Origin of the sequence: Marinobacter nanhaiticus D15-8W (assembly GCF_036511935.1) — a bacterium.
Lineage (GTDB): Bacteria > Pseudomonadota > Gammaproteobacteria > Pseudomonadales > Oleiphilaceae > Marinobacter_A > Marinobacter_A nanhaiticus.
In genome coordinates this window covers 1,958,601-2,073,943 of record NZ_AP028878.1, presented here as the reverse complement: position 1 = coordinate 2,073,943, position 115,343 = coordinate 1,958,601, and the positions used below count along the sequence as shown (strand labels likewise).

Here is a 115,343-nt window from a genome sequence, read left to right as displayed (position 1 = left end):
CCAGGAACTGGCCTACGACGCAATCACGTTACTCAGCCGCGACGATATTCCTCACCAGAACCTTGGAGGTTTCGTCGCCGGTATCCTGCGTCAGCAATACGACCTGGACAACCCTAACGCCCAGGTTTTCCTTGAAGCCGCCGGTCAGGACGAACTCCTGCTGTTGGCCCTGGAAAAGACGCTGATGCCGGATATGGCTATTGAGAATCTGGTAACGCTGCTACGCCACGCGATACTGGCGGAAATCGCCCAGACCGCTGAACTCCGTGATGAGCTGCACCGCCTCGCCGGCGCGATCGCACTCTACGCCGACCGCACCGGTTACGCCCTTCTGGTCGGCGAGGACGAGGCACGGCTGATGGAGGCCATCAACGACAGCATCAGTGCCCAGTTCGCAATGGGTGAAGATATGCAGTCGATTGCCGGATCGTTGATGATCAGCGCCATGTATGGCGCCCTGTTCCATCAATCCTTTGCTGTAGATATCGGCCGCTGGAACCTAATGGAATGGCCGGTTGGCCTGCAACCGCTGCTTGCCGCCAGCTACTACAATCGCGCGACCGAGGAAGCCATCAAGCAGAACTTCGAAGAAAAACTCGAGGAACTTCCGCTGGATCCCGCTGACGTCGCTCAGCCCTGGCCGACGTGGCAGCGTCTGGCGCCGCATCCCAAGAGCAGTCTCAAGACGCTGATGCAATCGAAGCTACGCCTGGAGACGGACGGGCTGCCGGAGACCCTCCGCATCATGATCTGTGGCGCCGAGTCCGGCCAGCGGGCGCTGGAACTGGCCGCCAGCCTGAACGATGTGGAAATCATCGCCGTCGATGAATCCCTCTCCAACATCGCTCGAGCTGCACGTACGGCTCAGGAGATGGGCATGGAGCACATCGTGTTCTGGCCTTGGTCCCTGGCAAGCCGGTTTATCTCTGATGGCCACAAGGTTCACTGGATCGAGTTGGGCCGTCTGCCGTCAACTGAACTGGGTCAGGTCTCCCTGGCCGCAATGGTGAACAACGCCTGCGATCAGGGCGCCATCGTCCACCTGCATACGGGCCCGATAGACGAGTCCCCAGCCGACAGGCAAGTACGGCAATTGATTGCCCAGCATGGGTTGCCGCAAACCAGCGCAACGCTCCGTCGACTGCGCCGCATGGTGATGGAAAACGCGAAGGAGCAATCCTGGAGTGAACTGTTGTCTGGCAGCGATTTCTACGGACTGGGAGGCTGCCATAACCGCTGGTTCCGCCCGGAAGACACCGAGCAGTTGCGTAGCCTGATGGGATTGATGTGCAACGAAGTGGACTGGAAGCTGGTTCGCGCCCAGGACAGCGATGGTCACGCCCTGGCGGTAGCGCCGGTTCAACGCCAACTACAGGCAGAGGCCAGCGGCAGTGACGTGCAAAGCGTGATGGGCCAGCCGCTGACGCTGTACTTCATGAAGCGTCGCTGATTAGCGGCTGACTGTTTGGCTACAAGCAGCCCCAAGCATGTAGCCGACGCTTTAGCTTCGGAGGGCCCGCCAGGGCCCCGGGTATATCGGCAGGCCTGCGGCCTGCTCGGAAGCTGAAGCGTCCGCTACATTTACTGCGTTACCTGCCATTCCGTACAAAATCGCTCCCAGTCGGCGAGTTCATCAACGTCCCACCGTTCGTCCAACTGAACTGTTCTAAAGCCATTATCGAGCAACGCAGCCACTGTTTGCGCCAACGCCTGATCTGTCCCCCAATCGATGCCGTTCAATGCCGAGCCCAAGTCGCGCCGGCTGCCGAGAAGTACGAACCCACCATCGTTGGAAGGCCCCAGGACCACGTCAGCGCTCTCCAATGCGGCAAACGCCTGGAGAACGTAATCGGCATCCACCGAAGGACAGTCACTGCCGACAATCACTGCCCGGTCCGATGATTCAAGCCCTTCATTCAGAGCGTGCGTCATCCGTTCGCCCAGACCCGCCCCAACTTGGCTGCCTGAAATGACCCTATTGGCTTCAAGTCTTGCCAGGATTCGTGCTGCATATTTCCTGCTTTTCGGCTCGGGCCGGTCCCACCAGAAATGGAGCGGGCAGCCAACCGCCAGCAGGTTGTCGAGAACCGCACAGGTCAATTGGATATGCGCCTCCATGGCTCCGTCGTTACCGAGCTCTGCAGCAAGCCGGGTCTTTACGTGCCCGGGTTCCGGCCACTTGGCGAATTGAATGATACAGTCTCTGAAACTAGTGTTCGGGTTTGGAGGAGACATCGGGATAGTAGACCTCGGCCAGGGACGCGGGATCCTCGCCGCGCCAATAACGCCAGCGCAGCCGCCACATCATTAGGATGGTTTTCCAGGGGCCGTGTTTTTCCCAGCGGCGACTGTCGGTGACGACCTGGGATCGAACACAGTATGGACGCGATAGAACGAGAAGCCGTCGACTGAGAGCGATGTCTTCCATTAGGGGGAGCGGCTCAAAACCGCCCACCTCCTGAAACATGGCGCGGCGTACGAACATTGCCTGGTCGCCGGTGCACATACCGGTCAGCCGTGACCGGAGATTCATCAGGCCGCCAATAACGCGATAAATCCATTGCCCACCACTCAGGCGAACGTCGAAACGCCCCCAGGTCGCCGGACTGTCTACGAAACGCTGTAGATGCTCCAAAGCATCAAGGGGCAAACGGGTATCAGCATGGAGGAACACCACGACTTCTCCACCAGCGACCGCGGCCCCGGCATTCATTTGGCTGGCCCGGCCCTTGGACGCCTGGATCACCTGATCGCAGAATGGCGTGGCCAAAGCGACCGTATCGTCAGTACTACCACCATCCACGACGATTACTTCGTGCCCAATCTCACGCCAGCCTTGCAAATCACCGAGCGCGACTACAATAGACGCAGCCTCGTTCAGGACAGGCACGATAAAAGAAACGTGCAGCGGGACGGTGACCATGGAAACTCCGGCTCCACAGAAAACGGGGCGTTAAATTATCAGGTGTGGGCGGCTTGGCCAACCAGCTTGGTTGAGCCAGGCGCAACCCACGGGTATCATACCCGACCTCTCGCCCCCGTAGCTCATCTGGATAGAGCGGTCCCCTCCTAAGGGACAGGTAGCAGGTTCGAGTCCTGCCGGGGGTACCAGTTACCCTTCCGCATCGATCCACAGAAACTCTCAATCATCTGTTTTAAAAGCTTTTTTCCGAAAAGCAGCGTCCTTATCGATCTACTATATTCCGCCTGAGTCTACACATTTTGGGGGCACATCTGGGGTGCAAAGTGAAATCCATCCAGCTATAGTAGATTTTGTACCCCCAATGAGAGTTCGAACCCACGCCATGTCCAGGCCTATAAACCTCCTTACCGACAAAAAGGTTCAATCCGCCAAGTTCGAAAAATTCGGCAAGCGAACCAAGCTCACTGATGGAGCCGGACTTTACCTGGACATTCAGCCGTCCGGGAAGTATTGGCGCATGAAGTACCGATTTGACGGCAAAGAGAAAACACTTGCCCTCGGCGTTTACCCCGATGTATCGCTGAAACTGGCTCGGGAGCGTCGGACCACGGCGCGGGAACAGATTGCTGACGGTATTGACCCCAATGAGGTCAAAAGGGATCAGAAAGCCGCCAAAAAGGAGCAAACGGATACATTCAAAGCCGTTGCGGAGGACTGGCTCAAACTGAAGAAGGGAGAGCTCGCAGATAGCACGCTGGAAGTCGCGAAGAGAAGGCTTGAGACCTGGGCATTCCCAAAACTGGGCAGCATACCGATCAAAGAAATCAAACCGGCAACTGTCATGGAAGCCCTAAGGCCAATAGAGGAACAGGGCAAACACGAGACAGCTCATCGAATCCGGCAACGTATCGGAGAGATCTTTCGTTTTGCAGTAGCAGCAGATCGCGCCGAGATAGACCCCACAGCCACGCTGAAAGGCCAACTCAAAACCACCCCGACTCGACATAGATCCGCCATTATCAACCCGGATGAGCTAGGAAAGCTCCTCAAGGCAATCGATGCCTACTCGGGACATCCATCCACCAGAGCGGCCTTAAAGCTTGCACCCATGCTATTTCTTCGGCCGGGCGAACTGCGAAACGCAGAATGGGCCGAGATTGATCTTGATAAAGCGACTTGGGTTGTTCCAGGAAAGCGAATGAAAGGTACTCAGAAAGCCAAGAGAGCGGGTCAGGTGCCGGACCACATCGTGCCTCTTTCGACCCAGGCCGTCGAAATACTGAAAGAGCTCAAGATCATCACCGGACATCAGAGCCTGGTTTTCGAATCCGTTAAACGGAAACGGCCACTCTCCGAGAATACGATTAACGTCGCATTAAAGACCATGGGCTACGATGGCTCCGTCATGGTTGGTCACGGATTTCGCGCAACAGCATCCACCCTACTCCACGAACAGAACTGGCAGCCAGAGGTAATTGAACTTCAACTGGCTCACAAACAGCGCAACCAAGTAGCTGCTGCCTACAATCGCTCAGCGCGGCTCGAAGAGAGGCGCCAAATGATGCAATCTTGGTCGGATTATCTCTTTAAGCTCGCTAGCAAGTCCTGATAGCGCTGCAAAAAGGGGGAAGCCTTTAACCGTCCCCTATAGTTCCAGGGAGCCGAAATCGGTGCCGTCACTCGTCTAATGATAGGTTTGTCAAAAGCCTGCGCATGCAGCAAATCCCTATAGTCTTCGTATAACTGCAATATGAGCCCCCTCTGATTATCCAGGGTTACCGCATCTTCGAGATACTTGTCCTCCTGCGCTTCAAGATCCTTAGCGCGAGCCTCAAGCTCCGCCAGCTGACGCTGAACCTCCGCCTCTCTGGCGTCTAGCTCTTTGCGCTTGTCCTCCGCGTCTTTCAGCTCTTGAGCTAATTTATCCAATCGCTTTTGGATATTGCTCTGGCTCAACTCGACCCACGCCTTGGACTTTACAATGCTTGCGTATTCAAGGACCACCGCCTCCAAAGCCTTATAGGCAGGCTCATTGCGATCTTTCGCCAACTGGCGCAGCTTTGGCCCGATCGACTTGCTCATCATGAAGGAGTAAGTCTTTCGCGGCCCCTTTTCATCCCGTTTCTTTTTCTGACTCCAAGCCCTCTTCAATTTCCGCAGGTCGTCTTTCTTTGCCAAGACTTCAGGCGCATCACGGATATGGGTTACCAGGTAGTCGTAGCTCGACTCATCAGGTCGCCTACCACGCAAAAACCAGCCTTTCTCTCCTAAGTAGTTAATGGCCCAGGATTGCTGAGCCTCGTTGCTTTTACTCAACCAGCGGATAGCTCTTTTTCTCCAGTCTTCTGGCATACCTACCCCACAGCGAAATTAGATGCATTAATCAACAGTCCAAACAGACTGATTTTAGCTACCACTTAGTCGTACTATTTAGTGTGACGACTTAGTTTTACCACTTAGTGGCATTACTAATAAACAGCTAGACCTTTTTATTTTCTTTTACAGGGGTATTTATGCGCATTAAATTCTAGACAGCTACAGCATTGAGGGCTAAGTTGAGTGGATGTCGACCTCAACTTTGCTGACAAACCTTTCCGGTAATTCTCCACAAGCTCGCTACGTGCTGATGAAGCTCTGGCTGGACAAAGGGGATAAGCTGCCTATCCGTATAACCGTTCAGGAGTGCGCTCAAACGATGGCGATACCTCGGTCAAGGGCCGGCAAGATTCTCAATGAGCTGACTGAGAATGGCTATCTTGAGTCCCAGCACCTAACCGGTGAGAAAGGACGACCCAAACGACAGTTCAACGTCTCACCAGAAGCCGGGAGACAGTTGCAGGCGCTGAAGCCCACTGAGTCACGTGAAGAGCCCCATCTTGCATCGATCCGGGCCCTCCTATCCCACCGCACCTCAAACCTCGGCGCTGATGGTCCTATCCTCTCTCCGTCAAACATTGTGTTTCTTATCGCTCTGCTCAGTTCAGCCAATGAGTGTGGAGCAGTCTACGGCCTTGGCTCGACTAAGCTGATGACCTACACCGGGATGACAGCCCAAAGGATAAATCTCCAGGTCAGCAAGCTGAAAAAAATGGGATTGATACTTGCTACAGTACCCGGCGTCACGGGGAGGCAAATATTGGGGAGAACGACTACGTCTTATTGGCTAGACCTGAGTCATAACCTGCTCAAGCTGCCGATTCCTTCAACGATCATCCAAAAGACTCTAGTGACTCTCGATTCTGGCGATGCGGCCCATGCGCTTTTCGATATTAAAAGCCAATCAAGGACCCTCAGACGTGAACGCGCCAGGAAATCGGGGAAGCAATTGAGCAATCAAGAAACCCTCGAACTTGCAACAGCCAAATTGCATGTTGAGCAGTTAATGGACATACCGAATTTCGATTCTGCATTGGTGAATGACTTTTTTAAGGAAGCCACGAATTCCGGGCTGCGGCTAGCATTTCAAACAGTAGTGGATCGAGTTGCTCGCGTAATAGCCTTTTCACGGATGGCTGAGATTCCGGGAGAGCACAGGAAATCGCCGACCATTGGTCAGCTAAAGACGCTATATCGCGAATTGTTACCTGTTCGCTTTCAGCCGTTTAAATCTGCAGGCTTTCCTCTGAAAGAGAACCGGCAAATGCTTCTGAGAGTTGTTTTTAAGATTGCAAGCTCTTTGGCGAGCGCCATCTTGGCGAACCTGCCAACAATGGGAGGTAAGTTTTCCCCAGTAGTCTCATTCGAACTGGTGCCAACGCCTCGCGGGTCGAATTTTCGTGCTCTGATAGCCGTAGTCTACCCTCCCGAGTCCCACAGCAGCGAGAGTAAGCAATCGAATATTGACACCAATGAACTTACCCCCGAAGCCGGCTCTGAAAGCTAAAGGCTCATATCCAGCTCAAGTCGCTCTGTTAGTTTGTACAGGGCTCAACAGATCTTCTGAACCAACAGGTCAGGAGATCAACCATGCAAATCCTCAGGCTCAGAGACGTCATTCAAAAGACAGGCCTTGGCCGCTCATCAATCTATAAGTTTTCAGGCCAAGACCTATTTCCCCGCCCGATAACGCTTGGTGGTATGTCAGTTGGCTGGACAACAAAACGAATAGACCAATGGATCGTTGAACGAGTGCGCGAACGTGATTCCGTCCCTGGCAACGCAGAGCACACCACCCCATGGGCCGTCACCATTGGAAAGGGCAACATCTGTCAAAAGGACCTACAGATCCTCAGAATCAAGCAAGTTGTTGAGTTAACGGGCCTGGCTCGGGCGACGGTGTACAAATACATTCACGAAAGAGAGTTTCCGCATCCGGTATCACTGGTAGGTGCCTCGGTCGGCTGGCTGCGGACCGAAATCGAGTATTGGCTAGCTTGCTGTGCTGAAGAGAGTAGCGATGAGTCCCTCGATGAACCTGAAGCGCAATTCGAAGCTGCCTGACCCATCCGCAATGTACCGGTATCAGTAACGCCTCTGGCTAGCCCCGCTACCAACGTTAATTCTTTTTGCAACCAATCTACCTATCCTCCAGCTTTGCCCGACATTCCGCATCCAGCGCTCCCGACTTTTCTTACGAAGTAAAATATCCGCTTTTGGGTTTGTATGTTATTGGCTAACAGCTGTACGCCTTATCAGTGGGTACAGTAGCAAAGAGGAGATGGGCTCACACAGTGAAAGCCCATCGCGGTACTGGGAGTGGTTACAGAGATATTGAGAGAATCAACACCTTAAAGCAATCCATTGCATACGGGGCAATGAACCGCATTCAGCAATTCAAACGAGGATCAAAAGGGGCTTAACCGAATTACGTTCAGGAGGACAGATCACTTTTTACAGGCCGGGGTAATGATACGAGCGCAACGCTCAGACCACCTAACCCGGAGAACGACAATGGACCATTACACATACCACGATACCCCGACCGACGAGGAGATGATGGATTGGTTGGGCGGATTACACGGCGGTGAAATCATTACCAATCCGCTAGGTCAGCCAATCACAATGCCCTCAGATTACCACTGGCGACACGATCTGGTTTGGGTTGACCAACAGCTAAAAACCATGGCCAATGCGCGGCATATCCTTAATCACCAGCGACTCATTCAGCCCGAAGCCTTCGGCGCAGAAACGGTAGTGTTGGCCCCAGATCCGCTCTTAGAGATGCTGACAGCAGTTTTCACCGTATTAGTGACCATGTTTGAGAAGACGGATATTGGTCAGCATTATCGACCCAGTCCCTACGCTACTCGTTTTCTATGGGCCTTCGGTGAGTGTGGGTATCTGCACGAGGCTGGATTTCGTCAGCCGTCAGCGATGAGCCGTCAGGCGGCGGAACAGGTGGTCACAGATCTCAATGAACGCCTGGAAGCCTGGTATCAGAGCATGGGGCAGCGGGACTTTGTCTACGAGTGTAGTCGGAACCGACGTAATAGCCGCGACAATTACAAGCGTCTCTGTGAGCTCATGGAAGCCCTCTTCGAGTGCAACAGTCGCCTGATGGTTGTTCGAGTAGACCTAGGCTACAGCAAGTTCGACAGTCCTTATATCGACTACGAGACGGCGCGTTACCACAGAGAGCAAATCTGCCACGCATTTAACACCCATCCCCTGTTCAACCATCTGCTAGGGTACGCCTGGAAACTGGAGTGGCAGCCCGAGAAGGGCTTCCATTACCACTTCATCTTCTTCTTTGACGGTCATCAATGCCAGGAGGACATCACCCATGGTCGCCTCATTGGTGAAATGTGGACCAAGGCTATTACCGGTTGCCAGGGTCATCCTTGGAATTGCAATCTTGGTGCAGAAAAAACCTATCACTACAACGCTATGGGCTGCATCGACTATCACGACACAGAAAAGCAAAGGGGGCTTTTCGAGCTGGCCAAATACCTTACCAAGGTCGACGAATACGCGGCTATGTTGGTCAACGGCAGGACGTTTCAGACGAGCCGCAAACCGAGTAGTCAGGAAGGACCGCGTCGTGGGCGGCCTCGTTTATATCAGAGCACGCCTTTGAATTTTGGGCTCTGAGTCGACCTCGATATCGCCTAACTTGATGTGGACACTGAGCCGCCCGGCATGACCGCTTGAACTCTCCGACAAATACTCTGAGCAATTGAAGGAGGAGGATGTATGAGAGTGCTCAGACTGGCAGAAGTGCAAGATAAAACCGGACTGGCCAGGTCCACACTGTACAAGTATGTTGATGCAGGCACGTTTCCACGGCCCATCTACCTTGGCGGCAGAGCCGTCGGCTGGATTGATTCCGAGGTGCACGCATGGTTGCTGGAAAAGCAAGTCGAACGTGATATGACCCATGGAGCAACGAGAGGCTGGAGCCTCTAGGTATTTCGGTGGGCCCCATGGACGTCAGTGGCAGCCAGTGGACGCCGGACAGGGCCCACCCTACGAACAGGCCTGCAATTTTGTGGCATCATGATGGTTCAACTTAACGAAGAGAAAGGGTCGAACTAGTGAACCACAAGAGCCAAGCAGAATCTGCAACAACTTCCCTTAAAATAATAGTCGAGAGCGTGGAAGCCATTGTCAGTGAAACGGGACGTGACAGCGACCCCACCGTGAACCTGAACCATTTCCTAGACCAACTCACCCTACCTGAGGTGAAGGCGATTTACGTAATCAGTCAAGCTGGAAGAAATCCTTCCTGGCTTGAGGAAACCAGTTCCATAGGCCCTCTTTATTTAAACCTCACAGAGATTCGTCCGGCAAACGAGGGCAAACAAGGCTTTATGAATTTCATTTTAACCAACACGGACGACCTAAGAACCTATATCGATCGGTACCTTGAAACCTGCAGCAGACTGAGCCTTGACCCATTTGAGGAAATAGGAATCCTGATTCAAAACGAAATGGCGCAGGAGCATTGATTCGATTGATCGTGAGGTAACCAATTGAATCACTGGGCTAAAGAATTTTAGGTGGCAGCGCTATCAAAAAGGCTCCATCAAGACCTTATATTACCACCTGAGACCATGTTGCCCAGCGAAGCGATACCAACACCTCAGACACTGCACCTACCGCCAGCTCTGCTTGTCGATCCGAAACGGGCGGAAATTTCGTCTCAGCGGGCTTGCCCCTCGCGTGCAATCTGGCGACCGTGTGAGCAAGACTGGCGACCACAGTTCTTGTCTCTGTCACAGCATCATACTTTTTTATCAGGTAGCCCAGGTCCTTACCGCTTATCTGGAGCTCTATCGACAAGAACACCGTCAAAGCGTCACGGCACCGGTCTATAACTGAAGCTGGCGGGGATGAACGAAAGCCCTGCACAACGTCGTCTAAGGCCGATTCGACACGGCGTTGGTCCTCTTTGCTAAGAACGCCTTCTTTTATGTGCGGAAGAAATCCGAATTGCGGCCTCATCTTTATCGTTAACAGCTCCTGGCCAATCGCATCCGTCTCAAAATGCACAAGTTCACCAATCGTGAAGTTCGACTGACTGCCAAAGGTGAACATGACTTGACTGGGTAACTCACCACCGCCCAAAACACCCTGAAACCCCTGATACTGGAAAGTAACCAACCTGGCTTCCTGTCGGGGAGGATGCCCCCAATACTGAGGCTGCGAGTCCATTCTGTGCCATACGTAGCCGCGCCTTATCTGAGACACGGGGTCAAATGAGACCTCCTGGAACACATACTCAGAGACAATAAATGAATCTACTTCCGGCCCAGAAATAGCGTCAGGCAGCTTTCCCCAAATCCGAACTGGAAAAACCGGGACATGTCGGGCTCGTTCTGGACCACGGTCCCGACTGCCGATGTATATGTCTCCGGTATCTTTATCAATGCCTAGATTCTTCAACTGAACCACCCTTACTCAGTGAACGTCGTAGTGCCCAATCTCAAAGCCTATTTTTCTGCTCGGTATTCGGCCACTTACCTATCGGGTATCATTGCGCAGAATCAAAAAAGATAGCACCTGGCAGACGACAAGTCGGGATTTCCTCTAGCGGAACGCAGAGCCTAGCAGCTTCCCGCGTGAACTAGTCCGTGGCAACCCGCGTCGCACGTACCAAGACCGCACTCTCTCACTGCGAATAGACAAGGGACCTGTATGCACCGCCTAAGCCATCTAACAATCAAGAACTTCCGGGCATGCCAAAACGTCGCTCTGCCTCTGGAGGGTTATACCCCGTTGGTGGGCCAAAACAACACGGGGAAGTCTACCATTCTCAAGGCCGTTGAGTGGGTTTTGAAGCCAACGGCACTTTCAAAACAGGATTTCCACGACCCCGACAAGCCGGTAGAAATCTCTGCGTGTATCGATGGGGTCAGCGAAGCCGTTCTGGATCAAATACCCGAGGCTAAGCACCGCAAAGCAATCGCCCCATATTGCAAAAGCGGCCGCTTGTGGATTCGCGTCGTCGCTTCCGGCACCACTGCAAAGTCCATCGAAAAGCAGGTTTGGGATGCAGAGCAATGTGCGGACGCTGACAAACCCGACCAGTGGCGCAATTATCCAACTGGCCTGCCGCAGGCTGTGTCGGCTCTACTCCCAGAGCCGCTGGTTGTCCAGGCAATGCACGACATCGGCGAAGATCTTGGCAAGGCCAAGGCAGGCACAACTATCAAAAGCCTACTCGATGAAATTATGGGGCCGCTTCTGGAGGCCCACGCAGAGCTCAGTGCAGCATTGGAGACAATACACCACGTTTTAACCGCTGACGGCGATAACCGATCAGACCACCTTCAGCAGTTCGATTCCGACGCAACCGACGCACTGGCACATTTTTTCCCGGGTCTCGCTCTTGATCTGGATCTTCAAGTTGTAGACGTCAAAGAATTTTTCAAAGCTGGCGATCTCCACGTCACAGACAAGGTCACAGGTGACAGGCGGCGCTTCGATCAGATGGGTACTGGCACACAACGGGCCATCCAAATGGCCCTAATTCGATATTTGGCGGATACGCGCAAGAGCAGTAACGATAGCCCATCCCGCCGGCTTCTCCTGATCGACGAGCCGGAACTCTATTTGCACCCACAAGGAGTTCGGCGATTGCGGCAGGCGTTATCGCACCTATCTGGCGCCGGTTTCCAGGTTGTCTTCTCCACTCACTCTCCGATGATGCTAAGCCGAGACAACGCAGCCGATACCGTGATTGTTGGGAAAGCTGCCGAGACTGGCGTAAACGTTCGCAAACCACTACGCCAAGCTGTCGAAGAGGCGCTGGAAGGAGGGCCAAGTCAATCGCGCACGCTGTTCGAGCTGGGCAACCTGACTGAAATTTACTTTGCAGATCGAGTAGTCATTTGCGAGGGCAAAACGGACCGCCGATTGCTCCCCCTTGCCTACGAGCGGCTTTATGACCAAGCGCCAGAGCTCGATCACATCGCTTTTGTGTCTCTTGGCTCCTGTGCAGACATCCCCAAGGCACTGACTGTTCTCTCCGCCATGGGCATTAAGGCCTGTGCCGTTGCCGACCTGGACTTTGCCTACACACACGCTCGAAGGAGCGGGCTTCTTGAGCGAGATGGTGAAGACATTCAGGCTGCAAAACGAATTCTGGATGCTTTGAAACAACAAAATGGCTTTACGCTCAACGGTAACGGGCTTCCTCAAAATGACAAAAAGTCCGAATGGTCAGCTGCCGATGCCTGGGCCTGCTACGCCGCCAATGAGGACGGCAAGGCAATTGCCCTGAGCAGCCATGAAACATTAAAGTACAGCGGCGTTTGGGTCTGGCTCGAGGGCTGTATCGAACAAGTCACGAAAGCCGACCAGAAGGGTGAAGACGCCATTGCAGAACAAGAAGATACTCTTCGAGCGCTCAGCGCGACCGAGATTGAAGAACAGATGCCCGCCTTCAAGGCGTGTTTTGACTGGATCAGGAGCTTTTAATGCCAACGCTTGAATTCAAGGGCAAGCAATTTGTCTACTCCCACCACCTTGGGGTGCCATTTCGCGAGTTAAAGGTAATCTCGGACAAATCTTTGCCTGCAAAGAATCAAGAACCCTCGTTGGATGACAACCTGATCATTCAGGGTGACAACCTGGAAGCTCTCAAGGCCCTGCTACCCACTCACGCCGGGAAAGTCGACTGCATTTTCATCGACCCGCCGTACAACACCGGCAACGAGGGCTGGTGCTACAACGACAACGTGCGTTCGCCTCTAATGAGGGAGTGGTTGAAAAAGTCCGCCAACCCGGTGGACAAAGAGGACCTGGAACGGCACGACAAATGGTTGTGCATGATGTGGCCTCGATTGCAGCTGTTGAAAGAGCTTCTATCTGAGCGTGGAAGTATCTGGATTACGTTGGACGATAACGAAGCGCAGCGTTGCAAGATGATGCTGGACGAGATTTTCGGCGAAGAAAACTTCGTCGCATCCTGCATATGGCACAAAATGGATAGCCCCAAGAACACTGCTCGCTACTTCAGCGAAGACCACGACTATTTGCTGGTTTACACCAAGAACATAGCGTTTTGGGAGCTCAACCATCTCCCCAGAACCGATGAGATGATTTCTCGCTATCAGAACCCAGATAACGACCCGCGTGGACCCTGGCTCCTCAGCGACCTTGACGCAAGAAACAAGTACTCAAAAGGGCTTTACTCCATCACCACTCCGAAAGGACGAGTGATACAAGGCCCACCGAAAGGCAAGTACTGGCGGATCAGCGAAGAAAAGTTCAAGGAAATGGATCAGGACGGGCGAATTTGGTGGGGCGCTGATGGGAATGCAGATCCAAACATTAAGCGATTTCTGAGTGAGGTGCGGGACGGTGTTGTTCCCCAGACGATCTGGAACTGGAAGGACGTAGGCAGCACCCGGCATGCAAAAACTGAGATCCTCAAGGTATTTTCCGATACCGATGAGCGAGAAATTTTTGTTACTCCTAAGCCCAAGGCTCTCGTAGCACGGGTACTGGCGATTGCGACAGATAAGAACTCTCTCGTCCTGGATTCATTTGCGGGCAGCGCAACCACAGCTCACGCCGTCCTGGAAGCCAACAAAAAGGACGACGGAAACCGCCGCTTCATCCTTATCGAATGCGAAGACTATGCAGATACTCTCACTGCTGAGCGCGTACGCAGGGTAATCAATGGCTATCCCTACACCGGTACCCAACGTGAGGAACTGCACCGAGAAAACATCACCTGGAGTACATTCGAGAAGAAGCACTCCAAGGTGCTGGACCATGTTGCGTCTATAGAGAATCTGCAGGGCCACGAATACGACAAGATCAGTAAACAGATAAAAGATGGTGTTCTCACTGTCACCGGTGAGCGCAAGGTAAAAGGAACCGCGCCAGGACTAGGAGGAAGCTTCACCTATTGCACACTCGGCGAACCTATAGACATTGAAAGCCTGCTTACCGGCACGGGGTTGCCCACCTTCGATGCCCTGGCCCGTTATGTTTTCTACACTGCCACAGGCCAATCACTGGCCAAAGTCGGCGAACCGGCACCCGATGGCTTTATTGGTGAGACAGATCTATTCCGGGTACACCTATTCTACCAGCCAGACCGTGAATGGTTGCGCTCCAATGAAGCTGCACTGAATGCCGAGAGGGTGACGGCGATAGAACAGAACAGCAAAGGTGGCAAACGCGCCATTGTGTTCGCCGTTGCCAAGTTCATGAGCCAGAAAGAACTGACTGCCCGCCGCATCGAGTTCTGCCAACTCCCCTATGCCGTCCACAGAATCCTGGGGGATTGAGCATGGAACTGAAGGAGTACCAACAAGGTGTATTGAGCAAGCTGGACCGATACCTGACAGTGCTTCAAGAACAGCGCGAGCAGGCTGAAGAATTTGTTGAGTTCCAGCAGACCAAAGGCAAAACGGCGCCCCTCGGCGATTACTGCCGCGAGACATGGGACCAGTTGAATTCTGAGCGACTATTGCCTTATCTTTACCATGGCGACCAGCCGGTAGTAGCGCCCCACTTGTCTCGCCATGATGGCCTGGGCCTTTCCATTCCCAACATTTGTTTCAAAGTGCCTACTGGTGGCGGCAAAACGCTGCTGGCCACCGCCGCTTTGGAGCGCGTGCAAACGGATTACTTCAAGCGCCAACTTGGACTGGTTTTATGGGTTGTGCCATCTGAAGCCATCTATCGACAAACCTGGAAGCAACTCGCAAACCGCGAACATCCCTACCGACAAATGCTGGAACGCGCATCTGGTGGACGGGTAAAGCTGTTAGAGAAAGGCGACGCCTTCACTCGCCGCGATGTTGAAGGCCAGTTGTGTGTGATGCTACTGATGCTTCCCTCTGCCGCTCGCAAGTCCAAAGAAACGCTACGCCTGTTCCGCGACAGTGGCCGTTTTACCTCTTTCTTTCCTATCGAGGATGACAGCGAGGCTAACCGCGCCCTTCTTAATAAAGTGCCAAACCTGGACCAGAACGATCTGGCTGACCTTGGGTTTGCGGAAGGAGTCGTGCCAGACTCCGTTTCAATCAAGCAAAGCTTGGGTAATGTGTTGCGACTGGTGCGCCCGGTTGTCGTGATCGATGAGGGCCACAAGGCCTACTCCGACACCGCCCGCGATACCATCGCCGGATTTAATCCCCGCTTCATTCTGGAGCTATCCGCCACACCAAACACCAACAGCAAACACCAGTCCAATGTCCTGGTGAACGTACCCGGGGCGGATCTCAAAGATGAAGAGATGATCAAGCTGCCCATCAACGTGATCAACGAGGGCAAAGGTGGTTGGAAGCACACTCTGACTCTCGCCCATTCGAAACAGCAAGAATTGGAGCAAGCGGCGCTCGCCTTTCAGAATGAGTCAGGGCGCTATATACGGCCTATCGTTCTGGTGCGGGTGGAACGCACCGGTAAAGAGCAACGTGATTCCGGGATGGTTCACGCAGAGGATGCCCGGGAGTACCTGCGGGATCAATTGGGGGTAAAGGAAGAACACATACGCCTCAAAACCTCTAGCGATGATGAGTTGGCTGACGAGGACCTCCTTTCGCCGACCTCTTCCGTGCGATTTATCATCACCAAGGACGCACTGCGTGAAGGGTGGGATTGCCCATTCGCCTACGCGCTGGCGGTGCTGTCACGCACGACCGCGACCACCGCACTGACACAAATGATCGGCCGAGTGCTGCGCCAGCCTCATGCTAAAGCTACAGGGGTCTCCGCCCTGGACGAGTGTTACGTGTTCACGTTCGATCAGGATGTAACGGCGGCAATTAACAGTGTACGCAAGGGCCTGGAAGATGAGGGCATGTCAGACCTGGCCTCAAGCGTAACCTCAGTGGACCCTGGTACCGGAAAAACACGGAATATGCGTCGAGAGACCATTCAACGGCGAAATCAGTTTTCCGGTTTGCCCCCGATTTTCCTGCCCCGCGTACTACATCGAGACATTAATTCGCCTGATGGCTACCGGCCTTTGGATTACGAAAGGGATGTTCTCAGTGCTCTGGATTGGGAAGCCTTGCAGTTTCTGGGCGCCGACAAAGCCACTATGGATACCGACAAGCTCGAACGTACCGTGGCCAAGGTGACACTTGACCGAAACGCAAAGGCGGACGGGCAAACCTCATTCGCGCTTGAACAAGAAGCCGTTTACTCCGTGCCAGAGGAGGGATTGGATATACCCTACTTGGTGCGCCAGCTCCTGGATGTAGTACCAAACCCATGGCAAGGCATGCGCCTGCTGGAGGAAACACTCACTGCCCTGAGAAATAAGGACGTGACCGAGGCCCAGATATACGCAAACCGACTCGACTTGATCCAGGCAATGAAGGTCGACTTGCGAGAACAAGTCAACGCAATGGCTGAAAACCTATTCCGAGACAAACTCGATAGCGGGGAGATCAGCCTGCGCCTGGTATCGTCGAATGACCCAGCCCTTAACTGGAAAATTGCCGAGACTCTGGAAATCAATGTCTCTGACGTGGACCCTTTGCTGTATCGCAAAAATGGTGACCCACTTGAAAAGAGCCTGTTCGAGAAGGTCTATCAAAGTGAGCTTAACGATCTGGAGAAAAGCACCGCCTGGTACCTGGACGAGAGCAAGTGTATTTATTGGTGGCACCGCATTGCCGTTAACCAGCGCTCCTACGGCCTGCAAGGCTGGCAACGCCATCGGGTATACCCCGACCTTCTCGCCTGCGTGCACGGTGTTGAAAATGGCAAGTTCCGTTTCTCAGTATTCGAAACCAAGGGTGACCATCTGAAAGGCAATGACGACACCGAGTACAAGCAGAAACTCTTTGATCTATTTACCCGATACGCGGATGTGACAGCATCCATCGGGCAGCTTGCACTTGAGGGGCAAGATGAGCCGCTAAGCTTCCGGATGGTGATGGATAAGAACTGGAAACAGGCTCTCGTAGATGAGGGCATCCAATAACACGCAAGCCCAGATCGCCTCTGAAGGTGACGCATAGGGAAAGGATATGAGCTCGAACCAGCCCAGCTTCAAGCTACCTGTGGGAATAGATAAAGATACGGGCTCGCTACTCAGAATTGACGAAGTGAGCCGTGGGCTGGGATGTAATTGCCTCTGCCCTGGCTGTGAAACGCCGCTGGTTGCCCGAAAAGGAGAGCTCAAAGCCCATCACTTTGCCCATCACACTCCCCCACCCGAAAGCACCCTCAGTTGTGCAGAGTCTGCCCTGCACAAATGGGCAAAAAATATAGTCGCAAAGCAAAGAACATGGAGCTTACGCGCGGAGCACTTCGTCCCTAAGGCCTGGACGACCCGGCTGGGAGAAACGTTAGCCAGCCATGACGAATGGTGGAGCCCCTTCTCTGACAACTCTTTCATCATTGAGAATACGATGGAGGAGCATGATTTCGGTGATTGGAAACCAGACGTGCTTCTTGTCGGTCAGTTTCGAGGCATAGAAACTAGGATTGCTGTCGAGATAAAAGTATCTCACCCCGTCGATGAGGCGAAGCTCAGAAAGGTACAGAAAAGCGATATCGACCTTCTGGAAATCGAGCTCAATCCAGATTTAATGCTGGACGGCATTCTCACCGAAGCCAAACTCGAAAAAGAGATTCTTGACCACAAAAATCAGCTCTGGCTGCATACCCCATTGGCGTCCCGGCTGAAATCTGAACACGACTTGGAGTTTGAGGAACGAATAGCAAGACCGGTCTTGGCCGATCACGATAAAAAATTTGAAGAGTTCGGGCAGAACCTAACCGGCCAGGATTTCGAGGTGCCTGAGTGTCGGCTTTATGACTTCCCAGATGACCTGCACACAGGCACGTTCTCGTTTTTCAGCGACGGTAAATCAATAGATTTGGCAATTGGGAAAGAGATAATCAGCCGTCGAAAGACCTACCCCGTTGCGAGAACGGAGGTATTGTTAGACCGAGTTCGACTCCATTTGGTTGTGAACGAACGAAAAGAACACCCTATCGATTTGATCCTTCGTTCAGTTCGAGCTGATACCGAAATTTCTCGTAAACCGCTCGGGAAAACCTCGACCTTAGCTCTGCTGGTTGAACCAAAGAATGACCCCGAATCGTGGCTCCTACGAGACCGATTAAAATGGATTTTTTCTCGGCGGCGCAGCAAGGTTATCAGCGACCTGCGCACCCAGTTGAACACCAGATTGCGAGAAATAAAACAAAGAGAGCGTCAAGTAGAAGAAAGGCGATATGAGGCCGCGACGAGGCTGACCGACCAGATCATCAAACTTTCCGATTTCTATCAACACTCTGAACCTGATTGGTCTCGATCACACCGAGACCGATTCATTGAGGCTAGAGAGATTGCGAGGGCTCTTGGGGAGGGACCTTACGGAGGGAACGGTCTCTCTGATCGCACAACTCACGACTGGATATTTGGGGTTCCAGGCCAGCAATGGAAAACCATAGTGGCTGCTGAAATGATCCTCCGCCCAGACATCGACGATCTCATAAAGTTCAAAAGCTTGCGATTCTTTCTCCGCAAAAACCGTTTAACGATGCATAAGGCATTGAGCTCTCTCTGGAAACTAGAGGAAGGACCGAAAGTATTTGAAAACCAGACCCGCCATTTAGATCCAACAATTGAATTACCAACAGTCGGAAGCGCATTGCACCATTGGCTCTCACACTTAGCTGAAGTTCAGCCCAATCTCATCATGACGGTAGGCCGTTTCAATAGAGGATTCCGCTGGATCTCTGGCCAAAGAGAACGGCTGTTAGCCGATGCAAAAGAATCCCTTGAAAGCTTTGGACATTAAGAGTGCTGCAAAAATCATCGAATTATTGATACCAGCTCTTAGGTTAAGAGCCCTGTAAAATCGATGGCAAACTCTTTCTCTAAGTATTGGACCGTGTACGGCTGGCCATCCAGCGAAGCCCGTACCAACTGAGACGTAAACAAGCCGCTCTTCGGCTTCCACTTTGCCTCGCTCCGAGGAACAGCCCTCAACCAATCGACAAGGGCGACATACTCCGATCTATCTGGATCGTTTGAGTGTAAGCGTTCATTCCGCGACGTTCTGCCACCCCGCTGAGATTCGCTCTACAGTAACCTCACATTTCCCGATACGAGGTTACCCCCATGAGAAAGCACCGTACTCCAGAACAGTGGCAGACCCTGGTTGATCAGCAGCGCGCCAGCGGCTTGTCAGCACCGCAGTTTTGTAAACAGGAGAAGATCGGTTACGCCAGCTTCTGTAACTGGCGCAAGCGCCTGTCCGACCCGTCGACTGATGAGTCGTCAGGTCCCGGTGAAGCCGATTTTCTGGATCTCTCGTCGTTGATGGGCAACTCTCCATCCTCCGGCCCCGGCTGGAACATTGTGCTCAGCCTGGGCAACGGCGTGGAACTGCGGCTGAGCCAGAACGGATGATCGGGCTCGATAGTCAGGCCCGGATCTGGCTGTGCACTGAGCCCACCGATATGCGCAAATCGTTCCGGGGCCTGAGCGCCCTGGTCCGGAATCAGTTGAAGCACGACCCGCTCAGCGGCCAGTATTTCGTCTTCGTCAATCGCCGTAAAACTCAGATGAAGATGCTGTATTTTACGACCACTGGTTACTGCCTGTGGGCCAAACGCCTGGAGCAGGGACAGTTCCGGGTGCCTTTATCTGCCTCCGGTCAGCGAGCCCTGACGCTGACGGATCTGCAACTGCTGATCGATGGCATTGAGGTGCAGAAATACCGCCAGTTCAAGCGTTTTCGAGGGGTATAGAAGGCCGGGTTCCGGTATAATATCGGTCATGAATTCAACGGCTTCTGCTCCTTCTCCCAATGCATCGTCCTCCTCGGCTCTGGCCGAGGAGAATGCACTGCTGCGTGAGCAGGTCCAGACCCTTCAGCGCCAGCTGGACTGGTTCAAGAAGCAGCTGTTCGGCCCCAAATCCGAGAAGCAGGCATTTGACCTGCCGGGCCAGAACAGCCTGTTCCAGGAAGGCGATGCACCGGTTCCGGAGAACCCACCGGAAGAGAAAAAGCGCACGGTTAAAGCCTATCAGCGTGGTACCGGTAAGAAGCAGCGGGACGACGACTGCCTGAACGACACCGGCCTGCGCTTCACCGCCGATGTGCCGGTGGAGGTCATTGAACACCTGCCACCGGAACTGACCGGGCCGGAGGCTGACCAGTACGAAGTGATCGGCAGCAAGACCACCTACCGGCTGGCCCAGCGGGCCTCCAGCTATGTGGTGCTTAAGTGCGAACGCCCGGTGTTCCGGCGCAAGGGCACCGAGAAGCTCATCACGACACCGGCTCCGTTCAACGTGCTGGACAACAGCCTGGCCGATGTCAGCCTGCTGGCCGGGTTGCTGGTGGACAAATTCCAGTTCCATCTGCCGCTGTATCGCCAGCACCAGCGTATCCAACAGGCCGGTATCACCGTCAGTCGCAGCACTCTGACCAATCTGGTCAAGCGTGCCATCGACCTGCTGCGCCCCATTGTGGATGCCCAGACCGACAACGTACTGCGCAGTCGGGTACTGGCCATGGACGAAACGCCCATCAAGGCCGGTCATCAGGGCCGGGCCGGCCCGCAAAAGGGCAAGATGAAATCCGGCTGGTTCTGGCCGCTGTATGGCGATGCCGACGAGGTGGTGTTCACTTACTCTAACAGCCGTGGGCGTGCCCATATCGAAGAAGTACTCAGCGAATCGTTCAGCGGCACCCTGATCAGTGACGGCTACGCGGCCTATGCCCGTTATGCCGCCGCCCAGGAAAACGTCACCCATGCCCAATGCTGGGTGCACAGTCGCCGTTACTTTATCGAGGCGCAGAAGGATCATCCGGAGATAGTCACCGACGCGCTGCAACAGATCGCCACGGTGTACCGGAATGAAGAGGCCATCAAAACCCAGGGGCTGACTGGCGAGAAGAAACGCCAGTACCGGTTGGATCACTCGAAACCGGTGGTCAGCGACTTCTTCCAGTGGTGCCGGGATCAGTTGGCGCAAGGCGGCCTCGTGCCCAGCGATTCGCTGACCAAAGCCCTGAACTACGTGCTCAGCCGTGAAGCGAGCCTGACCGTGTTCCTGGAAGACCCGGATGTGCAGCCAGACACCAACCACCTGGAACGAGCACTACGCCCCATTCCAATGGGCAAGAAAAACTGGATGTTCTGCTGGACCGAACTGGGCGCGGAACACCTGGGCGTCATCCAGAGCCTGATCAGCACCTGCAAGCTGCACGATATTACCCCGTACACGTATCTGGTGGACGTGCTGCAACGTATCAGCCAGCACCCGGCCCGTGAAGTCAGCGACCTGACGCCCCGACTCTGGAAACCCCGGTTCGCCGACAATCCGCTACGGGCGCTGATCGACCCACGCCACCCTGACCGACAGAACAAACAGCCGGAGGCCAACGTCCGTGCGCATTGAGGACATGACCATCGACCAGTTGCTGGAACTGAACCAGACCATCTGCCAGCGAATTGATGAACTGCAAGAACAAGAAACCCTGCATGCCTTGAGTCAATTGCGGGTTGGCCTGAAAGTGACCTTCGAAGGCCGGGAAGGACCGGTGTTGGGGATCGTCACCAAAATCAATCGCAAGAGTGTGATCGTGCTGGGTGAGGATGGCAGGAAACAGTACAAGGTCTCGCCGGAGTTATTAAGGCCTCTCCGTGACGTGAAGTAGGTCAACTACGTCGTGGAATGAACGCTTACCCAACAAAGCCATACCCTTTCAAATATGCTGCTACGACATCGCCGACTTGAAGGCTCTGAATAGCATCACGAAATCGCGGCGCTTGGCCTGCCGAGATAAAGCCATATTCAACATAATCATCCCAGTTGCGGTGAGTTCCTTCCCCTACGTTGTAGTAGTAAAGCCCGTTTTGGAAATCGAACCCAGAGAGATGTCGGTGCAGCTTATCGTGAGGCCGGAAATTGTCTGCGTAATGGCCTGAGGAAACATTTGTCAGCTGCTTACCCAGTTTCCAAAGAAGCGTCTTCTCAACCAGCAGCGCATCGTGCTCGGACAGATTACGAGCAATCACCCGAATGATTGGCTCTAGCCCCTCTTTCCTGATCGCCTTAATCCGCCTGGTCTTCTCGCTATCCGAGTCATCATTCACATGGGCGTACTTCCGGGAGCCCTTTCCTTTTCCATAATAAAACTCCTCGAAATTCCGGGGGTCGATGTAGACGTAGACGTAATAATTACCCATAGCAACCTTGATGTGATCTCCGAATGACCTCAGTGCAACGCTGCATTGGTTAGCTTTCTTTCAACTCAGCGATGATTCTTTTTACAGTGGGCTCTCCCCACCCTTTCGGATGTTTAATTTGAACCCGTCCACCCGAGCCAATCTTATCTGCTAGCTTAGCTAAATCGGTAGCGTGACGGTCACTCCACTGGTTCTCGATTGCCAGGGTATAAACATCGTCCATAGACAGCGGAATCCCCTGCTTATGGAGAGCTTTGAACAACTCCTTTGCTCTTGCCTCATCGACGGGGTGAGCCAATCCTGCCGAGACATTGGCCACGACGGACAGCTTTGCTATGGACTCTCGAAGTATTGGATTCACACACACCACTCCTCATGAAATTTGACTTATCTATCCACTGGCCACACTTTGGCCCCTATCTTTTTAAATTTCGTCACTGCCAAAGCACCACGTTCATTTCGTGCTTTTGAGCCAGGCGCCAGGATGGCCCTCTCAACTGCCGGACGCTCAGCCTCCCACATTTCGATTACTTCAAACATGTCATCCAGCAAAACCAACAAGACGCTGTCCCATTCATGGTCAAGGCGAATCGATCCCAGCCTTTGGCCAGGGCCAGGTTTTTCTGGCAGACAACGGCCCTTGATCTGAACCTTTCGTCCCGCACGATCAGTGGCGTCGTAACCAGCTTGTCTCGCCTCGGCTAACTTTAAATCGAGTAGCTCCGCGGCGCTGAACTCTGCAATTTCACCCGTAATCCCTAGCGGTTTGCCAGTCAGCTTTTTTAAAACGAATAGCGACGTCTTTTGCAGCCGCAAGAATCTCCTGCAACTCGTTATTCACGGAATTCCTTTTGATTGGGAATTCGCCGCCCTGATCGTGTATGCGAGTATTAGCCATTATCCAACAACGTCTTCAGGTGGCTCATATTTCGTCGTAACGTAACCAACTGACTCTCTGCATCCAAGATGTGCTCATTTTCATGTAGCACGAGTGTTCTGGCCTCGCCTGAGAAGTACAGACACCTTGCAAGTCGAATGCAGGTTTCAAAAACCGTATCGGCAACCATCCGCACATGTTGGCTCTCTTGATTATTCCTGAGGATGTCCCCTGAAAACTCGAAAGCGCGAAGTACCTCCGTAGATATGATCTCCTCATCACCTATTTGAACCTGAAGCTCGTGCCCGACTAGGCCTCGGTGAAGCGCTTCTAGGGCTAACCTGTGATATTTATCATCCAGCTCTTTGCTCATGGCTAACACCAGCAACTATTAATAGATCTGAAAAGGAGAAGTCGGAACGCTACCATGTCGCAACTACGAGGCTCAGGAAAGCCACCTCCTCACAATTAATCAACAGGTTAGACGACTCCCAGTCGCCTTACCATGGGTTTGCTGAAACTTTCCATCACCCAGTACGATCACGAGCACGAGAATCACTAGCTTGGCCTGTAGCACCTCACCGCCCCACCTCAACACAAAAAATAAACATATTCCGAGTCTGGCAAGTGGCCCATATAGGACCACTTGTCAAAATCTAACCAGAAATCGACTTCGCTGAATCGATATCTCTCCTCAGCTTAGAAACAACAGAAGAATGGTCCGGCGATTCTTCGCGAGGAGCTGTGGAATAGAATTCCTCAACCACCTGACTCATTTCGTCCTCATCGTATTCAAACAGCGCATTACCGAATCCCCTGGCTGCAGTCGCATCCAGCGCAGCCTGGTCAACGCCCTCTTCTTTTACCTGCCTGGCCTTTTCCCTCGCTTCAGCCACCGCTTCCTGCAATGACACCCCTTCCTGGATCACCAAATCCACATAGTAAATCGGCGTGCGATGACTCTGCGTCGTGCTTTTGCCCCGTAATTTCAACTCCAACGGCATGTACGCCAGCAGACCACCAGAGACTGCCTGGTAGTAGCTCAGCCTGGCAGCAAGAGTCCGGATGCTGTTGTAACCGGTCGTCCGAAAGATAAAAGTGCCGAGATCATCGTCGTCACCCACCTTCACGTTCAGGCGGCCATAGGGCTTGCACAGACCGCCTTTGCCGAACTCACACAACGTTGGGCCCGGGCATGGCAAAGACTGCACTCCTGATTGCGTTAGACGCTTACAGGTGTCGCCATTGCCTACGCACACAGGGCGCCCGCTTTTCCGGTCGAACATGGTGTACTCGGCCCGCAGATTGAGATCCGCGTCGTTGAACAGCATCCGCACCGGGATGGTCCGCAGTTTGCTGTTTGGGGCATCCTTTCTCAGTTCCTCGTCCATGGGGTGAAGCACCCAGCCATCCTTTTCCTGGATCTGGGAGGTGATGGTGAATTGATCGTCTTTCTGCGGTAGCCGGATGCCGTTCTTTTCAACGACCCTACCGATGCTGATACGCCCCAAAACCGGAGGCGTAATGGCTAAACCTTTAATCATGATGGCTCTCCTTAGAAAAAGGGCCACGGGGCACTCGTCACGCCCGCGTGGCCAATGGGGTATTCATGCTTGGATGAGGAATCGACGGCTTCCTGGCTTCGTCAGTGGGTATTGCTCCAGTAGTTCTGGCTGATCCTTCAGTAGCCTTTTCACGTTGAGCCCGACGGAATCCTTGCTCCGCTTCCAGCTCACGCTGCCACTTGGAAAGGTTGCCTTTGAGGCATCCCCCATCTGGCTCTCGATTCGCTGTTTCAAGTGGGATGCGGTAGAGCTGAGGTCTTCCATTTCCTTGCGGATTGCCAGCAATTCGTCGAAGGCATCGGACAGCTCCTTGCTTTGGCTGAAGTCCAGGGTCTCCCCTCTGTCTATTGGATACAGATGACGCAAGGCACGTTCAGCAGAATCGGTTCCATCGACTGGTGGTGGGGTATCCGTTTCCACGAAATCCCAGAACTGACGCTCCAACACGTAAAGTGCCTCGATGAGCTCCTCGTTTCGTTCAACGCGATAGATCTTTAACTCCTGGCCACACAACAGAACGCACACGTCCGCTGCCTGTTTGCCGGTGACAGCCAACTGGTGCTGCACCTGGCACTGTATGTAGTCCGGCACACCCTCTTTCCAGAGGCGTGATCCGAACTCCCCTGCCGTTTTGCATTCCAGGATCTGCACGTCGTCATCAGCCACCACGGAGTAATCTAGATTGGCCAACATCCAGTGCTTTTCCGGATCTGGATGCTGCAATACCGCATTCACCCGGCGCACTTTCCGGCCCGTCTGCTGGCTGTACTGCTCGGCCACAATCGGTTCCAGGATATGGCCCCAGTAAACCGGTGAAGTCGGATCGTCCGAATCCGGCTTTGGTAAGCCAGCATCTCTGCCGGTTTTGACCATCCAGAGTTCCAACTGGGATTGATAAGGGTTCATGCCAACGGCCGCAGCGGCATCGCTACTGCCAATGCCCTGCTTACGTACCTTTAGCCATTCATCCCGGCTGAGGCCCTTGGTGGAGACCAGGCGTAAGGCCGGTCGCTGTTTCTGAACTGTATTTGCACGCATGCCCATGGTTTTTCCTCCAGACATAAAAAAGCCCACCAGAGCATCAGGCTCCGGTGGGCTTTATGGCGGTTTTGAGTTTTGTAGGATTGGCTTAGGCCACAAGTGACATGGCCTGCTCTAATGCACGGTTCTTCAAGGCTGCACCGGTGCCAAACCAGGCTGAATCCAGTCGATGGTCCACAGTTTTGGCACGGCGCTGGTGATCGATGAATTCCGTCACTGCATTCAGCAGCCCGTAGGCTGTGCCGTCCGATGAAGCCAACGTGGCACCCATGCCCTCGCCTTCGAATAGACCCAGGGCTTTTGCCATGGAACGCTCGTTGGTTTTACCAACCCCAGCACTAGAATCGTCCGTGAACACCTTGAGGAAGTAGTTCCTGGCCTCAGTAATTTTCACTTTCCGCTCACTCAGGGTCTTCAGGCGGTACATGAAGTCATCCCATACGCTAACGGATATGCCGAGCTGCTTCTTCACCAGGTCCGCGTCGAATGCGGTGTTGTGCTTCACCTTGACGGCGTTGGCATTAGAGCCCTTCAGCGCAACAGCCAGTGTGTTGTTGCAAACCACACGGATACTGGTGAACAGGGCAATGGTTGCCATGGTTCCGTCGCAAGCGGTGGCCAGCAGAACGTAGGCATTGGTTTGATCGTTGCCCTTGAGCATGCCGGATTGGCCGGTGCGGGCCAGAGCCCACATCTTGCGGCCACCTTTAAGGACACCGGCTGTTTCCAGCTCAAAACCAGACACTTCGGTCAGATCCCGATAGAACTCCAGGATCTCCTCGGGCTGGACCACTTTGAAGCGATTACCGACGACCGACAGCGGAGCCTTGGTATCCGAGCGGTAAAGCACTTTCGAATCCGGGTAGGACAGAATTTCACCCAGGGTGCCACTGGAGTTGGTGACAAAGCGGACAGGGCTTTCCTGAATCTTCCAGTCTAGGCCCGCTTGTTTTGCCCAGACCTCCAGGGGTTGATTGGAAGTCAGTTCATTCCCCAGACCATGCCAGGGGGTTTGGCCAACGTAGGCCATTTGCTCGATGAGATGAGCCATGGTTGCTCTCCTATGGTATTTGCGAGGGGAATCAGCGGATATCGTCGCGGGAGTCGGGATCGGTACTGAAGGAATAGCCGCAATCCAGGCAGCGAAGGTTATCCAGCACACGGTCATCCAGGACATCGCCCAGAATCACGCCAGCGGAAGCGCCAGTGGCACCACCCAGCAGCGCACCAATGACGGCACCGCCGATACCACCGACGGTTGCACCTACGGGACCGGCAACGATTCCCAGGGCAGCACCCGCTTGGGCACCGGCCGTGGCAGCCGCATAGCCGCCGTAGGTCCCGGCAGACGCACCAACCACACCAGCGGCCTTCTTGCCATAATTGTTCTTGCCAATCCGTCGCGACAGACAGTTGGGACATTGTTCAGACATTGGGAATTACCTCTGTGAAATGGGAGGGAAGGCACTGTCAGTGCCCTGGTTCACAGAGGTGATATAGGTTTCAAATTTGATGGAATCATGAAACGGATAAAGACGTAGATCCCGTTGTGTCTTGAAGCCGACTGTTCGCACAAAAGCCAACGATAATTCTGTGTCACCCAGAGCTGACTAACCAAAACGAGGACCGAGCTGTGGCGAAAGGCTCCTCTTCAACAACGGTCTACCGGACGGGCTACTCGGCTAAAAGAGCAAGCTTAGGTCGCAAAGCGAACATTCAGGAAGGTTCATGAGTTTTGGTCCAAGTGGTTTTTTCGAGTCTTCGGGCATTTGGAATGGAACTTTCTGGTGCTATCCAAAATGCCCGAAGACTTGACCATTGAATTACCTCTTTAATTTAACGCATTGATAGTACGCACCGGTATCAGGGCTTCGTATCCGGCCGAGGCACTATATAGATCACGGATCACCCCAGCTCGACGGAGTTTGACCCCAGTAAGCTGTCTTGCGCTATTTATTGCGTCCTCCAGTCTGCCAGTGCCACTGGCCAGCTCGTTCAGACTGGCTTCCCAGTGCGCGCGCTGGTTTGGCAAGTGTCGCTCGTTGAGGATGTTCAGGCGACCATGGCCGGCCTCAACGCTTGCCCTCAGTTTAGCGATCGAAGCCCGCCATTCCCGCTGAGCCTGAGTGGCCAGCCATCGTTTTTGTGAGGCTTCGGCAGTCGCCTTTCGAACGGCGCTGTGCTGGCGCTGCCCACTAAATGGAATCCGAACGCCAATGCCGACGACCCAACGTTTTCTCTCGTCAGCCCACAGGCTGTTATAGCCGGCATTAGCTGTGAACGTAGGTCTACGATCGACTTCGGCAACATCCAGCCGCGCGCGCGCCTCGGCTTCCCTTGCCTCGGCTGCCCGAATCAGCGGATGATCTGGTTCCAACTGTCCATCGGCGAACAGAAGCGTTTCAGATGCCTCCGTCAGTTGCAAACTGGCCCCCGTCGGACGACGCCCAAGCAGAGGAATCAGGTCGCTGGCTAGCCCGGCCTTTTCCGCTTGCAGCTCTACTAGTCTGGCATCTAGAGTGTCCAACTCCGTTTTGACCCTGAGCATTTCACTTTGCGAGCCGATGCCATAGTCAAGCCTCTGTTCCGTTACGGTGGCCAGTTGCTCTACCAAAGCGCGTGTCTCATGATGGAGATTGATCGCTTCATTGGTATACCACCAATATGCATACGCCTCCTTAACGCGAGCTGTCAGCTGCCTTATTAGCCACTGAGTCTCCTGCTGGGCGGCAAGCATTCCGGCCTCCGCTGCCTTGCGAGACGCCGACAGATGATCCGGCCAGGGCAGCTGCTGGCTTACCTCAAAGCGATGCCCAACTGTATTAGGTCCCTCTAGAGTTTCAGGCGCAATGCCATACTTGATGACCGGGTCGGCCCAAGGCACCTTGCTTTTATTGCTACTGCCAGCGGGCATTGCGCTAATGGGGCTTGCATGGCTGGTTCACGGCCTCTTACTGGACCGGATGTCCCGGGAATTCGTCGAGACACGTCTCAAGGATGAGGTCGCCTTTCTGGAGCATCAGATTCGTGATTCTGGCGGTCAATTGGACAGTCTCCAGACTGGTGACTATTTTCAGGAAGTCTTTCACCACGCCTTCGCCATACATTCTCCGTCCAGAACGATCATTTCCCCGGATTCCTGGGCACCGGTGTTAACGTCGTTAATAGAATCAGCAAAGGATGGGACCGTTCGTGTTCGGGATGCGGACACCGTCGAAGGCCCAAAGAGCATTCTTGCGTACCGAAAGTCGTTCCGGATCGGCGATACGCCGATTGTAGTGATCGTGTCCGAGGATCTTGGCGCACTGAAACGCAGCCAGGCAGAGTTGCACGGGTGGACGGCCATCGTCTCTATTCTGCTGATTCTGCTGTTGGTCGTTGTGATCTGGTTCGGTATCAATCTGTCCATGCGCCCTGTCGTCGAACTGAAGGCCACGCTGAAGCGACTTCAGGATGGCAAGGTCTCGCGGATTCATGTCCAAGCACCTGAGGAATTTCGACCGCTGGTCCAGCAGCTCAACCAATTGCTCGACTCGCTGGATCAACGCCTGGAACGATCAAGGGATGCGCTGGCGAATCTGTCTCACAGCGTCAAAACCCCCATTGCGGCCGTCCGGCAGATTCTTGAGGACACCAGTCGTCCGCTCTCCAACGATCTCCGCCTTCAGATGACCGCGAGACTCAATGACATCGACAAACAGCTTGAAGCCGAGATGCGCCGAAGTCGCTTTGCAGGGCCACAGGTTGGGAAAAGCGCTTACCCTCTGAAACAGGCACGGGATCTAGTCTGGATGCTGGGGCGACTATACCCGGAAAAGTCCTTTGAACTGTCGAGCTCCCTGCCGGAGGACGCCCGCTGGCCGATCGAGGAGCACGACCTGAATGAAATCATGGGCAACCTTCTGGACAATGCAGGCAAATGGTCGGAACGATGCGTGGAGCTGTCACTCGTTCAACACTCCGGAAATCTGCAGATCGGCGTAACAGACGATGGGCTCGGCGTCGCGGACGCTGAAATCGGCAATCTGGGTCGACGGGGGTTGCGGCTGGACGAGCAGACCCCAGGCCATGGCCTTGGGCTGGCGATTGTTCGAGAAATTGTCGAACGCTACAGTGGAACCCTCAACTTCTCACCTGCTCCGAAAAGTGGGTTGTCCGTGATAGTTGACCTTCCCAGGGCGGTCCCGGTGATCAATCGTTGACCCGGCCACCTGGTATGTGGTTAAGCGATCACATGTGGATAGTGTTTGTATAGAAAACTTTCCTCACCGTAATGCCTTTTTCAAGCTAGATTCAGCTTCGTCTGTTGTTATAGCGGGTCGCTTGAAGTCCGGTCTCTTAGCTAATTTTGATTTGCTCTCGAGAAGGGCGACAGCCACAATTTTCCAACATCCAGAGACGGCGCTTATAGATGAAGGTTCTAATTGTCGAAGACAACGCGGTACTCGCAGAAAAAATCTCCGTTTGGCTTGCGAAGGAAAACTTTACTGTAGATGTTGCCCAAAACGGAAAAGAGGCAAATTTCTTCGTAGAGACAAGCAGTTATCAGGCGATCATTCTGGATATAGGACTGCCCGACGAGAACGGGCTTTCTTTGATGCAAAAATGGAGAAGCAGTGGCAGAGATGAAGCTATTCTTATTTTAACTGCCCGCTCCAACTGGACAGAGAGAGTTGAGGGCTTGAATGCCGGGGCAGACGATTATCTTCCAAAACCCTTCGAATTCGATGAACTAAAAGCTCGACTTAGCGCCATAATACGAAGAAAAGACGGGCGAGCAACTGATAAGATCATCGTGGATGGTTTTCTACTTAATGCAACCTATAGAACCCTAACAACTCCCGATCATAAAGAGTTCAGACTAACCGCAACGGAGTACCGCCTTTTACAATGCTTTCTTCGCTCTCCTGACAGAGTTTTCTCACAGGACGAACTTGTTGAAGCACTCTATAATATCGAAAGGTGCCCAACCAGAAATGTCGTTCAAGTCTACATAGCCAGGCTCAGAAAGATACTCGGAAAAAAACGAATAAAAACATTGAGAGGACAAGGATATTACTTTGCAAGAGATTCTCTTCAAAAAAGGGTTGAAGCTTAAATGATTTTACTGTGATTTAACCATTTTCCTCAAGGACCAGGGCTCGCCAGATAAATGCGCTGGCCCACAAACCGGGCCAGCTTTCTCAACGATTAACCATTTCGGTGAAAAATACCAAATAGATTAAAAAGACTTAGTCCAGCCCAGCCAAAACTTCGGGTCGTCCGAACTGACCGAACCAAGTGCGTTACTTGAATCGATATCAGCGTACTCCAGATTAACACTAAAAGCTCCAAAGCTTCCCGCATCTTTGGTGACGTTAACAGCTGCATGTCCGTAGCTCGCCTCGCCAATAGACGCCTTGCCATCATCAGTGAAATCATAATAGCCAATCAAAACACCTGTGCTGAAATCGTCTTCCAGTGGCACATCAACTGATGCGTAATAATAGATATCGCCTGGAACGAACAGCCCTTCGCCGCTTACGTCGCTGTTTGCTGTGTAAGCAACACCTATAGATACAATGCTGTAACTCAACTCTCCGTATATTTCGCCAAAATCAATAGATTCAGGAGCATCAGGGTAAGAGTAATAAATGTAGCCAACATCGTAACCGATATCCTCAATTACACCGGAGAAGCCAGCATAAAGATCAAGCTCGTAGCTCGTCCCATCGCCGAAATCCACATTGGAGCCCCAGCCGCCAACATAAAGCCCCGACGCATGTTCGTAGTCAAGCCCGCCTTGCGTCGCCGTTGAGCCATCTGTTTGTGTCACACCGCGAAATAAGTAGTTGCTTGTTATGCCCAAATTAGCACTAACACCTGCGCTGGCAATTAACGGGACCGCTTGGAGAGTTACGAGCAAACCAACACTTAGCAAACAATCTTTAGTCGAGATACGTCTTTTCATCGTTTTTACCTTCTATTTGGGCAGCTTAGTTATTTGCGCATTGAATAACGCACCTATAATGCATACACGTTTTGTGCCACCTTTTAAAAAACTTATTCTATGAGCAATTATTGTCAAATCAGGGCCGCAGTTCATAAAAATGATTAAATATTTAACAATTCAATGCAATAAGCACTCTGCTTCAAGTGTTGCATTGCTCGTCGATAGTGCGCTCATCAATAATGCGCACCAAATAGGAACAAGAATTGAAAAAACGATGACTAAAATAGAACTATTTTTAACTTGGTAATTCTAGATTAGATATGGTTTTATGAAAAATCGAGGGAGGTCTGAATTAGCCATGAATACTGCAAAATATCTTAGTTAAGAATGCAGCTTTCCAACATTTTGCGCTCTGTCTTCCTTACGAGATTCATCAATACTAAAGCGCGACTTTCGCAATTTTGGGAAAATTAACAAAAATCTACCATTAAATTAATCTTGGAGCCACGTAATTGCCCGTCTGGCTCCAAGTAAACAACGATAAATGTTATTGCTTTTCCAAGAGATCCCCAATCAACTCTTTAATCAATCTATGTTCTTCCTTCAGTTTTTTGATGGTCTCGCTCTCTTCCACACGATACTGGGAGGAACGTTCATCTATGCTCTTATTAGGATAGCTTCTTGCCTCGTTGTATCTGTCCGCTTGCCCTCCTGCGTGGGCTATAGAAGCACCACTTGCCACGAAAGAAGCTACTATAATCATGGATACTTTCTTCATAAAACGGCTCCGACATTTTTTTCAATTAGACCAGCAACATTCAATGGCCTTGGGTGTTTAGTAGAACATCGAAACTTTAAACACACTTGAAAATATATGCTGATGAAACGTTTTTTTCAGCGGCTACCACAAGCTCAAAAGCCATTTAGGTCGGCTTTGATTTGATGACACTAAATCAAGTTATTCAAATGCCTAAGAACGATAAGACCAAGCCAGACCGATCTGAAGACCAGAGCGTCCCTCGCTCCGGCTCGCACCCGTTGCGGCACGCTTCGATTCCAACTATGCTTTCCGATCAGAGCACCTCTATGTGCCTTCAACTGAAGCCTTCCGCTCAATCGACAAAAGCACCTTCATGACAGCGCAGAAAAGCATCGGAAAAACTGTCCTCCAATATGGCATCGGTTTCAGCCTCTTGTATTTTTTACTAATTTTTTTCTCGCACACTTATGTAATAGAGCAGCTTTCGAACGAGTCCAGAAAACATCGCCTTGACAAGGAGGTGGAGAGTTTTCAAACCATCATTGAAAACGAAGTTCCGACGCCCGACGAGATTGGCAGCATGATTGATCGATTCCAATTGCTACTGGAGCACGCCCTCGTCGTCGAAGTGAAAGACGGAAGCATCATTGCCAGTAGCAACATAGATCAAACAACGTTGCGAATGGTTTCAAGAAAGCCGGCGGGCTTTGTAGAAATATCCCAAGGTGCAGATGACCTTCTTGGATTGAAACGAGGTTTCGGAATTGACAGCCCGCTTTCGTCAGTCACCATCCTGGAAATGGAAAGTGGACTCGCCGAGCGATCCAGTGGGGCTCACCTGACCTTGCTGGCTGCCTCCGCATTATTACTTGTTGTTCTCTTGGCTCTGGTAGGCACCACTACTTACCTCGCTTTGAAACCGATCGTACACATCAAGGAAGACATGAGGAGACTGCAATCTGGCAAACAACCTCGTTTGAATCCTGACGCACCAGAGGAGTTCAGTCCGCTGATCAAACAGTTCAATAACCTACTTGAACTAGCAAGTCGTCGCCTTGACCGCCACCGCCGCCTCAATTCCGATCTTTCTCACATGGTCAAGACCTCGATCTCTGCCAATCTCGCAATCTTGTCAGACACTGGTTCATTACCTCCGTCCCGCGACGACATAGAGTTCATGACCTCCAACCTAAAGGATCTAAGCCGGTCCTTGAACTACCGCATGAGCAAGGCAGATATCTCCGGCAGGCAGATGGGGCAAACATGTTTGCCGATTGAAATAGCGAACAACGTCATTTCTGTCATGGAAAAAATCTTTCCCGATAAGAGTTTCCGTATTAATACATCCTTGCCGAATAACTTCAGTTGGCCCATGGAGCGTCAGGACCTATCAGAGTTATTCGGTAACCTGCTCGAAAACGGCGGGAAATGGAGTCAGGCTGAGATTGACGTTTCAATAAGCCAGACCGATTCCGGGCTAACGATAGAAGTTGCAGACGACGGCCCTGGGATTACTCCAGAAGCGGCCTCAAAAGTGATGGATAGAGGTTCCCGGCTTGACGAAACCGTTTCTGGATTTGGATTGGGACTGTCCATCGTGTCCGAAATACTAGAAGACAATTTCGGACGGATGAACATTGGCCCCTCAGAAACAGGGGGCGCCAGAATTACAGTTGTGCTTCCTTTCCCAGAGTAGAGCACAACCATAATTCCTCCGCCCCGCTATGACGGAGGGATTACCCTCCCCTGCTCGCGATCAAAACTGTGTATTTCCACCTCTCTTCTACCGTTGCATATCATCGAGTTTAGACCTTGAGAAGCGCGTGAATAGAGCCGGCAAAACAAAAAGCGTTAGGAAAGTCGCAGTCACGAGGCCACCTACAATCACGCTGGCCAATGGCTTCTGGATTTCCGCACCCACGCCCGTCGACAATAGCATCGGTATCAAACCGAGTGCCGAGGTTATTGCTGTCATCAAGACAGGACGCAAACGGGAGACGGCACCTTCAAACACCGCAGTATCCACGTTCAACCCATCCTGTATTCGCTGATTGATGCTTTCGACCATTACGACCCCGTTAAGCACCGCCACACCAAACAGTGTGATAAATCCAACGGAACTGGGCACCGAAAGATACTGGCCGGAGATCCAGAGTGAAAAGACGCCACCAATAACGGCAAGCGGCACGTTGACCAGAATCAACAGCGCTTGACCAACCGAACTGAAAGCAAAGTACAGCAACAGCGCGATCAGGCCCAGAGATACAGGTACCACAATGGTCAATCGCTTCTGAGCTCGTTGCTGGTTTTCAAACTGACCACCAATATCCACCGAATAGCCGGGGGGAAGGTTCACTTCTGTCGCGATGGTATCCTGAATATCGGCAACCACACTGCCCATGTCACGACCCTGCACATTAGACTGAATGACCACACGGCGCTGAACGTCATCGCGGCGCACCTGAGGCGGGCCGGACTCAATAGACACATCGGCCACATCACCGAGTCTCACCCAGGCTCCGGACGGCGCCTGTAACCTGAAATCGGCAATGGCATCCCGGTCTTCCCGGAAACGTTTGGCCAGACGCACATAGATATCGTACCGCTCATTTCCGTTGATGATCTGGCCCGCGGCGGCACCACCCAGTCCATCCCGGACGACACTCATCACATCAGACACGGCAAGTCCGTACCGGGAGAGTGCCTGACGGTCAGGCTGAACCACCAACTGCGCTTCACCAGCAATCTGCTCCATGGCCACGTCTCGTGTTCCCTGAACTGTTCGGACCGCCGCTTCAATCTGCTGGCCTTTCTCCGCCAGTACGTCGAGATCCGGGCCAAAGAGTTTGATGGCCAGTTGCGCGCGGACACCTGACAGCAATTCATCAACCCGAGTCGCGATAGGCTGAGAAAAGTTAAACAGTAGCCCCGGGTGTTGTTCGAGCTTCTCCTCAATCAAAGCCTGCAATTCATAGCGATTACTGGCGCTGGTCCACTCGGCTGTTGGTTTGAGACCAATATATATCTCGATGTTATTGACTGGTTCCGGATCGCCGCCTATTTCCGCTCGGCCAGCCCGGGACAGGGCGTAGGTCACCTCTGGAAATTCCATCAGCATGGCCTCCAGTTTCGGCGCCACTTCAAGCGCGGTATCAAGGCTTGATGAGGGGGCTAGCGTTACCCGGAGGTTAATGGTCCCCTCTTCCAATTCGGGGACAAACTCAGTACCGAGTCGCGGCACGACCAAGGCCGCCAGCACAACAAGGACAGCTGCTGCACCGACAACAGAGCGGGTGTGTTTCAACGACCAGTCAAGGCCCTTGCGATAAAGCTTTTCGAGGGGCTTTAAAATGAAACTTTCCCGCTCCCGAATACCCTTGCGAAACATAAACGATGCCAAGGCCGGCACAACCACCAGAGCAACGATCACAGCGGACACGATGGCCAACATTATGCTGATCGCCATTGGCTGAAAAAGCTTGGCTTCCACACCTTCAAAGCTGAATAAAGGCATGAAAACGACCAGGATAATCGCCGTCGCGAAAAAAATTGGTCGCGCCACTTCCCGGCCTGCCTCCTGCAGTCGAAGCGCAATGCCATGGTCATCGTGTGACGCGTCCAATGGGTCAGGGTCGTTTTTCACCAATTCATCCCGACGGGCGTCATGCTCAGCATCCGGATGCGTCAGATGTTTGAACATGTTCTCGACCATAACAACAGAGCCGTCCACCAGCATGCCAATTGCCACAGCAATGCCGCCCAGAGACATCAAGTTGGCCGAGAGACCGAACCAGGCCATGATCATCAGCGCAATACCGATAGAAATCGGTATAGAAAGCAGCACGAGCGTTGTTGCCCGAAGATTCATCAGAAACAGGGCAAGCACGATCGCAATAAACACAAAAGCCAACAGAAGTGCATTGGTCACCGTCTCTACGGCCTTGGTCACCAGATCCGCCTGGTTGTAATAGGGCTCAAAACGAACCCCACTCGGAAGCGCCTGATTTATGCGATCAATGCGGGCCTCGATGCCGTCGATGGTGGCTTTTGTATTGGCCCCCATTCGTTTGAGTACAATGCCAGAAACCACTTCACCCAGTTGTTCAACCTGACCGTCTTCATCCTTCCGGGTCATGGTCACCGCACCCTGGCGAATTTCAGTGCCCAGCGCTACCTGGGCGACATCGCTCACCGTCACTGTAATGCCATCACTGGTTTTAACGGGCACTTGACGGATCTGCTCCAGCCCCTGCTCGCCATTACCCAGCCAGCCCATACCGCGAATAACCAACTGCTCCTGTCCACGGCCCATATACCAGCCCCCAACATTGGAGTTGGTGTTCTCCAGGGCGTCCATGACGTCGTTCTGTGATAAGTCATAGGACAGCATTCGCGCCGGGTTCAGATTGACCTGGTACTGGCGGACCTCTCCGCCAAACGACAGAATCTCTGTTACCCCTTCAGCAGGTATCAGCAACAGCTTGACCAGCCAGTCGTGCAAGCTGCGTAATTCCATTGCGTCGTACCCCGAATCCGGGTCCGCTATCAGCAAGTACTGGTAGACCTGGCCGAGACCGGACGTATTCGGGCCCATTTCAGGCACCCCGACCCCGTCCGGAATCAGCTCCCGCGCGGCCTGCAACCGCTCGAACACCAGTTGGCGCGCGAAATAGATATCCGTGCCCTCTTTAAAGACCACGGTGACACCAGACAACCCGGTTTTGGAGATGGACCGAACCTCCTCAACATCCGGCAACGCATACATCACCGCTTCAATGGGATAGGTGATCAGTTGCTCGACTTCCTCGGCCGCAAGTCCGGGCGCCTCTGTATTAACAGCGACCTGGACGTTTGTAACGTCAGGGAAAGCATCAAGATTCAGTTTTGGGATCTGAAACGCGGCCGTGGCGATAAGCACTGCAAGCGCAATAAGAACCAACAGGCGGTTCTGAACCGCCCAGTCGACAACTCGGTTGAACATAATGGCTCCCGGAATCAGTGGTTGTGTGGGTCAAAGCCGCCTTTGGCAATTTCAGAGGCCACAAAAAATGCGCCCCGCGAAACGATCCGTTGGCCTGCAGTCAGGCCCGAAATTTCACGGAGTCCGCCAATTGCGCGACCCAGTTCCACTTCCACAGGCTCGTACTCCCCTTCAGCCTCTTCCACATAGACCGTCCAGTCGCCATCGGCGCCTCGCATCAACGCACTCTCCGGCACCGCAAGCACCGGCTCCGTGGTTTTAAAAAGGAAATACACATCTGCAAACATTCCGGGATGAAAACGATCTTCCGGATTGTCCAGCTCCAACCGAACAATTCGCGTGCGGGTCACAGCGTCAATGGTATGAGCTTCCTGGGATACCGTTGCCACAGCTACTCGGCCTGCAACTCTTACTTCCGCTTCGGCCCCTTGCTTAAGGACAATGTCGGAGTTTGCTGGCAGGTGAGCCTCTACCCAAAGTTCGCTTTCATTAGCCAGAGTCACCAGCGGTTGGCCTGCCTCAACTCTTTGTCCTTGCTCAAACTCATCGGTCAGCACTGCGCCATCCACGCGAGCTCTGAGCGTGTATTCACCGAGACTACCTACGCCGCTGGCCTTCAACGCACCAATGTCATCATCGTTTAGCCCATAAGCAAGCAGAGTCGCCCTCGCCGCTTCAATATTCGCTTTCGCCGTATTGAACCGCTGATCACCAACCACGGAACGACCCAGCCCGCTGATTCGCTCCCATTCAGGAAAAGCCTTCCTGTAATCAGCCTGCGCCTGTGCCACCGTCTCACTGAACAGGGTTACCAGTTGCTGACCTTTGGTTACGTGCTCACCCAATTCCACGTGACGTCTCAACACCACCGAGGCAACCCGGGGGGACACGTGATAGCTGGTATAGCCGTTGGTCAGCAGCTCACCGGGAGCGTAGATTTCATAGTCAACGCGCTTGCTCTCGAGGGTTGCTACCTCAATGCCGGCGAGCTCTTTCTGTTTGGCATTGATGCTTGCGGTAGTTGATTCTTCATGACCACCATCGCTCTCCTCTTCGTGGCCATGACCTTCTTCCTCTTCATGCTCACGTTCTTCAGCATGCCCGCCCTCATGCTCATCCTCTTCACCGGTACCTTCTCGATGATCGTCGCCACCGGCGGCATGATCATGGCCCGCCTCGTTATGCGCATCTTCCTCGGCCTGCACCAATGAAGGGGGAGCTATAAACAGCGTCAATACAAATACTGAAATCAGAGTTTTTTTCATGATGACTATCCAGTTTCCAGAATATTATTGGAAGGGGGTGATCAGTTCGCCAGACTGGCTCAAGAGTTCAATCAGGCCCAGCTGCGCCAGCTTTTCCAGTTCAATACCGGTTTTCAGGCTCTCCGCGCGCTGGCCTAACGCCTGGAGATACTCAGAGGTGGAGAGGTCGCCGACCTGCCACTGCTTCTCAAGCAAATCGGCACTTCGCTGTACACGCCCCTGGGATAGTTCTTTCCATCGACGAAGTTGCTTGTCGTATCGCTTCCAGGAAGCGCGAGCGCCTGCCAGGTCATATTGTTGTTTCCGGTAGAGCGCCTGAAACCGCGCTTCGGCCTCCAGAGCCCGTCGATTCGCGGCCCGGATTTCAGCGCTGTAGTTATTACGGACGTTCAGAGGGATCGAGAATGTCAGGCCAACCACGTTCTCGCCGCCGTCACGCCCTCCGCTCAGCCCTACTGTCGGCGATGCTGTGGCTTTGCGTCTCGCAACCTCTGCCTCACTTTTCAGCACCTGCCACTCGGCTCGAGCGACTGCAATTGACGGGTGTGACAGCAGATCAGCCTCACCAATCTGGGACTCCAGCGCTGACCATATATACTCGGGGATTCCCCCATCCTGAGGCCTCCAGTCCGGCAGACGTTCTTGAACCTGAGTTTCTGCCCGATCAACTGCGGCCTTTGCCTGGGCGACTTCGCTCAACTGACGGGATAGATTTAGAAACAGAAGCTCTGCATCGGCACGCCCCAGATCACCTGCCTGCTGGCGCTGTTCAACCTGGTCCAGCAAAGCATCCAGGCGCTGCTGTTGGGATTCAGCAATTTCCTCAAACAGCGTAGTGGCGCGCCACTCGACAAGCGCAAACAATGATTCAGACGTTTGTGTCAGAACTGCTTCGCTCAAGCCAGCTTGCGCAGACAGCCTGATCAGCTTTGCCTTCTCCTGTAATGCGCCCTGTTGATCAGACCAATCGATCGTTTGTGACAGCCCTGCCTCAAAGTTATTCTCACTGCCCGTTCTGTCTGCTCCTACGGACAACTCCGGGTTATACAGCGGTTGTTCGCTTGCCTCAGCGTCCTCTTTCCGCGCTGCCGCCTGCTCTGTCGCTGCCAGTACCTCCGGGTGCTTGCTTATCTGGCCAGTGAGCCAATTCGCCCAATTAACAGTCTCAGCTTGACCGAACAGAGGAATGGACAATAGTACTGAACACAGCAACGCCCGAGGCGAGTGCTTGCTTGCCTTCATCGACTTTCTCCCGAAGCGATTAATAGCCAAAAATCATAGGTGTAAGGCGCCTATGACGAGGCAGGAAAAGATCGAGATAATAAGTGCAAACCTTGAAAGGAGCTTGAATTCGGAAAAGCAGTTCAGAAACGAGTCGCTAAAAACTCTTTGTAGCAATACTCAAAGGAGCTAAGAACGGCAGCTCGCGACCAACCGCCGCGATGCCACCGTCTCGTTTTAGGTTGGGACTAGATTGAAGTAGGTTGAAGTGCGCTTTGGTCGGTCGCGCCGTCCTCGATACGGACCGCCCGAACCAAGGGGGATACAAGCACCTTGCCATCCCCTGGGTGTCCATCCCGTGTTCTGCTCGTTCGCACGATGATGTCCACAACTTCATCGACAACAGCATCGGTCGCTACGTCTACTTCCAGCTTGACCATCTGCACTTTTTCCAGAGGCGATTCATTGCCAACCAGATGACCAAATTCGTTGAGAGACACGACAGCAATGCTTGCCACTCCCTTAACTCTGGCGAGAGCGTCAATTACGTGCTCTGCCATCACTTCTCTGACATACGCTTTTATTTCGTACATAAACATTCTCCTACCTATCAGACTTCTATGTCACGACGTTCGGATGCAAACCACTGATACACGCTGGGCAACACTACCAACGTCAGCAGCGTTGACGTGATCAGACCGCCAACCACAACCGTTGCCAGTGGCCGTTGGACATTAGAGCCAATGCCATCGGCCAGCAGCAGGGGAATCAGCCCCAGAATAGCCACAGAGGCTGTCATCAGAACCGGCCGCAAACGGCGTTGAGCGCCCAGCTTGACTGCTTCAATGACTTCGTAGCCTTCGTCCCGCAACTGATTGATGTAGCTCACCATTACCACACCGTTCAGTACGGCTACGCCAAACACCGCAATGAACCCCACAGCAGCGGGCACGGAGAGGTAAAGCCCCGTCACAAACAACGCGACAATGCCACCAGTAACCGCAAAGGGCACATTCATGAAGATCAGCGCCGCATAGCGAAGACTACTGAATGCCGAAAAGAGAAGCAGGAAAATAAGCGCCAGAGTAATGGGCACAACGATCGCTAGCCGCGCCATGGCCCTTTCCTGGTTCTCAAACTGACCGCCGAACTCCACGAAATACCCCGGCGGCATATCCACTTGCTCCTCGATCCGCTTGCGCAAATCCTGAACAACACCGCCCATATCGCGACCACGCACGTTCATCTGCACGTACTGACGGCGACTGGCATTGGAGCGTGAAATTTTCTTGGGGCCTGCGTACATTTCAACCTCGGCCACCCGTGAAAGCGGGATAAGCTCGCCACTGTTGCCCCTGAGGGGAAGCTTTCTGATTTCATCGATGGACCCGCGATAGGACTCTTGCAGCCGGGCGAAAATCTCAAATCGACGGACACCGTCGAAGACCAGCCCGGCGCCTTTACCACCTATACCGGTTTCAACCGTACTCATCAGGTTATCGACGCTGATGCCGAACTGCGCCAGCACTTCACGGTCCGGGCGAATAACGATCTGTTTTTTACCAGCACTCTGCTGAGCGCGGACGTCCGTTGCACCCGGCACCTCTTGCGCCAGTGCCGCCACTTCCCTGCCGATCCGGCCCAACTCGTCCAGGTCGTCGCCGAAAATGCTGGCAACCAGTTGCGCCTGAACGCCTGATAGGAGTTCGTCGGTTCTAAGCTGAATCGGTTGGGACAGATTGTTGGCAAGCCCGGGAACCCGCTTATCCAAAGCATCCGCAATCCTGGTTTGGAGATCCTCGTAGCTCACGTCCTCTCGCCACTGATCCAGGGGCTTCAGATTGACAAGCGTCGCGACAACGTTCACAGGTTCAGGATCACCACCGACCTCGGCACGACCGATCCGGGCATAGGTGCCGGTGACCTCTTGAAATTCGTCTACAACGGACTGAATCCGTTTGCCATATTTAATGGCGGATTCAAGACTGGCTCCGGGAGGCAGTGTCGAGCGAATCTGGAACGTGCCTTCCCTGAGCGTGGGCACGAATTCGCTCCCGAGATAGGGAAACAGCAGAAGACTGCCGGCAAAAGCTATGACGGCGACGCCCATCACAATCTTTGGGGTTTTGACGACAGTATTCACCACCGGCTTGTATAGCCGGTTCAGGAACAGAACCAGCTTCGGCTCTTTGTGACGTCCGCCCATCTTGAATGACAGGGAGGCCAGAACAGGCACCAACGTCAACGCGAGTAATAGCGCACCGATCAACGCAAAACTGATGGTGTAGGCCATGGGCGAAAACAGCTTGCCTTCAACGCCCTGTAGCGTAAACAACGGCAGAAAAACGATGATGATAATGCCAATCGCAAACACAATCGGACGAGCCACTTCCCGGGCGGACTCGCCTACAAGCCTCAGAACGCTGATCTTTTCATCGGATCGCTCCTCGAGGTGTCGGAAGATGTTCTCTATCATCACGACAGCGCCATCCACCATCATGCCGATGCCGATAGCCAACCCCCCCAGACTCATCAGGTTGGCCGACAGGCCCGAAATCCGCATCGCGATGAACGCAATGAGTACAGATAACGGCAACGTCGCCACCACGATCAGTGTGGAACGAATGTTTCCCAGGAACAAATAGAGAAAAAGCAGCACCAGAACCGAGCCTTCAAGCAGAGCTTTCTCGACAGTGCCTATAGCCTTGCCCACCAAGTCTGACTGAGAGTAATACGCTTCTATTTTCAGCCCTTCGGGAAGTGACTTGTTCAGATCATCGATTTTTGCGTTGACATCCTCTAGAACCTTACTGGTGTTGGTGCCAATCAATTTCATCACGTAGCCACCCACGGACTCCTCACCTGAGGACACCTCTGCGCCACGGCGAATTGCTGGTCCAAGGTCAACCTCCGCCACATCCTTGACGTAAATAGGAGGTTCCCCCTCACTCTTGGACACAATGATGTTCCGGATATCTTTGATGCCTTGGGAGCCAGAGTTGACCCAGCCGTAACCACGGACAATGTACTCTTCACCTCCTCGAGTAATGAATGAGGCGCCGACGTTACGATTATTCTGGGTGAGGGCACCGCGAACATCAGACACCGTCAGGTCCCTTGCCTGAAGCTTCTGCGCATCAACATTGACCTGGTACTGCTTTACCTCGCCGCCGATAGAAAGCACACCGGTTACGCCCGGCACGGTCCTGAGCTGGGGTTTGACAATCCAGTCCTGAATCGTGCGAATTTCCTGCAGGCTGTATTGATCTTTATCCTCAGCTTCCAGGGAATACATCAGGATGCGCCCAAGACCGCTTGCGATGGGCCCGAGTTCGGGTTCCCCCATCCCTTCGGGAATCTGGCGCTTGGCCTCGGACAGCCGTTCGCTAACTAGCCTCCTGGCGAAGTAGATATCGGTGCCATCTTCGAAATAGATGGTCACCCGGGAAAGCCCGAAAATCGACGTGCTCTGCACTTTTTCCAGTTTGGGGATTCCATACATGCTGATTTCAATGGGATAGGAAATCAGCGTTTCAATATCCACCGGCGACAGACCAGGACTAGCAGTAAAAACCTGAACCATGGTAGGCGTCGCGTCAGGAAATGCATCCACCGGCAGTTTTTGAAATGAAAATACGCCGGCAACGATCACGGCGATAGCAAAAACAAGCGTCATCAGACGATTGTTCAGCGCATAACTCACAATTGCGTTGATCATGCTCCCCCCGAGTATTAGTGTCCATGAGCGGCGCTGCGGCCACTGGCGGTAATGGCCGACATCAGATCAAAAGCGCCCACTGAAACCACTTCCGTGTTTGCACTGATGCCGGACTTGATCTCAATCCAGTCGTTTGCCTCTTTGCCCAGTGCCACAGAAACCGCCTTGTAAGCGCCCTCTTCTTCACCGGGTACAAATACAACAGACTCATCACCGATGGTTTGCACGGCATCGTGTGGAACTAGGGGCAGTGATTCCGCCGATTGAGTCATGACTCTCGCTTTGGCATAGGTGTTTGGACGAAGGTCGCCGTTGGGGGATTCGAGCACAACGCGAACCGGAATGGTGCGGGTTTGCTCATCAAGCTCATTTGAGATCCAGGACACTTCCCCGGTGTGAAAGCGATCTGCAACCGACTTCGAGAACACCTGAACTTCATCTCCGACGGATACCCTGCCAATGTCTGTTTCGGCAACTTGCAACATCACCCATACCACAGAGGTATCAGCTACGGTAAAAGGCGTATCTGAAGAGCCTAAGGTTTGCCCCAACCGTGCATCTATGCGCTCAATGCGCCCCTTGATAGGAGAACGGAGGGCGTACTGTGCGAGACTGCTATCTGCGCCTGAAGAATCACTGCCAAAAACCTCCAATTGCTCACGAATCGAATCGTACTCCGCTGTAATCTCAAGATAAGCGGCCTTAGCATCTAGGAACTCTTCTTCGCTAGTGAAATTTTCACTTCGCAATTGCTTTTCTCGCTGATACTCCGCAGTCGCGGCTTCTTTCCGAGCTTTCAACGAGTTCAGGCGGGAACGAATCCGTGCCAACTCAACGCTGTTCAAAGAAGCCAACAACTGGCCTTTTTCAACCTGGTCCCCCAGATCAACAGCCAGTCTCGTAAACTTTCCCTTCAACAGCGGCCCTACCTCAGCGACGCGATCCGGAACATAGTGAACTTCAGCTGGCGCAGTGACGATATTGTCAGCACGGCCTCGTGGCACCGCTACAGTCTGCACAGCAAGCAACTTTCTCTGCGCTGGGGTCAGGTGAACTTCGCGGGCCTCACTGGCTTCAGCGGCATGTCCAGCCTCACCCTTTTGGTGCTGCCCTCCTTCGGCTTCTTCGACGCCAGACGCCAATGGCTGATAGACCAGAAAACTGATCACGACAAACAATATCTGCATATTTCGAATCATCTAAACACCTTCGATATAAGAGAACGTTCAACCATTAATTTTCTAGTCATCAGGAACCGGATGACATTGAAAGAGCACCACCGGTGCTAACTTCCAATGCCTGCACAGCGTCGATATAGTCGTGTTGCACTTGGACGTATTCCTGCCTCACCGATAAAAGATTGTCCTGGGCCGCCAGGACATCGGAAGCATCGACTTTTCCCGTTTGGAGGGCTTTCTGCATCAGTTGCAGCGTTTCCTCTGAACGCTCGAGAATCAACTCGTTCATCTGACGCAACCTGGTTACGGCGGATTCGTACCGGGCCACAGCGGATACAACCTGGCGCTCAGTAGCCAAGCGCAGCGCCTCGGCCTCAAGCTCGGATATTTTCAGCCTCGTAGAGGCCTTCCTTTTTTCCCCGGAATAATCGTGAAATACAGTCAGAGGCATCGACACGCCCGCGCCAAAAAGGTTGGATCTTTCCTCCCGCTCGTAGAATCCAAACACTTTGAGGTTCGGAATCGTCAGGCTCTTAGCCAGTTCCAAGCCGGACTCGTTCGCAGCAATTTTCGCGGCCGCCGCCTTCAGATCCGATCTCTGGCGCTGAGCCATGGCGACAAGCTGATTAGTCGGTGGCAGGTTGTCTCGAGCAACATTAAGCTCGCCGGTCACCCCGACCGCCTCGGAGGGGGGCACCCCAAGAACTTCCGTCAGGTCAATTTTTGCCTGACTAAGCTTTTGCGCCGCTTCGGCCTTTTGGTTCTTAGCTCTAGCCAAGCCAATCACTGCGGTATTAAGTTCAATTCGAGTCTGCTTACCCCGCTTGACGGACATCTCGACCAAGTCCTTCGTTCGCTGCATAAGCTCAACGGCGCGGGTTGCGGTTTCAAGCTCTCTCTGAGCAAGCAGTATCTTGAAGTAAGCTGACCGCACTCGGGCTTTGGTCGCGATCTTCAGGAATTCAAGTTCCTGCTGTTGAGCAGTTAATGTGTCCTGCGCACGCGACTGACCGAGATCACCCCGATTGCCCATCCAGACTTCCTGAGTAACGCGAACCTCGTAATTCAGTGACTGATCCGCCTCATTTGGATTATCACGGCCACTCAGCTCAAGCTCGGGGTTGCTGGGCGCCCATCGGTTGGCGTGATCGAGCTCAGCTTCTTGTATGGACACCGCAGCCCGCCTCAAAGCCAACACCGGGCTATTTTCAAATGCCATTACCATTGCCTCTCTCAAGGAGAGAGCCTGGCTGGCCTTGGCTCGTTGGTACTCATCGAGTGAAACGCTCTCCCCGGCCGTGGCCGCCGCCGAAGGCATGAAGTTCAAGACTCCGGATACTATGAGCACCCACAACAACAGTCGTTTTTTCATTCAATATCATCCTGACTATCTGACTGAGATGCATAAATCAGCGTTTTCGTCGCTAATACCATGGCGACCCTACATACTGACTTTTAAATCAGTCTGAACTCGGCATCTTCAGATGCTAAAATTGAGCGGAATAACGAAATACAGAGGCGGGGGACGTGGCAAGTTAAAAAGAGAGAATGAGAGAAAGAAAGCAAAGTCATTCAGCACACGAGATGGTAAGTCTGTTGCAGAGAACGACAGGCCTATTCAGACCCGCCGTCCGAACTCACTGAGAGATACAAAAGTTATATACAGTTACGACCTTTACCTTTTTTAAGTAATTCAGATATTCTGGTCGGAAGACGACCGTTGCAACGGTTCGAAATTTACACCTCTATCAGTAATTCACATTGACCATAGCAACAACCTTATAGGTATCCTCCGGGTCGTCTCCGTAAAAGTCACCCATAAAACCATAAGAGCCGCGCAGGCTGACGTCATAAAGTCCGGCAAACGTTTTACCAAATTGGGCAGCGACTTCAGTACCAAGGCTCGAGCCATTGGCTTGAGTAGCGCTGTCCGGCGCATCATCTGCAACTCGGAAATAACCGGTCCCGTACTTCAAATAGTAGTCGTTGGAAAAGTCTTGATCACCCGAGACCATAAGGCCAATCAACCCATACCCTTGGTAGGCACCATCGTATACCGCCTTCGCTCCCTGAGAGCCATTGTTGTAGTATATATCGGTCCCGAAGATTTGCAGATTATCGTTATACAATTCATACCCTGTTTGGTTGGCCGCGAAACGATCTGCACCATTACTGCTGTCATCAGCTGGAATGTAGATGCCGTGAATCTTTAAGCCTGATCTGCCCCAATGCCTCTCGGCATACAAGTTGAGCATGAACGTGTCGCCATCTGTTGCGTCAGAATCAATTCCGGATGACTTTTTATAAAGTACTGAGCCGCTGAAGGCCATTTGGTTATAGGTATAGTCGGCATAGGCACCTAGATAGTTATCATCTGTGCGAGCCGCCGTACCATTTAGAGCAACCTGGCTACTGTTGCTGATTTGAGCTCCGGTGAAGCCGAATTGGAAAACCTCGCTGGGGTGAAGCTCCGCGCTTAACGTATAAAAATCCACGTCATCTGCGGAATCTCTGTCATTTTCCTCCCACTTGAACCAGCCACCTGTCAGCGTAGCCATACCAACATTGCCAGCAAATGAGATACCGTTCATGTCGTCGTTGGTAACGAAGCTCTCATACTTACCGAATCCATATCCTTGAATACCTGCTCGCAATTTCCAGTCGCTGTTAGGCACCCTCAAGTCGACGTAAGCATTCTTAGTTTCAACACCAACGCCATCTGCGCTAAGCTTGCCGCAGTTATCGCCTTGGCAACTTCCTTTCTCGCCCCACGGGGCATCAACCTCGCCGTACCAAACCAAACTAATATTGTCATTCAGCTCGCCGGTAATCTTCGCGCGAAGGCGCTGATCAACAAAGGCGCTACTGTTATCGTTGGTCTCGTCCAGACTTTCTGAGGTAGCCTGAAGACGATAATAGCCTCCTACGCTGAAGGGCGAATCGCTTTTCTTAAGCTTCTCAACTTCTGCCGTCAGTTGATTGATTTCGGTCTTCAAGTCTTCCACAGAGGGAGATGCGCTGCCGACCGGCTCTGCGGCCAAAGCCGGTGTCGTCACTACAGCTATCGCCAGAGGAGCACTTATTGATTTAATAATTTTGATCACTTAAAACTCCTTATTCTAATTCGCGTCCCGACAAAGGTTTATTGGTTTGATTGAGAAACGCCGCTTAATCGGCAATTAACTTTGCCTCATAAACCTTAAACGAACTTGAAATTTAGCCGGGCTTTTGCCGCTGTAGTGGCTTAGTATTTCTGGCCACCTGATTTTGAGCGTAAGATCACTCGCTGAGTCAATCAGGTGCATAGGATGACGAAGACCGGAAATTTCAGCCCGGAGTTCCGTTATGAAACAGCCCGGCTTGTGGTTGACCAGAGCTATACGGTGAAAGCGGCCTGCGATGCCATGGGGGGGGGCTGGCAAGTCCACCATGGAGTACTGTGTATAAGCTTCATGCCGAGCAGGCCGAAGGCCCCGCAGAAAGGCGAGGAGGTGACTCCGGAACAGGGTGAGATCCAGGTGCTGAAGCGCAAGCTGCGGCGGTTGGAGGAAGAGAAGAAAAATTAAAAAAAGTTATGTTGGATTAGGTTGTCGAGGCTCATGAAGCCAGTAACCGTTCCGCTGGAGCACGCAGCCACGAAGTCATGCCTACACGAAGGCTGACCAGCCGCATTTGGATATCCGGAATCATTTTGATCGGGAGTTCGATCCAAAGGCTCCCAATCAGGTTTGGACCGGCGACATTACCTATTTCTTGACCGGGACACGCTGGGCTTATCTGGCGGTGGTCATCGATTTGTTTTCCCGTAAACCTGTGGGCTAGGCATTGCCCCTTCTGCGAACGCGGAGCTAGTGAAAAAAAGCACTGACCCTTGCCTACGAATCGGGTGGCGAGCCATCAGAACTTCTGTTCCACTCGGACCAGGGGGCCAGTACACAGCTTGGGATTCCGGCAGTAGATCTGGCGATATCGGATGAAGCAGAGTCTTCGTCGCCGGGGGAACTGCCGGGATAATGCGCCGATGGAGAGGCTGTTCCGGAGTCTGAAATCTGAATGGATACCGGGCTTGGCATACCGGAACCTACACGAGGCCCAAAAGGATGTTGGTAGCTATCTGATGGGCTACTACAACCGGCAACGATCTTATGCATTCAACGGTGGATTTCGCCCGCTGCTGCTGAGGAAAACCTTAAAATACTGTCCGGGATTAGTTGACCACTACATGAGGTTCACCAGGTTCCTCTTAACTTCCCTGTTCCTCTTCCTCCGACCCATCCTTATGCGGTTCGACTTTAGGAAGCGGTCCACTTTGGTCATGGCTTCATCCAGCGAGAGGATGGTCTTGGCTCGGCGGATGTCTCGGTCCAGTCCAGCTTTGGTCTCCGCTTCGTCCCGCACGTGGTGTTCCCGCAGTGGTGGCGGAGCAGGCGTCACAGCTTCTCCCGATTCTCGCCCAAATCCTTGACGGCGCCGGTCCACTCGTTGCTGCCGTTGGAGGAAATCTTGCAGCCGTAGATGACAAAGAGTTCGTTGCGTCGTAGGCCATGCTCGAGCATGGTCCCCGATCTCATCGGCAAGGCCATTGACGAACTTCGCCAATGTGGTGAAGTCCATTCTTTAGCCCCCCTACTCCAAAATCCATCATAGATCCTGCGAGCAGATTTTAAGCGAAGCTTGCCCGCCCCACCTCCACTTTTCTTACAATTTAACTGTATTTTCAAGTTCAATTAAAGCTCATCTGTTTGAATGACAAATACATTAAATTTAATAAGAAGGTGGCTCAATGAGAACAAACTTCTTGCTCGTATCTTCACTAGCACTCGTCTTCGCTGGCAGCAATATTTATGCCTCCGAGCAAAAAAGCGACAATTCTGGGAAACGTATGTTGTCCGAAAGCAGCGTACAAGACATGAAAGAACGACACAGAATAATGACACAGTTTGCTTTATCCGAGCCCGGAATGGAAGCTCGCCGGAATTTAGTACTGTCGAAGAAAGATGAAACTTATCATGAGATGATCAAATCGGGCGACATTAAACTTTCGGAATCAGATAAATTTTCAGCAAATCAGTTCAGTCATTAGCAAGCTCTCGAACTAAAAGCTAGCTATAGAAATGTAACTAAATGCTTGTTGCGTCCTGATGGTTTAGACCATTGCGCTTAGCCGCACTACACGTGTAGCGCGGCTTTTTTTAAAACAAAAATATATAAAACAACTTCCAATACCCATCTTGACAAAAAAATGCCCCTCAAAAAACAGAAACCCTCAATAAAGCGAATATTATTTACTTTTTTGGCACTCACTGGCGCTCTATATTCCGGATTAATATTCATATCACACTCCATTTTAATTGACTATATTCATGAAGAGATTCATAGAGAGCAGCTAAAATCCGCAGCCAAACTAGTTGCAGATACATTTATGCGCAACCAAAAACAAATTGATATATCGAACATCTTCAGCACACCTTCGTCACGATATTATATTGACATTAAAATCGACAAAAATAAATTTTACACAAGTGAAAACATAAAACCGAGTCTAGATTTGGTGAGCGCACATAAGAGACCGGGAATATTTCACATATCACTAGAAAACGGGTTTATCCTTGGCTATAACATGATTTTTAATAACGGAAAGAAAAAGATAAGCATCACAATAATTGAGAAAAATTCATATGTCCCCAGCGATTTAAAAAACATCCATACTCTGATATGGATCGTTTCTTTTACAATACTTTTTGCGATCTCCGCCATCATATTCCTAGGTGTAACTATCGCACTAAAACCTTTGAAATTAATGAGCGCCCAATTAACTTCACTAAAAAAAGGGGAGCGTAATAGTTTGGATGAGAATGTACCTGAAGAATTCAATGAACTTGTCAAGCACCTTAACCGCCTATTAGAGTCGTACGACAAAAAACTTAGCCGGTCACGTCACCTAGCCGCAGATATTTCTCATAGCTTAAAAACCCCCCTTGCCGCCATAAACTCCATGATCAATGACGAAGCCATTCCCCGCACAATCGCGAGTCAAATTAAGTCTCAACTGTCTGAAATGCACGAGCTGATCGACACTCAAATGAGAAAAACCGAAATGTCCGGTCAGCACATTGGGAAGGCCACACCAATCATAGAAAAAGCTCTGGCACTGGTGGACGTAGTCAGTCGCATCTATCCTTACAAACAGATCTACCTTCGAGAAACAATATCCAGAGAGGTTCTCTGGCCAATTGATGAGCGTGATTTTAATGAGATATTGGGCAATGTCCTTGACAATGCTGGCAAATGGTGTGTTCTGGAAGTTCATTTACACCTGAAGCTTCACGATGACACTTTGACTATTCTTGTTGAAGATGACGGCCCAGGAGTGGCGTCATACCAACTTCCTGATCTTACCAGGCGCCAAAAAAGACTGGATGAAAAAACCCCTGGCTATGGCCTTGGTCTATCAATTGTTGAGGAAATCGTTCACGACTACGCTGGCGCCATTCATTTCTCAACATCACCCAAAGGGGGTCTTCGGGTTTTAATCGAACTTCCAAAAAGCATTTGACGACTACCTGGGCGGTTTATCCTGTTTTGGTCATCAGCCTCCTAGCATAGCGGTCCGATACACCAATGTCTCCACGCCAAGATTGTCGCTTTGAACGGAGTTCTAATCAGGCGACATAAAAAAAACAACTCTGTATTACTATTACCTGATGCTAGAAGGCTTATTGATTGCTTTCGGGAGATTTCCCGGATCTCAGCGTCAATTAATCAAATCAAGAGTCATAAACACCCATCATATATTCGGCTGCACTCGATTCCTGCGGAACCCCGATATTAACAGCGTCCTCAATGGACCGTACAAACAGGTTCGGCAGAACCAAATTCTGCCTTGGTTAAACACCAGCTTAGGCTAAACACCGTAAGTCCTACTTGTGCACGCTATTCGTCTTTCAATCTCATAGTCCAGATGGGGCCCACAGTGCCAGCAGGGAAACTGAAACCTTCCCTTTAGAGACTGTCACCACATCCAACGATCCCAGTTTGCTCTGAAAAACAGCACCGATTGCCCGAAACACCTGAGTGTTTCGGCTTAATTCTTTATGATCGGCCTGAACAAAATCAGGCCCATTCCGTGAAATTGATATTTTACGAATTTTTGAACCAAACCTCCGATTCGAGTAGAAAGACTGCCCAAGAATAGTTTCCCGGCGACTGTCAGCATATAAACTCTGCAATCCCAAAATTAAGGGAATGAAACCGATGGCTTCGGCCTACCACTCGGCCAACTGGATCAAAGAACTGAAACACGACGACCATTCCACTAACTCAAAAGGAGGTAATATGAGTTTTCTGAAATGTACCAATCCATCCGGATCACTTTCTTCCGACGGGGACCTCATTGGATGCCAAAATCTGAACAACCCGACTGGAATCAACAAGGAAAAGCTGAGTTTATTTCCATGCTTCACTTAAAAATAGTAATCGTCGCCAGAACGAAACGCAGACAACGGCTTTGCTTTGATGGGCAGTCTTGCAAATGGTGGCGCTGAAGCTCCAACTGGCCTTACTGCCTGCGATCTACAGAACTTCGCTTAAAACGGGGGGGGCTACCAAAAGAAAGGCAAAAAAGGCGGGAATGAAGAACTCCCGCCATAAAATAACCTAGTTAACTCGAATGTAGATTCTCACACGAACCTTAAATGGACTTGAAACCTTGAAAATATTTCACATAACTGGAAGCAGCCTCTTAAATTCAAAGATCTCACTCGACGCTACGAGGAAAACTTATGCTCGAAGCCCACACCAAATGTGGTGTCTTCAGCGTGGGCCAAGTCCGCCTCCACCTGCGACACGTACGCATAGGCCTTGCTCCTGCCAGCCAGTTTATAGTCGAACCCGAGGGCTAGAAGGACCAATTCCTCGTTTGTCCTCTCTGCCTCTGTCAGTCCGTATTGCGCCTTGATCTTCCAACACTCAAGGCGAGCATTGTCTGACCTGAGCAGCATCAGCCACATCAAATGATCTGGCGCTGAAGCACCCTGTGACTCCGGCTTCGCGATCTAATTGTTCCGCCCGTTCACGCCCTTTTTCCAGCGACCGGCCTGCCAAGACAATGGTGCCGTCGATCCGTTGCCCCAAGAGTGTTGCAATAGCCGCCCCTGCAGCTCCGTAACCACCAAGGATAAGTACGCTCTTGTTGCTCTGTCTCATCGTTGCTCAAACTCCTTTTTGACGTACTTCAGTTCAACCCTTTAGTTACTACAGAGTCAAACCGCAAGTCGTCGAATCGCGGTGGGTTCAACAGTGTCGTCAAAAACTAACAACTTAACGTTGACCCTGTAGTGACTACAGGGTTTAAAACAACGGAACTTATGTGATAACCGGAGCCGCGAAAATGAGCAAACCCTGCGATGGGCAGTGTGGCAGCGAAGATTCTGTCGTAAACAATGAGCTTCAGAGCCCCGTCGCCGCCGAAACAGACAGCCAGCTCAGCACCTACAGCGTGCCAAAAATGGATTGCCCCTCAGAAGAGCGAATGATTCGAATGGCGCTCACTGGCTTTGACAACATTCAGGCACTCTCATTCGACCTATCGAATCGAAAGCTGGAAATTATCCATCTAGGCGAAACCGGAGCTATCACCAGCAAACTGGAAACCCTAGGTCTGGGCGCTTCCCTGCAGACGACGGAACACACCAGCCTTAAATCTGTCAGGGCGGCTGAATCGTCGAGTACCAACGAGACCGAGGAATCCGGCACTCTATGGATACTGCTGGCAATAAACGGTTTGATGTTCCTGGTCGAGATGACAATGGGCCTGATCGCCCAGTCTGCTGGCTTGATTGCAGACTCGCTTGACATGCTCGCTGACGCGGCCGTTTATGGTCTCGCGCTTTACGCCGTTGGGCATGGCATCATAATGCAGGTCAGAGCGGCCCATGTTGCTGGCATTCTCCAGCTTATCCTTGCAACCGGAGTAATGATTGAAGTTGGCAGGCGCTTTCTATTTGGCAGTGATCCACAGTCACTGATGATGATGGCCGTCGCATCCGTGGCCCTTTTTGCCAACATCAGTTGCCTGCTCCTGATCGCCAAACACCGTGACGGCGGCGCCCACATGAAAGCCAGTTGGATCTTTTCAGCCAATGATGTGGTTATCAATCTGGGGGTTATCCTTGCGGGGCTTCTTGTTGCCTCGACCGGCTCCAATTACCCGGACCTGGTTATTGGCGGCATTGTGGGAGGCATCGTACTCATTGGTGCCAAGCGCATACTTGCGCTAAAAGGATAATTCGATGTTTAAAGACCGCGCTAGTTTGTCAACGCTTACCTTTCTCGGCTTTTCCATACTGGTAGCGCTAACCGACCAGATTATTAAATGGCTCGTCCAGCAATCCATGGCTTATGGCCAATCCATTGAGATCACTCCTTTCTTTAATTGGGTGCACGTATGGAATGAAGGCGCGGCTTTCAGTCTCTTTGCCGATAGCGGTGGCTGGCAGCGATACTTTTTTATCGCAATAGCCATTGTCGTCTCGGGTGTTCTCGTCAATTTAATCCTGGACAGCCGTCAACGAGCAGAAGCCCTGGCTTACGCTATGGTGCTTGGAGGCGCACTAGGAAATGTCATCGACCGAGTTTTTCGAGGCTACGTTGTCGATTACTTGGATTTCCATTGGCAATCCTGGCATTGGCCTGCGTTCAACCTTGCCGACGTCTTTATAGTCCTGGGCGTGATCATGATTTTGGCCATGAGCTCAGGTCCAACAAAAGTCCCAACAAACAGGTGGAAGACTCACCCTCACAACCGGGCGACCACAGAAGGGAGTAGGAGGAGGAATCAATGCACAGTGAATTGAAGCACTTCTTTCGCGTGGAACTTCAGGCTGCCCATGAGGCAGAAAAAAGGGGCGATTTTCAGGCAGCGTTCACCTATCTTGAACGCGCCCATATCCTCAGCCAGAAATTCACTCTGGCGCACACTGCAACTCATATACGGATGCTCAGACTGGGGTGGCGGACGAGAAATGTTCGCGAAGTCCTTGGGCAGTCTACTCGAGCGATTGCCGCCCTACTCTTCTCCCGCATCTGGGTTCCGGCTGGGAACACAGGGCGCGCAAACGTCAGTGCAATTGCGCCCATGCCAGTGCCAGAGGATTTAGCACGTGTACTAAAGGAAACGCGCGGACCGTAGGTTAGCTCCCCAGAAAACGGAAGAAACCAACGGCAAACATTTGACCCTGTAGCTACTACAGGGCTCATAACTGTGAACAAATCTTCGTTGATAGAGGCAGACATGCACGACCACAGTCACGATCATAGCCATCATTTCGACACTCATAACCGTTCATTTGCGATTGCGGTCATACTCAATACGCTGTTTGTCGTTATCGAAGCGGTGTATGGAATTATCTCCGGCTCTCTGGCGTTGCTGGCCGATGCTGGACACAACCTGAGCGACGTGATGGGCCTGATTCTGGCCTGGGTGGCCAGTTGGCTCGCAAGTAAAGCCGCAACATACGGCAAAACCTATGGTCTGAAGAAAACCACTATTCTGGCGGCGCTTTTCAATGCTTTGATTCTGATCGCCGCTGTTGGTGGCATCACTTGGGAAGCCATTCAACGTCTGACAGAGCCTGCTGGTGTTGCTGGTCTCACTGTAGTGATCGTGGCTGGTATTGGCGTGTTGATAAACGGTGCCACTATGATGCTGTTTCTCAAAGGGCAGAAAGGCGACATCAATATCCGCGGTGCCTTTTTACATATGGCTGCAGATACGGCGGTTTCGGTGGGCGTCGTGATCTCCGGCACGGTACTGATGTTTACCAACCTGACCTGGATTGACCCCATCGTCAGCCTCATTATTGCCGTTGTGATCTTTATGGGCACCTGGCAGCTACTGAAAGATTCCGTAAAGCTGGCCGTCGATGCCGTCCCAAAGGGCATTAACCCTTCGGCTGTCCATGAACGCCTGGAGAATCTACCTGGCGTTCAATCGGCCCATCACCTTCACATCTGGGCACTGAGTACCACTGAAAATGCACTAACCGTTCACTTGGTGAAGCCGAACCCAGAAAGTGACGACCGGGTCCTCAGCGAGGCCGCTGACATGCTGAACAAGCGCTTCGGCATCCAGCATACAACCATCCAATGGGAGCGCGGTGACGATCAATGCCCGAACACTGCCCACTGCGGAACGTAGACTCACTGACAAGGCATGCAAGCGGGAAGGCGACACAGAAATTGTACGCTTGCTGTTTTTTGGGCTGCGTTCCTGCGTGGACTTAGTCGAAATCAAAGCGGGCATTCTCACGGTCATGATGAGTGTGGTGCAGTCACCGATGGAGCCGTTTGGAATAATGTTTATCTGAGGTGGGCGCCCAATCGGCTGCTACCGAATACCGGAAAACCTGACACTCGTTAAACCCATCTAAAATAGGAAGATCTTACGTGCGTACCCGAACCCTGGTCACAAGCCTCGTTCTTTTTTGTCTGGTTGTCTTCGCTGGTGCTTTTGTTATTTACGATCGGTCTCAGGGCACTAATGAGCCCGCTGTTGTTGAAAAAACGCCACTGGTGAGGGATTACTCTCCCGTTATCGGCCCTGAGGACGCTTAGGTAACCATTGTCGAGTTCTTCGACCCATCCTGCGAAGGCTGTCGCGCCATGTACCCTTATGTGAAACAGATTGTGGCGGCCTACCCGGACGAAGTGCGCCTGGTATTGCGCTACGTGCTGTTTCACAAAGGCTCGGAAGATGCCGTCAGAATCCTGGAAACCGCCCGCGAGCAGGGGATCTACGAGCCGGTGCTTGAAGCTGTCATGGAAGCCCAACCCCAATGGCATGACGACCCCGAGGTCACCGCTGCATGGGATACGGCGGAGTCAGCCGGGCTGGATGTAGAAGCCGCTCAGGCCGGTATGAACTCGCCCAAAATTGACGCCATTATTCAACAGGATGCTGCGGACGTTAAAGCGGTTGGAATATCCGGAACTCCAACATTCTACGTTAACGGAGAAAAGTTGAGCCGGCTGGGCCCCCAGGAACTGTACGACTTCGTGACGTCCAAGGTAGAGTCATCGAAATAACAACACCAGAACCTGCAACGCTATGTCACTGCTTGACTACCTTCTACCCTACGATTTCTCGCCGCTGACCGTGCTGAGCTACATGCTCGTGATGGGGTTCTATGGCATCGGTCTGCTTCGGATGCCGAATCAGGATCGGCCTGGCGCGCTGCGGATTTTTGCTTTCACGTTAGGGGTGCTGATCTGTTATGCGGTGATGCAGACGCGCTTCGATTACTACGCGCAATACATGTTCTTCGTCCATCGGGGCCAGCACCTGATTCTTCATCACATCGGGCCTATCCTGATCGCACTTTCTAATCCCCTGCCGATCATATGGTTCTGGTTTGAAAAAATCAGCCCAGGCTGGAGGCGCACGCTCCGGCCTCTGGGTTGGGTTTATCAGGTTCTGCAACAGCCCTTAATCGCGCTGTTTCTGTTTGTTGGGCTCATTTATTTCTGGCTGTGGCCATCGATCCATTTCGACGCCATGCTCAGCCGGGATCTGTACTGGGTCATGAACTGGAGCATGTTGCTGGATGGTCTGCTGTTCTGGTGGTTGATCTTCGACCCGCGACCGCCTGCAATCACCTCATCGCTGGGGTATGGCAGACGCATGTTGGTCTTGGCTGCCGCAGGTGTGCTTCAGATGTTTCTTGGTGCGTGGATCGTGTTCTCACGTGACATGGTCTACGACGTTTACGAGGTCTGCGGCAGGGCCTGGCCGCTGGACCCCGAAGTCGACCAACTTTTAGGCGGCATGCTGACCTATATCCCTCCGGCCATGATGAGCATCCTAGGCATTCTTCTGATGCTCCGGCGAGCCATGCATCAGGACGGAAAATACACGAATCATTCAAAAACTCTTGCGGAAACTGCTTCATGAAAGCCTATTTCTGGCGATCCAACACCATAACTATACCAGCGGCCTTAACGCTGACAGTGGCCCTATTGCTGACTGGCTGCCTTGGTAACGACGAGGAAGACTGGAATGGCAAAAACATCAGTGGCCTGATGCCTGAGCTGGAATTCGACCTGATAAACAGCCAGGGCGATCCAGTATCTAGCAATGATTACAGTGGCCGCGTAAGAATGCTGTTTTTCGGGTTTACGTCGTGCCCCGATGTGTGCCCGACGACTCTGCAAAAACTCAATCAGGTAACCAGCGCCTTGTCCCCAGAGCTTCAAGAGGAAGTGCTCACTTTGTTCGTAAGTGTCGACCCGCAACGTGACACGCCTGAGCGCCTGACAGAGTACGTCGATTTTTTCGGTGGCGATATTGTCGGTCTCACCGGGGAAGAGCTGCAACTTCGAGAACTGGCCAAACGATATCGGACTACCTTTGGTTATGAGGAACCTGGCCCAGACGGCAACTATGCTGTTTCCCACAGTAGCGCGATTTATGTATTTGATCGCGAAGGTAACCCCCGCCTGCTAATACGGCCCAATTTGAGTGGAGAAGAAATTCGGCATGACCTCGTAGCTCTCATTCAAGAGAGTTCCTGAATTCAGTCGGAGTTGATGCCTCGGTTCACATTTCCGCGTTCACGGGCTCCCTCGTTGGAAAACAATGTGAAGTACATGCAAACTAAGCCAATCTACGGCTGTCTATTCTGCCACTCTTCAATAACCTGTCCTCAACTTACAGTTCTCTTCGCCCCAGTAAAGTTGCGAGATGCTAATCGAGAACTATTCGATTTTTAGGGCACATAATCGGGAAACACTCCCGATTACACAAACAATTTTGGGGGTATATTTAGGGGCATATTAGAGTTAGAGCAATTTTATATTATATATATTACATATAGTTACCAATTAATTTTAGTCCTGCCGGGGGCACCATCTCCTCTCGCCGTCCCGTATCACAACATCATCTATTCGACCTTGGGCGTGGGCCGTACGAGGATTTCGTTGACGTCCACATGCGACGGCTGGGAAAGCGCGTAGATCACAGCCCGGGCAATGTCGTCGTCCACTAGCGCATGCTCTGGCTTCTCGTCGAAGAACGGCGTATCGACCATGCCCGGCTCGATAAGCGTTACGCGGATACCGCTTCCCCTTAACTCTTCCCGCAAACCATAACCGATTGCCGATACGGCCCACTTGGTGGCGCTGTACATCGAACCAGGAATAGTGGCACGGCCGGCGGCGGAGCCGGTCAGCAACACATGACCTTTCGATTCACGCAGCGCGGGCAAGGCGGCTTGCAGAGTAAGCCCAACGCCATAGATATTGGTCAGGATCATATCGCGCCAGGCTTCGTGGTCGGCGCCGCTGAACCCGCCTGGAGAACCGCCACGACCGGCGTTAGCAAAAACGGCATCGAGACGACCGAATTGGTCGACCGTCTGCTTGACGACCGATTTCTGCTGGTCGAAATCCTGCACATCGCATTCGAGCGACAGGGCCTGGTCCGGGCCGCCCAATTCGTCCTGGAGCGCTTTGAGCTTGTCTATGGAGCGCGCCGCCAAGGCCAGCTTGTAGCCCTCTTTTGCTGCCGCCCTGGCCGTTGCAGCGCCGATACCGGTGGATGCGCCCGTGATCAACATTACCTTGCTCATAGTTCGTCCCTCTTTCATTGCATGAGTGATTCCGTCACTGCCTGTACGTTCGAGCGTACCATGCGGACTTGAAGCCCATTCAATGGTCACTTGATCCATTCAACGACGGGATGGAGGCGAAAAAGGAACTGGCCCGCTTTGTGCAAGTTTTGGATATCAGAAACCACTTTTGCGTCCGAGGACGGGGAAGATCATGTCATTGCTCGCATCACTGGCCCGGGCAGGTGCCAGTTTCCAACAGGCCGCTGAAAATCGTGCAGCCCGTCAGGCTGCAGCCCAGACCGCTGCTGCCGCGCCTGAGGACAAAGCGGTAGTGGCGACCGATGACAGCGTCACCCTTAATGGCGGTGCGGTCCGCAAACCCTCCAGTCAATTGTCAGTCAATCGTTACAAGCAGGATGTGGGGCAGGACCATACCTTCGTCCGCGAAACCCTGCGGCATAAACTTGCCGAATACAGCCTGAATCCGGCAACCCGCATTGCCGTCGAGAAGAAGGACACCGGGGGCTTTGCGATTAAGGCCATGATGCCGGAGAGCACTCGCCAACAGATCGAGAAGGACCTGGACAACAACAAAGGGTTCCGGGAGGCGTTCAACCGTCTAAGCGTCAACGAACCGACACTGTCCTTCGTCGATAACGCCGTGCGCCTGAACCAGGCCTATGGCGTCAACAACGCCCTGCTCGACCAGATGGTGAGCGAAAACCAGCAGTTTAATGGTCTTCAGGACCTCACCCACCGCTTCGACAGCCTACGCCGCACTGCCAACGCAGCGAGCCTGGAAGCGGCAGGCCAGAGCCGCCAGTACGCGTTTAGCCTGAACGCTCGCGCCTGAGCCACTCCAAAACATGGTGCTACTGGAAAGGTGTTGGATCGCCCTTGCCGACGCGAGTGACTTCCGGCGCCTCGTCGCAGAAGTTCACGACGGTCGTCGCCTCCATGCCGCAGAAGCCGCCATCGATAATCAGGTCAAGATCGTGTTCGAGGGTTTCACGAATATCGTAGGGGTCGGTCATCGGCTCGGTGTCACCCGGCAGGATCAACGTACTGCTCATGATGGGCTCGCCCAGCTCCGCCAATAACGCTTGCACGATCGCGTTGTCCGGTACCCGCAGGCCGATCGTTCGACGTTTCGGGTGCAGCAGGCGACGTGGCACTTCGCTGGTCGCATCGAGAATGAAGGTGTAGGGCCCCGGCGTGAAGTTCTTCAGCAACCGGTACTGGGTATTGTCCACCTTGGCGTACTGGCCGATATCCGACAGGTCGCGGCACACCAGGGTGAAATTGTGCTTGTCGTCCAGCCGCCGTATGCGCTTGATCCTATCGGTCGCCTGCTTGTCTTCGAGTTGGCAACCGATGGCATAGGCCGAATCTGTCGGGTAGACGATTACGCCGCCCTTGCGAAGGATATCCACAGCCTGCTTGATGAGACGGAGTTGCGGTGTTTCCGGGTGAATTTGGAAAAACTGACTCATAAGCCATCCTTTTTGGCGACCGTTGAGGTGAATGTTCAGCCTTGAATGAAGTATAGGCGCTTAAGTGGTTGTAAGGCCTCTGCGCGTCAGGCCTTATCGTGTTTCGAACCACCCAGACACTGCGGCGATGCGGGTGATACTTCATGGCGAGCCTGCCACTCCTCAGGCGTATAAAGATGCAAAGCCAGGGCATGGACCCCGCCCTGCAATTCGCTGCCGAGCGTATTGTAAATAGCCTGGTGGCGCTTCACGCGGTTCTTCCCGGCGAAATCGTCGCTGACGAGGGTCACCTTGAAGTGGGTTTCCGAATTCGGCGGCACACTGTGCATATGGCTCTCATTCTCGACAGCGAGATGAACAGCATGGAAGCCATCTGCAAGTTTCTGCTCGATGGCGGACTGAATCGGCGCGTTGGAATCTGGCATAGTCAATCTCCCGCTTATGTACCGCTGATTGTACAGCATCATCCCGGGTTCGGTGTCCCCCTCGTTTGCTTGACAGCGCGCCCCGGGTCGGCCATCTTCCTTCGCCCATTTACCAAGCAGCTCCTGATAGTCCATGCGCCTGTTCATCGCCGAAAAACCCAGCCTGGGTCGCGCTATTGCTGCGGCCCTGCCCGGCCCGATCCAGAAGGGCAAGGGTTGGCTGCGTTGTGGCGAGCATGATGTGGTCACCTGGTGTATCGGCCACCTACTGGAGCCTTCGGAACCCGGGCAATATGATCCTCGTTGGCAAAAATGGCGGTTGCATGAACTCCCGATCGTTCCGGAACAGTGGGCCGTCACTCCGAAAGAGAGCGTACGGGAACAGCTCGGTGTGGTGGAATCCCTGATCGGCGACACCGAACACATTGTCCATGCCGGCGACCCGGACCGTGAAGGTCAGCTGCTGGTTGATGAAGTCCTGCGCTATTTTCGCGTTCGCCGACCGGTTGAGCGCCTGTTAATACAGGATCTCACGCCCTCTGCTGTGTCCCGGTCGCTCAATCAGTTGCGCGATAATCGCGAATTCCGCCACCTATCCCATTCCGCCCTGGCCCGCCAGCGGGCGGACTGGCTCTATGGCATCAACCTGACCCGGGCCTACACGCTGCGCTACCGCCAGCAGGGTCAGCAGGGTGTCTACTCGGTCGGCCGGGTTCAGACACCGGTGCTGGGATTGGTCGTGGAACGAGACAAGACGATCGCCGAGTTCGAGCCTCGCCCGTTTTACACACTGACCGTCGATTGCAGCCCGGACAGTGGTGCCGAGACATTCAACGCCCACTGGCGTCCCGGAGAGACATTCCGCGAGTTCATGGATGAGGAGGACCGGATTCTCGACCGCAGTGTCGTAGAGAAAGTGGTCTCAGAAATTGACGGGCAACATGGAACCATTACCGAAGCCCGCTTCCGTGAGCGCAATGAAGCACCGCCGCTGCCTTTGTCGCTCTCGGCGCTGCAGATCGAGGCGGGCCGACTGTTCGGCATGGGCGCCAAGGCAGTCCTGGATACCGCGCAAAACCTGTATGAGAAGCACCAGCTCATCACCTATCCACGCTCCGACTGCCGCTATCTGCCGGAAGCTCATTTTCAGCAGAAGCACGATGTGATCGCAGCTATCCGGTCTGTTACTCCGGGCCTTGCCTCACATGCGGATCAGGCGGATTTGAAGCGTCACTCCCGCGCCTGGGACGATGGCAAGGTGGACGCCCACCACGCCATCATCCCGACCGCCCGCCAGCGGCCGGCGGGCAACCTGCGGCGAGAGGAGCAAAAGATCTACGACCTCATTGCCCGCTACTACCTGATGCAATTCTATCCCGACGCTATCCACCGGGAAGGACGACTTGACCTGAAGGTCGCCGGTTACGATTTCCGGGCCACCGAAACCGGCGTCGTCGACCCGGGCTGGAAAGTCGTGGAGCTGCGCAAGAAGGAACAGCAAGAAAAACAGTCACGTCCACTGCCCCGGCTCGACAAGGGTGAAAGCGTCCACTGCGCATCGCCGCTGATAAAGGACCGGATGACTCAGCCGCCCAGCCATTTCACCGACGCGACGCTGCTGTCCGCCATGACGAATATTGCCCGCTTCGTTGCCGATGCCGAACTACGCAAGACGTTAAGGGATACCGATGGCCTCGGCACGGAAGCAACCCGCGCCGGGATTATCGAAACCCTGTTCAAGCGTGACTACCTGTTCCGCGAGGGTCGTCATATCAAGGCCTGCGAAAAAGGCCACGATCTGATAGGCGCACTCCCCGCAGCCGTCGGGAAACCGGACATGACCGCTGTCTGGGAGTCCACCCTGGAACGCATCCGCCAGGGCGAAGGAGACCCACGCACCTTCCTGCAAACCGTCGAGACCCAGATTACCGAGCTGATCACACCGTTGCAGTCCGGGGCGACGGATCAGGCCCATACCGTCGCCGAGCAGACGGGTGTCCATTGTCCACAGTGCCGGGCGCCGATGCGGGAAAGGGAAGGCAAATTCGGCCGTTTCTGGGCCTGCTCCCGGTACCCCCAGTGTAAAGGCACGCGCCGCATCGAGGACGATACTGCCCACGCTGATGGCGCTGACCAGGCACCCACACCCTGCCCCGCATGCTTCTCCCCTTTGATACGGCGGCATGGAAAAAAAGGCTGGTTCTGGGGCTGCAGTAATTTCCCTTCCTGCCGACAAACAGTCAGTGACATCGATGGAAAACCCGGGCTGGGTCGCGCCTGAAGGCTGTTCTCATAGCGTCTCGCGGCACCTCTATCGCAGTACCGGTCATGCTGATGGAAACGGCGTAGGTCCGGTGTGTGGCTGTTTTCGTCTGTTTTTTTAACAGTACGCTACACAATGACACTGACCGCGAGTCACCAATTTGCAAAAATAATCAATAGAATGGCGCAGATTCTCTACCTGTTTGTGCGCCACGATTCTCAGGAGATACTCGATGCGCATCGCCCTTTTGGAAGATCAGTTGGAGCAGGCCAGGAATATTGAAAACCTGCTCCGGGAACGTGATCACCAATGCAACAGCTTTCAGACCGGCCAATCGTTCCTGAGTGCGGTTACGCATCGTAGTTACGACCTGTTGATCCTGGATTGGCAGATACCGGACATGACCGGCATCGACGTGCTTAAACACGTTCGAGCCCAACTGAACTGGCCGATCCCGGTGGTTTTCCTCACCCAGCGCGACAGCGAGCAGGATATCGTCCAGGCCCTGGATGCGGGGGCTGATGATTACCTGGCGAAGCCGGCCCGCCCGGCAGAATTGATGGCGCGCATCAATGCCCTGGTCCGTCGCAGCAACCCGGAAGTGGATCGTGAGGCTTTGGAGTACGGTCCCTTCCGAATCGACACCAAGGCCCGCACCATCCATTTGCATAATGAGCCGCTGACACTGACCGACAAGGACTTCGACCTGACACTGTTCCTGTTCCAGAACAAAGGTCGCCTGCTTACACGGGAAATGCTGCTGGAGCGGGTCTGGGGCGTTACCCGGGACATCAACACCCGGACCGTGGACACGCACATGAGCCGTCTGCGGCGACGCCTGGGCATCAAGCCGGAGAACGGCTACCGAATCAAGACAATCTATCAACGCGGATATCGACTCGAATCCATGGACGAACTGGGCGCTGAAACGGAAAACGCTGTCGACGATGAGTCGTTGAGCTAACGAGCCTCAGAATGACTCCTGAGGCTGCAACCAGGATTCCCCGCTATCGGGGTGGGTAAGACGACGCTCATGCTGTTACTGACAACTCGCTTTCCGGGCCTCGCCGCCATAGCTGCCGCGGCCTTCTTGGCCGCCACGGCGCTGACTGCCAATGCGGAGCTTTCGGTCACTCGAGGCTCCCAAACCAGTGCGACCACTGCCACTGTCTCTACAAGCAGCATGCATGACTGGCGCTACACCCTCCGCCCCGGCGAGACCCTTCCACAGGTCAGTCAACGCCTACTGTCGTCCGGGTACGACGCTATCCAGTTGGCTCACTACAACGGCATCGACGACCCCAACAACTCCATCCCCGGTCAAAGCATCAGTATCCCGGTAAACTGGCTGGACAAGCGACCTGAGCCCGCCATGGCCCTGGCTGTTTCCGGTCCCGTGCATTACGTGGATGGGGCGTCGGGACGGCGCCAGGCTCTGACACCTCATACCATGCTCCATGCGGGTGACGAGATCGTGACGCAAACCGGTTTCACCGTAATCCAACTGGCAGATGGGTCGTTGGTCCGGCTCGGACGCGACAGTCACCTGATTTTCAACCGGCTGACCCGGTTCGGCAAGACCGGCATGGTCGACACCCGTATGCGCCTGGACCGCGGCGAACTGGATGCCGATGTCGAAGTGTTGATTGAAGACGGCTCGCGCTTTGAGGTGGATACGCCATCTGCGGTCGCAGCAGTTCGCGGTACCGCTTTCCGCCTACAGGTCAGGCCATCCGTCACCGAACTCCAGGTCACCGAGGGCACTGTGGCCTTCGGGCCGGCCGGGCGAACAGTCAATATACCGGCGGGCTTTAGCGGAACTACAGGCCAGGGGACGCAGAGCCCGGTGGATATCCGTCGCCTGCCGACAGCACCTCAACCGAGTAACCCTTTGCCGGAAACCGCACACCAGCTTCCCCAGGAACTGTCATGGCCGGAGATCGCCGGTGCGGATCGCTACCAGGTCGATATCTTCAACGCCGATACCGGCCAATGGCTTAGCCGGGAACAAACCACACAGCCAGCTCTCGCCTTCAATCATCTGGATAATGGCCGCTACGATATTCGCCTGGCCGCGGTCGACGCGCGTGGCATGCCGGGAATGCCCTACAAGCAGACCTTCGATGTCGCCCAACAGGCCAAGACGGCGACCCTGGAAAAACCGGCTGCCGACGCCAAACTTGATGACGAAATGCCTTCTTTCTCCTGGAGCTACAACGGCAACAATGAAGTGGCCCGGGTCGAGATAGCCAGGTCCAGCGACTTCTCCGACCTGATCGCTACCAGCGAATGGGCACCGGACAGCAATGCCATACCGACCAGGCCCCTGAATCCGGGCCAATATTACTGGCGGGTAGTTACTGAAGCCGGCGGCACATCGATTGCCACGTCCGAGCCAAGAAAGTTGATGATAAACGGCACGCTTCCGCCGGCGCGCATTATCAATGTCAACTACGTAGACAGCCAGGTCCGTATCTTCTGGCAACGGATCGAAGCTGCAGACAAGTACCAGTTGCAACTGTCCGAAGACCCGAGTTTCAACAATATCATCAAGGAAGCCGACGTCGCTGACACCACCGCGGCCTTGCGCCTGATTCCCGGAAGGCGGTATTTTGTGCGCTTAAAAGCGCTTTCTGACGGGCCAATCGCAGGTCGGTGGGGACCAGGCAGGGAGCTTTTTGTAAACTGAACCGCTGCTGAAGAGTAGCAGCGGCGGCTAGCACTAAGCGAGACGCATGCACAGGGAATGGTTCCGACTGACACGCACGGCCTGGAAACTGGCGGTTCCCCTCATACTCATTGCGTTCGCACTGAAGCTTGCCGGTCTTCCCCAGAGACTTGATCTCTGGTTCTACGACACCCTCGCCATGGGCATGCCCCTGGGTCCATCGCAAAAGCTCGAGTTGGTCGCTATCGACGAGAAGAGCCTGCGCGAACTGGGGCGCTGGCCCTGGCCCCGCGAGCGTCACGCAGAGCTGATCTCGAGGCTGCACCAGGCCGGCGCCAACGTTATTGTCTTTGATATCCTGTTTACCGAGCCCAGTCCGGGCGACACGGCCCTGGCTGCTGCCATGCAGCGCCATGGCAAGGTCGTCCTGCCGGTTCACCTATACCCGTCCACCGCAGACGCCCCCTTATCCGAGCAGTTACCAACGCCAGAATTAACCCGCGCCGCTGGCGCCCTGGGACATGTCCATGTCGAACTGGACGAGGATGGTATCGCCCGTGGCCTCTATTTATATAGTGGCCTGGGTGAGGCTACCTGGCCCGCCGTTTCGCTTGCAGCCGCGTTGATGGATGGCGAGAAGGTCCCAGAAGCCGTTCCGCTGGAAGAACCGGCCTCGCCCTACGTCAATGTGCGCAGTCAGTATGTCTATATCCCTTTATCCGGGCGCGTCGGTACCGTATCCGCAACGTCCTACAGTGACGTATTGCTAGGCCGCGAATCACTTAACCGATTTGCCGGAAAGACCGTTTTCATTGGAGCCACGGCGCCCGGTTTTGGCGATGTGTTGCCGACACCACTGTCCGGACTGGCCAGCCCTATGTCCGGTGTCGAGTTCCACGCCAATGCCTACTCTGCCCTGGTCCAGAACAAGCTGATCACGACGCTTCCCCGATATCAGGTAGTTCTGCTAATTATTGCAGTCATCCTCTTTATCAGCTTTGCCCTGCCCCAGCTGAAACCATCGCACACGCTTTGGGTCTGCCTGATGACCAGCGCCCTGCTGCTACTTGGTTCTACCCTTTTATTTCGCCACGCCAACCTCTGGGTCCCGATCGCTCATGCCCTGCTGGTACCGCTGATCGCCTATCCGCTCTGGAGCACACGGCGCCTGACACTGCTCAATACATTCCTCAACAGACAGCTCGATGCCCTCGGTCGCGATCCCGGGCTGGGCCTGAAAGATCCCCAGGACCAGCAGCCGATGCGAATTGTCGAAGACCTGCGTCATCTACTCCAGGCAAAGGGGTGGTGGCTGTCGCAAGGTAACGACATGCTCGCAAGCCATCGGCTGACGGAAGACGATCGGCCGCCAGCCCTGAACATCGGACTTTGGACCCACCTGGACGATCAGAGCTGGATCCGGTTTACTCGTGGTGACCGCCATTTTGACCTCGGACTGGAACTGCCGGCCACGCTATCGCGAGAAGCCAGCCGCCGCTACCTGCAGCGCCTGCGCATCGATAATCCCAACAAGTTCATGGATGTCGAAAGGGATTTTCCTGCAGAGAATATCGGCGCCAGAATAGAGCGGGTACGCTATGCCATCGAATCCCTGACGGGTATGCGCGAGTTCATCGGTCGTGGCTTCGAGCGCATGCCGGATGGCGTCATCGTTACCGACGCACTGGCAACCATACAGTTCATCAACGGTCATATCGAAGAGTGGTTCGGCGAGCCCCGCCCCAGCCTGATCGGCATGCCTTTACCCGCCCTGCTGAACGCCCACGACCCCCGGGAATCGGCTCCCTGGCAGGAGACTATTGCGGACACGCTCACCCTCGGCCAAACCCGCACGGTGGATCTAAGACTCAAGAACCTGGATCTGCTGATCCACCTGGCGCCGTTCAGCATGTCCGACTCCGAACAGCATGGGATCATCGCCAACATTTCCAACATCTCGGAACTTCGCGAGCAACAGCGGCAGCATCGCGAAGCGATAGACTTCATCTCCCATGACGTGCGTTCTCCGCTGGTTTCCCAACTGGCGTTGATTGCACAACTCAAACGTCGCCCAGAGTCCATTGGGCCAGAACAGCTTGAGCACCTGGGCAATCTCGCCCGACGGAGTTACCAATTGGCGGAAGAGTTCGTCCAACTGGCGCGCGCCGAACAGCTAACGGAAACCCGCTTCTACGACTGCGAATTCCTCTCGGTGGTCGAGAACGCGCGAGATAGCGTCAGTGAACAGGCGCTTAGCAAGGGCATAGAACTGGCCCTGCACGGCGTCGAAGATATCTGGCTGCGGGGCAATGCAGAGCTACTGGAGCGTGCGGTGATCAACCTGCTAACCAACGCCGTCCAGTACAGCCCACCGGAATCAACGGTAACGATCCAGGTATTCCGGGCCGGCCATCAGGCTTGCCTGACGATTTCCGACGAAGGGGCCGGCATCGCAGAGCACGAACTTCCTCATCTTTTTGACCGCTATAGACGACAGAAAAGCACGGAGCTTTCAGGAAATCGGGGTGCAGGACTGGGGCTTTCTTTTGTGAAGGTCGTTGTGGACAAGCACCGTGGCGAGATCAGCGTACAATCCAAGGAAGGGGAAGGCTCGGCCTTTACGATACGGTTGCCGGTTGCCGATCCGCTGGCGCTGATGGCTCCCCCACAGGAATAAAAGGGCGCTCTATGGAAAATCCGATGAGCGCCATCCGAGTCAGATCGACTTGGTGACCACCGTTGAAAGCGGGCTTTCCAGTCCTTCGGTATCGACCGCCTGAACTGCGAAGTACCACTTACCTTGGGATAGATTTTCGATGGTGTGACTCGTTGTACTGGCTTCGTCGATCGTTACTTCCTCATCCAGAGCCTCGGGATCACGACCGTAGCTGATCTTGTAGCCACTCAACTCGCCCATTGCGATACTCTCACCGCTCACACGCGTCATCGGAGCATTCCAGCTCAACTTCGCCGTGTTGCTCACAATCACATCGCTTTCGTTGCTACCGGACCCCGATCCTGCCGCAATGTCGGTGTAAAAGCCGTGTGTCCGTGTGAAAACCAGATCCAGTGAATCCAGCACACTGGACTTCGAGACTTCAGTCTTTAGACCCGCTGAAAGCACCGCTGCCTCAAGCATGACCTTTTCGACCGACGGGATACCATCGCTCTTGGAAGGGGACGAAAAAGCGCCTTCGCTACGGATCAGCGCTTCACTGTCGGCCAGGACGTCTTCAATAGAGTCCCAGTGATCGCCATCCACTAGCGCCAGGAAAGCCGCGTTGATTACCGCCAACTGAATGGCATCCGTGCTTCCGCTAAACCCATCCAGGCGAACCAGGTCAGGAGGCGGCAACTGCAGGGTACCGGCAGTTAGACCGAAGGCATCCTCCATATCGCCGTATGCCTGCTCGATGGCAGTGCCTGAAAGGCCGGACGATGATTCCTCCGCCAGGGTAACCGCCAGCGTTGAAAGCGGCGTCAGGTAAACCTCACGTGACGCATCGAGATTGACTGCAGCCCGGAGGCGGAAGTCGCTACCCAGCGCAAAAGTCTCGCCGAAGGCCACAGCGTTGGAGGTTCCCGTAAAGCAGGAGGGCACGACATCGCAGGTCATGCGCGTCTGGCCATCGGCCGTTAGTTCGATCAGGACCCAGCCGGATGTCTTGCCAGCAACAGGAAGCTGGAAGCGCCCCTGGGTGTCAGTCACAGCAGCCTGGCCAAGGGTCTCGTCTATTTCGTACTTGCCGCTCGCCGTATTGAGTTCCAGATCCCACGCTGTAACCTGACCGTGGCTCACGACGCCCTTGATCGCGCCGCCGTTTAGCACGACAGACTCAGAGCCGGCGCTGGAAGAGGTGCTCACGTCATCAGACGAGCCGCCACAGCCAACAAGAAGTAGGGAAACTGCAAGACCGGCGATCCCTGCCCTTGTCTGTTTTATGACGGATAAAAACATTTTCTGCCACCGATTTATTGACGATTTGGTAGCAGTCTAATCGAGAACACCCATTAAGAATGTGTTTTACGTCTTCCAGATGTTATTTTTTTAGCCAATTTTTTGACATAGTTTTACAGGCGCGATGCTGACCCGCGCCACCAGGGAGCTCACAGGCAAGACTATGCAGCCACACAGGATTCATTTCGCTATTCGCCGCTTCAGGCCGGAGTTCGACTGTTCAGCGATCGGCGCACTCTATCGAGCCTCGATCAGCCAACTGGCCCGCAACGATTACCCGCCGGATGCACTGGAAGCATGGAGCCGCTGGGGCAAGGACATTCACGCTATAGCGCTGACCCTGAGCCGAGGCCAGACGCTTATCGCCCAACATAGCGGCCGGATCGCGGGCTTTGGCCAACGCTGCCCCAGATCGCATATCAACATGCTCTATACCCACCCCGACTTCGCCAGGTGCGGCATTGGCCGTGCGCTACTGGAAGAATTGCTGAGCTCGGCCCGCAGAGAACAGGTTACACACCTTACGGTGGACGCCAGCCGTGTCTCGAGAGCACTTTTTGAGAAAGCAGGATTTGTGGGCGGTGAGCCTGAATGGGTCGAAAGGGAGAAGGTGAGAATTGAGCGCTTTCCGATGGAACTGGAACTCTAGCTTCGCGGGCGGGACGCACAAAAATAAAAAAGGCCAGTCATTTGACTGGCCTTTAAAGTGGTAGCGGGGGCAGGATTCGAACCTACGACCTTCGGGTTATGAGCCCGACGAGCTACCAGACTGCTCCACCCCGCATCAAACTGTGCTCTGCCTTCAGACTCGAACCCAACCGGGAGGCGGGCTCATCACCCGAAGGTCGACAGACTCCCTTCGGCTGTTTTGGGATGGAGAGCCCGCCGAGCTACCAGGCTGATCCACCCCGCATCAAACTGTGTTCTGCCTTCTTTTCAGAAAAGGCCGAGAGGTTCTGGTTCCCTCTCTCCTCAGCAAACAACCTCTCGGTAATTTACTGGAAATTGGTAGCGGGGGCAGGATTCGAACCTACGACCTTCGGGTTATGAGCCCGACGAGCTACCAGACTGCTCCACCCCGCATCAAACTGTGTTCTGCCTTCAGACTCGAACCCAACCGGGAGGTGGGCTCATTACCCGAAGGTCGACAGACTCCCTTCGGCTGTTTTGGGATGGAGAGCCCGACGAGCTACCAGACTGCTCCACCCCGCATCAAACTGTGTGAAACGGATAACGTATAAATGTGCTCTCCGTCTCAGTGGCGCGCATATTACGGATTCGTAGCGGATGTGTCAATTGATTCCGGTATATGTATTTTCACCATTGTAAAACCTGATCAAGCAGCGAACGATCTCTTGCGGATTGGCGCATTAAAGGTTATTCAAGGAGTGTTCTTTTTCGGAGATTTGGTCGCCATCGAACGCCAAATGTCGTAAAGCGGTCGTTCAGTCGGGATTTAGATGTCGTCTTCTGATCACAAGGCAAATACACACCGGCTGGAAGCCCTGATCCAGCAGGCGCGCCGGAACGAGGCCATAGCCGCGAAGCTGTTCGACATCGAACTGGAGATGCTGCGCGCAACTGAACTCTCTGGATTTATAGACCGATTGACCGAGCAGGTCCGTGATCGCTTCGAACTCGACGATGTCTGGTTCGTACTCACGGATATCGAGGAGAACCGCCGTATACTCCATCTTCTCGATGAACAGGGCGCGCTGTCGGAACGTCAATTGACCAGCGCGGTGGACTTCCTGCGGCTAACCGAAAACAGCAACTATCCCCTGCTTCGCGACAGACCCCGAGCCTGGGCAAGACTCATCCCCTCGCACCTGCGTGAACACGTCAAATCCCTTGCCATCCTGCCGCTCCAGATGGAAGGCCGAACCATCGGCGCACTCATTCTTGGCGCATCAGATCCGAAACGATACCAACCGCACATGGAAGCCTTCTTCCTCCACCAGTTGGCGGTCAAGACATCGGCTGGACTAACGAGCATCTGGGCCAGGGAGCAGCTTCGGCAATTGGCAACCCGAGACTCGCTGACCGGCCTGCGCAACCGGCGGGATATGGAAGCCGCCCTGGAGCAGGAACTGGGGCGCTCCCAGCGCTACGGTAACCCTCTTGCTCTACTATTCCTGGATCTGGACGAATTTAAACAGGTGAATGATACCTGGGGACACGAAGCGGGAGATGCCTGCCTGATCCATGTCGCCAACCACCTCAAGACGCTACTACGCAGGGACGATAGCATCTTCCGTTTCGCCGGCGACGAATTCATCGTGCTTTTGCCCTCACAGGACGAAGCAAGCGCAGAACAAATCGCTAAACGCATGCAACGGGAGTTGGCTGACAACCCTTTGGAGATGGGTGACACGGCGGTGACCGTATCCTTTAGCTATGGCGTAGCCTGCATCAAACCGGAAAACGGCACGAACGCCGACGAGTTGCTTAGACTCGCCGATCAACGCCTATACAAGATGAAAAAGGAAAACCAGCGAGAAAGGGAAAGAGGCTTAGAAGGCTAAGGCACTTCTGATCGACTCGTGGGCAGACTGGCTCTCGGAGCGATTAATAATCAGGGTGGAGCTTTTCGGAGAGGGCGCTCGCCGTCAGGAATCCGCAATGCCGGGTGCAGACTTTCCTGAAAGCCCCTAAGGGCTCGCCGAGACGGCCCGCGAGGCGATCGCAGGCTTTCCAGGAACGTCCGAGAAGATCAGGCGTCGAACAGATCCGTTGGGATCACGGCCTCACCGGTCTCTATCATTCCCATGGCCTCCAAGGCCTCGCGCACCGGTCGGAAGGACCTGCGATGAATTGGGCAAGCCCCGAGACGCCCGAGGCTTTCCATATGCATCGGCGTGGAGTAGCCCTTGTGGCTGGCGAAGCCGTATCCGGGGAAGCGATTCTCCAGTTCAACCATTTCGGTATCCCGAGCCACCTTCGCCAGTATAGACGCTGCACTGATCGCCTCGACGCGGCTATCGCCCTTGATCACGGGCTCACTGGCCCAACGCCACTTGGGGCAACAATTGCCATCCACGAGGATATATTCTGGCACCGGCGTAAGCCCGGCTACCGCCCTCTCCATGGCAATCAGTGTGGCCTGGTAGATATTGTACTGGTCAATTTCATGGACCTCGCAACGACCGAGGCTCCAGGCCACGGCCTGCTCCTTGATGATCAACGCGAGCTCCTCGCGTCGCTCTCCGGTTAACACCTTTGAGTCCATCAAGCCGTCTATCGGCTTTGCCGGATCCAGAATCACAGCGGCAGTCACCACAGGGCCGGCGAGAGGGCCTCGACCGACTTCATCGACGCCCGCCAACAAGCGACCCTGGTAGGCGCATACAAAGGGCGCACCGATTAGATCAACACTCATCCCGAATTTCCCTCGATCAGGGGCACCAAGGCCTCGGCTGCTCGTTGGCTGGCATTACGACGGAGCTGCTCGTGCAACTCGGTAAACGCCCCTTTTAGCTCTTCAACCTGGTTCTTGGACTCCAGACGTTCCAGCACGGCTTGCCCAAGAGCCTCAGGCGTCGCTTCGTCCTGCAACCGCTCAGGTACCAGCTCCTTACGCGCCAGCAGGTTGGGCAGTGCAACGTAAGGTACCTTGACCAACTTCGATGCCAGGAAGTAGGTAAAGCTGTTGAGGCGATAACCAACGACCATCGGCTTCTTCAGCAGCATCGCCTCAAGTGTCGCCGTTCCGGACGCGAGCAGGACGACATCGGCGGCAGCCATGACCTCCCTCGAACGACCCAAAACCAACTTGACCGGCAACTTCACCGCCTCCGCGTCAATAATCGCCTGAACTTGCCGCAGCCGAGCCGGATTAACGCAAGGGATCACCAGCTGTACGTCCGACCGGCGTGATTGTAGCCAATGTGCCGTGGCGAGGAATAGCCCTCCCAACCGCTCCACTTCGCCTTGACGGCTACCCGGCAGGATGGCCAGAACCGGGCCCTCTCCCTCTATTTCCAGCGCCTTCCTGGCGCCGTCAGTATCAGTATGCAGAGGCACGGCGTCCGCCAACGGATGCCCGACGAAGGTCACCGGTACGCTATGTTCCTCGTAGAAACGCGCCTCGAAGGGAAACAGTGTGAGCATCATGTCCACAGCCCGGGCGATCTTGAAGATACGCTTGCGTCGCCAAGCCCAGACCGTAGGGCTGACATAGTGCGCGGTGCGGATGCCGGCCTCTCGGAGCTGGAGCTCGAGGCCGATGGTAAAATCGGGCGAGTCGATACCGATTACGATATCCGGCGGCGTGCTGAGAAAGTAGTCGCGCACCCGGTGACGGATAGAAACCAGCTCGCGGATATGCTTAAGCACCTCCACCAGGCCCATCACGGATAACCGCTCCATCGGCACCAGCGAATGGAACCCGGACGCTTTCATTTCCTCCCCACCGATCCCGACGAACCTAGCGTTAGGGTAACGTTGGCGCAAGGCGTGGATAAGTCCTGCGCCAAGGATATCCCCCGACGCCTCCCCGGCAACTATGCCGATGGTGACGAGGCGCTCGCTAATGATCGAGGTGTGCGACGGGGAGGAAGAGGCAACCTCGATCTCTTCGGGCGAGGTCACAGATGGCGGCAGGGAACCAGTCACTAATCAACCATTCATTCGTAAACAATTCATTGATGAATCATTCGTTGATAAACCATCACCGCTGCCAACTGACTAGCGGACGATTCCCCGATGGGCATTGCGGAGTGAGTCTACCATGAGCTGGACTTCTTCAACCCCGGTAAAATCCCTTTCCAGGGCTTCGAGGGCCTGGGCCAGCGTCAGCCCCTGGCGATAGATAACCTTATAGGCTCGTCGCAGTTCAGAGATAACCTCTCGCGAGAAGCCCCGGCGCTTGAGGCCTTCAGCATTGAGGCCATGAGCAGACGCCGACTGGCCGCTTGCCATGACGTAGGCGGGAATATCCTTGAGGACGATGCTCCCACCGGCACTCATGCTGTGGGCTCCGATATGACAGAACTGGTGCACCATGGTGCCGCCACCCAGGATTGCCCAGTCGCCCACCCTGACGTGGCCGGCGAGCGTAGCGCAGTTGGCGAGGATCGTATTGTCTCCCACCACACAGTCATGAGCCACATGGACGTACGCCATCAGCAGGTTGTCGTTACCGATCCGGGTTTCGCCCCGGTCCTGCACGGTACCTCGGTGGATGGTGCAATTCTCGCGGATGATATTATTGTCGCCGATCACCAACTTCGTGGGCTCGCCAGCGTACTTCTTATCCTGACACTCTTCCCCAACGCTGGAGAACTGGAAAATACGATTGTTGCGGCCGATCACCGTCGGTCCCTTGATCACTACGTGGGACAGGATCTCGGTACCATCACCAATCTCTACATCCGGACCGACATAGCTTAGCGGACCGACCGTGACGTCTTTACCCAGTTTTGCAGAAGGATCGACAATTGCCTGAGGATGGACTCCCGACCATGCCTGTGTCGCCATCAAACTTCTCTCTCAGCGGTCATGATTTCCGCCACGCAGGCGACCTCATCACCTACCAGGGCGCGGCAGTCAAATTTCCAGATCCCGTGCTTGTCCGTCAGGAAGCGGGATTCAAGCCGGAGTTGATCTCCGGGTACCACAGGGCGCTTGAAACGCGCCTTACTGGAGCCGGCGAGATAGTGTACCACGCCATCGGAGGGTTTCCGGTCAACGGTCACAAACCCGAGGATGCCAGACAGCTGGGCCATGGCTTCGATGATCAGTACGCCCGGCATAATCGGCTTACCCGGGAAATGACCATTAAAAAATGGTTCGTTGATCGAGATGTTCTTATAGCCAACAATTGACTGCCCTTTCTCGACTTCCGTGACGCGATCCACCAGCAGGAAAGGATAGCGATGGGGCAGGAATTCCATAATTTCTTCAATATGCATCATCAGGTACGGCCTCAGGCTCGTTTAAGCAGTTTCTTCTCAAGCTCGCGCAGTTTCCGTGCCATCTCATCCAGCTGACGGAAACGCACGACATTTTTTTGCCACCGGCGGTTCGAGTCTGCACCCAAACCTGACGAGTAGACCCCGGGCTCTTTCAGGCTACGGGTGACCATGGTCATGCCAGTCAAATGCACCTGATCGCCGATTTCGAGATGACCGGCAATGCCTGAAGCCCCACCGACAACGCAATGGCGACCGATCCGGGTGCTGCCGGCAACGCCCACCAGCGCCGCCATTGCCGTATGTTCACCGATACTGACGTTGTGCGCGATCTGGACCAGGTTGTCCAGCTTCACGCCATCGCCGATCAGCGTGTCATCCAGCGCACCGCGATCGATGGTGGTATTGGCACCGATTTCAACATCGTCGCCAATCACCACACCCCCCACTTGGGCGATCCGGTGCCAGACCCCTTTTTCGTTGGCAAAACCAAACCCGACCGAGCCGATGACAGCGCCGCTGAGGACAAGACAACGTTTGCCAATGATGACATCGTGGTACAGCGTAACCCGCGCGTTCAGGCGCGAGCCCTCCCCCACCACCGAGCGCTCGCCGACAATGCAGCCAGCACCGATAACAACATTCTCTGCGATCGTTGCACCAGCCTCGATGACCGCTTGTGGTCCCACCGTTGCAGAGTCGGCCACTGAAGCGGAGGGATCGACCACCGCCGATGGATGGATGCCAGCCTCCGGCTTGGGCTGTGGGTCAAACCAATGACTGAGGCGAGCATAACCGAGGTAGGGATTGTCGAGTAACAGGACATTGGTCGGACACTGGTCCGCCATATCGGGGGAAAGGATAACAGCCGACGCCTGTGTTTCCCTGAGGTAACGACCGTAGGCCGGATTGGCCAGGAAGGCGACCCGCCCCGCCCTGGCCGACTGGAGCGTCGCGATGCCGTCAACCTTCACATCCGCATCGCCCACCAATTCAGCACCAAGCGCCTGGGCGATTTCACCCAGCGAATGGACTTTGTTCGTCATCGCGCTCTCCACCGGCCTGCGTAACGGCGACCTCCCCAAGCACGCACGCTGGCGTAGAAAGTAAGGGGAGACACCGTTAACGGATCGCCTAATTTTTCAGATTATCAATCAGTCGTTCAGCTTTTCGATCAACTGTTCGGTCAGATCCATATCCGGCTTGGCATAGACAACCGCTTCGCTGGGCAATACCAGATCCAGATCATGTTCGTCGAGCAGTGACTTCACGGCGGCATCAACCTTCGGACGCGCCTGTTCAAGGAACTGCTGTTTGCGGCTGCTGACTGTCGAATCCAGGCGATTCTTCAGGTAATTGAACTCCTGAACCTTTTCCTTGAATTGGCTGGTCAGCTCTGTCCGCTCGGTTTCATTCATCATAGCACCATCTTTCTCGAGGCGTTCCTTGAGCTTACGGGCTTCCTCCTGGGCATCGCGAACCTTGGCCTCGTCGTCCGAGAATTCGGACTGGAGTTTCTGGCTGAAGTCCTGGGCGCTCTCAGAAGAGAACAGGGCGCGCCGCAGGTCCACCACGCCAATCTTCGTTTCGGCCAATGCCGGCAGCGCCAGTACCATGGCCAGGGCCGCTACCATGAATTTCTTCATCATACTGGGAACTCCTGTTTTCCTTCGTCTTGGCTCTTTCGCCTTGTTGTATTCAATGCCTGTAACGTCGTCTTGCTGGCTGTGATCCCTGATCTGGCACTACTTGATCACAGACCTAACACTACGTGGTTACAGATCGTGGTTACAGATTTAGCATGGGTCGTAGAGTCGAATGGAATACCCGAAGCCCCTCGGATTTCCAGGCGAACTGTCTGGCTATCCTTCTAGAAGCTCTGCCCCAGCGAGAACTGGAACACCTGGGTCTCATCATCGTCATCGGGATTAAGCGCCTTACCCAGACTGAACGCCAGTGGGCCGATCGCCGTAATCCACTGGAATCCCACACCTGCAGACAGCCGAATCTCACCCAATTCCGGATCATAGCCTCGGTCGGTGTCAAATACCTGACCGGCATCCAGGAAGAATGCGGTGCGCATCGAGCGCGAATCACCTGCGAACGGCGTCGGGAAAATCAGCTCCAGGCTGGCTTCGGTGAGCAGGTTACCGCCAAAGGGATCGGGATCAGAGGTGTCGTCCGGGTCATTCGTCGCCAGCGGCCCGAGCGAGTTGGCTTCGTAACCACGTACGGAGCCATAACCACCGGCGAAGAAATGCTCATAGAACGGCATGGTAGACGCGTCACCATAGCCATCGCCGTAACCTATATCCGTACGGGCACGGAACACCCACGTCTCGGCTTCGTTGATAGGCTGGTAGAAGTTGGTGCGATGGCTGAGTTTATAGAAGGTCAGGTCGCTACCCGGCACCGCTACATCCAGGGAAATGGAGTGACTGAAACCGTCGGTGGGGAGCACACCCCGGTTAAGGGTATTCTTGTTCCACGAGCCGGTCAGATAGTAGGTGTTGTAACTGTCGCCGTTTTCATCAATGAAGTCCTGGACCTCGACCGCCGGGTATTCATTGGTCTGGACGGACGTATTGGTGTATCCCACGCCAAAATTGAGGCGCGTAACACTGTCGATGGGATAACCGAAGGTCAGACTGCCGCCGATCTCATCCAACAGGTAGGACGAAATATCCTCTTCCTCGTAGTCCGTTTCCCGGGCAAAGAGCTTAAAGCCCCGACTGACGCCATCAACCGTATAGTAGGGATCGGTGTAGGCGAAGTTGGCACTCTTGATCGAATCGCTATAGTTCGCCCCGACGGACACGCGTTTACCCGTGCCGAAGAAGTTGTTTTCCGACACACTGGCACCCAGGATGATCCCGGAAGTTTGGGAGAAACCGACGGAGGCCGAGAGGCTGCCTGTCGCCTGCTCTTCGACGCTGTAGTTCACGTCGATCTGGTCATCCCGGCCGGGCACCCGCACAGTCTCGACGTCCACCGTCTTGAAGAAGCCAAGCCGTTCAAGCTTGGTCTTGGAGTACTCGATCAGGTCGGTGGAAGCGACGGCGCCTTCCATCTGGACCATCTCCTGGCGCAACACTTCGTCGCGGGTGGACACGTTACCGTTGAAGTTGATACGGCGCACATAGGCCCGATTACCGGGCTCGACGAAGAACGTAACCGACGCCGTGTTGTTGTCGCCGGTCTCGGGAACGGCGTTGACGTTGGCGAACGTGTAACCCTCGCGCCCCAGTCTTCTTGAGAGCCGCTCAGAGGTGTCCGTCAGCTCCTGCCGCGAGAAGATGTCACCCGGCTCCATCTTGATCAGTTCGCGAAGTTCACTTTCCTTGAGAATCAGATCGCCCCGGAGATTGATATCGGAAACGGTGTATTGGGGACCTTCCTCAATGGAGATGGTGATGAAGACGTCTTTCTTGTCCTGCGAGATGGAGACCTGGCTGGACTCGACATTGAAGTCGATATAACCCCGGTCCAGATACCAGGAACGCAAGCTCTCGAGGTCGCCGCTGAGGCGTTCGCGGGCATACTTGTCGGCGCTGGTAATGGACGACCACCAGTTCGAAGTCTCCAACTCGAACAGACTCAAGAGCTGCTCATCGGAAAACGCATCGTTACCGATGACGTTGATATGCCGGATGGACGCCACGTCGCCTTCATTGATATCGAGCTTGATGGCGACCCGGTTACGCGGGAGCTCTTCCGCTGTCGCTTTGACCCGCGCATTGTATCGCCCCTGGGCCACATAGGAGCGCAGGATTTCCAGTTCGAGACGTTCCAGGGTAGCGCGCTTGAACACCTGCCCTTCCTGCAGGCCGGCACTATCAAGCGCCTCACGCAACATCTCAGTCTCGATCGCCTTGTTGCCCTCGATGTCGATAGAACTGATGGCCGGCCTTTCCTTGACGGATAGCACCAACACATTGTCGTCGCGGCTCGCACTCAGATCAGTGAACAACCCGGTCTGGAACAGATTCTTGATCGCATCTGCCAGGGCGACTTCATCGATCTCTTCACCAATGCTGACGGGAAATGAGCCAAATACCGTGCCCGCAGAAACCCGCTGCAAGCCCTCTACTTCGATATCGGAAACCACAAATTCGTCAGCCAGAGCCGCTGGCACGGCCCCAACTGCGGTCATGAGGCCTACAGCCACACTCAGAAGAGAACGTCTCATTCAGATAAATCGCCTGTTTATGCGCGTACGGAAGGTCGCAATTCTCACAACCGCATCAGGTCGTTGTAAAGGGCAAAGACCATCAATGTCAGGATCATTGCCATTCCGATTCTTACTCCCACAGCCTGGACCTGCTCGGAAAGCGGCCTGCGACGGATCGCTTCAACGCTGTAGAAAAGGATATGGCCGCCGTCCAGCACGGGCACGGGCAGAAGGTTAAGCACCCCAAGACTGACACTCAGGTAAGCCAGGAACTGGATAAAATCCTCGAATCCGGAACTCACGCTGGCCTCGGCAACGCGAGCAATGGTAATCGGGCCACTGAGATTATTCAAAGAAAGCAGGCCGGTCACCATCTTCTTGATCGCGACCAGGGTCAAGCGGGTATCGTCCCAGGTTTCGCCAATCGCCTGGGGGAGCGCGGCGAGAGGACCATACCGGTTGTCGCGCAGCATATCGTCCGGCCACTGGATGGGGGCGACGCCGGCACCAACGCGACCGATGACTTCGCCCTGCTCCGTCTCTACACGCTCGGGAGTGACTGTCACAGTCATCTGCTGTCCGTCCCGCACCAATGTGACTTCGATGGGCTCGCCGGGCGCATTACGGATCCTGTCCACCAACGCGAACCAGTCGGCAACGGGTTCGCCATCCACCGCCTGAATGTCGTCACCGGACTGAAGGCCAGCGGCTTCGGCGCGTCCGTTCGGCATGATATCGCCCAATACGGCGGGCACCGCAGGCCGATACGGCGTAATGCCGAACAGGTCGATGGGGTTGGGTTCATCCTGGTCCAACCGCCAGCCTTCAAGTGCGGCGGAGCGTGTACCGACGGAGCCATTGTCTCTTACGGTCATCTCTATCTGCCCATACTCCCCGGCCCGTTCGAGCAGGAGTGCACCCACGTCGCGCCAGTCCGTCACCCGCTCGCCATCGATGCTCAGGATCTCCATGCCGGATTCGAGTCCCACACGCTCAGCGACACTATCGGGCTTCACATCGCCCACCACCGGAGCGACTGTCGTGAAACCAACCACGCTCAATAGCCAGTAGGCGAAGATCGCAAACAGGAAATTCGCCGCAGGCCCAGCCGCCGCGATGGCAATACGCTTGCCAGGTGTTTTCTGTGTGAATGCCTCGTGGAGCTGGTCTTCAGGCACCGGGCCTTCGCGCTCGTCGAGCATCTTGACGTAGCCACCCAAAGGTATGGCTGCAACGGCGAACTCGGTGCCCCGCTTGTCATACCAGGAGAACATGGGCTTACCGAAACCCACTGAAAACCTCAGTACCCGCACACCGCAACGCCGGGCAACCCAGAAGTGGCCGTACTCATGGATAGTCACCAGGATACCGAGGGTGACGATGAGGGAGAGAACCGTTTCTATGAACTGCATGATGCTCCAGAAGCAGAACAGGTTAATCCATTCCGGGCGACTCACCGCGAGCCACGGACGACCAAGCGCCGACCATTAGAACCTAACCCAGACCGGAAACTGAGACCGCGTGGCGACGAATCTGTTCCAGCGCCAGTGCACGGGATTCCCCGTCCTTCTCGAAAATAATATCGAAACTGTCTGCGCCGACTGCAGGTAGCGCGTCCATGACTGATTCAATAATAACGGGAATATCCGTGAACCGCAGTTCACGGCGCAGGAAAGCGGCTACCGCTTCCTCGTTGGCGGCATTAAGCACCGCAGGACTGGTTCCGCCCTGGTCAAACGCTTCTGCGGCCAGCCTCAAACAGGGGAAACGCTGAAGATCCGGCCGCTCGAAATTAAAGCGGCCTAGGGCAAACAGATCAAGCGGCGCCACACCGGAATCAATTCGCTCGGGCCAAGCCAGGCCGTTGGCGATAGGGGTTCGCATATCCGGACTGCCCAACTGGGCCAGGACCGAACCATCCACATATTCCACCATCGAGTGAATAATACTCTCGGGATGGACGTGAACCTCGATCTGCTTGGGCTGGGTATTGAAGAGCCAGCAGGCTTCGATCAACTCCAACCCCTTATTCATCAAGGTAGCGGAATCCACCGATATTTTCTGCCCCATACTCCAGTTCGGATGGGCGCAGGCCTGTTCGGGAGACACATCGGCCAAGGCATCAGCCGCTGTCCGCCGGAAAGGCCCGCCGGACGCTGTCAGCAAAACGCGTCGTACCCCTGCACCGGAGAAATTGCGGACCTGGTGCGGAGGCAGGCATTGGAAGATTGCATTGTGCTCGCTGTCGATTGGCAGGAGCTCTGCGCCACTGTCCACGACAGCGTCCATGAACAGCTTGCCGGACATCACCAACGCTTCCTTGTTGGCCAGCAGAACACGCTTGCCCGCCCGGACGGCTGCCAGCGTTGATTCCAGACCGGCGGCGCCGACAATTGCGGCCATGACCGTATCGCACTCAGGCGCCGAAGCGACCTGCACCAGCCCCCCGGGCCCGCCTAGCACCTCGATGCCCCAATCCGCGGGAAGATCCTTCGCCAGTCTCGCTGCGCTTGGTTCATCCGCCATCACCGCGTATTTCGGGCGATGGAGGCGACAAAGCTCCAGCATGGCGTCTACCTGCCGGCAGGCCGTCAGCGCAAAAACACGAAAGCGATCAGGATGACGCTGGATAACGTCAAGCGTGCTTAATCCAATGGAACCGGTGGCGCCCAGAATGGTGACCTGACGCATGACTCTACGTGCCTCGATTGCTATTCACCTCGATCCTTGCTCGCCTATATGGATTAACCGTGACCATCAGGCGATTGGACTGACGTGGAGCCAGCCCAGCAATGTCATACCCAGGGCAAAAACAGGAATGGCCGCGGTCAGGCTGTCTATGCGGTCCATAATACCACCGTGGCCCGGCAGCAACTGACTACTATCCTTGATACCACGGAAACGCTTAAGCATGCTCTCGAGCAAATCGCCAAGGACGGATACCGCCCCGGTGATGAGACTCAGGATCAGCAGCAGGATTGTTTCCCGGCCGTCACAACCGATAAGCAGACTCACGATAAGTGACAGCGCCGCCACCGCGGCGAGTCCACCCCAAACACCGGCCCAGGACTTGCCAGGGCTGACACGGGGGGCCAGTTTGGCTTTACCGAAAGCCCGCCCGGCAAAGTACGCACCGATATCGGCAATCCAGACGACGCAGAAGACGTAAACCAGCAGAAGAAGGTTGTTATCGATGTTGGCAAGCTGGAAGTGGCTGGAGCGCAGGTGATTGAGGCCGACCCAGGCAGGCACCAATACCAGCGCGCCCATCAACCCCCTGACGGCAACCGGCTTCCAGAGTGCGCTACCCTCGGGATAGGCCCGGACCAGGATTAGACCCACTATCCACCAGATAACAGCGAGCACCAATACGGCGAACGCCGTCGTATGCAACAACAGGAACAGCACCACCGCTGTCAGCACCGCGTAGCCGATCCGGCCCGCGCCACTGGTCAGGCCGGCCATATTGGCCCACTCCCAGGCGCCAAGTGTAATAATGATGCCGGTGAAGATGGCAAAGCCTAACGGCGGCAGGAAAAGAATACACCCAATAGCAATGGGCGCGAGAATTAAGGCTGTGATGACACGTGTCTTGAGCAAAACGGGGCTCGCTCTTATTAGTTTTTAAGCTTTTGAGCCGTTCGCGGCCAGTTTTTCGAGCTGGTCGTCAGTCTGGCCGAAGCGACGTTTACGGCCACCATAGGCTTTCAACGCCGTGAGCATCTCCTGCTCGTCGAAATCCGGCCAGTAGACTTCGGAAAAATAGAACTCAGTGTAGGCCAAGTGCCACAGCAGGAAGTTGCTGATGCGCTGCTCTCCCGCTGTCCTAATTAACAGATCGGGCATGGGCAGATCGCCGATACACATCCGCTGCTGCATATGATCTTCAGTGATATCACCCGGCTGGAGCAAACCCTTGCGCACATCCTCCGCGAGAGAACGTGTTGCCTGAGTGATATCCCAATGCCCACCATAGTTGGCAGCAATAACCAGCGTCATACGGGTATTGTTTTCAGTCAAGGCTTCGGCACGGGCCATATGTTCACGAAGGTTTTCGCTGAAGGCCGAGCGGTCACCGATCATACGCAAACGGATGTTGTTGCGGTGGAGTTTCTTGACCTCCCGCTCCAGCGCAATCAGGAACAGCCGCATCAACGCCGACACCTCATCCTTGGGGCGGCGCCAGTTTTCACTGCTGAAAGCGAACAGGGTCAGCACTTCCACCCCCTGCCTGGCACAGGTTTCCACCGCTGCCCGCACCGCGTTGACCCCGGCCTTGTGGCCCGCCACGCCCGCCAGGCGACGCAGCTTGGCCCAACGATTGTTGCCGTCCATGATGATCGCAACATGCCGCGGCGTGGAGGCCGCTGCTACCGGAATTTCGGCCGTTAGACTGTCCGTCATGCCTACCCCTGATACGTCACGGGGGCGTCAGGTAAGGTGAAACCCTCACCATGACAGCCCCCGGAAAAGTTCACTGAGCCAATACCGTTATCGAAGAATCAGACCTCCATGAGGTCATCTTCCTTCGATTTGAGCATTTTCTCGACTTCTGCAATATATTGGTCCGTCAGCTTCTGGATCTCATCCTGACCTTTGCGCTCCTCGTCCTCGGTAATTTCCTTTTCCTTGAGGAGATCCTTGAGGTCGTTATTGGCGTCACGGCGCGCATTGCGGATGGACACCCGACCGTGCTCTGCATCCGCCTTGGCTTGCTTGACCAGCTCGCGGCGGCTTTCTTCGGTGAGCATCGGCATCGGTACGCGGATCACGTCACCAGTACTGGAAGGATTGAGGCCAAGATCCGACATCATGATGGCTTTCTCGATCGTCGGGATCAGGTTCTTTTCCCACGGGGAGACAGCCAGGGTCCGAGAATCCTCGACGTTGACCGACGCCACCTGCTTGAGCGGTGTTTCCTGCCCATAGTAGTTGACCGTAACGCTATCCAGGATCGCCGGATGCGCACGACCGGTGCGGATCTTGTTGAAAGCTGAATGCAGCGAATCGAGACTTTTCTTCATGCGCTTTTCAGCATCTGACTTAATTTCGTTAATCACTTTAAATTCCTCAATTCAGTCCGTTGCCCGGAAAATTCTGGCTGGGGATCTGTCACGCGCATCATCTGCGTGCCTTGTGATCCGGCTTGGTCGTTGGACGTTCAGCCTGTAAACAGCATCAGCAGGATGAACGGCACGCGGCGACCGTTAACCCACGACCTTATTCGATCAGTGTACCTTCAGCTTCGCCAACGACGATACGGGTCAGCGCGCCGGACTTGTTCATATTAAAGACGCGCACCGGCATACCCTGATCCCGGCATAGACAGATGGCCGTCAGGTCCATAACGCCCAGTTTCTTGTCCAGGACTTCATCATAGGTCAGGGTTTCGTATTTAACCGCTGATGGATCCTTGACCGGATCCGCTGAATAAACACCGTCGACCTTTGTTGCCTTCAGCACCACATCAGCATCGATCTCGATGCCACGGAGACAGGCTGCCGAGTCGGTAGTGAAAAACGGGTTGCCGGTGCCGGCGCAGAATATTACGACATCGCCGTCCTTGAGGTCACGGAGGGCGCGGCGGCGATCATAATGTTCGACGATGCCACTCATGGGGATGGCAGACATGACACGGGTGCGGATATTGGAGCGCTCCAGCGCATCCCGCATGGCCAGGCCATTCATCATGGTCGCCAGCATCCCCATATGGTCGCCGGTGACGCGGTCCATGCCAGCAGCATTCAAGGCTGCGCCCCGGAACAGGTTACCCCCACCAATAACCAGCCCCACCTGGACACCGATACCAATCAGCGCACCGATTTCCAACGCCATGCGGTCGAGCACCTTCGGATCAATCCCGAACTCCTGCTCCCCCATGAGGGCTTCACCACTAAGTTTCAGGAGTACACGCTTGTACTTGGGCTGGGACTGCGAGTGTTTTGCCATGGCGAGGGATCCCCTAACTGGCGTCCAGGCGGACGATGATAAAGCGGGTGCAAATGACCCTGTATGAAGACGTCCCTTATCCAGAGTGGACACCAGGACCAGGGTTGCATGTGGGATAACCCGATCGCCTTGGGGTAACCAGACTATCTCGCATACAACCCGTGCTACGACCGCTTCCGGGAATAGCTTTCAGCAACCCTGAAACAGCGCGCAGCACGGTATTGATGAGACCCTTATCAGGCCTTGCCGGTACCTGCGGCGGCAGCAACTTCGGCCGCGAAATCAACCTCTTCCTTCTCGATGCCTTCACCGACTTCGAGACGGACAAAGCCAATCAGGTCAGCACCGGCTGACTTCAGCAGTGCGCCAACAGTCTGGTCCGGGTTCTTGACGAACGGCTGCTCGACCAGGCTGTTTTCCTTCAGGAACTTCTGGATACGGCCAGACATCATCTTCTCGACGATTTCGGCCGGCTTGCCTTCCATGTCAGGCTGGGCGCGAATGATGTCTTTCTCTTTCTCGACTTCATCCTGCGGCATTTCTTCCGGCTTGCCGACGCGCGGATTTACAGCCGCTACGTGCATGGCGATATCGCGGGCGATTTCCGCATTGCCACCGCTAATCGCGACAATGGAAGCGATCTTGTTGTTGCTGTGCACATAGCCGTCAACAACCTCGCCTTCCAGCTTAACCACACGGCGAACGGTGATGTTTTCGCCAATCTTCTGGACCAGCGCCTCACGCTTACCTTCCAGGTCACCCTCCATCAGCTTGGCAACATCACCCTCGCCGGACTTCACAGCTTCAGCCAGAACATCGTTGGCGAAGTTCATGAAGTTGTCGTCACGGGCAACGAAGTCAGTCTCAGAGTTGACTTCCAGCAGAGTCGCGCTCTTGTTGTCGTCGGCAACGCTCAGCACAGCCACACCCTCAGCAGCGGTACGACCAGCTTTCTTTGCAGCCTTCAGACCAGAAGATTTGCGCAGCTCTTCGATTGCGTTTTCCACGCTACCTTCGGCCTCAACGAGCGCCTTCTTGCACTCCATCATGCCCAGGCCAGTACGCTCACGCAGCTCTTTGACCATTGCAGCGGTAATAGCAGCCATGTTCAATCCTCTCGTTTCAATCTCTGGAAAATGGCGCCAACCTGCGCGCCACTTGAATCGATCCTGCAGGGTGAATGCCGCAACAAGGTGACACCCACCCGGGGAGCATGGAAAAACTCCCGAATCACATCCTTTGGCTGTCAGTTCTCGACCAGCGGTTACAAACCTCAACCAGCGGTTATAAAAAAGGGGGATTCAGCTCCCCCTTCTTTACTGCTGAATCCTGATCAGCCAGCTGCCGGGCTTATTCAGCCGCAGGCGCGTCTTCTTCGCTAACTTCTACGAACTCATCTGCACCGCCGCCAGACTGGGACGCTTCAATGCAGGTGTCAGCTACAGCCTTGACGTAAATCTGGATGGCGCGAATGGCGTCATCGTTACCCGGGATCACGTAATCAACGCCGTCCGGGTCACTGTTGGTATCGACAACACCAACAACAGGGATACCCAGCTTGTTGGCTTCCTTGATCGCGATGCGCTCGTGGTCGACATCGATCACGAACAGTGCGTCCGGCAGGCCGCCCATATCCTTGATACCACCGATGCTGCGCTCAAGCTTGTCCATCTCGCGGGTGCGCTCGAGGGCTTCTTTCTTGGTCAGCTTGTCGAAAGTACCGTCCTGGCTCTGGGTTTCCAGGTCACGATAGCGACGGATGGACTGACGGATGGTCTTGTAGTTGGTCAGCATCCCGCCCAACCAGCGATGGTTGACGTAAGGCTGGTTGGCGCGCTGAGCCTCTTCCTTGATGATCTTTGCCGCAGCACGCTTGGTACCTACGAACAGGACCTTGTTCTTGCTCTCAGCCAGTTGACGGACGAACTTCAGGGCGTCGTCCATGGCCGGAACGGTCTGTTCCAGGTTAATGATATGAATCTTGTTACGGGCGCCGAAGATGAACTTCGACATTTTCGGGTTCCAGTAACGAGTCTGGTGACCGAAGTGGGCGCCTGCCTTCAGCAGGTCACGCATGCTTACCTGAGCCATGATATCTACCTATATATAAGCTTTGGGTTAGTCCTCCATGTGTCCAATTGCCCAACCGCGCGGAACGTTCCGCTGCGGCACCCTGGGTCAACGTGTCGACACATGTGTGTTTTTTGCCGAGGCCTGGCCACTCGAGACTGCGTCTATGCGGCCACTCTTATGAAGAGCACAACAGCTTCAGCGGGCGCGTTTATACCATATTCGGCCCATTTAACGCCACCAGTTTGTTACGTAGTTTCCGCAAAACAAGAGGTTAAGCGCCGCTATCATGACCCTTAGTTGCTCGAAATGAAGACGATTGGAAACCGCCTTCCTTGTACCCTGCTGGCCACCTCCCTAAAATGGGCGTCTGATACGAACGAAGGAAAGCCCCTCCAATGCAGGTATCCATCAAGACCCCCGAGGAAATCGAGAAGATGCGCGTTGCCGGTCGGCTCGCGGCGGAAGTTCTTGAAATGATCGGCGAACACGTCAAGCCGGGCGTGACCACTGAAGAACTGGACCGCATTTGTCATGACCACATCGTTAACGTCCAGAAGGCTATTCCGGCACCTCTCAACTATAAGGGCTTTCCCAAATCCATTTGCACATCGGTCAACCACGTCGTCTGCCACGGCATTCCCAGCGAGAAGAAGGTGTTGAAGAGCGGCGACATCGTCAACATCGATGTGACGGTCATCAAGGATGAGTATCACGGGGACACCAGCAAGATGTACTTCGTTGGCGAACCCAAGATTGCCGCTGACCGGCTGGTAAAAATCACCCAGGAATGCCTCTATAAAGGCATGGAACTGGTCAAGCCCGGCGCTCGCCTGGGCGACATCGGCCACGTTATCCAGAAGCATGCTGAAAAGAACCGCTTCTCCGTCGTACGCGATTACTGCGGGCATGGTATTGGCCGGGTTTTCCATGAAGAACCGCAGGTTATGCACTACGGCAAACCGGGAACCGGACTGGAGCTCCAGGAAGGCATGACCTTTACCATCGAACCGATGATCAACCAGGGCAAGTATCAGTGTAAGCTGCTGCCGGACGGATGGACCGTGGTCACCAAGGATCACAAGCTATCCGCCCAATGGGAGCATACGATCCTCGTGACCAGCGACGGCTACGACGTGCTTACCAAACGGTCCGAAGAAGCTTTCTAAATGGCAGGCGCTTTTACGGCGAGATCTTCATCTCTTTCAACCGGGGCCCTTTCGGGCCCTCAGAAGCTGAAGCTTCTGCTACATACTCGAGTAATACCCAAATGTGGCCGATGCTTTAGCTGCGGAGCAGCCCGCAGGGCTGCCAGACAGGGCGGGCACAAACCGATCCTGCTCTTAATCAGCCTCTGAGGCATTGTTAAGATGGCGACTGCTGACGTCCTAGATAAAGCCAGCCTGGAATCCCAGATCGCGGAAGCGCCTTCACCGATCAGCCCCGCGCGCAAGGCATTAAGTGAAGCCTTCAAGGCCCACGCCGACGCCTTCAAGACCGGCGCGGATATTCGCGAACTGGTTATGGCCCGGGCACTTACGGTGGACCGGGTCCTGTCCCTGCTTTGGCAACGCTATCCCTTTTCCCAATCCGGGGACATTGCATTGGTTGCGGTGGGCGGATATGGACGCGGTGAACTTCACCCTCATTCCGATATCGATCTGTTGATCCTGACCCGCGACAGGGTGCGCCCCGAGTGGCAGGAGGATCTAACCGCCTTTATCACGCTGCTTTGGGACCTGAAGCTCGATATTGGCCACAGCGTCCGCAGCATCGATGAAAGCAAGGCCGCCGCCCGCGATGACGTGACCATACTGACCAACCTCCTGGAAACCCGAACAATCGCCGGTCCGGATAGCCTGCGGGCGGTGCTCTCAGAACAGGTCTATTCAGACGAAGTCAGCGATGATCGCGCCTACTTCATTGCCAAGCGCGAGGAGCAGCGCCAGCGGCATGAAAAATACGGCGATACGGAATACAACCTGGAGCCCAACATCAAAGGCTCGCCGGGCGGCTTGCGGGACATCCAGACCATAGGCTGGATCACGAAACGCCACTTCGGTCTGGAATCGATCGCCGACCTGACGCGGTTCAGCATCCTCACCGAGGAGGAATACCAGATCATCCTCGGTGGCGAGAACTTCCTCTGGCGCCTGCGCTATGGCCTCCAGTTGATTGCCGATCGCAACGAGAACCGCCTACTCTTCGACCACCAGCGTGCCCTGGCCGAAATGCTCGGCTACCGTGACAAAGGCAAGCGCCTGGGGGTGGAAATCATGATGCAGGAATACTACCGCACCGTCCTTGCCCTGGCGGAGCTTGCGGATGTGATCCTGCAATACTACGACGAGGCTATTCTCGGATCCGACAAGGACGAGGATATCCGGCCGCTGAACAAACGCTTCCAGGTGCGCAACCGCTATATCGAAGCCATCAACAACCAGGTCTTTGCCTACGCACCCTATGCGTTGATGGAAATCTTCGTACTGATGGCACAGAACCCGGAGATCCGGGGTATCCGCGCGACGACCATTCGCTCCCTGCGAGCCCACCGGCACCTGATCGACGATGCGTTCCGCTCAGACCTGGCCGTCACCACGCTGTTCATGGAACTGCTGCGCACACCTCATGCTTTGGATCAGACGCTGTCCTTCATGAAGAAGTACAACGTGCTGGGCCGCTACCTACCTGAATTCGGTCAGATTATCGGGCAAATGCAGTACGACCTGTTCCATATCTTTACGGTGGATGCGCACACCCTGCGCGTGATCCGCAATATGGTCCAGATGCGTAGCGAGGAGGCCCTAACCAACTTCCCGCTCGCCTCTCGGCTGATCCATCGCCTGCCGAAACTGGAAAACCTCTATATTGCCGGGCTCTATCACGATATTGCCAAGGGCCGTGGCGGCGATCATTCGGAGCTCGGTGCCGAAGAAGCGATTTCCTTCTGTGAACGGCATCATCTCAGCCAACGGGACACGCAACTGGTTGCATGGCTGGTGGAAAACCATCTGCTAATGTCCATGACGGCCCAGCGTAAGGACATCTCAGATCCGGACATCATCCATGCCTTTGCCCGGGCGGTACCCAGTCAGGTGCACCTGGATTACCTCTATGTGCTGACCGTATGCGACATTAGCGCCACCAATCCCAAACTATGGAACACTTGGCGCGCCTCGCTGCTGCGCCAGCTTTATATCGAGGCCAAACGTGCATTGCGGCGCGGCACGGAGACGCCGGTCGACCGCAATGAATGGATCCAGGCCACCCAGTCCGAGGCCCGCGAAATCCTGCTGGCGCAGAACATTACCGATGACCAGATCAATGCCATCTGGGATGTGATGGACGAGGACTACTTCCTGCAGGACTCGACGGTCGATATTGCCTGGCAGACTGCCGCCATCATCCGGCACGGCAACAATCCCGATCCACTGGTGATGATTCGGGATACCCGCGGCGGCCCCAGCGACGGCTACTCCCAGATCGTCATCTACATGAAGGATCGTGCCGCCCTCTTCGCGGCCACCACCGCGGTGCTCGAACAGCTGAACCTCAACATCGTCGACGCCCGGATCAGCAGTAGCGAAGGCCCCTACTCGATCAGCGCCTACGTCGTGCTCGACGAAAAAGGCCAGCCCTTGGGCAAGGACCCGGCCCGTAAGGAGCGGGTACGTGAGCGCCTGATCGAGGAACTGGATGACCCGGAAGATTACCCGGACATTATCCAACGCCGCACACCACGGCAGCTCAAGCACTTCTCATTCCCGACCCAGGTGACCTTCTCCAATGACACCGTCAACCAGCGTACCGTCATGGAGGTGATCACGCCGGACCGTCCAGGGTTATTGGCTCGAGTCGGCCGCATCCTCCTGGATCATGGCGTACGCCTGACCAACGCCAAGATCGCCACCCTGGGCGAGCGCGTCGAGGACGTTTTCTTCGTCACCGACGACCACGGCGCCCCGCTGAGCGACCCGACAACCTGCCAGGATCTGCAGGACGACCTGTGCCGCCAGCTCGATGAAAACGTCGGCGTCTAGACGATCCGAAATGTTGAACCAGACCCACTCCCGAGACCTACCATGAACCCGAACCTTGACCGCCTGCACCCTTATCCGTTCGAAAAACTTGCCAAGCTCAAGGCCGGTATCATCGCTCCAGAAGGAATTTCGCCTATCGCCCTGTCCATTGGCGAGCCCAAACATGCGTCGCCAGGGTTCGTCCAAGACATTATTCGGGACAATCTGGATAAACTCGCCAATTACCCCACCACGAAGGGGATGGATGAGTTACGGGAGGCCATCGCGCAATGGGCAACAGCGAGGTTCGAGCTGTCCCCCGGTACGCTAACAGCCGACCGCTACATCATTCCGGTTAACGGCACCAGGGAGGCGATCTTTTCGCTGGTCCAGGCGGTTATCGAGCCGACTGCCGATGCCACGGTCGTCAGCCCCAATCCGTTCTATCAGATCTATGAGGGCGCAGCGTTTCTCGCGGGCGCAACACCACACTACCTGCCTTGCGATGCCGATAATCACTTCATCCCGGACTTTGGGGCGGTTCCCGGATCGGTCTGGGATAAATGCCAGATCCTTTTCCTCTGCTCGCCCGGCAATCCCAGCGGTGCCGTTATTCCGAGGGATACCCTCAAGCACCTGATCGAACTGGCGGACCGGCACGATTTTCTGATCGCCTCCGACGAGTGCTATTCCGAACTCTACCCTGACGAGAACAATCCACCGGAAGGGCTGCTCCAGACTTGTGCCGCGATTGGCCGCGACGATTACGCCCGCTGCATCGTCTTCCATAGCCTGTCGAAGCGCAGCAACCTCCCCGGATTGCGCTCCGGCTTCGTCGCCGGTGACGCCAGGATACTGGGTGAATACCTGCGCTACCGCACCTACCATGGCTCGGCGATGCCGATTCAGCACCAACTTGCGAGCATCGCCGCCTGGGGCGACGAAGGCCACGTGCGGGAGAACCGGATCGCCTATCGGCAGAAGTTCGACGCCGTGGTTCCCATTCTTTCGGAAGTGATGCGGGTCTCAGCCCCGGATGCCGGCTTCTACCTTTGGCCGGAAACGCCGTTCGACGACGATATCTTCGCTCGCGACCTGGCTGCAAACGAGAACGTGCATGTACTACCCGGTCGATACCTGTCCCGCACCATCGACGGCCACAACCCGGGAGAAAACCGCGTGCGCATGGCGCTGGTTGCGCCGCTGGACGAGTGTATCGAAGCGGCAAAGCGTATTCGTCAGTTTATCCAGCAAACCAGGTAGACGTTTCTTGCTTCCAAATAGCGACGCCTAAACCCTTAACGACCGAGTAGTAACGAAGAGAACAATCATGGACATCTACGGCATCAAGAACTGCGATACCGTCAAGAAGGCCCTGAAGTGGCTGGACTCGAACAACCGCCATTACGCTTTCCACGACTTCAAGAAAGAAGGCGTCAATCGAGTGCAACTCACAGCCTGGGAAAACCAGGTCGGGTGGGAAACGCTCCTCAACCGGCGCGGTACCACTTGGCGCAAACTGCCAGACGAGGTTCGTGATAATATAGACCGCGATTCAGCGCTCACAGTGATGGAAGAGAATCCCTCTATTATCAAACGTCCGGTCGTCGAGCATCAGGGCCAGGTAAGTGTCGGCTTCAACGCTGACGAATGGGCCTCAACCTTTTAGTCCGAACCAGGACAACGCGCATTTATTGCAAACAATTTCCAGAAGCTTTTTGCAGATCACTCCAAAAGCTTTTTATAGAACATTCGAGAACAAGGAGCAGCAACCTCATGAGTTTCGCATTCGGCATCGGTATCGGCACCCAGAACAGACAAGGCGACTGGCTGGAGACCTTCTACCAGAAACCGCTCTACATGCCGGAAGCGACTGTCGTGGAAATTGCTGGCAATACCCTCGACTACAAGGGTGGCAACCAGGCCATCGAAGCAAGCCCGGACCAGCTGAAAGCCTTTGCCGACGGTCTTCACCAGGCAGGCATCGAAGACCAGTCTCGCCTCGCGGCGAAGGCGGCTGAAAGCAAACGCCCCGCCGTTGTCACTATCCTTGAAACAGATGATACGGCATCAAGCACACCCGAGGTTTACCTCAAGCTCCACCTGATCTCCCACCGCCTGGTGAAGCCGCACGGTCTCAAACTGGACGGCATCTTTGGCCTACTCCCCAATGTTGCCTGGACCAACGAAGGCGCAATCGATCTTGATGAACTGCCCGAGCGTCAGATGGATGCGCGTACCGCCGGCACTACCCTCGAGGTGAAATCGGTCGACAAGTTCCCGCAGATGACCGACTACGTGGTGCCTCGCGGTGTGCGGATCGCCGATACCGCACGGGTCCGGCTCGGCGCCTATGTCGGTGAAGGCACGACCGTCATGCATGAAGGTTTCATCAACTTCAATGCCGGCACCGAAGGCACCAGCATGATCGAAGGGCGCATTTCCGCTGGCGTCATGGTTGGCAAGGGCTCCGACCTGGGCGGTGGCTGCTCCACCATGGGGACCCTCTCCGGTGGTGGCAATATCATTATTTCGGTGGGCGAGAACTGCCTGGTCGGCGCTAACGCCGGTATCGGCATTCCACTGGGCGATCGCACCACCGTCGAGGCAGGGCTTTACATCACGGCTGGCACCAAGGTTGCCGTCCTGGACGACAAGAACGACCTGGTCCAGGTGGTCAAAGCCCGCGACCTCGCCGGCAAACCTGACCTGCTGTTCCGTCGGAATTCGCAGAACGGCGCAGTCGAGTGCAAGACCAACAAGACAGCGATTGAGCTGAATGAGGCGTTACACGCCAATAACTAAGCAGACCGTTTTACCACTCGAGTTAGTCGCTAAATGTAGCCGACGCTTCAGAGGGTGTTGCAAAAGCTTGCAGCTTGAAGCCTCTCTCCCCTGGCGGGAGAGAGGTTTGGAGAGAGGGGGACGAGGCGAAAGCCTCGCTCGAAGTCGGCTCTGGCAACGATGGGCGCCTGACGGCGCTGCCCCTCTCCCCGGCCCTCTCCCGCGAGGGGAGAGGGAGTTTATGCCGGTACTTTGGAGATACGGCTACTTTTGCAACACCCTCTTCAGCTTCGGAGCAGCCTGCAAGGCTGCCGAGGGTTACGGTACGTGCCGCGAGACTGCCGCCCTATAGTGAATGCACTTCCGGCGCCCCAGGAGCTGAAGTTTCCGCTACATACTCGAGTTACCGGAACGTAAATCGATTAATGCCAACCAAAGAGACTAGCATGCAGTTATCCCCTACCCTTGAACTCGCCATGAACCTGATTCGCCGCCGCTCGGTCACTCCGGACGACGCCGACTGCCAGGCTTTAATGATGCAGCATCTCGAACCACTGGGGTTCAAGGGCGAATCCATGCGCTTCGGGGATGTCGACAACCTGTGGGCACGCCGTGGCACCGAAGGACCAGTGCTCGCGTTTGCAGGCCATACGGATGTCGTGCCCACGGGTCCGGAAAAGAACTGGTCAATCGCACCTTTCGAACCAACCATCCGCGATGGTTACCTCTATGGCCGGGGCGCTGCGGATATGAAGGGCAGCCTGGCGGCCTTCGTAACGGCCTGCGAGCGCTTCGTGGCACAGCATCCGGATCATAAGGGCTCTATCGCGCTGCTGATCACCAGCGATGAGGAAGGTCCGGCGCTGGACGGCACCGTCAAGGTAGTCGAGACGCTCGAGAAACGTAACGAGAAAATCGATTGGTGTCTTATCGGCGAACCGTCAAGCACCCATCAGGTGGGCGACGTGATCAAGAATGGACGCCGAGGTTCACTGCACGGCTACCTCACGGTGCACGGCATCCAGGGACACGTGGCTTATCCCCACTTGGCAGAGAATCCGGTACATACGGCTGCGCCAGCACTCGATGCGCTCGCTAAAACCGAGTGGGACCAGGGCAACGAGTTCTTTCCAGCCACAACATTCCAGATCACCAAGGTCGATGCGGGTACCGGCAGCAACGTTATTCCCGGCGAACTGACCGTACACTTCAACTTCCGCTACTGCACTGAAAATACGGCCGAAAGCCTCCAGCAGCGGGTTATCGACATACTCGATCAGCACAAGCTGAAATATGACCTGCAGTGGCACCTCAGTGGCGAACCGTTCCTCACCGAGCGCGGCTCCCTGGTTGATGCCGCATCAAAGGGTATTAAGGCTGTGACAGGGCGAGAGACTGAGCTTTCCACGTCCGGCGGCACGTCGGATGGTCGCTTTATCGCGCCGACGGGTGCACAGGTGGTTGAATTGGGGCCCGTGAATGCAACGATCCACAAGACCGACGAGTGCGTTAAAGCGGAAGATCTGGATACCTTGTCGGCAATCTACGAAGAGATGCTTGTGCGGCTGTTGGTGGAATAGATTACTCATGGAGTAGATCGAATTTCATAGCAGCCCTGCGGGCTGCTCCGAAGCTGAAGCGTCGGCTACATTTCTCAGCCAACTCGAGTATGTAGCAGAAGCTTCAGCTTCTGAGGCGCCACAGGCGCCCTGTCCAGCACCCAAATATAGCATCTAGCAATTTAGGATCACCCTTCCCCGTCAACGAAAATCAATAATGCGGCGGCGGCGCCTCATCCTCTTCCCGCTTGATATTCGAAGGCGACATTTCGGAAAGCTGCGTCTTCAGCAACCTCTTGGCTTCCCACAACTCACGAAGATCCATCTCTTGACGAGAAACCTGCTCGCTGAGGGTGGCAATCAAATCGTCCTGGAACGCCACACGGGTTTCCAGCTCAACCAATCTGGCTTCCAGATCTTCCCAGCTCATTATTGACTCCCCTGACGTCAAAGCTAAAGCCCACAGATTGGGTCGTTCGCAGGATGATCTGTTATCATGCTGCGCTTGCACGGAACGGGCCCTGTTTTCCTGCCCAGACCGGCATTTCCGTCTGTGCCTGGTAGCCTATTTTACGTGAAATCAGGCCGTTAGTGTTTTTGATTATGGAGAATAAGACGTCTCATGCGTAATCCAAAGAAAGCGATTCTTGTTGCCCTGTTAATCGCTATCCCCGCTCCCTTCATCCTCGCCTTCTGCCTGGTCACCTTCACCCCGGAGCTTTTCCAGATCCTGTCGAAGTCAGGCTCCAGTGAACTGGCAACCAATACACCGTTCGTTCTTGGCAGCGCTCAGGGCATTGCTGCCTACGTCATCGCAGTTATCCTGTTTGGCGCTGCCGGCTTCCTGACCGTCGCCCTGGCACAAGGTGCTTCCCAAACGCGTACTCAGCAGTCCAACCGCCCCGAAGGCGATGGCTTCGAGGACGATTTTGGTCCCGAAGGTGACGAGGAAGGCACGGTTAAGTGGTTCAACGTGAAGAAAGGCTTTGGCTTTATCGTTCGTGACAGCGGTGACGAAGTCTTCGTCCATTTCCGGGCGATTCGTGGGCGCGGCCGTCGGGTGCTCCGCCAGGGACAGCTGGTGCGCTTCGATGTTGTCCAGGCCGACAAAGGTCTTCAGGCGGACAACGTCAGCATTCTCGACGAATAAGACCTACCACTCTGGCCGGCCTCAGGATAGTCTCCCGTATAAAACGGGAAGGAGGCCGGCGTCAGATTCCACGCAGCCGTTCAATTCCAGACTACTTTCTGCTCCCCACGGGAATCGATCCTCCACCACTTCTCATCTTCAACCGGATCGCCTTCCTTCCAGTTACCGGGACTACAGCGAATTTCCGTATCCAGGTGACGCCAGGCATTTCGCGCACAGTCGAGATCTGAACGCCATGGCAACTCCTCACCCTCCAGCACGACACAGGTGAAGTGTTTATTGAACGCCCCGGGATAAAGGGACACCCGGACTTTGTGGTCACAGTAAAACCCCACCCCGGTGATCACGCCTTTGGAGCCTTTTTGCTCTAACTGCAGATCTTCCAGGGACTCCCCCAGCCAATGGCGAATAGGGTCGTGTGCAAGCTCCTTCACGTAGATTTCCAAATCGTGCATGGACTCTGTGGGCCTCCGGTCACGTCAGGCTTTTCATGGCAGCCATGATTAAAACCGCCATGATGCCCCAGGCAGCCGTAAGCGGCAATAACGACCAAGTGCGATGCCAATCAACCAAAACGGCAAAGCGGCCTTTCGTCATTATTGTTACGGGAGACACTTTCGACAGCATCGTCGCCCGCCTGGTTTTTGAAATCGCTTTTCCCGACTTCGATCTCGTGCTCCACATCAAACGCCGTGACCAAATAGAGCTCCCCTTTTCGCTCGCGCTCACGCCAGTCAATGAGATAGGCAGCGTATTCAATGTCAAGCTGCTCCAACTGACACCGTAGCCCTTCGACATCTTGACCACGGGCTTGAGCAACCAAAAGCGCACGATTAAGGTCGTCGACCTGAGCCTGTAAGGCACGAAGATGGGTGTCCCCGTGCATCATTCTCAGACAAACCCGTGTGGCCGCCGCCTCCAGCCAGTATATGGCCATACCCGGTGTCTCCGCGCAGCCGGGTGCTCTACCTCGGGCGGCCCGCTGCATAGCATCGGGATGGATTCGAACGCGCATCTGGCGCTCGATCCGGCTTTGCCGAGCGCGGAGAATGCTTAACCGCTGCTCAGGGCTGCTGGGCGGCATCGCCATCATCCGCAGAGTCCGTCCTGTTCGCGCAGACAACTCCGCTGCAGCATCTTCGTCAACATCCTCACTGACCAGCAGGATGGGACCCGCATGCTTCGGCACGATTTGGGAGGCAGGATGTAGAGGATCTGAAACCAGCGTCGCAAGATCCCTTGGCGTCATGTCATCCAACACCAGCGCCAGAGATCCCTTCGCCGCCGTTTCACCTATGATGCCGGATTGATCCGCCATCACTTCACACTCGCGGCGGAGATCCAACCACAGGCTTGGAAACGGCCACTGCTGAACGCTTTGCTGTAGAAATGTTGTCTTCCCGGACCCCATGGGCCCTTTCAGCCACAACAAGGCCTTGGGTGACGCCGCCAATCGGACTGCGACGTCGTCTGCAAAGTCCAGCTCTAGGGTTGATGCCGGTTTGGCAAGTACGTTAGGTGTGGCGGCACCTGCTGAGTTTGAGCCATTCCCTGGCCAATCAGACATTGGGTAACTTCCTTTTTTAGAACTACAAGAGCACGTCGTCGAACATCAAGAGCGCGAGCCCTCGATCGCACATCCTGTGCAAAGTTCGCCTGGATCCGTAAAGTAGTCTGGTCAGGCGCGATTATAGGTATCGGCGTAGCGAACGATATCGTCCTCACCGAGGTAGCTGCCGGTCTGCACCTCGATCAGCTCCAACGGGATTACACCCGGATTGGTTAGTCGATGGCGATGACCGACCGGGATATAGGTCGACTGATCCTCAGTCAGCATGATTTCGTCATCCCCCCGAACGACTGCAGCGGTGCCCTTCACGACAATCCAGTGCTCCGCTCGATGATGGTGCTTCTGGAGAGAGAGGGAAGCCCCGGGGTTAACGGTAATACGCTTCACCTGGAAACGCTCCCCCATGGCTATGCCTTCGTAGGTGCCCCAGGGACGATGCACTTTTTTATGGAAGCGATGTTCCTCCCGCCCCAGGGTTTTAACCTGGGCCACGAGCTTCTTCACATCCTGGACCCGATTTCTATCCGCCACGAGGACAACATCGTCGGTCTCGACGATCACGTGGTCGCTCACACCCAATGCAGCGATAAGACGACCTTCAGAGTGTATGTAGGAACCGCTCACGTCCTCCGTAATGACGTCGCCACGACAGACGTTGCCGTGTTCGTCCTGAGGCTGGATCTCCCAGAGTGCGGACCAGGAACCGACATCGCTCCAACCCGCATTGAGCGGAACGACTACCGCATCCTTGGTTTTTTCCATAACGGCGTAGTCAATTGAATCGTCGGGGCAGGCTTCGAAGGCCTCGTGATCCACACGAACAAAATCGAGATCCGACTCACGGCCAGCGAAGGCCGCCTTGCAGGCCTTAAGCATGTCCGGATTGTGCCTGCCCAATTCTTCGAGATAGCGATCAGCCCGGAACAGGAACATGCCGCTATTCCAGTAGTAGCCACCTTGGTCGAGGTACGACTTTGCCGTCGATTCGTCGGGCTTTTCCACAAACGCATCGACAGGCGCATAGCCGTTCGCCAGGTCGCCTCCGCGAATATAGCCGTATCCGGTATGAGGCGACGTGGGGACGACGCCAAAGGTGACCAGCTTGCCCGACGCTGCGGCTTTAGCACCTATCTGCACGGCATCAGCGAATGCAGCTCGATCCCGCAAAACGTGATCGGAAGGCATCACCAGCAAAAGTTCTTCGGGATCGCTCTCTGCTGCCGCCAGTGCCGCCAGCGCGATTGCCGGCGCTGTATTTCGGCCCACCGGTTCGAGAATGATGCCATCCACTTTCCCAGCCGCCATCTTCTGCATGTGAGCTGCCACTACGAACCGATGATCCTCGTTGGTGATCGCCATGACTCTCGTCTGCGGATCGAGTTTGAGTCCACGGTCTATGGTTTCAGCTAGAAGGGACTCGTCGGATACAACCGGAAGAAACTGCTTGGGATAGGCTTCGCGGGAGAGCGGCCAAAGGCGCGTTCCGGATCCACCAGAGAGAATGACAGCTAGCATACAGCATCCTTGTCAGAAGATTTCCCGACGATTCTAACGCAAACCGGGGTCATGTTTCCTGTGGGATATCACTGAAATACGATTAAGAAGCTGAAACAGTATTAAAGGGAGATATATCAGGAGGGAAACTTTACGTGTTTAGGAAGTCACACATCAAACGAACGGATCGATGCTGGAGCATCTGTTAGTCATTCAAATTACAATGAAACTCGCCAGACTTAAGGACTCCGACCGCATTGGCCGGAGCCCTCAGCAAAATCAGTCTTGCTGCCAGCCTTGTACCGCTTCCTTACCGTACTTATCGCGCCACTCGTTCAGCGTCTTATGGTTGCCACCGCGAGTCTTGACGACCTCACCGGTATGCGGATTCTTGTAGGTTTTCAGCGGACGCTTCGGACGTGAGCCTGAAGCCGCTTCGGCTTTTCCGCCGGAAACAGACGGATCGATTGCGCCCAGTACCTGCAGCACGTCTTTCGCAGACTTGTTGTGCTCCTTCATCAAGCCGCGGATCTTCTCTTCAAACTCAAGCTCGCGCTTCAGCGCATTGTCTTCCTCGAGTTTGCGCAGCTCATCTGCAAGCTTATCCATAAGCTGTTTCTTCTGGTAATACTCATTGATCTTTGCCATGGATATATACCCTTACTTGGTTCAAGCTTTCTGTGATTCAAAACTAACTGAGGCTCAAGCTAGCTACTGATTCAAACTACCAACCCTTCAAATCACCTATCTATTCATATGCGCTTGAAAAATTGGCTGAACAAAAATGTCGGGAGGAAGGCAAAAATAGCTAAATCTTTGCCGAGCCATATCTGACGACAGTCATAATAGAACACTAAACAAATTATGACAATTAAACGCTACTGTGTGACACCGTTGTCATAAATGTGGATAACTTACGCCGAAATAAAAAGGACCTTAAAAAGGTCCTTTTCGTATACGGCAGCTTTGCAATATGGATCAACCGATGAAGATCACAGGCGCAAGTGCGACGACGTTTTATCGAACGTGCCTTTCAAGTCATAGAAAATGCCACTCGATTTAAGATACGAACGGATTTCCTCCGCACCCATCTCGACATACTCACGATGCGGCACTGTCAAAATCACGCCGTCATATATCTGCTTCTCGCTCAACTCGCAAAGCGAAATACCATATTCGTGGACAGCCTCTTCATTATTTGCCCACGCATCCGCAACATCAACCTTACAACCGAAATCGGATAACTCGCGAATCACATCGATGACCCGTGTATTGCGTAAGTCCGGGCAGTTTTCCTTGAACGTCAGACCAAGGACAAGCACTCGGGCACCGGAAATAGTCTGCCCCGCCCTAATCATACCTTTCACAAGTTCGGACGCTGCATAAGCGCCCATACCATCATTGACACGGCGGCCCGCCAGGATCATTTCCGGATGGTAGCCCACAGCCTGGGCTTTGTGAGTCAGGTAGTATGGGTCGACACCGATACAATGGCCGCCAACGAGTCCAGGTTTGAAGGGCAGAAAGTTCCATTTGGTGCCGGCAGCAGCGAGCACTTCATGGGTATCGATACCCAGACGGCAAAATATCATCGAGAGCTCGTTCATCAATGCGATATTGACGTCGCGCTGAGTGTTCTCGATGACCTTGGCCGCTTCGGCCACTTTTATGGAGCTTGCCTTGTGGGTCCCTGCAGTAATCACGCCGGCGTATAACGCGTCGACTTCATCCGCTATTTCAGGCGTCGACCCGGCCGTTACTTTTTTAATCGTCGTAACGCGATGCTCCTTGTCGCCGGGGTTAATACGTTCTGGGCTATAACCCGCATAGAAGTCTTGGTTAAAGGCCAGGCCTGAAAACTTCTCCAACACAGGGACACAGACTTCTTCAGTAGCGCCGGGGTAAACCGTCGATTCATAAATGACGATATCGCCTTTCTTGAGCACCTTGCCTACGGTTTCACTAGCCTTTACCAGCGGCGTCAGATCAGGCGACTTGAATTCATCAATCGGGGTCGGGACAGTGACAATGTAGATCTGGCAGTCACTGATACCTTCCAATGAGTCCGTAAATGAGAGATGCCTGGACTCGGCCAGTTCCTCCTTGGACACTTCGCGCGTAAAGTCCACACCCTGCTTGAGCTCGACGATTCGCTTCCCGTTGATATCAAAACCGACGACTTCCCGCTTCTCGCCAAAGGCAACGGCCAGTGGCAAGCCAACGTAACCCAAGCCGATAATTCCAATTTTTTTCATGTTAACTCCTACCCGATATCAGGGGATCAGAATCCTGCTATCGTATTTCGTTTCGAGAAGATGCTGGAAAGCCAATTTGGCATCTGCATCTCCATGTACAATTCTTATCTCTGCCGGCGTTTCGGGAATGCCCTCGACAAACCGGAGCAAATCGCTCTGTCCCGCATGGGCCGAATAGCCGCCTACCTGATGAACCCGAGCGCGTATGGTATACCGTTCGCCATCCAACTCAACATAACCTCCGTGCGGGCCGTAGCTGAGTATCTCTCTGCCCGGGGTACCGACTGCCTGGTATCCGACAAACAGGACGTCGTTGCGAACATCGCCTAACAGGGCCTTCAGATAATTAACAACCCGCCCGCCGGTGCACATTCCCGAACCGGCCAGCACAACACACGGACGATGCGAGCGTGCCAGATAACTCACCGCGTTCAAATGGTCTTCGTGGCTATCAATGACGGTGAGCTGCTCGAACGACAAGGGGTGCCGCCCCTCGTTGACGAGCTCTGTGGCTTCGGCATCCCAATAGGGCTTAAGGTCACGGTAAATACGCGTGAAGTCCGCCGCTAACGGCGAATCCACGACAATTTCGAGATCCTTCCAGGAGAGCTTCGCACCATGAGGTAAGCTCACGTCTTCGGCGACCTCATCGTCACCGAACTCATGGATGAGACTTTCAATTTCGTATAGCAACTCCTGCGTACGGCCAATACTGAATGCAGGCACGAGTATGGTGCCACCGTCCGCCAAGGCATTTTCAAGAATAGCCTTCAGCCGGTACCGACGCGTTTCCCTGTCTTCATGATCCTTGTCGCCGTAGGTACTTTCAATCACTAACCGGTCTGCCCGTTCCGGCGACGTTGGTTCAGGCAATAGCGGCGCATGCGGGGCGCCGAGATCGCCACTGAAGACGATACGCTCGCTTACCTGATTTGCCCAGGCGTCGCATTCAACATAAGCCGAGCCCAGAATGTGCCCCGCCTGCTGCAACCGCACGGAGAGCGAACACTCACCCTCCGCGAATACCGAATACCACTGACTATAAGGAAGGGGCACGATTCGAGAGCGAATCAGGTCCAGCACTCGCTCGATGAGCTTTCTATCCCGGGTAAAACCGATCTTCAGCGCGTCTTCCAGTATTTCCGGCAGCATGAACGCTGAAGGCTCGGAGCAGATGATCGGACCCTCGAAGCCAGACGCGAGTAGATAAGGTATACGTCCCACGTGGTCGATATGCACGTGGGTAACGACCAGCGCGCGTATATGATCGATGGGGAAATCGATGGCAAGGTTTGAGGCCGTGGATGAATGCCCTGCCTCTTGCCCTTGGAACAAACCGCAGTCAATGAGAATGCCGGCGTCGCCGACACTCAATTCGTGGCACGATCCGGTAACGCCTGTGGTGGCGCCGTGGTGTTTTATTTCAATCACTTCAACATTCCGTGTTGAATAATTTCAGATTTGGCAGCAACGTCAGTGAGGCAACTGCCTGACCGAACTCTCACTTAACTGAACCACCTGGTCTCCTCCGTTCCGCCAAACGAGGTCAACCATATCCCCATTCGGTGAGTAGCCGGTGGGCGCCTCCCGTAGAAGTTCGATGACGGCGCCACAATCAAAGTTCTGACTGGCCAAGGTCAGCTTCTTTAACAGTAGCTCGACATCGGACCAATCCATCGACACTTCCCTGGCCATCATGATCCGAGGATGATTGGTACCTTGCGGGTCGTCCCCAATGAGCAGCTCCTCGAAAAGTTTTTCTCCCGGGCGAAGACCGGTGAACAACACCTCGATGTCCCCTTCCGGATTTTCGGACGTTTTCTCTTCGAGCCCCATCAGATGGACCATCTTCCGCGCCAATTCGGCTATTTTTACCGGCTCCCCCATATCCAGTACGAAAACCTCACCACCCGTTCCCATGCTTCCGGCTTGCAGCACGAGCTGACTGGCTTCTGGGATGGTCATGAAGTATCGAATAATGTCTGGATGCGTGACCGTAATAGGCCCACCATCACGAATCTGATCGCGGAACAGCGGCACGACCGACCCAGAAGAACCCAATACGTTGCCGAATCGCACCATGGAAAAGCAGGTATCGGCCTGACGCTCTGCCAATCCCTGAAGCACGAGTTCAGCCAATCGTTTGGAGGCGCCCATCACGTTCGTCGGCCGCACCGCTTTATCTGTTGAAATCAGCACAAAGCGCTGGACGCCCGCACTGATAGCAGCCTCTGCGGTATGCCAGGTCCCAAAGACATTGTTCTGTATACCCTCAATAACATTGTGCTCAACCAGCGGAACATGCTTGTAGGCGGCAGCGTGATAGACCGTCTCAATATCAAAAGCCCGCATGACGGCTTCGCATCTGCGGCGGTGGCAAACACTACCCAGAATCGGGTGGATCTGTACCTCTAAGCTCTCAATCTGATTGATCGATTCCAGCTCACGCTCAATCGAATAAAGCGAAAACTCCGACTGTTCAAACAAAACAAGGCGAGAGGGTTTGTGACGGATGATCTGGCGACAGAGCTCGGAACCGATCGAGCCGCCCGCACCGGTGACCATCACAGACTTACCGTAGAGACTGCCAGCAACAATCGCGTTCTCCGGACGAACTGGATCGCGTCCTAACAAGTCTTCGATATCCAAATCTCGGATATCATTAATACGCGCCCGGCCGGTCACTAGTTCGGACATGGAAGGAACAGTTTGTACCGGGATTGAAAGCGGCTCTAATTGTCTAAGCAATCTTTTGCGATCAACTTTAGAATTCGGGTCCAGCGCGAGCAGGATCCGTTGAACACGGTGCTGCTGTACCGCTTTCGCGACATGCTTGATGTCGACAACTGGTAAGCCCTTAATCGTTGACTTGTGGTTGGCTCGCCTAAACGTAAGAAAAAGAACAGGCCCGTACTCCGTGCCTTGTTCGAGAGCTGAGGCGAGCTGCATCCCAGTCTCGCCCGCGCCAACAATAGCGACTCTTTCTTTACTGCGCATGCGAGGGCGATTGACGAGCATGCGAACACCCAAGCGGGTGCCACCCACAAAGATAAAAGCCAAAGCACCGTAAATAATAGGGACAGAGCGCGGCACGAACGCCTGCAATAAATAACCTAAAACGATAAGGGTCACACTCGAAGCGACCACGCCATAGATAATCGTCAGGAAAGCCTTATCGCCCAAATAGCGTATGACGGCGCGGTACAGGCCGAGTCGTACAAAAATGCCAACCGTGATAACGACCGTAATGGTGGCAACAGTGAACTGCTCTCGCGAAGGGATCCAAATCTGCTGCTCCAAACGTAAAGCAAAAGCCGCCCACACAGCGAAGAACAGGAAGAATACATCGGAAGAAACTGAGATCAGGCGCTTGTAAACACGAGGTAGATTCAGGAAAGTGTTGATCATGTTAGCCCTTTACTCGATCTCCTGAGCCTTTGCCTAGCAAGGTCATTACAATGTAGTGAAAGTAATTCCGAACATTTAACTCGGCCAGTAGCTTAGCATCAGTCTCAGCCAATAGTCGTGGGGTCGACATATCGATATCGTTGATTTGTGCTAACCCAGTTATCCCTGGCCTTGAGTCATACACATTCCGAATCTCTCTCTCAGAGATAAGTTTCTCCTGAGAAAAAAGGCAAGGACGGGGACCAACTAGGCTCATTTCCCCCGTCAATACATTCCAGAGCTGGGGCAGCTCATCAAGTTTGGAGCGTCTCAGAAAACGACCAAATCGTGTGATAGCATCTTTGCTCGCTAGATGACTGGCAACTGAAGCTGTATCCTTTTTCATGGTCCGGAACTTGACCAAGGTGAACGGCTGCCTATACCGCCCTACTCGCTGCTGTCTAAAAATTGGAGAGCCAGTATCGAAAAATCCAATAATCACAACCACTGATAAAAGTGGCAAACTCAGCAATAGGCCGATCAACGAAAAAACAAAGTCAAAAAATCGAATCAACTTACATTCTCCGGAATAAAGCAGCGCCGCAGTCCTTCATCCACCGAAAAAGGAGGCTCCCAGCCTAAACGGCTTTGCGTTTTGGAAATATCAACCTGCAAGGAACTCAGCAATCGTTGAACCATAGCCCTCTTACCGATCAAGATAGCCACTAGCTCCAGCAATCCCGGGGGAACAGAAATGAGTAGGGAGCGCCTGCCAGTGGCCGCAGCTAGCCGGCGTAACAACTCTGGAGTTGAGAGGTCCTCACCGTCACTAACCAAAAACACCTGATTGGCAGCGGCGGGATGGTCGATACAGGTAATAATAAGATCAACCAGATTGTCCACCCCCACTAACGAACGCCTATTAGGAATAGCACCCAATGGTAGCGGCAGCCCTTTTTCAACAAGCTTTATGAGACTTGCAAAGTTTCCCTTCACCCCAGGGCCATACACAAGCGGCGGCCTAATAATAACTACCTCCATACCAGTGCAGCGGGCTAGTTGCTGAAGCCCACGCTCGGCCTCCATTTTAGAGATACCATAGGGATCTTCTTGTGCAGGATCATCCTCAGGGGTAAAGGCTCTGCCTTGAGGGGTTCGCTCGCCATTAACCTTGATCGAACTTATAAACACAAAGCGACTGACACCATGCTGCGCTGCCTGCCGCGCAAGGCTGAGAGTATCTTGAACATTAACTTTGCGAAACTCAGACATAGGGTCTCTCGCATCATCCTCCATAACATGAACGCGTGCCGCACTATGGATGACTACTTGCACACCCTGTAAAAACATAGGATCGGGCAGAGCCGCAAACGACGAACTCACTATAGGTGTGATGCTCGCAGGAAGATGCTTGTTGTATTGCCGAAAATGAGCGAATATCTGCATATCCCGCTGCCTCGCAAGGCGGTTGAGTATGGCAGAACCGACAAAACCCGCCCCCCCCGTTATAAAGAGTTTTTTCAGCATACTCAAAACAGCTTTCTCCAGATTGCGATAAGTAATGGCGAGGTCGTCTTCCCAGGCACCATTCCCTACTGAGTACCGGATTGGTTGGGTCTCTAAGGCTTGTTATCAGGTTCCGGCAGGACTGTGCCTGTTGTTAGACACAGACTTTACCTTAACTTTCATCGTCAATCGCTCCACATCGACACAAAAGAGCGGCCGATGATACGCACGCTAGATAGAGCAGCTGATACCAATATTTTACAGACCTTATCTACAACTTCTATCTGCTCAGCAGGGCTACAAGCGTACGACGCGTCTCGCCCGACAGCAAGTGAGCGATTTACTTTTTCGCGACTCTCTCGCATGAGACCAATAGCTGATCGACGCAGCGGTGCAACGTAGTATTTGCGTGCACCCTTTGCGTTGCTTCAAATGGGCTGCTTCGCACTCGAATCAAGCCTGAAATTGACATCCTTTCCGGGAATCATAATTTTTCTAACGATGGCAATATTGCCCCTCTGATAGCTTTCGATATCATCGGGCAAAACAGCCTTTAAGAACATCTCCGCGAAGACTAATACTCTATTTTTCCCCGTGGCTCACCACTGCGTCATAAATCTGTAAATGTTGATTAACGACTGTTTCGATCGAAAAAGCCCCCTCAGCCAACTCCCGACCACGTTCACCCATCGCTCTTCTCATTTCAGGATTTTCAATTAACTTTTGAATGGCATCCGCCAAAGCTATTTCATGCTTAACCGGCACTAACAGTCCCGTTACATCAGGCGTAATTGCATCCCGACACCCCGGGTGATCCGTAGTTACAACCGCCCGCCCACACGCTGCCGCTTCAATCAGGCATTTTGGCAAGCCCTCCCCGTAATATGACGGCAGACACACAATATTAGCTAACGCATATTGACGAGCTATGTCCGTACGAAAGCCCAGAATTTCTACTACTCCCTCTTTTTCCCACTGCTCAAGCTCAGCTGTCGTCACTGTGGTCGGGTTTCCGGGATCTCGCGAGCCCAGTAGACGCATATCAACATCAATACCTCTCGCTCGCAAAATATGAGCCGAACGCACAAATTCAAACACACCCTTGTCTCTCAACAGACGCGCAGCCATAACTACGACAGGCTTGCCGTCTGGCTCCGGTAGACAAGGATAATCGGATAACGCGACCCCAGATCCGCGGACCATTCGTGTTTGTTTCGGGTTCAAAGCACCGGTCGACAGCAAAGTGTCACGATCATCTGGATTCTGGAATATAACCGTTAGCTGCTTTTGCCGGAAAGCGGACGCATAAAGCCGTGTAACTACCCATCGACGAAGCTTAGACACCATCGACCCAGCTACGAACACCGTACCAAGACCGGAGACAGCAAAAACCACGCCTTTTATCCCAGCGACTCGAGCTGCCAATCCGCCGTATAACACCGGCTTAATAGTAACGAGATGAACCAACGTTGGCCTAAGACGGCGAAGCAGCTTATACAGCTCGATAAAAGTGCAGAGTTCCACCAACGGATTTTGACCGCTTCTCGCAAAAGTAACAGTGTAATGTCGAAAGCCCTGAGCCTGGATTTCTGTGACCGCCGGACCGGGAGAGGAGGCAACGTGTACTTCATACCCAGCATTTTTTGTAGCTAAAGCCACCGGCAAACGATGAGAAACAAAGAACTCTGGAGTATTCACTACAAAAAGTATACGTTTCATCCTGCTGACCAGCCTAATCTCAGTTTAAGCGCAAAATGCGCTCAGTCAAAGCTCTTTTTTAATGTTTAAATTCAACTTAACCGACGATTAAAATCCATAAATCTCAAACCGAGGAATATATCTTAAGCTTTTTAAATAACTTAAATAAATTCTCTAAAGAACTATTTACGCCCATACCAGCAAGCTTCGTATGCATCTACCATACTTTGAACTGAAAAACGCTGAATCTTCTGAACACAATGTATTTTCGTTCGCTCCCATATTTCTGGCCCCTCGAACCACTTCAAAAACATTCGCTGAACCAACGAAGCAAGAGCATCGGGATCACTAGGCAAACAGGTTAGTTCGACGTCCCCAACGATATCCAAAGCATCGCCCACCTCGGTCGTAACACAAGGTGTACCACAGGCCATTGCCTCCGCCAATACGTTAGGAAAGCCCTCCGAAGAGCTAGCTAGCACGTGAATGTCAATTGCATTCATAACATCGGGAACATCCTCACGCGAGCCAGCCAATAGAACGCTCTCGTCCAGCCCCAAATTGGCAATTGCATTAACTAGAGCGCCATTAGCTTTGTTCACATTTTTTCCAACCAGCAAGCATCGAAAATTCACCCCCGCATCCTTCACCAAAGCAAGAGCTTTAAATAGGTTCTCGTGATCTTTGCAGGGGTGGTATCGCCCCACACACCCAATTAAAAATTCAGACTCGGAGACTCCAAATTCCTCGCGAACACGTTGCCGACTGTTCTCATTAGGCGAAAAACGGGTCAAATCGCACCCGTTATGAATAACACAGAGCTTATCTTTGGTATAACCCAATTCTTCGTGAACTCTGGATGCTTTATTAGCACAACAGATAATCTTTTTAGGTAGCCAAAAAGAAAGCGACGCACAAAGCCGAGCAACCAAGATAGTCGAGAGCTTTGTTTTGCCCCTCTCCAAAGTAGAATGCCGGATGCCCCAATAGACATTTTTGTTACCAGCTATCCTCGCCGCTAGGCCACCTATTAAATCGGCATGATACATCCAAGTTTGAACTACACCAGGGCAAACGCTCCTGACAAGGCTTACCAACCTAAAAAACTTAAACAGACTAGGTTTTCCGGGATTCATACCTAAGCAAAAAACTTCGATTCCCGCTTCGCGCAAAAGCGAACCATATTTTCCTTCGTCCATTAAGGAAATAACGACATGTTTCGTGGAGGCGCTGTGTTTACAAAGACGATACATGACACCCTCCGCACCACCATCTTGCAAGCCCGTAATGATATGTAAAACTGTATTAGAACTACTCACCAGTAGAAGCCTCTGAAACCTCGGATAGTGTATACACGCCAACCGCGGACACATACGAGAACCGCCGCACCAAATTCGGGACCAAGCAACTAGAATTTCAATTTACAAGAAAGCTTGAATGGCTTGCCATTTATTTTTCATGAAATAACCAATCTATGCTCCCTCTTTAAAAATGCCGAGCAACTTTTCTGCTCGTGCTTCCCATGTAAAACCTGCACCAAACGCCTGCCTTGCTTGACGGGACATTTCTTCGCAAAATTTTTCGTCATTAGAAAGCTGTATTAAAGCATTACACCAGCCGCGCAAATCGTCGGGATCTACTAGAACTGCTGTTTTATCGGAAATACAGTCCCGAATAGCGGGGAGATCAGAGGCGACAATCGCTTTTCCGCTTGCCATATACTCGATAACTTTAATGGGATTCATAAAACTACTGGTATCACCTTTCCCCCCCGCCACCGCTACACCGGATGACTGGTATGGCGCTACCAATACATCGCAACGATCACGATATGCGGATACAAGGTTCGGTTTGACAAAACCGTGGAAATATACATTTCCAGCGGAACTTCGGGACTTCCAATAAACAATATCTTCTTCATTACCGCCTATAAAATGAAAATCCAGATCAGGTAGGCACTCCGCGCATCGCAGAATCAGGTCAACACCTCTACCTGGATATAAATGGCCTGTATAGCCAACCTGGAGAACTCCTGATCTGCCCGGCCAACCGCTATTTAACGTCTCACAACCAGCAATATCATCGGATGCGCCGTTCATAGCAACGTATAAAGATGCCCGCTCTGGTAGTAAATTTTGATACTCATACCAACGTCTCATAGCTTTGGAGTTAAAGGTCATTCGTTTAAAGTTTGACGACGATAATATATTTTTAAAACACCACCTCTCGATAAAATTCTTTTCAGAGATTGGTCCGTGAGCATCAAACACGAAATCGATATTATTCTTGGCCGAAAACCAACACGGTATAGCTGAGCGCGATATTACTAAATCAACACCGCGTCGCCGAGCCTCATGCACCGATTTCTTGGCATAAAGTATCCGATTAATTTTTGGTATTTTCGACTTAGTTTTAATAACTTCAAAACTTTTAGCGACACCATAACTTTCTAATATTTGCTCATTAGTATAGCCTTGGTCTCTCAGAAACAAAACCACATCAGAGCCAACTTTTGATAAAGCCTCACACATTCTGATCACATGAATGCTATTAGCTGTACGAGACGGAAAATCCGCTGCATATGCTGAAATATATGCCACTTTCATCGGCTCAACCTTATATATCGATACATCAAATCATCTGAAAATTAACACTAGTTTTTATATTAAAAGCTGTATGGCAAAACACCATTTGAATTACCTGATATCGCCCTTATATATAGAATAAACATTAGCGCCGAAAAGCCAAAGGAAATCAAGGCAATCTCTACCTGATGCCGAAAAACAAGCGTAACGTACCCAAGATATAAAGGAATAAATATCTCAAAGTACAAACTCAGCCTTTCAATAAACCCGAAGTGTAAAAATATATTTTTAAATATTACGGCGGACATCACCAATATTGACACCATGGAACACATCGAGTTATTTCGAAAAACGTAAAGGGAATACAAAGCAACAAAAAAAAGAAATTGATAAAATAGATCTCTTACCTCTAAGCTGCCGTAGCTACCCCACAAATAATCACCAAAATAGACTTGGTAACTGGAAGGAAACATGTAAGAAGTTTGATCTATAACGTATTTTAGTGGATCAGGATCAATCATTATAAATATAGATAATGACCACACTAAAAGCCAAGCTATAGCTTTTAAGCGCAGTCTTAGGAAAACAAAGGATACTAAGAAAAATATTGCACTTAGGTGGAATAGGATAGCTGTTAAACACCAAACTATACCTTTCTTATCCTTCCCAGAGTAAAGGTTCAGTCCATTCAAAACAAAAGCCATCGCTAAAGCCTGACGCACACCATTAAAGGAGAAGATATAAAACGACAATCCTAAAAAAACACTAAAAAAAACTAAGTGGTTAGTAGAAAATCGATGCGCCGCGAGTACTATCAAGAGAGAAAACAAGCTCGACGATAGAAAAATAACCCCTGAGGGTCCCCAACCAAACCAATTTGAAACAAGGTTCATCATTACAAAGCCCGGCTCATAGCGCGTAAGAAAAGGATTAACCGCGGAGCTCGTTAGATAGTTGAATATAATATAATAAGCGGACGTGTCTGTACCTACGCTCTCTGCCCTTATCCCCGAAAAGATAGCTAACACGATAAATAGGGCAGCCATCAACAACGCATAAAAATACCCACGCCTATTAGCGAAGTCGGACATTAAGGCAAAGAAAGAAACCAAGACGTATAGAAAAATATAAGGTAACAAAAAAATTATCCAACTAAAAAAATGATTATATGCGTTATAAGCGGCTTCCTAGGCTCATACAATAAAAGCCCGAAGAGGTCCTAAACAACTCTAACTCTCCCGGTAACGTGCGCTCTGATGAAGCGCCAGACTTCAACGATCTCAGCCCGAAAGGTGAAAATAGTGCTTAACAACACGAGAGCCCAAAATGCATGTGCCAGCCATCCTGCTCGTCCCGCCGCCAATGTGCTCAATATGGCGCCAGATACAACCAATATACTGTAGCAATAGATGAGCTTTCTCGGGAATGACTTCCAGAGATAGCAAGAGAATTCGGTTCTTGCTACGAGAAATAGAAGAAATGAACCGCATGTACTTATCGCTGCACCAGCGGCACCGAACTTAGGGATCAATAGCCAATTGCCAAATAGATTTACGGCGAACGCTAGGAAGGCTGCAGCCATCGCGAAAACACTTCGCTTAGAGATGCCAATCCCAACGACTGTAGTCTCTGACAACGTGTATAGCAATGGGTACCCAAGGCATGAAATTAACAGCCACTGCACACTCGCGTACTCACTTGGCAAAAAGATCGTAATTACCCAAGAAAATAATCCAGCTAGGGAGAACAACACCACTACACAGAGAAGAATATACCGGCTAGCTCGATGAATGTTTTCAATCCCGCCCCCCTTGCTAACCCACTTATACACAGTAGGAGCCCATACCGTGGAGAAAACGCTTTGCAAAATCGTAGCGGCAGCTGCAAAGCTCACTGCGACAGAATAAATGGCAAGCTGTTCGTAGCTCGAAAACATACGAAGGAATACTTTATCGGTAGCCGTGAGCCCCCAAAATGCTATTCCACCTAGAATCAGAGGCAGGCCAAAACATAACAATTCTCTTAGCGCGGCGAGGTCCAGCTGATGTCTAAGCCCTTCGATCCATTCATTTCGCGTATTCCAGACTAACACCACACTTACCAGCGCGATTGCTGCTGTATTAGCAGCGACCAGATTAGTCAAATTTTTTGCGCCGTCCAAAAGTACATAACCAATTATAATTACAAGTAGTAAAAGCTTCGGCACCACTTGACTCATTGAAAAAGCTAGACCTCGCTCATTCATTCTGAGGACAAGCGACAAAAACCGAGAAATAAAGGAGGCCAAAAGTGCTATAGCTACTAAAACGCTCAATTGCAACGAGGAAACATCAAACAACCATTTTGATACAGCCCCTCCCATTGTTAAAAGCACAGCAAGCGTGGAAAGCAAAAAAACGAGACCAGGCAGGATAACACTTTTTAATAACGCCGGTTGATTATGGCTTTGGTGGAATTCCCTCACATATGCCTGATCTAAGCCCAAGCTGAACAGCAAGGTGCTAAAGCTGAGAGTAACCTGAAGCATAGCCATACGGCCAACGTCTTCCTGTGAAAAATACCAAGTAACTAGGGGCAACGTAACGAGGCCCAGACAGGAGCCGCCTAAAGGGCCAATGGCGAACAGCGCAATCTGCTTGGGAGTCATGCACGCCATCCACTCAATATGATAGTTTCAACGCTAGTGATCAACTTATATTACCAACAGCTTGCTCAACCAGAATATTAGTTCTCTCAATACCCCGCTCACGTGACCAGTAAACACTTACTGCCTTCCTGTTCGTTT

At 53.8% G+C, this 115,343-nt stretch carries 100 protein-coding genes, 3 tRNA genes and 3 pseudogenes (2 of these 106 cut by a window edge); 43 read left to right on the top strand and 63 right to left on the bottom strand.

Features of this window, described 5'->3' with window-relative positions:
- Positions 1–1,450, top strand: the 3' portion of a protein-coding gene (locus tag RE428_RS09360; protein WP_004581739.1) for a tetratricopeptide repeat protein. It extends 551 nt beyond the left edge of the window; 1,450 of the gene's 2,001 nt are visible here — the last part of the coding sequence; its start codon lies beyond the left edge, outside the window; its stop codon occupies positions 1,448–1,450.
- Between the two features lie 131 nt (positions 1,451–1,581).
- On the opposite strand, the gene RE428_RS09355 is transcribed toward RE428_RS09360, so the two are convergent.
- Both RE428_RS09355 and RE428_RS09350 read right to left on the bottom strand, forming a co-directional pair.
- Positions 1,582–2,235 (bottom strand): TIGR04282 family arsenosugar biosynthesis glycosyltransferase, encoded by a 654-nt coding sequence (locus RE428_RS09355; protein WP_051079792.1) that lies wholly within the window; start codon positions 2,233–2,235, stop codon positions 1,582–1,584.
- Positions 2,210–2,923 (bottom strand): TIGR04283 family arsenosugar biosynthesis glycosyltransferase, encoded by a 714-nt coding sequence (locus RE428_RS09350; protein WP_004581737.1) that lies wholly within the window; start codon positions 2,921–2,923, stop codon positions 2,210–2,212. The genes RE428_RS09355 and RE428_RS09350 overlap by 26 nt, the downstream gene beginning before the upstream one ends.
- Positions 2,924–3,034: 111 nt before the next feature.
- On the opposite strand from RE428_RS09350, the gene RE428_RS09345 reads away from it, so the two are divergent.
- Positions 3,035–3,111, top strand: a tRNA-Arg gene (locus RE428_RS09345).
- Between the two features lie 194 nt (positions 3,112–3,305).
- Positions 3,306–4,532, top strand: coding sequence for a tyrosine-type recombinase/integrase (locus tag RE428_RS09340; RefSeq protein ID WP_004581736.1), 1,227 nt, complete (start codon positions 3,306–3,308; stop codon positions 4,530–4,532).
- Here the strand turns inward: RE428_RS09340 and RE428_RS09335 are convergent.
- Both RE428_RS09335 and RE428_RS24430 read right to left on the bottom strand, forming a co-directional pair.
- A complete protein-coding gene (locus RE428_RS09335) occupies positions 4,502–5,275 on the bottom strand; it encodes a coiled-coil domain-containing protein (protein ID WP_154660761.1) in 774 nt (257 codons plus the stop codon). The genes RE428_RS09340 and RE428_RS09335 overlap by 31 nt on opposite strands.
- Before the next feature lie 137 nt (positions 5,276–5,412).
- On the bottom strand, positions 5,413–5,532 hold the full coding sequence (locus RE428_RS24430) for an SWIM zinc finger family protein (RefSeq protein ID WP_115840252.1): 120 nt from the start codon (positions 5,530–5,532) through the stop codon (positions 5,413–5,415).
- On the opposite strand from RE428_RS24430, the gene RE428_RS09330 reads away from it, so the two are divergent.
- The 5 genes from RE428_RS09330 to RE428_RS09310 all read left to right on the top strand — a co-directional run bounded on the left by RE428_RS09330 (position 5,487) and on the right by RE428_RS09310 (position 9,810).
- Complete coding sequence (locus RE428_RS09330; protein ID WP_169334043.1) at positions 5,487–6,806, top strand: hypothetical protein; 1,320 nt, start codon at positions 5,487–5,489, stop codon at positions 6,804–6,806. The genes RE428_RS24430 and RE428_RS09330 overlap by 46 nt on opposite strands.
- Before the next feature lie 83 nt (positions 6,807–6,889).
- The gene (locus tag RE428_RS09325; RefSeq protein ID WP_004581733.1) at positions 6,890–7,363 is read left to right on the top strand and encodes an AlpA family phage regulatory protein; all 474 of its coding nucleotides are present in this window, start codon (positions 6,890–6,892) and stop codon (positions 7,361–7,363) included.
- 450 nt (positions 7,364–7,813) lie between these two features.
- Positions 7,814–8,953, top strand: a complete 1,140-nt coding sequence (locus tag RE428_RS09320) for a YagK/YfjJ domain-containing protein (RefSeq protein WP_004581732.1) — start codon at positions 7,814–7,816, stop codon at positions 8,951–8,953.
- A 102-nt stretch (positions 8,954–9,055) separates the two neighbouring features.
- The gene (locus tag RE428_RS09315; RefSeq protein WP_004581731.1) at positions 9,056–9,268 is read left to right on the top strand and encodes a helix-turn-helix transcriptional regulator; all 213 of its coding nucleotides are present in this window, start codon (positions 9,056–9,058) and stop codon (positions 9,266–9,268) included.
- A gap of 128 nt (positions 9,269–9,396) precedes the next feature.
- A complete protein-coding gene (locus RE428_RS09310) occupies positions 9,397–9,810 on the top strand; it encodes a hypothetical protein (protein ID WP_004581730.1) in 414 nt (137 codons plus the stop codon).
- 85 nt (positions 9,811–9,895) lie between these two features.
- On the opposite strand, the gene RE428_RS09305 is transcribed toward RE428_RS09310, so the two are convergent.
- Positions 9,896–10,465, bottom strand: coding sequence for a hypothetical protein (locus RE428_RS09305; protein WP_227500231.1), 570 nt, complete (start codon positions 10,463–10,465; stop codon positions 9,896–9,898).
- Between the two features lie 534 nt (positions 10,466–10,999).
- On the opposite strand from RE428_RS09305, the gene RE428_RS09300 reads away from it, so the two are divergent.
- From RE428_RS09300 to RE428_RS09265, 8 genes are all read left to right on the top strand, one after another.
- Positions 11,000–12,784, top strand: coding sequence for an ATP-dependent nuclease (locus RE428_RS09300; protein WP_004581728.1), 1,785 nt, complete (start codon positions 11,000–11,002; stop codon positions 12,782–12,784).
- Complete coding sequence (locus RE428_RS09295; RefSeq protein WP_004581727.1) at positions 12,784–14,607, top strand: site-specific DNA-methyltransferase; 1,824 nt, start codon at positions 12,784–12,786, stop codon at positions 14,605–14,607. The genes RE428_RS09300 and RE428_RS09295 overlap by 1 nt, the downstream gene beginning before the upstream one ends.
- A gap of 2 nt (positions 14,608–14,609) precedes the next feature.
- On the top strand, positions 14,610–17,261 hold the full coding sequence (locus RE428_RS09290) for a DEAD/DEAH box helicase (RefSeq protein ID WP_004581726.1): 2,652 nt from the start codon (positions 14,610–14,612) through the stop codon (positions 17,259–17,261).
- A gap of 46 nt (positions 17,262–17,307) precedes the next feature.
- On the top strand, positions 17,308–19,092 hold the full coding sequence (locus RE428_RS09285; RefSeq protein ID WP_004581725.1) for a competence protein CoiA family protein: 1,785 nt from the start codon (positions 17,308–17,310) through the stop codon (positions 19,090–19,092).
- Between the two features lie 323 nt (positions 19,093–19,415).
- Positions 19,416–19,706 carry an IS66 family insertion sequence element accessory protein TnpA gene (tnpA, locus tag RE428_RS09280; RefSeq protein ID WP_004578761.1) on the top strand — a complete coding sequence of 97 codons (291 nt, stop codon included), beginning with the start codon at positions 19,416–19,418 and terminating at the stop codon, positions 19,704–19,706.
- Positions 19,703–20,047, top strand: coding sequence for an IS66 family insertion sequence element accessory protein TnpB (tnpB, locus tag RE428_RS09275; RefSeq protein ID WP_004578760.1), 345 nt, complete (start codon positions 19,703–19,705; stop codon positions 20,045–20,047). The genes tnpA and tnpB overlap by 4 nt, the downstream gene beginning before the upstream one ends.
- Positions 20,048–20,075: 28 nt before the next feature.
- Positions 20,076–21,707 carry an IS66 family transposase gene (gene tnpC, locus RE428_RS09270; RefSeq protein WP_004578759.1) on the top strand — a complete coding sequence of 544 codons (1,632 nt, stop codon included), beginning with the start codon at positions 20,076–20,078 and terminating at the stop codon, positions 21,705–21,707.
- Complete coding sequence (locus RE428_RS09265) at positions 21,697–21,966, top strand: hypothetical protein (RefSeq protein WP_004578758.1); 270 nt, start codon at positions 21,697–21,699, stop codon at positions 21,964–21,966. Before tnpC ends, RE428_RS09265 begins: the two co-directional genes overlap by 11 nt.
- 25 nt (positions 21,967–21,991) lie before the next feature.
- On the opposite strand, the gene RE428_RS09260 is transcribed toward RE428_RS09265, so the two are convergent.
- From RE428_RS09260 to RE428_RS09220, 9 genes are all read right to left on the bottom strand, one after another.
- On the bottom strand, positions 21,992–22,498 hold the full coding sequence (locus tag RE428_RS09260) for a GIY-YIG nuclease family protein (protein ID WP_004581724.1): 507 nt from the start codon (positions 22,496–22,498) through the stop codon (positions 21,992–21,994).
- A gap of 49 nt (positions 22,499–22,547) precedes the next feature.
- Positions 22,548–22,859 carry a DUF1889 family protein gene (locus RE428_RS09255; RefSeq protein WP_004581723.1) on the bottom strand — a complete coding sequence of 104 codons (312 nt, stop codon included), beginning with the start codon at positions 22,857–22,859 and terminating at the stop codon, positions 22,548–22,550.
- A 26-nt stretch (positions 22,860–22,885) separates the two neighbouring features.
- Positions 22,886–23,314: a DUF6998 domain-containing protein gene (locus RE428_RS09250; RefSeq protein WP_004581722.1), complete on the bottom strand. Its 429-nt coding sequence runs from the start codon at positions 23,312–23,314 to the stop codon at positions 22,886–22,888.
- 74 nt (positions 23,315–23,388) lie between these two features.
- Positions 23,389–23,748, bottom strand: a complete 360-nt coding sequence (locus RE428_RS09245) for a hypothetical protein (RefSeq protein ID WP_004581721.1) — start codon at positions 23,746–23,748, stop codon at positions 23,389–23,391.
- Between the two features lie 283 nt (positions 23,749–24,031).
- A complete protein-coding gene (locus tag RE428_RS09240; RefSeq protein ID WP_004581720.1) occupies positions 24,032–24,919 on the bottom strand; it encodes a recombination directionality factor in 888 nt (295 codons plus the stop codon).
- Positions 24,920–24,982: 63 nt separating this feature from the next.
- Positions 24,983–25,978 (bottom strand): YqaJ viral recombinase family nuclease, encoded by a 996-nt coding sequence (locus RE428_RS09235; protein ID WP_227500230.1) that lies wholly within the window; start codon positions 25,976–25,978, stop codon positions 24,983–24,985.
- 91 nt (positions 25,979–26,069) lie between these two features.
- Positions 26,070–27,032, bottom strand: a complete 963-nt coding sequence (locus tag RE428_RS09230; protein WP_004581718.1) for a DUF932 domain-containing protein — start codon at positions 27,030–27,032, stop codon at positions 26,070–26,072.
- Positions 27,033–27,063: 31 nt separating this feature from the next.
- Positions 27,064–27,414: a hypothetical protein gene (locus RE428_RS09225; RefSeq protein ID WP_004581717.1), complete on the bottom strand. Its 351-nt coding sequence runs from the start codon at positions 27,412–27,414 to the stop codon at positions 27,064–27,066.
- Between the two features lie 398 nt (positions 27,415–27,812).
- Positions 27,813–28,895: a TolC family protein gene (locus RE428_RS09220; RefSeq protein WP_081614610.1), complete on the bottom strand. Its 1,083-nt coding sequence runs from the start codon at positions 28,893–28,895 to the stop codon at positions 27,813–27,815.
- Here RE428_RS09220 and RE428_RS09215 point away from each other — a divergent pair.
- Positions 28,843–30,183, top strand: a complete 1,341-nt coding sequence (locus RE428_RS09215) for an ATP-binding protein (RefSeq protein WP_004581715.1) — start codon at positions 28,843–28,845, stop codon at positions 30,181–30,183. The genes RE428_RS09220 and RE428_RS09215 overlap by 53 nt on opposite strands.
- A gap of 209 nt (positions 30,184–30,392) precedes the next feature.
- Complete coding sequence (locus RE428_RS09210; RefSeq protein ID WP_004581714.1) at positions 30,393–31,079, top strand: response regulator transcription factor; 687 nt, start codon at positions 30,393–30,395, stop codon at positions 31,077–31,079.
- A gap of 123 nt (positions 31,080–31,202) precedes the next feature.
- Here RE428_RS09210 and RE428_RS09205 read toward each other — a convergent pair whose 3' ends face one another.
- On the bottom strand, positions 31,203–31,931 hold the full coding sequence (locus RE428_RS09205; protein ID WP_004581713.1) for a TorF family putative porin: 729 nt from the start codon (positions 31,929–31,931) through the stop codon (positions 31,203–31,205).
- Positions 31,932–32,460: 529 nt separating this feature from the next.
- Positions 32,461–32,691 carry a hypothetical protein gene (locus RE428_RS09200; protein WP_004581712.1) on the bottom strand — a complete coding sequence of 77 codons (231 nt, stop codon included), beginning with the start codon at positions 32,689–32,691 and terminating at the stop codon, positions 32,461–32,463.
- 310 nt (positions 32,692–33,001) lie between these two features.
- On the opposite strand from RE428_RS09200, the gene RE428_RS09195 reads away from it, so the two are divergent.
- Positions 33,002–34,369, top strand: a complete 1,368-nt coding sequence (locus RE428_RS09195; RefSeq protein ID WP_227500229.1) for a sensor histidine kinase — start codon at positions 33,002–33,004, stop codon at positions 34,367–34,369.
- A gap of 87 nt (positions 34,370–34,456) precedes the next feature.
- Here the strand turns inward: RE428_RS09195 and RE428_RS09190 are convergent, their stop codons facing one another.
- From RE428_RS09190 to RE428_RS09155, 8 genes are all read right to left on the bottom strand, one after another.
- Positions 34,457–37,654: an efflux RND transporter permease subunit gene (locus RE428_RS09190; RefSeq protein ID WP_004581710.1), complete on the bottom strand. Its 3,198-nt coding sequence runs from the start codon at positions 37,652–37,654 to the stop codon at positions 34,457–34,459.
- 14 nt (positions 37,655–37,668) lie between these two features.
- Entirely contained in the window at positions 37,669–38,919 is a 1,251-nt protein-coding gene (locus RE428_RS09185; RefSeq protein WP_004581709.1) for an efflux RND transporter periplasmic adaptor subunit, read from the bottom strand.
- A gap of 24 nt (positions 38,920–38,943) precedes the next feature.
- A complete protein-coding gene (locus RE428_RS09180; protein WP_004581708.1) occupies positions 38,944–40,161 on the bottom strand; it encodes a TolC family protein in 1,218 nt (405 codons plus the stop codon).
- Between the two features lie 227 nt (positions 40,162–40,388).
- Entirely contained in the window at positions 40,389–40,733 is a 345-nt protein-coding gene (locus RE428_RS09175; protein WP_004581707.1) for a P-II family nitrogen regulator, read from the bottom strand.
- Positions 40,734–40,750: 17 nt separating this feature from the next.
- The gene (locus RE428_RS09170; RefSeq protein ID WP_004581706.1) at positions 40,751–43,858 is read right to left on the bottom strand and encodes an efflux RND transporter permease subunit; all 3,108 of its coding nucleotides are present in this window, start codon (positions 43,856–43,858) and stop codon (positions 40,751–40,753) included.
- Positions 43,859–43,872: 14 nt separating this feature from the next.
- Positions 43,873–45,057: an efflux RND transporter periplasmic adaptor subunit gene (locus RE428_RS09165; protein WP_004581705.1), complete on the bottom strand. Its 1,185-nt coding sequence runs from the start codon at positions 45,055–45,057 to the stop codon at positions 43,873–43,875.
- 49 nt (positions 45,058–45,106) lie between these two features.
- Positions 45,107–46,408, bottom strand: coding sequence for a TolC family protein (locus RE428_RS09160; RefSeq protein WP_004581704.1), 1,302 nt, complete (start codon positions 46,406–46,408; stop codon positions 45,107–45,109).
- Between the two features lie 376 nt (positions 46,409–46,784).
- A complete protein-coding gene (locus RE428_RS09155; protein ID WP_004581703.1) occupies positions 46,785–48,140 on the bottom strand; it encodes a hypothetical protein in 1,356 nt (451 codons plus the stop codon).
- A 204-nt stretch (positions 48,141–48,344) separates the two neighbouring features.
- On the opposite strand from RE428_RS09155, the pseudogene RE428_RS24425 reads away from it, so the two are divergent.
- Positions 48,345–49,207 (top strand): annotated as a pseudogene (locus RE428_RS24425) (IS3 family transposase); the annotation flags it as partial.
- Between the two features lie 56 nt (positions 49,208–49,263).
- On the opposite strand, the pseudogene RE428_RS09145 reads toward RE428_RS24425, so the two are convergent.
- Positions 49,264–49,644: pseudogene (locus tag RE428_RS09145) on the bottom strand (IS1182 family transposase); the annotation flags it as partial.
- 175 nt (positions 49,645–49,819) lie between these two features.
- Between RE428_RS09145 and RE428_RS09140 the strand changes: the two are divergent.
- Positions 49,820–50,119 (top strand): hypothetical protein, encoded by a 300-nt coding sequence (locus RE428_RS09140; protein ID WP_004581698.1) that lies wholly within the window; start codon positions 49,820–49,822, stop codon positions 50,117–50,119.
- Between the two features lie 159 nt (positions 50,120–50,278).
- Positions 50,279–51,592: an ATP-binding protein gene (locus RE428_RS09135; RefSeq protein WP_004581697.1), complete on the top strand. Its 1,314-nt coding sequence runs from the start codon at positions 50,279–50,281 to the stop codon at positions 51,590–51,592.
- 1,412 nt (positions 51,593–53,004) lie between these two features.
- On the opposite strand, the gene RE428_RS09130 is transcribed toward RE428_RS09135, so the two are convergent.
- A complete protein-coding gene (locus tag RE428_RS09130; protein WP_227500228.1) occupies positions 53,005–53,241 on the bottom strand; it encodes a KR domain-containing protein in 237 nt (78 codons plus the stop codon).
- A gap of 184 nt (positions 53,242–53,425) precedes the next feature.
- On the opposite strand from RE428_RS09130, the gene RE428_RS09125 reads away from it, so the two are divergent.
- The 7 genes and pseudogenes from RE428_RS09125 (at position 53,426) to RE428_RS09095 (ending at position 58,605) form a co-directional block, all read left to right on the top strand.
- Entirely contained in the window at positions 53,426–54,322 is an 897-nt protein-coding gene (locus RE428_RS09125) for a cation efflux transmembrane domain-containing protein (protein WP_004581695.1), read from the top strand.
- Positions 54,323–54,326: 4 nt separating this feature from the next.
- Positions 54,327–54,890, top strand: coding sequence for a signal peptidase II (gene lspA / locus RE428_RS09120; protein ID WP_004581694.1), 564 nt, complete (start codon positions 54,327–54,329; stop codon positions 54,888–54,890).
- The gene (locus RE428_RS09115) at positions 54,875–55,225 is read left to right on the top strand and encodes a DUF3703 domain-containing protein (RefSeq protein ID WP_004581693.1); all 351 of its coding nucleotides are present in this window, start codon (positions 54,875–54,877) and stop codon (positions 55,223–55,225) included. The genes lspA and RE428_RS09115 overlap by 16 nt, the downstream gene beginning before the upstream one ends.
- Before the next feature lie 102 nt (positions 55,226–55,327).
- Positions 55,328–56,233 (top strand): cation diffusion facilitator family transporter, encoded by a 906-nt coding sequence (locus tag RE428_RS09110; protein ID WP_004581692.1) that lies wholly within the window; start codon positions 55,328–55,330, stop codon positions 56,231–56,233.
- A 248-nt stretch (positions 56,234–56,481) separates the two neighbouring features.
- Positions 56,482–57,120 (top strand): annotated as a pseudogene (locus RE428_RS09105) (DsbA family protein).
- A gap of 22 nt (positions 57,121–57,142) precedes the next feature.
- Complete coding sequence (locus RE428_RS09100; RefSeq protein WP_004581690.1) at positions 57,143–57,985, top strand: cytochrome c oxidase assembly protein; 843 nt, start codon at positions 57,143–57,145, stop codon at positions 57,983–57,985.
- The gene (locus RE428_RS09095) at positions 57,982–58,605 is read left to right on the top strand and encodes an SCO family protein (RefSeq protein WP_004581689.1); all 624 of its coding nucleotides are present in this window, start codon (positions 57,982–57,984) and stop codon (positions 58,603–58,605) included. Before RE428_RS09100 ends, RE428_RS09095 begins: the two co-directional genes overlap by 4 nt.
- A 368-nt stretch (positions 58,606–58,973) precedes the next feature.
- Here the strand turns inward: RE428_RS09095 and RE428_RS09090 are convergent, their stop codons facing one another.
- Positions 58,974–59,660 (bottom strand): SDR family oxidoreductase, encoded by a 687-nt coding sequence (locus RE428_RS09090; protein ID WP_004581688.1) that lies wholly within the window; start codon positions 59,658–59,660, stop codon positions 58,974–58,976.
- A gap of 193 nt (positions 59,661–59,853) precedes the next feature.
- Here RE428_RS09090 and RE428_RS09085 point away from each other — a divergent pair, with 193 nt between their 5' ends.
- Positions 59,854–60,495, top strand: a complete 642-nt coding sequence (locus RE428_RS09085) for a hypothetical protein (RefSeq protein ID WP_004581687.1) — start codon at positions 59,854–59,856, stop codon at positions 60,493–60,495.
- 19 nt (positions 60,496–60,514) lie between these two features.
- Here the strand turns inward: RE428_RS09085 and RE428_RS09080 are convergent, their stop codons facing one another.
- Positions 60,515–61,135 carry an L-threonylcarbamoyladenylate synthase gene (locus RE428_RS09080; protein WP_004581686.1) on the bottom strand — a complete coding sequence of 207 codons (621 nt, stop codon included), beginning with the start codon at positions 61,133–61,135 and terminating at the stop codon, positions 60,515–60,517.
- An 86-nt stretch (positions 61,136–61,221) separates the two neighbouring features.
- Positions 61,222–61,560 carry a BolA family protein gene (locus tag RE428_RS09075; protein ID WP_040882599.1) on the bottom strand — a complete coding sequence of 113 codons (339 nt, stop codon included), beginning with the start codon at positions 61,558–61,560 and terminating at the stop codon, positions 61,222–61,224.
- A gap of 133 nt (positions 61,561–61,693) precedes the next feature.
- On the opposite strand from RE428_RS09075, the gene RE428_RS09070 reads away from it, so the two are divergent.
- The 4 genes from RE428_RS09070 to RE428_RS09055 all read left to right on the top strand — a co-directional run bounded on the left by RE428_RS09070 (position 61,694) and on the right by RE428_RS09055 (position 69,168).
- Positions 61,694–63,841, top strand: a complete 2,148-nt coding sequence (locus tag RE428_RS09070; RefSeq protein ID WP_004581684.1) for a DNA topoisomerase III — start codon at positions 61,694–61,696, stop codon at positions 63,839–63,841.
- Positions 63,842–64,055: 214 nt separating this feature from the next.
- A complete protein-coding gene (locus RE428_RS09065) occupies positions 64,056–64,787 on the top strand; it encodes a response regulator transcription factor (protein WP_004581683.1) in 732 nt (243 codons plus the stop codon).
- Between the two features lie 69 nt (positions 64,788–64,856).
- Positions 64,857–66,512 carry a FecR family protein gene (locus tag RE428_RS09060; protein WP_051079790.1) on the top strand — a complete coding sequence of 552 codons (1,656 nt, stop codon included), beginning with the start codon at positions 64,857–64,859 and terminating at the stop codon, positions 66,510–66,512.
- Positions 66,513–66,558: 46 nt separating this feature from the next.
- A complete protein-coding gene (locus RE428_RS09055) occupies positions 66,559–69,168 on the top strand; it encodes a CHASE2 domain-containing protein (protein WP_004581681.1) in 2,610 nt (869 codons plus the stop codon).
- A 39-nt stretch (positions 69,169–69,207) separates the two neighbouring features.
- Here RE428_RS09055 and RE428_RS09050 read toward each other — a convergent pair whose 3' ends face one another.
- Complete coding sequence (locus RE428_RS09050; protein WP_227500227.1) at positions 69,208–70,356, bottom strand: fibronectin type III domain-containing protein; 1,149 nt, start codon at positions 70,354–70,356, stop codon at positions 69,208–69,210.
- A gap of 256 nt (positions 70,357–70,612) precedes the next feature.
- On the opposite strand from RE428_RS09050, the gene RE428_RS09045 reads away from it, so the two are divergent.
- A complete protein-coding gene (locus tag RE428_RS09045; protein ID WP_169334070.1) occupies positions 70,613–71,098 on the top strand; it encodes a GNAT family N-acetyltransferase in 486 nt (161 codons plus the stop codon).
- Positions 71,099–71,156: 58 nt separating this feature from the next.
- Here the strand turns inward: RE428_RS09045 and RE428_RS09040 are convergent.
- Both RE428_RS09040 and RE428_RS09035 read right to left on the bottom strand, forming a co-directional pair.
- Positions 71,157–71,233, bottom strand: a tRNA-Met gene (locus tag RE428_RS09040).
- A 222-nt stretch (positions 71,234–71,455) separates the two neighbouring features.
- Positions 71,456–71,532 (bottom strand) — tRNA-Met (locus RE428_RS09035).
- A 377-nt stretch (positions 71,533–71,909) separates the two neighbouring features.
- On the opposite strand from RE428_RS09035, the gene RE428_RS09030 reads away from it, so the two are divergent.
- A complete protein-coding gene (locus RE428_RS09030; protein WP_004581677.1) occupies positions 71,910–72,974 on the top strand; it encodes a GGDEF domain-containing protein in 1,065 nt (354 codons plus the stop codon).
- 188 nt (positions 72,975–73,162) lie between these two features.
- Here RE428_RS09030 and rnhB read toward each other — a convergent pair whose 3' ends face one another.
- The 15 genes from rnhB to rpsB all read right to left on the bottom strand — a co-directional run bounded on the left by rnhB (position 73,163) and on the right by rpsB (position 88,572).
- A complete protein-coding gene (gene rnhB, locus RE428_RS09025; RefSeq protein WP_004581676.1) occupies positions 73,163–73,828 on the bottom strand; it encodes a ribonuclease HII in 666 nt (221 codons plus the stop codon).
- A complete protein-coding gene (gene lpxB / locus RE428_RS09020; RefSeq protein WP_040883364.1) occupies positions 73,825–74,985 on the bottom strand; it encodes a lipid-A-disaccharide synthase in 1,161 nt (386 codons plus the stop codon). Before lpxB ends, rnhB begins: the two co-directional genes overlap by 4 nt.
- A gap of 150 nt (positions 74,986–75,135) precedes the next feature.
- On the bottom strand, positions 75,136–75,927 hold the full coding sequence (gene lpxA / locus RE428_RS09015) for an acyl-ACP--UDP-N-acetylglucosamine O-acyltransferase (RefSeq protein ID WP_004581674.1): 792 nt from the start codon (positions 75,925–75,927) through the stop codon (positions 75,136–75,138).
- Positions 75,927–76,364, bottom strand: coding sequence for a 3-hydroxyacyl-ACP dehydratase FabZ (fabZ, locus tag RE428_RS09010; RefSeq protein WP_004581673.1), 438 nt, complete (start codon positions 76,362–76,364; stop codon positions 75,927–75,929). The genes lpxA and fabZ overlap by 1 nt, the downstream gene beginning before the upstream one ends.
- Before the next feature lie 11 nt (positions 76,365–76,375).
- Positions 76,376–77,407, bottom strand: coding sequence for a UDP-3-O-(3-hydroxymyristoyl)glucosamine N-acyltransferase (gene lpxD / locus RE428_RS09005; protein ID WP_004581672.1), 1,032 nt, complete (start codon positions 77,405–77,407; stop codon positions 76,376–76,378).
- 108 nt (positions 77,408–77,515) lie between these two features.
- Positions 77,516–78,010, bottom strand: a complete 495-nt coding sequence (locus RE428_RS09000; protein WP_004581671.1) for an OmpH/Skp family outer membrane protein — start codon at positions 78,008–78,010, stop codon at positions 77,516–77,518.
- 221 nt (positions 78,011–78,231) lie between these two features.
- Complete coding sequence (gene bamA, locus RE428_RS08995; RefSeq protein ID WP_040882597.1) at positions 78,232–80,550, bottom strand: outer membrane protein assembly factor BamA; 2,319 nt, start codon at positions 80,548–80,550, stop codon at positions 78,232–78,234.
- A 44-nt stretch (positions 80,551–80,594) separates the two neighbouring features.
- Complete coding sequence (gene rseP, locus RE428_RS08990; protein ID WP_004581669.1) at positions 80,595–81,944, bottom strand: RIP metalloprotease RseP; 1,350 nt, start codon at positions 81,942–81,944, stop codon at positions 80,595–80,597.
- Between the two features lie 82 nt (positions 81,945–82,026).
- Positions 82,027–83,223 carry a 1-deoxy-D-xylulose-5-phosphate reductoisomerase gene (ispC, locus tag RE428_RS08985; RefSeq protein WP_004581668.1) on the bottom strand — a complete coding sequence of 399 codons (1,197 nt, stop codon included), beginning with the start codon at positions 83,221–83,223 and terminating at the stop codon, positions 82,027–82,029.
- 66 nt (positions 83,224–83,289) lie between these two features.
- Positions 83,290–84,132 carry a phosphatidate cytidylyltransferase gene (locus RE428_RS08980; protein ID WP_004581667.1) on the bottom strand — a complete coding sequence of 281 codons (843 nt, stop codon included), beginning with the start codon at positions 84,130–84,132 and terminating at the stop codon, positions 83,290–83,292.
- A 24-nt stretch (positions 84,133–84,156) separates the two neighbouring features.
- Complete coding sequence (uppS, locus tag RE428_RS08975) at positions 84,157–84,936, bottom strand: polyprenyl diphosphate synthase (protein WP_004581666.1); 780 nt, start codon at positions 84,934–84,936, stop codon at positions 84,157–84,159.
- A gap of 98 nt (positions 84,937–85,034) precedes the next feature.
- Positions 85,035–85,592 (bottom strand): ribosome recycling factor, encoded by a 558-nt coding sequence (gene frr / locus RE428_RS08970; RefSeq protein WP_004581665.1) that lies wholly within the window; start codon positions 85,590–85,592, stop codon positions 85,035–85,037.
- Positions 85,593–85,752: 160 nt separating this feature from the next.
- Complete coding sequence (gene pyrH / locus RE428_RS08965; protein WP_004581664.1) at positions 85,753–86,481, bottom strand: UMP kinase; 729 nt, start codon at positions 86,479–86,481, stop codon at positions 85,753–85,755.
- A 236-nt stretch (positions 86,482–86,717) separates the two neighbouring features.
- On the bottom strand, positions 86,718–87,587 hold the full coding sequence (gene tsf / locus RE428_RS08960) for a translation elongation factor Ts (RefSeq protein ID WP_004581663.1): 870 nt from the start codon (positions 87,585–87,587) through the stop codon (positions 86,718–86,720).
- Between the two features lie 244 nt (positions 87,588–87,831).
- Positions 87,832–88,572, bottom strand: a complete 741-nt coding sequence (rpsB, locus tag RE428_RS08955; protein WP_004581662.1) for a 30S ribosomal protein S2 — start codon at positions 88,570–88,572, stop codon at positions 87,832–87,834.
- A 377-nt stretch (positions 88,573–88,949) separates the two neighbouring features.
- On the opposite strand from rpsB, the gene map reads away from it, so the two are divergent.
- From map to dapE, 6 genes are all read left to right on the top strand, one after another.
- Entirely contained in the window at positions 88,950–89,720 is a 771-nt protein-coding gene (gene map / locus RE428_RS08950; RefSeq protein ID WP_004581661.1) for a type I methionyl aminopeptidase, read from the top strand.
- Between the two features lie 201 nt (positions 89,721–89,921).
- The gene (locus RE428_RS08945; protein ID WP_004581660.1) at positions 89,922–92,591 is read left to right on the top strand and encodes a [protein-PII] uridylyltransferase; all 2,670 of its coding nucleotides are present in this window, start codon (positions 89,922–89,924) and stop codon (positions 92,589–92,591) included.
- Positions 92,592–92,633: 42 nt separating this feature from the next.
- Positions 92,634–93,833 (top strand): succinyldiaminopimelate transaminase, encoded by a 1,200-nt coding sequence (dapC, locus tag RE428_RS08940; RefSeq protein WP_004581659.1) that lies wholly within the window; start codon positions 92,634–92,636, stop codon positions 93,831–93,833.
- 67 nt (positions 93,834–93,900) lie between these two features.
- A complete protein-coding gene (locus RE428_RS08935) occupies positions 93,901–94,239 on the top strand; it encodes an ArsC family reductase (protein ID WP_004581658.1) in 339 nt (112 codons plus the stop codon).
- Positions 94,240–94,346: 107 nt separating this feature from the next.
- Positions 94,347–95,375 carry a 2,3,4,5-tetrahydropyridine-2,6-dicarboxylate N-succinyltransferase gene (gene dapD / locus RE428_RS08930; RefSeq protein ID WP_004581657.1) on the top strand — a complete coding sequence of 343 codons (1,029 nt, stop codon included), beginning with the start codon at positions 94,347–94,349 and terminating at the stop codon, positions 95,373–95,375.
- 425 nt (positions 95,376–95,800) lie between these two features.
- On the top strand, positions 95,801–96,934 hold the full coding sequence (dapE, locus tag RE428_RS08925; RefSeq protein ID WP_004581656.1) for a succinyl-diaminopimelate desuccinylase: 1,134 nt from the start codon (positions 95,801–95,803) through the stop codon (positions 96,932–96,934).
- A 190-nt stretch (positions 96,935–97,124) separates the two neighbouring features.
- On the opposite strand, the gene RE428_RS08920 is transcribed toward dapE, so the two are convergent.
- Entirely contained in the window at positions 97,125–97,343 is a 219-nt protein-coding gene (locus RE428_RS08920) for a SlyX family protein (RefSeq protein ID WP_004581655.1), read from the bottom strand.
- 192 nt (positions 97,344–97,535) lie between these two features.
- Between RE428_RS08920 and RE428_RS08915 the strand changes: the two genes are divergently transcribed.
- Positions 97,536–98,063: a cold-shock protein gene (locus RE428_RS08915; protein WP_004581654.1), complete on the top strand. Its 528-nt coding sequence runs from the start codon at positions 97,536–97,538 to the stop codon at positions 98,061–98,063.
- An 80-nt stretch (positions 98,064–98,143) separates the two neighbouring features.
- On the opposite strand, the gene RE428_RS08910 is transcribed toward RE428_RS08915, so the two are convergent.
- The 15 genes from RE428_RS08910 to RE428_RS08840 form a co-directional block, all read right to left on the bottom strand.
- Entirely contained in the window at positions 98,144–98,518 is a 375-nt protein-coding gene (locus RE428_RS08910) for a hypothetical protein (protein ID WP_004581653.1), read from the bottom strand.
- 110 nt (positions 98,519–98,628) lie between these two features.
- Positions 98,629–99,630 carry a P-loop NTPase family protein gene (locus RE428_RS08905; RefSeq protein ID WP_004581652.1) on the bottom strand — a complete coding sequence of 334 codons (1,002 nt, stop codon included), beginning with the start codon at positions 99,628–99,630 and terminating at the stop codon, positions 98,629–98,631.
- A gap of 111 nt (positions 99,631–99,741) precedes the next feature.
- Positions 99,742–101,148 carry a mannose-1-phosphate guanylyltransferase/mannose-6-phosphate isomerase gene (locus tag RE428_RS08900; protein WP_004581651.1) on the bottom strand — a complete coding sequence of 469 codons (1,407 nt, stop codon included), beginning with the start codon at positions 101,146–101,148 and terminating at the stop codon, positions 99,742–99,744.
- 258 nt (positions 101,149–101,406) lie between these two features.
- Entirely contained in the window at positions 101,407–101,775 is a 369-nt protein-coding gene (locus RE428_RS08895; protein ID WP_004581650.1) for a histone-like nucleoid-structuring protein, MvaT/MvaU family, read from the bottom strand.
- A gap of 344 nt (positions 101,776–102,119) precedes the next feature.
- Positions 102,120–103,382 carry a Vi polysaccharide biosynthesis UDP-N-acetylglucosamine C-6 dehydrogenase TviB gene (gene tviB, locus RE428_RS08890; RefSeq protein WP_004581649.1) on the bottom strand — a complete coding sequence of 421 codons (1,263 nt, stop codon included), beginning with the start codon at positions 103,380–103,382 and terminating at the stop codon, positions 102,120–102,122.
- An 18-nt stretch (positions 103,383–103,400) separates the two neighbouring features.
- Entirely contained in the window at positions 103,401–104,813 is a 1,413-nt protein-coding gene (locus RE428_RS08885; RefSeq protein ID WP_004581648.1) for an MBL fold metallo-hydrolase RNA specificity domain-containing protein, read from the bottom strand.
- Between the two features lie 42 nt (positions 104,814–104,855).
- Positions 104,856–106,790 (bottom strand): nucleoside-diphosphate sugar epimerase/dehydratase, encoded by a 1,935-nt coding sequence (locus RE428_RS08880; RefSeq protein ID WP_004581647.1) that lies wholly within the window; start codon positions 106,788–106,790, stop codon positions 104,856–104,858.
- Between the two features lies 1 nt (position 106,791).
- Positions 106,792–107,343, bottom strand: coding sequence for a sugar transferase (locus tag RE428_RS08875; RefSeq protein ID WP_004581646.1), 552 nt, complete (start codon positions 107,341–107,343; stop codon positions 106,792–106,794).
- Complete coding sequence (locus RE428_RS08870; protein WP_004581645.1) at positions 107,340–108,296, bottom strand: UDP-glucose 4-epimerase family protein; 957 nt, start codon at positions 108,294–108,296, stop codon at positions 107,340–107,342. Before RE428_RS08870 ends, RE428_RS08875 begins: the two co-directional genes overlap by 4 nt.
- Positions 108,297–108,857: 561 nt before the next feature.
- Positions 108,858–109,994, bottom strand: coding sequence for a glycosyltransferase family 4 protein (locus RE428_RS08865; protein ID WP_040882594.1), 1,137 nt, complete (start codon positions 109,992–109,994; stop codon positions 108,858–108,860).
- 161 nt (positions 109,995–110,155) lie between these two features.
- Positions 110,156–111,292, bottom strand: a complete 1,137-nt coding sequence (locus RE428_RS08860; RefSeq protein ID WP_205624612.1) for a glycosyltransferase family 4 protein — start codon at positions 111,290–111,292, stop codon at positions 110,156–110,158.
- 153 nt (positions 111,293–111,445) lie between these two features.
- Positions 111,446–112,579, bottom strand: a complete 1,134-nt coding sequence (locus tag RE428_RS08855; RefSeq protein ID WP_081614608.1) for a glycosyltransferase family 4 protein — start codon at positions 112,577–112,579, stop codon at positions 111,446–111,448.
- A gap of 59 nt (positions 112,580–112,638) precedes the next feature.
- Positions 112,639–113,604, bottom strand: a complete 966-nt coding sequence (locus RE428_RS08850; RefSeq protein WP_169334069.1) for an EpsG family protein — start codon at positions 113,602–113,604, stop codon at positions 112,639–112,641.
- Between the two features lie 173 nt (positions 113,605–113,777).
- Positions 113,778–115,205: a lipopolysaccharide biosynthesis protein gene (locus RE428_RS08845; protein WP_004581640.1), complete on the bottom strand. Its 1,428-nt coding sequence runs from the start codon at positions 115,203–115,205 to the stop codon at positions 113,778–113,780.
- A gap of 40 nt (positions 115,206–115,245) precedes the next feature.
- A protein-coding gene (locus RE428_RS08840) for a TDP-N-acetylfucosamine:lipid II N-acetylfucosaminyltransferase family protein (protein WP_004581639.1) crosses the window boundary here: on the bottom strand, positions 115,246–115,343 show its 3' portion. It continues 1,060 nt past the right edge of the window; 98 of the gene's 1,158 nt are visible here — the last part of the coding sequence; its start codon lies beyond the right edge, outside the window; its stop codon occupies positions 115,246–115,248.

Bases quoted from the DNA above. Each gene is read 5' to 3' on its own strand.
- RE428_RS09355 (WP_051079792.1), bottom strand. From the start codon at position 2,235: ATGTCTCCTCCAAACCCGAACACTAGTTTCAGAGACTGTATCATTCAA.
- RE428_RS09350 (WP_004581737.1), bottom strand. From the start codon at position 2,923: ATGGTCACCGTCCCGCTGCACGTTTCTTTTATCGTGCCTGTCCTGAAC.
- RE428_RS09340 (WP_004581736.1), top strand. From the start codon at position 3,306: ATGTCCAGGCCTATAAACCTCCTTACCGACAAAAAGGTTCAATCCGCC.
- RE428_RS09335 (WP_154660761.1), bottom strand. From the start codon at position 5,275: ATGCCAGAAGACTGGAGAAAAAGAGCTATCCGCTGGTTGAGTAAAAGC.
- RE428_RS09330 (WP_169334043.1), top strand. From the start codon at position 5,487: ATGTCGACCTCAACTTTGCTGACAAACCTTTCCGGTAATTCTCCACAA.
- RE428_RS09325 (WP_004581733.1), top strand. From the start codon at position 6,890: ATGCAAATCCTCAGGCTCAGAGACGTCATTCAAAAGACAGGCCTTGGC.
- RE428_RS09320 (WP_004581732.1), top strand. From the start codon at position 7,814: ATGGACCATTACACATACCACGATACCCCGACCGACGAGGAGATGATG.
- RE428_RS09315 (WP_004581731.1), top strand. From the start codon at position 9,056: ATGAGAGTGCTCAGACTGGCAGAAGTGCAAGATAAAACCGGACTGGCC.
- RE428_RS09300 (WP_004581728.1), top strand. From the start codon at position 11,000: ATGCACCGCCTAAGCCATCTAACAATCAAGAACTTCCGGGCATGCCAA.
- RE428_RS09295 (WP_004581727.1), top strand. From the start codon at position 12,784: ATGCCAACGCTTGAATTCAAGGGCAAGCAATTTGTCTACTCCCACCAC.
- RE428_RS09290 (WP_004581726.1), top strand. From the start codon at position 14,610: ATGGAACTGAAGGAGTACCAACAAGGTGTATTGAGCAAGCTGGACCGA.
- RE428_RS09285 (WP_004581725.1), top strand. From the start codon at position 17,308: ATGAGCTCGAACCAGCCCAGCTTCAAGCTACCTGTGGGAATAGATAAA.
- tnpA (WP_004578761.1), top strand. From the start codon at position 19,416: ATGAGAAAGCACCGTACTCCAGAACAGTGGCAGACCCTGGTTGATCAG.
- tnpB (WP_004578760.1), top strand. From the start codon at position 19,703: ATGATCGGGCTCGATAGTCAGGCCCGGATCTGGCTGTGCACTGAGCCC.
- tnpC (WP_004578759.1), top strand. From the start codon at position 20,076: ATGAATTCAACGGCTTCTGCTCCTTCTCCCAATGCATCGTCCTCCTCG.
- RE428_RS09260 (WP_004581724.1), bottom strand. From the start codon at position 22,498: ATGGGTAATTATTACGTCTACGTCTACATCGACCCCCGGAATTTCGAG.
- RE428_RS09245 (WP_004581721.1), bottom strand. From the start codon at position 23,748: ATGAGCAAAGAGCTGGATGATAAATATCACAGGTTAGCCCTAGAAGCG.
- RE428_RS09240 (WP_004581720.1), bottom strand. From the start codon at position 24,919: ATGATTAAAGGTTTAGCCATTACGCCTCCGGTTTTGGGGCGTATCAGC.
- RE428_RS09235 (WP_227500230.1), bottom strand. From the start codon at position 25,978: ATGCGTGCAAATACAGTTCAGAAACAGCGACCGGCCTTACGCCTGGTC.
- RE428_RS09230 (WP_004581718.1), bottom strand. From the start codon at position 27,032: ATGGCTCATCTCATCGAGCAAATGGCCTACGTTGGCCAAACCCCCTGG.
- RE428_RS09225 (WP_004581717.1), bottom strand. From the start codon at position 27,414: ATGTCTGAACAATGTCCCAACTGTCTGTCGCGACGGATTGGCAAGAAC.
- RE428_RS09215 (WP_004581715.1), top strand. From the start codon at position 28,843: ATGACCGGGTCGGCCCAAGGCACCTTGCTTTTATTGCTACTGCCAGCG.
- RE428_RS09220 (WP_081614610.1), bottom strand. From the start codon at position 28,895: ATGCCCGCTGGCAGTAGCAATAAAAGCAAGGTGCCTTGGGCCGACCCG.
- RE428_RS09210 (WP_004581714.1), top strand. From the start codon at position 30,393: ATGAAGGTTCTAATTGTCGAAGACAACGCGGTACTCGCAGAAAAAATC.
- RE428_RS09205 (WP_004581713.1), bottom strand. From the start codon at position 31,931: ATGAAAAGACGTATCTCGACTAAAGATTGTTTGCTAAGTGTTGGTTTG.
- RE428_RS09200 (WP_004581712.1), bottom strand. From the start codon at position 32,691: ATGAAGAAAGTATCCATGATTATAGTAGCTTCTTTCGTGGCAAGTGGT.
- RE428_RS09190 (WP_004581710.1), bottom strand. From the start codon at position 37,654: ATGTTCAACCGAGTTGTCGACTGGGCGGTTCAGAACCGCCTGTTGGTT.
- RE428_RS09185 (WP_004581709.1), bottom strand. From the start codon at position 38,919: ATGAAAAAAACTCTGATTTCAGTATTTGTATTGACGCTGTTTATAGCT.
- RE428_RS09180 (WP_004581708.1), bottom strand. From the start codon at position 40,161: ATGAAGGCAAGCAAGCACTCGCCTCGGGCGTTGCTGTGTTCAGTACTA.
- RE428_RS09175 (WP_004581707.1), bottom strand. From the start codon at position 40,733: ATGTACGAAATAAAAGCGTATGTCAGAGAAGTGATGGCAGAGCACGTA.
- RE428_RS09170 (WP_004581706.1), bottom strand. From the start codon at position 43,858: ATGATCAACGCAATTGTGAGTTATGCGCTGAACAATCGTCTGATGACG.
- RE428_RS09165 (WP_004581705.1), bottom strand. From the start codon at position 45,057: ATGATTCGAAATATGCAGATATTGTTTGTCGTGATCAGTTTTCTGGTC.
- RE428_RS09160 (WP_004581704.1), bottom strand. From the start codon at position 46,408: ATGAAAAAACGACTGTTGTTGTGGGTGCTCATAGTATCCGGAGTCTTG.
- RE428_RS09140 (WP_004581698.1), top strand. From the start codon at position 49,820: ATGAGAACAAACTTCTTGCTCGTATCTTCACTAGCACTCGTCTTCGCT.
- RE428_RS09135 (WP_004581697.1), top strand. From the start codon at position 50,279: ATGCCCCTCAAAAAACAGAAACCCTCAATAAAGCGAATATTATTTACT.
- RE428_RS09130 (WP_227500228.1), bottom strand. From the start codon at position 53,241: ATGAGACAGAGCAACAAGAGCGTACTTATCCTTGGTGGTTACGGAGCT.
- RE428_RS09125 (WP_004581695.1), top strand. From the start codon at position 53,426: ATGAGCAAACCCTGCGATGGGCAGTGTGGCAGCGAAGATTCTGTCGTA.
- lspA (WP_004581694.1), top strand. From the start codon at position 54,327: ATGTTTAAAGACCGCGCTAGTTTGTCAACGCTTACCTTTCTCGGCTTT.
- RE428_RS09115 (WP_004581693.1), top strand. From the start codon at position 54,875: ATGCACAGTGAATTGAAGCACTTCTTTCGCGTGGAACTTCAGGCTGCC.
- RE428_RS09110 (WP_004581692.1), top strand. From the start codon at position 55,328: ATGCACGACCACAGTCACGATCATAGCCATCATTTCGACACTCATAAC.
- RE428_RS09100 (WP_004581690.1), top strand. From the start codon at position 57,143: ATGTCACTGCTTGACTACCTTCTACCCTACGATTTCTCGCCGCTGACC.
- RE428_RS09095 (WP_004581689.1), top strand. From the start codon at position 57,982: ATGAAAGCCTATTTCTGGCGATCCAACACCATAACTATACCAGCGGCC.
- RE428_RS09090 (WP_004581688.1), bottom strand. From the start codon at position 59,660: ATGAGCAAGGTAATGTTGATCACGGGCGCATCCACCGGTATCGGCGCT.
- RE428_RS09085 (WP_004581687.1), top strand. From the start codon at position 59,854: ATGTCATTGCTCGCATCACTGGCCCGGGCAGGTGCCAGTTTCCAACAG.
- RE428_RS09080 (WP_004581686.1), bottom strand. From the start codon at position 61,135: ATGAGTCAGTTTTTCCAAATTCACCCGGAAACACCGCAACTCCGTCTC.
- RE428_RS09075 (WP_040882599.1), bottom strand. From the start codon at position 61,560: ATGCCAGATTCCAACGCGCCGATTCAGTCCGCCATCGAGCAGAAACTT.
- RE428_RS09070 (WP_004581684.1), top strand. From the start codon at position 61,694: ATGCGCCTGTTCATCGCCGAAAAACCCAGCCTGGGTCGCGCTATTGCT.
- RE428_RS09065 (WP_004581683.1), top strand. From the start codon at position 64,056: ATGCGCATCGCCCTTTTGGAAGATCAGTTGGAGCAGGCCAGGAATATT.
- RE428_RS09060 (WP_051079790.1), top strand. From the start codon at position 64,857: ATGCTGTTACTGACAACTCGCTTTCCGGGCCTCGCCGCCATAGCTGCC.
- RE428_RS09055 (WP_004581681.1), top strand. From the start codon at position 66,559: ATGCACAGGGAATGGTTCCGACTGACACGCACGGCCTGGAAACTGGCG.
- RE428_RS09045 (WP_169334070.1), top strand. From the start codon at position 70,613: ATGCAGCCACACAGGATTCATTTCGCTATTCGCCGCTTCAGGCCGGAG.
- RE428_RS09030 (WP_004581677.1), top strand. From the start codon at position 71,910: ATGTCGTCTTCTGATCACAAGGCAAATACACACCGGCTGGAAGCCCTG.
- rnhB (WP_004581676.1), bottom strand. From the start codon at position 73,828: ATGAGTGTTGATCTAATCGGTGCGCCCTTTGTATGCGCCTACCAGGGT.
- lpxA (WP_004581674.1), bottom strand. From the start codon at position 75,927: ATGGCGACACAGGCATGGTCGGGAGTCCATCCTCAGGCAATTGTCGAT.
- fabZ (WP_004581673.1), bottom strand. From the start codon at position 76,364: ATGATGCATATTGAAGAAATTATGGAATTCCTGCCCCATCGCTATCCT.
- lpxD (WP_004581672.1), bottom strand. From the start codon at position 77,407: ATGACGAACAAAGTCCATTCGCTGGGTGAAATCGCCCAGGCGCTTGGT.
- RE428_RS09000 (WP_004581671.1), bottom strand. From the start codon at position 78,010: ATGATGAAGAAATTCATGGTAGCGGCCCTGGCCATGGTACTGGCGCTG.
- bamA (WP_040882597.1), bottom strand. From the start codon at position 80,550: ATGAGACGTTCTCTTCTGAGTGTGGCTGTAGGCCTCATGACCGCAGTT.
- rseP (WP_004581669.1), bottom strand. From the start codon at position 81,944: ATGCAGTTCATAGAAACGGTTCTCTCCCTCATCGTCACCCTCGGTATC.
- ispC (WP_004581668.1), bottom strand. From the start codon at position 83,223: ATGCGTCAGGTCACCATTCTGGGCGCCACCGGTTCCATTGGATTAAGC.
- uppS (WP_004581666.1), bottom strand. From the start codon at position 84,936: ATGACGGACAGTCTAACGGCCGAAATTCCGGTAGCAGCGGCCTCCACG.
- pyrH (WP_004581664.1), bottom strand. From the start codon at position 86,481: ATGGCAAAACACTCGCAGTCCCAGCCCAAGTACAAGCGTGTACTCCTG.
- tsf (WP_004581663.1), bottom strand. From the start codon at position 87,587: ATGGCTGCTATTACCGCTGCAATGGTCAAAGAGCTGCGTGAGCGTACT.
- rpsB (WP_004581662.1), bottom strand. From the start codon at position 88,572: ATGGCTCAGGTAAGCATGCGTGACCTGCTGAAGGCAGGCGCCCACTTC.
- map (WP_004581661.1), top strand. From the start codon at position 88,950: ATGCAGGTATCCATCAAGACCCCCGAGGAAATCGAGAAGATGCGCGTT.
- RE428_RS08945 (WP_004581660.1), top strand. From the start codon at position 89,922: ATGGCGACTGCTGACGTCCTAGATAAAGCCAGCCTGGAATCCCAGATC.
- dapC (WP_004581659.1), top strand. From the start codon at position 92,634: ATGAACCCGAACCTTGACCGCCTGCACCCTTATCCGTTCGAAAAACTT.
- RE428_RS08935 (WP_004581658.1), top strand. From the start codon at position 93,901: ATGGACATCTACGGCATCAAGAACTGCGATACCGTCAAGAAGGCCCTG.
- dapD (WP_004581657.1), top strand. From the start codon at position 94,347: ATGAGTTTCGCATTCGGCATCGGTATCGGCACCCAGAACAGACAAGGC.
- dapE (WP_004581656.1), top strand. From the start codon at position 95,801: ATGCAGTTATCCCCTACCCTTGAACTCGCCATGAACCTGATTCGCCGC.
- RE428_RS08920 (WP_004581655.1), bottom strand. From the start codon at position 97,343: ATGAGCTGGGAAGATCTGGAAGCCAGATTGGTTGAGCTGGAAACCCGT.
- RE428_RS08915 (WP_004581654.1), top strand. From the start codon at position 97,536: ATGCGTAATCCAAAGAAAGCGATTCTTGTTGCCCTGTTAATCGCTATC.
- RE428_RS08910 (WP_004581653.1), bottom strand. From the start codon at position 98,518: ATGCACGATTTGGAAATCTACGTGAAGGAGCTTGCACACGACCCTATT.
- RE428_RS08905 (WP_004581652.1), bottom strand. From the start codon at position 99,630: ATGTCTGATTGGCCAGGGAATGGCTCAAACTCAGCAGGTGCCGCCACA.
- RE428_RS08900 (WP_004581651.1), bottom strand. From the start codon at position 101,148: ATGCTAGCTGTCATTCTCTCTGGTGGATCCGGAACGCGCCTTTGGCCG.
- RE428_RS08895 (WP_004581650.1), bottom strand. From the start codon at position 101,775: ATGGCAAAGATCAATGAGTATTACCAGAAGAAACAGCTTATGGATAAG.
- tviB (WP_004581649.1), bottom strand. From the start codon at position 103,382: ATGAAAAAAATTGGAATTATCGGCTTGGGTTACGTTGGCTTGCCACTG.
- RE428_RS08880 (WP_004581647.1), bottom strand. From the start codon at position 106,790: ATGATCAACACTTTCCTGAATCTACCTCGTGTTTACAAGCGCCTGATC.
- RE428_RS08870 (WP_004581645.1), bottom strand. From the start codon at position 108,296: ATGCTGAAAAAACTCTTTATAACGGGGGGGGCGGGTTTTGTCGGTTCT.
- RE428_RS08865 (WP_040882594.1), bottom strand. From the start codon at position 109,994: ATGAAACGTATACTTTTTGTAGTGAATACTCCAGAGTTCTTTGTTTCT.
- RE428_RS08855 (WP_081614608.1), bottom strand. From the start codon at position 112,579: ATGAAAGTGGCATATATTTCAGCATATGCAGCGGATTTTCCGTCTCGT.
- RE428_RS08850 (WP_169334069.1), bottom strand. From the start codon at position 113,604: ATGGCTGCCCTATTTATCGTGTTAGCTATCTTTTCGGGGATAAGGGCA.
- RE428_RS08845 (WP_004581640.1), bottom strand. From the start codon at position 115,205: ATGACTCCCAAGCAGATTGCGCTGTTCGCCATTGGCCCTTTAGGCGGC.